The sequence below is a fragment of the Paenibacillus sp. FSL E2-0201 genome, from assembly GCF_037963325.1.
Lineage (GTDB): Bacteria > Bacillota > Bacilli > Paenibacillales > Paenibacillaceae > Paenibacillus_AQ.
Genome location: NZ_CP150154.1, coordinates 3,056,199 through 3,171,541 on the forward strand (window position 1 = coordinate 3,056,199; position 115,343 = coordinate 3,171,541).

At 41.5% G+C, this 115,343-nt stretch carries 115 protein-coding genes and 1 pseudogene (1 of these 116 only partly in view); 98 read left to right on the top strand and 18 right to left on the bottom strand.

Going from position 1 to position 115,343, the window contains the following annotated elements; all coding sequences use genetic code 11:
* From fabF to ftsY, 4 genes are all read left to right on the top strand, one after another.
* Positions 1–31 carry the 3' portion of a beta-ketoacyl-ACP synthase II gene (fabF, locus tag NSU15_RS13555; RefSeq protein WP_339290827.1) on the top strand. Its footprint begins 1,208 nt before the window's first position, so 31 of the gene's 1,239 nt are visible here — the last part of the coding sequence; its start codon lies beyond the left edge, outside the window; the stop codon is at positions 29–31.
* 12 nt (positions 32–43) lie between these two features.
* Positions 44–748, top strand: coding sequence for a ribonuclease III (rnc, locus tag NSU15_RS13560; RefSeq protein WP_042127220.1), 705 nt, complete (start codon positions 44–46; stop codon positions 746–748).
* A 172-nt stretch (positions 749–920) separates the two neighbouring features.
* Positions 921–4,490 carry a chromosome segregation protein SMC gene (smc, locus tag NSU15_RS13565; protein WP_339290829.1) on the top strand — a complete coding sequence of 1,190 codons (3,570 nt, stop codon included), beginning with the start codon at positions 921–923 and terminating at the stop codon, positions 4,488–4,490.
* A 104-nt stretch (positions 4,491–4,594) separates the two neighbouring features.
* On the top strand, positions 4,595–5,602 hold the full coding sequence (gene ftsY, locus NSU15_RS13570; protein ID WP_042127224.1) for a signal recognition particle-docking protein FtsY: 1,008 nt from the start codon (positions 4,595–4,597) through the stop codon (positions 5,600–5,602).
* A 121-nt stretch (positions 5,603–5,723) separates the two neighbouring features.
* Here the strand turns inward: ftsY and NSU15_RS13575 are convergent, their stop codons facing one another.
* On the bottom strand, positions 5,724–6,611 hold the full coding sequence (locus tag NSU15_RS13575) for a DUF1835 domain-containing protein (RefSeq protein ID WP_339290830.1): 888 nt from the start codon (positions 6,609–6,611) through the stop codon (positions 5,724–5,726).
* 353 nt (positions 6,612–6,964) lie between these two features.
* Here NSU15_RS13575 and NSU15_RS13580 point away from each other — a divergent pair, with 353 nt between their 5' ends.
* From NSU15_RS13580 to NSU15_RS13595, 4 genes are all read left to right on the top strand, one after another.
* Positions 6,965–8,428 (top strand): circularly permuted type 2 ATP-grasp protein, encoded by a 1,464-nt coding sequence (locus tag NSU15_RS13580; RefSeq protein WP_339290831.1) that lies wholly within the window; start codon positions 6,965–6,967, stop codon positions 8,426–8,428.
* 72 nt (positions 8,429–8,500) lie between these two features.
* Positions 8,501–9,454, top strand: a complete 954-nt coding sequence (locus tag NSU15_RS13585; RefSeq protein ID WP_042127228.1) for an alpha-E domain-containing protein — start codon at positions 8,501–8,503, stop codon at positions 9,452–9,454.
* Positions 9,451–10,317: a transglutaminase family protein gene (locus NSU15_RS13590; RefSeq protein WP_076118284.1), complete on the top strand. Its 867-nt coding sequence runs from the start codon at positions 9,451–9,453 to the stop codon at positions 10,315–10,317. The genes NSU15_RS13585 and NSU15_RS13590 overlap by 4 nt, the downstream gene beginning before the upstream one ends.
* 138 nt (positions 10,318–10,455) lie before the next feature.
* Positions 10,456–11,265 carry an SDR family NAD(P)-dependent oxidoreductase gene (locus NSU15_RS13595; protein ID WP_339290834.1) on the top strand — a complete coding sequence of 270 codons (810 nt, stop codon included), beginning with the start codon at positions 10,456–10,458 and terminating at the stop codon, positions 11,263–11,265.
* On the opposite strand, the gene NSU15_RS13600 is transcribed toward NSU15_RS13595, so the two are convergent.
* Entirely contained in the window at positions 11,257–11,733 is a 477-nt protein-coding gene (locus tag NSU15_RS13600) for an SRPBCC family protein (protein WP_076118286.1), read from the bottom strand. The genes NSU15_RS13595 and NSU15_RS13600 overlap by 9 nt on opposite strands.
* 424 nt (positions 11,734–12,157) lie before the next feature.
* On the opposite strand from NSU15_RS13600, the gene NSU15_RS13605 reads away from it, so the two are divergent.
* Positions 12,158–12,556 carry a DnaJ family domain-containing protein gene (locus NSU15_RS13605; protein WP_339290835.1) on the top strand — a complete coding sequence of 133 codons (399 nt, stop codon included), beginning with the start codon at positions 12,158–12,160 and terminating at the stop codon, positions 12,554–12,556.
* A 118-nt stretch (positions 12,557–12,674) separates the two neighbouring features.
* Here NSU15_RS13605 and NSU15_RS13610 read toward each other — a convergent pair whose 3' ends face one another.
* On the bottom strand, positions 12,675–13,094 hold the full coding sequence (locus NSU15_RS13610) for a GNAT family N-acetyltransferase (protein ID WP_339290836.1): 420 nt from the start codon (positions 13,092–13,094) through the stop codon (positions 12,675–12,677).
* 180 nt (positions 13,095–13,274) lie between these two features.
* Between NSU15_RS13610 and hrpB the strand changes: the two genes are divergently transcribed.
* The 7 genes from hrpB to NSU15_RS13645 all read left to right on the top strand — a co-directional run bounded on the left by hrpB (position 13,275) and on the right by NSU15_RS13645 (position 22,400).
* Complete coding sequence (hrpB, locus tag NSU15_RS13615) at positions 13,275–15,767, top strand: ATP-dependent helicase HrpB (protein WP_339290837.1); 2,493 nt, start codon at positions 13,275–13,277, stop codon at positions 15,765–15,767.
* Positions 15,768–15,864: 97 nt separating this feature from the next.
* The gene (locus tag NSU15_RS13620; RefSeq protein WP_042127242.1) at positions 15,865–16,449 is read left to right on the top strand and encodes a general stress protein; all 585 of its coding nucleotides are present in this window, start codon (positions 15,865–15,867) and stop codon (positions 16,447–16,449) included.
* Positions 16,450–16,601: 152 nt separating this feature from the next.
* Positions 16,602–17,354 (top strand): metallophosphoesterase family protein, encoded by a 753-nt coding sequence (locus NSU15_RS13625; protein WP_042127244.1) that lies wholly within the window; start codon positions 16,602–16,604, stop codon positions 17,352–17,354.
* Positions 17,355–18,221 (top strand): NAD(P)-dependent oxidoreductase, encoded by an 867-nt coding sequence (locus tag NSU15_RS13630; protein WP_076118293.1) that lies wholly within the window; start codon positions 17,355–17,357, stop codon positions 18,219–18,221.
* Positions 18,222–18,247: 26 nt separating this feature from the next.
* Entirely contained in the window at positions 18,248–18,376 is a 129-nt protein-coding gene (locus tag NSU15_RS13635; protein ID WP_269321987.1) for a hypothetical protein, read from the top strand.
* 368 nt (positions 18,377–18,744) lie between these two features.
* Positions 18,745–21,360, top strand: a complete 2,616-nt coding sequence (locus NSU15_RS13640) for a LuxR C-terminal-related transcriptional regulator (protein ID WP_339290838.1) — start codon at positions 18,745–18,747, stop codon at positions 21,358–21,360.
* 101 nt (positions 21,361–21,461) lie between these two features.
* Complete coding sequence (locus tag NSU15_RS13645) at positions 21,462–22,400, top strand: GNAT family N-acetyltransferase (protein WP_042127252.1); 939 nt, start codon at positions 21,462–21,464, stop codon at positions 22,398–22,400.
* A 123-nt stretch (positions 22,401–22,523) separates the two neighbouring features.
* Here NSU15_RS13645 and NSU15_RS13650 read toward each other — a convergent pair whose 3' ends face one another.
* Positions 22,524–23,414: a GNAT family N-acetyltransferase gene (locus tag NSU15_RS13650; RefSeq protein WP_042127254.1), complete on the bottom strand. Its 891-nt coding sequence runs from the start codon at positions 23,412–23,414 to the stop codon at positions 22,524–22,526.
* A 122-nt stretch (positions 23,415–23,536) separates the two neighbouring features.
* Between NSU15_RS13650 and NSU15_RS13655 the strand changes: the two genes are divergently transcribed.
* The 11 genes from NSU15_RS13655 to NSU15_RS13705 all read left to right on the top strand — a co-directional run bounded on the left by NSU15_RS13655 (position 23,537) and on the right by NSU15_RS13705 (position 32,761).
* Complete coding sequence (locus tag NSU15_RS13655) at positions 23,537–24,106, top strand: GNAT family protein (protein WP_339290840.1); 570 nt, start codon at positions 23,537–23,539, stop codon at positions 24,104–24,106.
* A gap of 491 nt (positions 24,107–24,597) precedes the next feature.
* Positions 24,598–24,957 carry a helix-turn-helix transcriptional regulator gene (locus tag NSU15_RS13660; RefSeq protein WP_042127258.1) on the top strand — a complete coding sequence of 120 codons (360 nt, stop codon included), beginning with the start codon at positions 24,598–24,600 and terminating at the stop codon, positions 24,955–24,957.
* 93 nt (positions 24,958–25,050) lie between these two features.
* Entirely contained in the window at positions 25,051–25,437 is a 387-nt protein-coding gene (locus NSU15_RS13665) for a DivIVA domain-containing protein (protein ID WP_042127259.1), read from the top strand.
* 213 nt (positions 25,438–25,650) lie between these two features.
* Positions 25,651–26,523 (top strand): PRD domain-containing protein, encoded by an 873-nt coding sequence (locus NSU15_RS13670; RefSeq protein WP_042127261.1) that lies wholly within the window; start codon positions 25,651–25,653, stop codon positions 26,521–26,523.
* 22 nt (positions 26,524–26,545) lie between these two features.
* Positions 26,546–27,052: a PTS glucose transporter subunit IIA gene (locus NSU15_RS13675; RefSeq protein WP_339290842.1), complete on the top strand. Its 507-nt coding sequence runs from the start codon at positions 26,546–26,548 to the stop codon at positions 27,050–27,052.
* Between the two features lie 48 nt (positions 27,053–27,100).
* On the top strand, positions 27,101–28,552 hold the full coding sequence (gene nagE, locus NSU15_RS13680) for an N-acetylglucosamine-specific PTS transporter subunit IIBC (RefSeq protein WP_042127265.1): 1,452 nt from the start codon (positions 27,101–27,103) through the stop codon (positions 28,550–28,552).
* A gap of 144 nt (positions 28,553–28,696) precedes the next feature.
* Positions 28,697–29,014: a hypothetical protein gene (locus NSU15_RS13685; RefSeq protein ID WP_042127267.1), complete on the top strand. Its 318-nt coding sequence runs from the start codon at positions 28,697–28,699 to the stop codon at positions 29,012–29,014.
* Between the two features lie 173 nt (positions 29,015–29,187).
* Positions 29,188–29,706: a sigma-70 family RNA polymerase sigma factor gene (locus tag NSU15_RS13690; RefSeq protein ID WP_042127269.1), complete on the top strand. Its 519-nt coding sequence runs from the start codon at positions 29,188–29,190 to the stop codon at positions 29,704–29,706.
* A 54-nt stretch (positions 29,707–29,760) separates the two neighbouring features.
* Complete coding sequence (locus NSU15_RS13695) at positions 29,761–30,882, top strand: hypothetical protein (protein WP_042127271.1); 1,122 nt, start codon at positions 29,761–29,763, stop codon at positions 30,880–30,882.
* Complete coding sequence (locus tag NSU15_RS13700) at positions 30,879–31,880, top strand: ABC transporter ATP-binding protein (RefSeq protein ID WP_042127273.1); 1,002 nt, start codon at positions 30,879–30,881, stop codon at positions 31,878–31,880. Before NSU15_RS13695 ends, NSU15_RS13700 begins: the two co-directional genes overlap by 4 nt.
* On the top strand, positions 31,877–32,761 hold the full coding sequence (locus NSU15_RS13705; protein ID WP_339290843.1) for an ABC transporter permease subunit: 885 nt from the start codon (positions 31,877–31,879) through the stop codon (positions 32,759–32,761). The genes NSU15_RS13700 and NSU15_RS13705 overlap by 4 nt, the downstream gene beginning before the upstream one ends.
* A gap of 90 nt (positions 32,762–32,851) precedes the next feature.
* On the opposite strand, the gene NSU15_RS13710 is transcribed toward NSU15_RS13705, so the two are convergent.
* Complete coding sequence (locus tag NSU15_RS13710; protein ID WP_042127276.1) at positions 32,852–33,178, bottom strand: helix-turn-helix domain-containing protein; 327 nt, start codon at positions 33,176–33,178, stop codon at positions 32,852–32,854.
* A gap of 194 nt (positions 33,179–33,372) precedes the next feature.
* Here NSU15_RS13710 and NSU15_RS13715 point away from each other — a divergent pair, with 194 nt between their 5' ends.
* From NSU15_RS13715 to NSU15_RS13770, 12 genes are all read left to right on the top strand, one after another.
* Positions 33,373–34,155 (top strand): GTP cyclohydrolase II, encoded by a 783-nt coding sequence (locus NSU15_RS13715; RefSeq protein WP_339290845.1) that lies wholly within the window; start codon positions 33,373–33,375, stop codon positions 34,153–34,155.
* Between the two features lie 78 nt (positions 34,156–34,233).
* Positions 34,234–35,289 carry an ABC transporter ATP-binding protein gene (locus tag NSU15_RS13720; RefSeq protein WP_042127279.1) on the top strand — a complete coding sequence of 352 codons (1,056 nt, stop codon included), beginning with the start codon at positions 34,234–34,236 and terminating at the stop codon, positions 35,287–35,289.
* 127 nt (positions 35,290–35,416) lie between these two features.
* Positions 35,417–36,166, top strand: coding sequence for an ABC-2 family transporter protein (locus tag NSU15_RS13725; protein WP_042193809.1), 750 nt, complete (start codon positions 35,417–35,419; stop codon positions 36,164–36,166).
* Positions 36,167–36,214: 48 nt separating this feature from the next.
* Complete coding sequence (locus NSU15_RS13730; RefSeq protein WP_339291346.1) at positions 36,215–36,958, top strand: ABC-2 family transporter protein; 744 nt, start codon at positions 36,215–36,217, stop codon at positions 36,956–36,958.
* 114 nt (positions 36,959–37,072) lie between these two features.
* Positions 37,073–37,702 (top strand): hypothetical protein, encoded by a 630-nt coding sequence (locus NSU15_RS13735; RefSeq protein ID WP_339290846.1) that lies wholly within the window; start codon positions 37,073–37,075, stop codon positions 37,700–37,702.
* A gap of 34 nt (positions 37,703–37,736) precedes the next feature.
* Positions 37,737–38,207, top strand: coding sequence for a GNAT family protein (locus NSU15_RS13740; protein ID WP_042127285.1), 471 nt, complete (start codon positions 37,737–37,739; stop codon positions 38,205–38,207).
* 354 nt (positions 38,208–38,561) lie between these two features.
* On the top strand, positions 38,562–39,515 hold the full coding sequence (mraY, locus tag NSU15_RS13745) for a phospho-N-acetylmuramoyl-pentapeptide-transferase (protein WP_042127287.1): 954 nt from the start codon (positions 38,562–38,564) through the stop codon (positions 39,513–39,515).
* 47 nt (positions 39,516–39,562) lie between these two features.
* Positions 39,563–39,874 carry a winged helix-turn-helix transcriptional regulator gene (locus NSU15_RS13750; protein WP_042132144.1) on the top strand — a complete coding sequence of 104 codons (312 nt, stop codon included), beginning with the start codon at positions 39,563–39,565 and terminating at the stop codon, positions 39,872–39,874.
* Between the two features lie 82 nt (positions 39,875–39,956).
* Positions 39,957–41,135 (top strand): MFS transporter, encoded by a 1,179-nt coding sequence (locus NSU15_RS13755; protein ID WP_339290847.1) that lies wholly within the window; start codon positions 39,957–39,959, stop codon positions 41,133–41,135.
* Positions 41,136–41,306: 171 nt separating this feature from the next.
* A complete protein-coding gene (locus tag NSU15_RS13760; RefSeq protein ID WP_339290848.1) occupies positions 41,307–41,927 on the top strand; it encodes a thermonuclease family protein in 621 nt (206 codons plus the stop codon).
* Between the two features lie 160 nt (positions 41,928–42,087).
* Positions 42,088–42,864 (top strand): (S)-benzoin forming benzil reductase, encoded by a 777-nt coding sequence (locus NSU15_RS13765; protein ID WP_339290849.1) that lies wholly within the window; start codon positions 42,088–42,090, stop codon positions 42,862–42,864.
* Positions 42,865–43,012: 148 nt separating this feature from the next.
* On the top strand, positions 43,013–43,468 hold the full coding sequence (locus tag NSU15_RS13770; RefSeq protein ID WP_339290851.1) for an NUDIX hydrolase: 456 nt from the start codon (positions 43,013–43,015) through the stop codon (positions 43,466–43,468).
* Positions 43,469–43,541: 73 nt separating this feature from the next.
* Here the strand turns inward: NSU15_RS13770 and NSU15_RS13775 are convergent, their stop codons facing one another.
* Entirely contained in the window at positions 43,542–44,078 is a 537-nt protein-coding gene (locus NSU15_RS13775) for a TetR/AcrR family transcriptional regulator (protein WP_339290852.1), read from the bottom strand.
* A 122-nt stretch (positions 44,079–44,200) separates the two neighbouring features.
* Between NSU15_RS13775 and NSU15_RS13780 the strand changes: the two genes are divergently transcribed.
* The 11 genes from NSU15_RS13780 to NSU15_RS13830 all read left to right on the top strand — a co-directional run bounded on the left by NSU15_RS13780 (position 44,201) and on the right by NSU15_RS13830 (position 53,202).
* Entirely contained in the window at positions 44,201–45,301 is a 1,101-nt protein-coding gene (locus NSU15_RS13780; RefSeq protein ID WP_339290854.1) for a hypothetical protein, read from the top strand.
* 172 nt (positions 45,302–45,473) lie between these two features.
* The gene (locus NSU15_RS13785; protein ID WP_339290855.1) at positions 45,474–46,577 is read left to right on the top strand and encodes a PRK06851 family protein; all 1,104 of its coding nucleotides are present in this window, start codon (positions 45,474–45,476) and stop codon (positions 46,575–46,577) included.
* A gap of 149 nt (positions 46,578–46,726) precedes the next feature.
* Positions 46,727–47,470 (top strand): AzlC family ABC transporter permease, encoded by a 744-nt coding sequence (locus tag NSU15_RS13790; RefSeq protein ID WP_339290857.1) that lies wholly within the window; start codon positions 46,727–46,729, stop codon positions 47,468–47,470.
* Positions 47,467–47,778: an AzlD domain-containing protein gene (locus NSU15_RS13795; protein WP_339290859.1), complete on the top strand. Its 312-nt coding sequence runs from the start codon at positions 47,467–47,469 to the stop codon at positions 47,776–47,778. The genes NSU15_RS13790 and NSU15_RS13795 overlap by 4 nt, the downstream gene beginning before the upstream one ends.
* Before the next feature lie 32 nt (positions 47,779–47,810).
* Positions 47,811–49,319 (top strand): PLP-dependent aminotransferase family protein, encoded by a 1,509-nt coding sequence (locus NSU15_RS13800; RefSeq protein WP_339290860.1) that lies wholly within the window; start codon positions 47,811–47,813, stop codon positions 49,317–49,319.
* Between the two features lie 106 nt (positions 49,320–49,425).
* A complete protein-coding gene (locus NSU15_RS13805; RefSeq protein ID WP_339290862.1) occupies positions 49,426–50,418 on the top strand; it encodes an ROK family protein in 993 nt (330 codons plus the stop codon).
* 44 nt (positions 50,419–50,462) lie between these two features.
* Entirely contained in the window at positions 50,463–50,732 is a 270-nt protein-coding gene (locus NSU15_RS13810) for a PQ-loop domain-containing transporter (protein ID WP_042127303.1), read from the top strand.
* 25 nt (positions 50,733–50,757) lie between these two features.
* Positions 50,758–51,240: a GNAT family N-acetyltransferase gene (locus tag NSU15_RS13815; protein ID WP_339290864.1), complete on the top strand. Its 483-nt coding sequence runs from the start codon at positions 50,758–50,760 to the stop codon at positions 51,238–51,240.
* A gap of 22 nt (positions 51,241–51,262) precedes the next feature.
* A complete protein-coding gene (locus NSU15_RS13820; RefSeq protein ID WP_339290865.1) occupies positions 51,263–52,138 on the top strand; it encodes a serine/threonine protein kinase in 876 nt (291 codons plus the stop codon).
* 25 nt (positions 52,139–52,163) lie between these two features.
* Positions 52,164–52,604 (top strand): NUDIX domain-containing protein, encoded by a 441-nt coding sequence (locus NSU15_RS13825; protein ID WP_042127309.1) that lies wholly within the window; start codon positions 52,164–52,166, stop codon positions 52,602–52,604.
* Positions 52,605–52,668: 64 nt separating this feature from the next.
* The gene (locus NSU15_RS13830) at positions 52,669–53,202 is read left to right on the top strand and encodes a hypothetical protein (RefSeq protein ID WP_042127311.1); all 534 of its coding nucleotides are present in this window, start codon (positions 52,669–52,671) and stop codon (positions 53,200–53,202) included.
* A 12-nt stretch (positions 53,203–53,214) separates the two neighbouring features.
* On the opposite strand, the pseudogene NSU15_RS13835 reads toward NSU15_RS13830, so the two are convergent.
* Positions 53,215–53,646: pseudogene (locus tag NSU15_RS13835) on the bottom strand (DUF4395 domain-containing protein).
* A 408-nt stretch (positions 53,647–54,054) separates the two neighbouring features.
* Between NSU15_RS13835 and NSU15_RS13840 the strand changes: the two are divergent.
* On the top strand, positions 54,055–54,624 hold the full coding sequence (locus NSU15_RS13840) for a TetR/AcrR family transcriptional regulator (protein WP_042127315.1): 570 nt from the start codon (positions 54,055–54,057) through the stop codon (positions 54,622–54,624).
* Positions 54,625–54,673: 49 nt separating this feature from the next.
* Positions 54,674–56,128, top strand: coding sequence for a DHA2 family efflux MFS transporter permease subunit (locus tag NSU15_RS13845; RefSeq protein WP_076118628.1), 1,455 nt, complete (start codon positions 54,674–54,676; stop codon positions 56,126–56,128).
* Between the two features lie 159 nt (positions 56,129–56,287).
* On the opposite strand, the gene NSU15_RS13850 is transcribed toward NSU15_RS13845, so the two are convergent.
* Positions 56,288–57,106 carry an SDR family oxidoreductase gene (locus NSU15_RS13850; RefSeq protein ID WP_042127317.1) on the bottom strand — a complete coding sequence of 273 codons (819 nt, stop codon included), beginning with the start codon at positions 57,104–57,106 and terminating at the stop codon, positions 56,288–56,290.
* Between the two features lie 57 nt (positions 57,107–57,163).
* Positions 57,164–57,697 (bottom strand): PadR family transcriptional regulator, encoded by a 534-nt coding sequence (locus NSU15_RS13855; protein WP_339290869.1) that lies wholly within the window; start codon positions 57,695–57,697, stop codon positions 57,164–57,166.
* A gap of 381 nt (positions 57,698–58,078) precedes the next feature.
* Here NSU15_RS13855 and NSU15_RS13860 point away from each other — a divergent pair, with 381 nt between their 5' ends.
* The 6 genes from NSU15_RS13860 (at position 58,079) to NSU15_RS13885 (ending at position 64,143) form a co-directional block, all read left to right on the top strand.
* Positions 58,079–58,411: a PadR family transcriptional regulator gene (locus NSU15_RS13860; RefSeq protein WP_042127319.1), complete on the top strand. Its 333-nt coding sequence runs from the start codon at positions 58,079–58,081 to the stop codon at positions 58,409–58,411.
* Positions 58,408–59,733 (top strand): FtsW/RodA/SpoVE family cell cycle protein, encoded by a 1,326-nt coding sequence (locus NSU15_RS13865; protein ID WP_042127321.1) that lies wholly within the window; start codon positions 58,408–58,410, stop codon positions 59,731–59,733. Before NSU15_RS13860 ends, NSU15_RS13865 begins: the two co-directional genes overlap by 4 nt.
* 67 nt (positions 59,734–59,800) lie before the next feature.
* Entirely contained in the window at positions 59,801–60,706 is a 906-nt protein-coding gene (locus NSU15_RS13870; RefSeq protein ID WP_052414592.1) for a hypothetical protein, read from the top strand.
* A 51-nt stretch (positions 60,707–60,757) separates the two neighbouring features.
* Positions 60,758–61,516 carry a M15 family metallopeptidase gene (locus NSU15_RS13875; protein WP_339290872.1) on the top strand — a complete coding sequence of 253 codons (759 nt, stop codon included), beginning with the start codon at positions 60,758–60,760 and terminating at the stop codon, positions 61,514–61,516.
* Positions 61,517–61,642: 126 nt separating this feature from the next.
* Entirely contained in the window at positions 61,643–62,392 is a 750-nt protein-coding gene (locus tag NSU15_RS13880; RefSeq protein WP_042127323.1) for a DUF3887 domain-containing protein, read from the top strand.
* 251 nt (positions 62,393–62,643) lie between these two features.
* Positions 62,644–64,143, top strand: a complete 1,500-nt coding sequence (locus NSU15_RS13885; protein WP_339290874.1) for a DHA2 family efflux MFS transporter permease subunit — start codon at positions 62,644–62,646, stop codon at positions 64,141–64,143.
* 82 nt (positions 64,144–64,225) lie between these two features.
* Here the strand turns inward: NSU15_RS13885 and NSU15_RS13890 are convergent, their stop codons facing one another.
* Complete coding sequence (locus NSU15_RS13890; protein WP_076118343.1) at positions 64,226–65,119, bottom strand: DMT family transporter; 894 nt, start codon at positions 65,117–65,119, stop codon at positions 64,226–64,228.
* 129 nt (positions 65,120–65,248) lie between these two features.
* On the opposite strand from NSU15_RS13890, the gene NSU15_RS13895 reads away from it, so the two are divergent.
* From NSU15_RS13895 to NSU15_RS13920, 6 genes are all read left to right on the top strand, one after another.
* Positions 65,249–66,133, top strand: a complete 885-nt coding sequence (locus tag NSU15_RS13895; RefSeq protein WP_076118344.1) for a LysR substrate-binding domain-containing protein — start codon at positions 65,249–65,251, stop codon at positions 66,131–66,133.
* Between the two features lie 71 nt (positions 66,134–66,204).
* Entirely contained in the window at positions 66,205–67,305 is a 1,101-nt protein-coding gene (locus NSU15_RS13900; RefSeq protein WP_339290876.1) for a LacI family DNA-binding transcriptional regulator, read from the top strand.
* Between the two features lies 1 nt (position 67,306).
* Entirely contained in the window at positions 67,307–68,467 is a 1,161-nt protein-coding gene (locus NSU15_RS13905) for a Gfo/Idh/MocA family oxidoreductase (protein ID WP_339290878.1), read from the top strand.
* Between the two features lie 64 nt (positions 68,468–68,531).
* The gene (locus tag NSU15_RS13910; RefSeq protein ID WP_042127333.1) at positions 68,532–69,254 is read left to right on the top strand and encodes a ThuA domain-containing protein; all 723 of its coding nucleotides are present in this window, start codon (positions 68,532–68,534) and stop codon (positions 69,252–69,254) included.
* Between the two features lie 20 nt (positions 69,255–69,274).
* Positions 69,275–70,378 (top strand): Gfo/Idh/MocA family oxidoreductase, encoded by a 1,104-nt coding sequence (locus NSU15_RS13915; protein ID WP_042127335.1) that lies wholly within the window; start codon positions 69,275–69,277, stop codon positions 70,376–70,378.
* Between the two features lie 76 nt (positions 70,379–70,454).
* A complete protein-coding gene (locus NSU15_RS13920) occupies positions 70,455–71,282 on the top strand; it encodes a DUF3221 domain-containing protein (protein WP_339290881.1) in 828 nt (275 codons plus the stop codon).
* A 65-nt stretch (positions 71,283–71,347) separates the two neighbouring features.
* Here NSU15_RS13920 and NSU15_RS13925 read toward each other — a convergent pair whose 3' ends face one another.
* Complete coding sequence (locus tag NSU15_RS13925) at positions 71,348–72,232, bottom strand: AraC family transcriptional regulator (protein WP_339290882.1); 885 nt, start codon at positions 72,230–72,232, stop codon at positions 71,348–71,350.
* Between the two features lie 123 nt (positions 72,233–72,355).
* Between NSU15_RS13925 and NSU15_RS13930 the strand changes: the two genes are divergently transcribed.
* Genes NSU15_RS13930 through NSU15_RS13940 form a run of 3 tightly spaced genes read left to right on the top strand, consistent with a single transcriptional unit; the run spans position 72,356 to position 74,830 of the window.
* Positions 72,356–73,243 (top strand): sugar phosphate isomerase/epimerase, encoded by an 888-nt coding sequence (locus NSU15_RS13930; protein ID WP_339290884.1) that lies wholly within the window; start codon positions 72,356–72,358, stop codon positions 73,241–73,243.
* An 18-nt stretch (positions 73,244–73,261) separates the two neighbouring features.
* Positions 73,262–74,311, top strand: a complete 1,050-nt coding sequence (locus tag NSU15_RS13935; RefSeq protein WP_339290885.1) for a Gfo/Idh/MocA family oxidoreductase — start codon at positions 73,262–73,264, stop codon at positions 74,309–74,311.
* A 45-nt stretch (positions 74,312–74,356) separates the two neighbouring features.
* The gene (locus NSU15_RS13940; protein WP_339290887.1) at positions 74,357–74,830 is read left to right on the top strand and encodes a GNAT family N-acetyltransferase; all 474 of its coding nucleotides are present in this window, start codon (positions 74,357–74,359) and stop codon (positions 74,828–74,830) included.
* A 70-nt stretch (positions 74,831–74,900) separates the two neighbouring features.
* On the opposite strand, the gene NSU15_RS13945 is transcribed toward NSU15_RS13940, so the two are convergent.
* Both NSU15_RS13945 and NSU15_RS13950 read right to left on the bottom strand, forming a co-directional pair.
* Positions 74,901–75,659, bottom strand: coding sequence for a hypothetical protein (locus tag NSU15_RS13945; protein ID WP_339290889.1), 759 nt, complete (start codon positions 75,657–75,659; stop codon positions 74,901–74,903).
* A 97-nt stretch (positions 75,660–75,756) separates the two neighbouring features.
* Positions 75,757–76,251, bottom strand: coding sequence for a hypothetical protein (locus NSU15_RS13950; RefSeq protein ID WP_339290890.1), 495 nt, complete (start codon positions 76,249–76,251; stop codon positions 75,757–75,759).
* 177 nt (positions 76,252–76,428) lie between these two features.
* On the opposite strand from NSU15_RS13950, the gene NSU15_RS13955 reads away from it, so the two are divergent.
* From NSU15_RS13955 to NSU15_RS14000, 10 genes are all read left to right on the top strand, one after another.
* A complete protein-coding gene (locus NSU15_RS13955) occupies positions 76,429–77,385 on the top strand; it encodes a phosphotransferase (protein ID WP_339290892.1) in 957 nt (318 codons plus the stop codon).
* On the top strand, positions 77,382–78,032 hold the full coding sequence (locus NSU15_RS13960; RefSeq protein WP_339290894.1) for a pyridoxamine 5'-phosphate oxidase family protein: 651 nt from the start codon (positions 77,382–77,384) through the stop codon (positions 78,030–78,032). The genes NSU15_RS13955 and NSU15_RS13960 overlap by 4 nt, the downstream gene beginning before the upstream one ends.
* A 20-nt stretch (positions 78,033–78,052) precedes the next feature.
* Positions 78,053–78,910 (top strand): S66 peptidase family protein, encoded by an 858-nt coding sequence (locus tag NSU15_RS13965; protein ID WP_339290896.1) that lies wholly within the window; start codon positions 78,053–78,055, stop codon positions 78,908–78,910.
* 586 nt (positions 78,911–79,496) lie between these two features.
* Entirely contained in the window at positions 79,497–80,027 is a 531-nt protein-coding gene (locus tag NSU15_RS13970; protein ID WP_076118369.1) for a ClbS/DfsB family four-helix bundle protein, read from the top strand.
* A 189-nt stretch (positions 80,028–80,216) separates the two neighbouring features.
* Entirely contained in the window at positions 80,217–80,933 is a 717-nt protein-coding gene (locus NSU15_RS13975) for a hypothetical protein (protein ID WP_339290898.1), read from the top strand.
* A 12-nt stretch (positions 80,934–80,945) separates the two neighbouring features.
* On the top strand, positions 80,946–81,377 hold the full coding sequence (locus NSU15_RS13980) for a hypothetical protein (protein WP_339290900.1): 432 nt from the start codon (positions 80,946–80,948) through the stop codon (positions 81,375–81,377).
* Between the two features lie 149 nt (positions 81,378–81,526).
* Positions 81,527–82,570, top strand: coding sequence for a serine hydrolase domain-containing protein (locus tag NSU15_RS13985; RefSeq protein WP_339290901.1), 1,044 nt, complete (start codon positions 81,527–81,529; stop codon positions 82,568–82,570).
* Between the two features lie 19 nt (positions 82,571–82,589).
* Positions 82,590–83,327: a DUF5071 domain-containing protein gene (locus NSU15_RS13990; protein ID WP_076118375.1), complete on the top strand. Its 738-nt coding sequence runs from the start codon at positions 82,590–82,592 to the stop codon at positions 83,325–83,327.
* A gap of 36 nt (positions 83,328–83,363) precedes the next feature.
* Positions 83,364–84,257 (top strand): PhzF family phenazine biosynthesis isomerase, encoded by an 894-nt coding sequence (locus NSU15_RS13995; RefSeq protein ID WP_076118377.1) that lies wholly within the window; start codon positions 83,364–83,366, stop codon positions 84,255–84,257.
* A complete protein-coding gene (locus NSU15_RS14000; protein WP_231574190.1) occupies positions 84,248–84,682 on the top strand; it encodes an NUDIX domain-containing protein in 435 nt (144 codons plus the stop codon). The genes NSU15_RS13995 and NSU15_RS14000 overlap by 10 nt, the downstream gene beginning before the upstream one ends.
* Positions 84,683–84,747: 65 nt before the next feature.
* On the opposite strand, the gene NSU15_RS14005 is transcribed toward NSU15_RS14000, so the two are convergent.
* Positions 84,748–85,983 carry an MFS transporter gene (locus NSU15_RS14005; RefSeq protein WP_076118379.1) on the bottom strand — a complete coding sequence of 412 codons (1,236 nt, stop codon included), beginning with the start codon at positions 85,981–85,983 and terminating at the stop codon, positions 84,748–84,750.
* A gap of 156 nt (positions 85,984–86,139) precedes the next feature.
* Positions 86,140–86,613, bottom strand: a complete 474-nt coding sequence (locus NSU15_RS14010) for a MarR family transcriptional regulator (protein WP_076118381.1) — start codon at positions 86,611–86,613, stop codon at positions 86,140–86,142.
* 367 nt (positions 86,614–86,980) lie between these two features.
* Here NSU15_RS14010 and NSU15_RS14015 point away from each other — a divergent pair, with 367 nt between their 5' ends.
* The 5 genes from NSU15_RS14015 to NSU15_RS14035 all read left to right on the top strand — a co-directional run bounded on the left by NSU15_RS14015 (position 86,981) and on the right by NSU15_RS14035 (position 94,152).
* On the top strand, positions 86,981–87,949 hold the full coding sequence (locus NSU15_RS14015; RefSeq protein ID WP_060623997.1) for an ABC transporter permease subunit: 969 nt from the start codon (positions 86,981–86,983) through the stop codon (positions 87,947–87,949).
* A gap of 29 nt (positions 87,950–87,978) precedes the next feature.
* The gene (locus tag NSU15_RS14020; protein ID WP_042127373.1) at positions 87,979–88,875 is read left to right on the top strand and encodes a carbohydrate ABC transporter permease; all 897 of its coding nucleotides are present in this window, start codon (positions 87,979–87,981) and stop codon (positions 88,873–88,875) included.
* A gap of 72 nt (positions 88,876–88,947) precedes the next feature.
* The gene (locus tag NSU15_RS14025; RefSeq protein WP_339290905.1) at positions 88,948–90,633 is read left to right on the top strand and encodes an extracellular solute-binding protein; all 1,686 of its coding nucleotides are present in this window, start codon (positions 88,948–88,950) and stop codon (positions 90,631–90,633) included.
* 167 nt (positions 90,634–90,800) lie between these two features.
* Complete coding sequence (locus tag NSU15_RS14030; protein ID WP_339290907.1) at positions 90,801–92,387, top strand: response regulator; 1,587 nt, start codon at positions 90,801–90,803, stop codon at positions 92,385–92,387.
* A gap of 16 nt (positions 92,388–92,403) precedes the next feature.
* Positions 92,404–94,152: a sensor histidine kinase gene (locus tag NSU15_RS14035; protein ID WP_339290909.1), complete on the top strand. Its 1,749-nt coding sequence runs from the start codon at positions 92,404–92,406 to the stop codon at positions 94,150–94,152.
* Positions 94,153–94,252: 100 nt separating this feature from the next.
* Here NSU15_RS14035 and NSU15_RS14040 read toward each other — a convergent pair whose 3' ends face one another.
* Complete coding sequence (locus tag NSU15_RS14040) at positions 94,253–94,459, bottom strand: DUF1657 domain-containing protein (protein ID WP_036678243.1); 207 nt, start codon at positions 94,457–94,459, stop codon at positions 94,253–94,255.
* A 206-nt stretch (positions 94,460–94,665) separates the two neighbouring features.
* Here NSU15_RS14040 and NSU15_RS14045 point away from each other — a divergent pair, with 206 nt between their 5' ends.
* From NSU15_RS14045 to NSU15_RS14095, 11 genes are all read left to right on the top strand, one after another.
* Positions 94,666–95,526 (top strand): DUF421 domain-containing protein, encoded by an 861-nt coding sequence (locus NSU15_RS14045; RefSeq protein ID WP_076118388.1) that lies wholly within the window; start codon positions 94,666–94,668, stop codon positions 95,524–95,526.
* A 153-nt stretch (positions 95,527–95,679) separates the two neighbouring features.
* Complete coding sequence (locus tag NSU15_RS14050) at positions 95,680–97,122, top strand: spore germination protein (RefSeq protein ID WP_339290912.1); 1,443 nt, start codon at positions 95,680–95,682, stop codon at positions 97,120–97,122.
* The gene (locus tag NSU15_RS14055) at positions 97,119–98,273 is read left to right on the top strand and encodes a Ger(x)C family spore germination protein (RefSeq protein WP_339290914.1); all 1,155 of its coding nucleotides are present in this window, start codon (positions 97,119–97,121) and stop codon (positions 98,271–98,273) included. The genes NSU15_RS14050 and NSU15_RS14055 overlap by 4 nt, the downstream gene beginning before the upstream one ends.
* A gap of 29 nt (positions 98,274–98,302) precedes the next feature.
* Complete coding sequence (locus NSU15_RS14060) at positions 98,303–99,391, top strand: GerAB/ArcD/ProY family transporter (RefSeq protein WP_339290916.1); 1,089 nt, start codon at positions 98,303–98,305, stop codon at positions 99,389–99,391.
* Positions 99,392–99,528: 137 nt separating this feature from the next.
* Positions 99,529–100,506, top strand: a complete 978-nt coding sequence (locus tag NSU15_RS14065) for a MoxR family ATPase (RefSeq protein WP_042132158.1) — start codon at positions 99,529–99,531, stop codon at positions 100,504–100,506.
* Positions 100,507–100,509: 3 nt separating this feature from the next.
* Complete coding sequence (locus NSU15_RS14070) at positions 100,510–101,598, top strand: DUF58 domain-containing protein (protein WP_339290918.1); 1,089 nt, start codon at positions 100,510–100,512, stop codon at positions 101,596–101,598.
* Positions 101,595–102,929, top strand: coding sequence for a hypothetical protein (locus NSU15_RS14075; RefSeq protein WP_339290920.1), 1,335 nt, complete (start codon positions 101,595–101,597; stop codon positions 102,927–102,929). The genes NSU15_RS14070 and NSU15_RS14075 overlap by 4 nt, the downstream gene beginning before the upstream one ends.
* 136 nt (positions 102,930–103,065) lie before the next feature.
* On the top strand, positions 103,066–105,651 hold the full coding sequence (locus NSU15_RS14080; protein WP_052414594.1) for a hypothetical protein: 2,586 nt from the start codon (positions 103,066–103,068) through the stop codon (positions 105,649–105,651).
* Positions 105,652–105,690: 39 nt separating this feature from the next.
* Positions 105,691–106,410: an ABC transporter ATP-binding protein gene (locus NSU15_RS14085; protein ID WP_042127391.1), complete on the top strand. Its 720-nt coding sequence runs from the start codon at positions 105,691–105,693 to the stop codon at positions 106,408–106,410.
* Positions 106,400–107,779 (top strand): ABC transporter permease, encoded by a 1,380-nt coding sequence (locus NSU15_RS14090; RefSeq protein WP_076118400.1) that lies wholly within the window; start codon positions 106,400–106,402, stop codon positions 107,777–107,779. The genes NSU15_RS14085 and NSU15_RS14090 overlap by 11 nt, the downstream gene beginning before the upstream one ends.
* A gap of 30 nt (positions 107,780–107,809) precedes the next feature.
* Complete coding sequence (locus NSU15_RS14095; protein WP_042127397.1) at positions 107,810–108,898, top strand: efflux RND transporter periplasmic adaptor subunit; 1,089 nt, start codon at positions 107,810–107,812, stop codon at positions 108,896–108,898.
* Between the two features lie 20 nt (positions 108,899–108,918).
* On the opposite strand, the gene nagZ is transcribed toward NSU15_RS14095, so the two are convergent.
* Entirely contained in the window at positions 108,919–109,989 is a 1,071-nt protein-coding gene (gene nagZ / locus NSU15_RS14100; protein WP_339290924.1) for a beta-N-acetylhexosaminidase, read from the bottom strand.
* A 49-nt stretch (positions 109,990–110,038) separates the two neighbouring features.
* On the opposite strand from nagZ, the gene NSU15_RS14105 reads away from it, so the two are divergent.
* A complete protein-coding gene (locus NSU15_RS14105) occupies positions 110,039–110,239 on the top strand; it encodes a hypothetical protein (protein WP_339290926.1) in 201 nt (66 codons plus the stop codon).
* Positions 110,240–110,344: 105 nt separating this feature from the next.
* Complete coding sequence (locus NSU15_RS14110) at positions 110,345–110,848, top strand: ferritin (RefSeq protein WP_042127399.1); 504 nt, start codon at positions 110,345–110,347, stop codon at positions 110,846–110,848.
* A 42-nt stretch (positions 110,849–110,890) separates the two neighbouring features.
* Here NSU15_RS14110 and NSU15_RS14115 read toward each other — a convergent pair whose 3' ends face one another.
* Entirely contained in the window at positions 110,891–112,225 is a 1,335-nt protein-coding gene (locus tag NSU15_RS14115) for a PQQ-binding-like beta-propeller repeat protein (protein WP_339290928.1), read from the bottom strand.
* Positions 112,226–112,540: 315 nt separating this feature from the next.
* Between NSU15_RS14115 and NSU15_RS14120 the strand changes: the two genes are divergently transcribed.
* The 3 genes from NSU15_RS14120 (at position 112,541) to NSU15_RS14130 (ending at position 115,342) form a co-directional block, all read left to right on the top strand.
* Positions 112,541–113,410, top strand: a complete 870-nt coding sequence (locus NSU15_RS14120) for a cation diffusion facilitator family transporter (RefSeq protein WP_042127403.1) — start codon at positions 112,541–112,543, stop codon at positions 113,408–113,410.
* A 141-nt stretch (positions 113,411–113,551) separates the two neighbouring features.
* Positions 113,552–113,962: a bacteriohemerythrin gene (locus NSU15_RS14125; protein ID WP_081389791.1), complete on the top strand. Its 411-nt coding sequence runs from the start codon at positions 113,552–113,554 to the stop codon at positions 113,960–113,962.
* Positions 113,963–114,148: 186 nt separating this feature from the next.
* Positions 114,149–115,342 carry a metallophosphoesterase gene (locus NSU15_RS14130; protein ID WP_339290931.1) on the top strand — a complete coding sequence of 398 codons (1,194 nt, stop codon included), beginning with the start codon at positions 114,149–114,151 and terminating at the stop codon, positions 115,340–115,342.
* Position 115,343 lies beyond the last annotated feature (1 nt).

Below are 115,343 nucleotides of genomic sequence, written 5' to 3' on the forward strand. Positions count from 1 at the left end.
AACAGTTATTCTAAAAAAATATAATCAGTAAGGGGACAGCGCGGTGAAAGGAGAACTGAAGCAGTTACAACAGCAACTTCAAATCCAATTTCACGATTCTGTGCTTCTGAAGCAGGCCTTTACCCATGCATCCTATGTGAATGAACACCGTTTCAATCAGCATCAGGACAATGAGCGTCTCGAATTTCTAGGGGATGCTGTACTGGAGCTGACGGTTTCTGAATATTTGTACAATCTGTTGCCAGATCGACCTGAAGGGGAACTGACTAAGCTGCGTGCCGCTATTGTATGCGAGCCTTCGCTGGTTAAGTTCGCTGAGAGTTTAGGTTTTGGCCGATATGTACTATTGGGAAAAGGGGAAGAACTTACGGGCGGACGTACTCGCCCGGCCCTGCTGGCTGATGTGTTCGAATCCTTCGTGGGAGCGCTTTATCTTGACCAAGGACTGGAAACCGTAAGGTCTTTTCTTGATAATCACGTATTTCCACTTGTGGAGACGGATGGGAAACTGCAAATGCAGATGACCGATTACAAGACGGAACTGCAAGAGCTAATTCAGCAGCACAATATGGGTACGTTGGAATATCGGATCATTGAAGAACGGGGACCTGCGCATGAGCGTGAATTCGTCTCTGAAGTGTTAATGACTAACCGTTCACTTGGTAAAGGGAGCGGCCGCTCCAAGAAGGAAGCAGAACAGCAGGCTGCAGCAGCTGCACTGTTGCATCTGAAAGAAGATGGTGCTTGAATTTTGCATCATGTGGACAAGCGGAGGAGAGCAGCAAAGGTCTGAATACCGGCGTTTAGGCGGAGCTCAGACCGTTGCTGCTCTTTTTCGAAAGAATAGTCCAAGCTTCATTTTGAAGCTATTTTAGGCTAATAAACGCTATGGTATAATGGGTCAGAGGTGATAGGCAAGTATGTTTTTGAAACGGATAGAATTAGCTGGTTTTAAATCATTTGCCGACAAAACAGAAATGGAATTTGTGCGCGGTATAACGGCCGTAGTGGGTCCGAACGGAAGCGGCAAGAGCAACATTTCTGACGGCATACGCTGGGTACTCGGCGAACAGAGTGCTAAATCACTGCGTGGCGGCAAGATGGAAGATATTATTTTTGCCGGTAGTGACGCGCGTAAAGCTGTGAATTATGGTGAAGTATCACTAACGCTCGATAATGAGGATCACACGCTGCCATTGGATTTCAGCGAAGTTACAGTGACTCGGCGTGTTCACCGTAGCGGTGAGAGTGAATATTTAATTAATAAGCAATCCTGTAGACTGAAGGATATCACAGAGCTGTTCATGGATACCGGTATCGGGCGTGAGGCTTATTCGATTATCGGACAGGGTCGGATTGAGGAGATTCTGAGTACTCGTTCCGAGGATCGGCGAGGCATCTTTGAAGAGGCATCAGGTATTGTAAAATATAAATCGCGCAAAAAAGATGCAAGCCGTAAGCTTGACGACACGGAGCAAAACTTGCTCCGGATTCACGATTTGATTAGTGAGCTTGAGGATCAGATTGGTCCCCTTAAGGATCAATCGGAGAAGGCCATTCGCTTTAAAGAGCTTCGGGAACAACTGAAGCATCAGGAAATCTCAGTCTATGTGCACCAAATTGAAGGGATTCATACGGCTTGGCAGGAAGGTAACGCTAAGCTAGAAACGTTAAAGGATGAACAACTGGAGCTATCTACAGTTGTCTCCGCTCATGATGCTAAGCTGGAAAGCGGACGTGCTGAACTACGTGCGTTAGAAGAACAGATCGAGAAGCAGCAAGAGCAATTACTCCGTTATAGTGAAGCTTATGAGAAAAGCGAAGGTTATGGGGAAGTACTGAAAGAGCGCAAACGTAATCTAGAGAGTAACCGTGAACAGTTAATGCTCACATTAGGATCTGTAGGTGAGCGATCTGCGGATCGTCAGCGTGAGCTTGGGGATTTAGAAGCTAAGCTCGAAGCATCCCGGCTTAAGCTTGTTGAGCTTCGGAAACAGATCGAAGATGAAGAGGCAAGACTCGAAGGTGTCGCTGACGGGATTAGTCAGAGCCAGGAGGAGAAGCTGAAAAGTGCTCTCCTAGAGTTAATGAACCTTATGGCGAATGCACGTAACGAAATTCGTTACGCGGATCAACAAAAGGAGAACCTGGAGCGTCGTATGAGCCGCAGTGAAGAAGAAAGCGGCAAATGGACAGCACGGCATGAAGAGTTGTCTGCTAGCCAAAAAGGGCTAAAAGACAAGATAGCCCAGCTTGGCAAAGAATTAAGCAATCTTCGTGGTGCTTATATTACGGAGAGTGAACAACTTAGTAAACGTCAGAAGCTGATTGAAGAGACGCAGTCAGGGCTACGGAAGTGGGAGCAGAAGCGGGAAGCCCAAGTCTCCCGTCATGAGACCATGAAAGAAATGCAAGATGATTTTGACGGGTTTATGCTTGGAGTTAAAGAAGTACTTAAAGGGGCTCGTAAAGGACAGCTCAATGGGGTGCATGGTGCAGTTGCTGAACTCATTTCCGTCCCAGAGAAGCTGGAAATGGCTGTCGAGACTGCATTGGGTGCATCACTTCAACATGTTGTCATGGATAATGAGAGTGTATCGCGTCAAGCGATATCTTTTCTGAAGCAACGTCAACTGGGACGAGCTACTTTCCTTCCTCTGGATGTTATTCGACCACGTCAAATTTCTGGTAGTGACCGTGGAATGGTGGAAGACGCTGAAGGTTTTGTTGGAATTGGTTCCGACCTTGTTGGATACGATGATAAGTATGCTAGTATTGTTGGCAGTTTGCTAGGTAATGTAGTTATTGCTGCGAGCCTGGAGCAGGCAAACCGCATCGCCGCTAGATGCCAATATCGTTATCGCGTGGTTACGCTGGAGGGCGATGTAGTAAATGCCGGAGGCTCCATGACCGGTGGTAGCCAGCATAAGAAGAACAATAGCTTGCTTAGTCGTAAACGCCAGCTGGATCAGCTGAGCAGTGAGATCGAAGAGAGCGAACGTCAGATTGTTAAACTGAAACAAGGCATTGCCAGACTTCGTGAAGAGCAAGAGAACGCTAGTGTGAAGCTAGAGGACCTGCGCCGTGATGGTGATGAGAAAAGACTAGAGGAGCAACGTGTTTCCGGCGATTTGAAGCAGCTTGAACAGGAGCTTCGACATGTGATGGAACAAGTGGAGAGCACAGGTGCGGAACGTAGTGGCTTTGAAAGTGAGGTCCGCACGCTTGAAGAGACTCGGAAGCAAGCCTCTGCTGAGCTTGAACGTCTTGAGAAGGAAGAAAAGGAAGCTCATGAGGGTATCCGTAATGCAGAATCGGCACGTAAAGCGAATGAATCAGCTAAGGAAGAGTTGCAAGGTAAGCTGACCAGTATGAAGGTTTCAGAAGGGAAGCTCGATCAGGAGATCTTCTCCTTGGAGGAACAATTACGCCGTCTCAGACAAGATGTGGGTTCACAGGATAAAGAGCTGCGCCAGAATCGAAATCTGTTACATACGATCGAGCAGGATTTGGCTAGTAATGCTTTAGAAACCGTGAAACAGAAAGAAGATTTGAATAGTTATCGTCTGAAGAAGGAAGAGACAGCCGGTACTTTGGATTTAGCCCGGGCGGAACGCTCAGCGTTGACCCGTAAGCTGGAACTAGAGGAGGGTAAGACGAAGGATCAACGTCAGGCACTTAAAGTCGTGGAGGACAAGCTGCGTTCTACCGAAGTTTCTGTGGGTCGCCTCGATGTTGAACTTGATAATATTCTTCGTAAGCTGAGTGATGACTACGAATTAAGCTATGAACTAGCGAAACAGCGTTATCCTGTGCCCGAAGATGTGCCAGCCGCACAAGCGGATGTACAGCGTCTGAAACGCAGTATTTCTGCACTGGGAGAAGTCAACTTAGGTGCGATCGAAGAATATCAGCGTGTTCATGAGCGTTATACTTTCCTCAGTGGACAAAAAGATGACCTAGTTGAAGCTAAGACTACCCTGTATCAAGTCATCCGTGAGATGGAAGATGAAATGTCGAAACGGTTCAAACAGACCTTTGATGCGATCCGTAAACAATTCGGTACGGTATTCTCGAAGCTGTTCGGGGGTGGACGAGCTGATCTCATGCTGCTAGATCCAGAGCATATGCTTGAAACAGGTATAGATATCGTAGCCCAGCCACCAGGTAAAAAACTTCAAAACCTTCAGCTGCTGTCCGGCGGGGAACGCGCCTTAACTGCGATGGCCCTCTTGTTTGCCATCCTGCAAGTGAAGCCGGTTCCGTTCTGCGTACTGGATGAGGTAGAGGCTGCGCTAGATGAAGCGAATGTCGTACGTTTTGCTCAGTATTTACGTGAGTTCTCGGAACAAACGCAATTTATCGTCGTTACACACCGCAAAGGTACCATGGAAGAGGCGGATGTGCTCTACGGAGTGACGATGGAAGAAGGCGGAGTATCCAAGCTCGTCTCTGTACGTTTAGAGGATGAGGAAGCAGAGATCGCTTAACGGCTTGCTGAATAATGAGTTTTTTAAGTATCAGCTTTCGAAGCGAGTTTTGTACGAAGTTAAATCAATGAAGTGTCGCTCACAAAACTTTTAGGAGGAAACAAATGAGCTTTTTCAGGAAGTTAAAAGAAAGCATTTCCGGCAAAACGGAAAGTGTAACCAAACAATTCCGCGACGGATTAGAGAAAACCCGTAAAGGTTTTGTGGAGAAGGTAGCAGATCTTATTATCCGCCGTAAAAAAATAGACGAAGAGTTCTACGAAGAACTGGAAGAAATCTTGATCGGTGCGGACGTAGGCGTTAATACAGTAATGACACTTGTCGAGGATCTGCGCGCCGAAGTGAAGCAAAAGCGAATTGAAGATGCCGCTGAGCTGCAACCTATTTTGTCCCGTAAGCTCATGGAATTGCTGCGCGGCGATGACGATAACAGCCTGAAGGAAAATCCGGATGGCATTACAGTTATCTTGTTCGTTGGGGTAAATGGAGTAGGCAAGACGACCACGATCGGTAAGCTTGCGCATCGTTACAAACAAGAGGGCAAAAAGGTTCTTTTGGCCGCTGGGGATACGTTCCGTGCCGGAGCAATTGAACAGCTTGAAGTTTGGGGTCAACGTGCTGGCGTAGATGTAATTAAGCAACAAGCAGGCTCTGACCCAGCTGCTGTTATGTTCGATGCTGTTCAAGCGGCTAAGCAGCGGAATGTTGATATATTGATTTGTGATACCGCAGGAAGACTTCAGAATAAGAGCAATCTAATGGAAGAGCTCAACAAGATTTTCCGCGTTATTCAAAGAGAAATTCCGAGTGCACCCCATGAAGTATTGATGGTGCTAGATGCGACCACAGGTCAAAATGCTCTTACGCAAGCCAAGCTATTCGGTGAGAAGAGTGGCGTTACTGGATTAGTATTGACAAAGCTTGACGGAACGGCTAAGGGCGGAATCGTTGTAGCGATCCGTCAGGAAATGAATTTACCGGTGAAGCTCGTAGGGCTCGGAGAAAAAATGGAAGATTTGCAGCCGTTTGATTCTCAGCAGTTCGTACATGCTCTTTTTGCCGGATTAATTACCGAGGAAGAAGAGATTGAAGAATCGGAAAATCAAGAGTAATTAACTCTGATAACATAATCATTAAGAAGTCATATTTACAAGGAATGTCCTCGAAGCTATATTTAGTTCATGAGGGCATTCCTTTTTTATAAAAATGCTTATCGGTCATTATGTTGTAACCCTACGGAACTCTTAGTGCGTACAAATGCATGGCGTAGGGTATCCCTTTAAATAACAGCTTTTCCTCACTAATAAGCCTCCAGAAGCGATATTCTATAAATGAGGTACTGATAAATAAATTCCACTGCCCAAAAATTGCACCTACAATAAGTCCTGCATTTACGAAATGATCTCCCTCTTCATTCTTTTGCAGTTGCAGAATTAAAGATAGAATGTCTTCGTCATAGTATGTTTCGGGAACATTTGTTAGCTGACCATTAGACCATACTCGAAGCATATCCTCAGTGTTGCTGATTTCTTGCCACTCCAGTTCATACTGTTTTCTCTGCGCGGAGGTAAGGGGTTGCGTATTTTCGGTGTTTTTGATAATAGCTTGCACAGCTTCGTTTGGGAGCTGACCCAGGGACTGGGGAGATAAGCCAATGCTAAATGGTTCAACAATCCCGGGAAGTTCCTCATAAGCCTCGATTGGATTTATAACATAAATAGGTTGCTTCCTCTCACTAAGAACAAAAAGTGCAAACCGTAAACCTGTTTGATCATGGGAGTTGTCTCCGCACCAAATCGTGATTTTTTTGTCCTCGGGAATTTCTTTTAAGGTCTGAACCATGGCTCCCAGTTTATGCTGGGGATTGAGATGATAACCTTGATCCGGAAATCGTTCCTGAAACCATAACTCACGGGCATGACACCCTTGATCATTATGTAATTTGCACAGCGGCCCAGCAGAGAACGTCTCATTAAATGAAAGTACTCTTATTAAATGACGATTACCTACACGACTAAGTGCTACCTTCATTGAACCAGCTTCTGAAAGACCAAATAACAGATAAATGTGATTCCGCCTAGCCTCTTCCTGTTCTATTGACATAGTATATTTGTGCTTCATTTTGCTCACACTCCTATCGTTCCAAATTATACCATACACCATGAAATCATATTCCTTCCAACTATATAAAAAAAACAACATATGAAAAATTCATAATAGTAATGCTTGTCACTACTCCTGCATACAATTCAATGAAGAAATACATTTCAGCTCGGGCAACCTATATATGAGAGAAAGGAAGCGATTCCAAAACAAGGAAATATTCAGAGATCACATTTCTCTGTTATATATATTGACATCGGCAATACAATTTACGTATTATGGGAATACAAAACAATATTTTCATGGATATTTTCAGAAATTAAAGTATAGGTTGTTAGTAAAGATAACATTTATCGAAAGGAGTCGGGCTCATGTCCAAATTAGATCCTCTGCCAGGTCTGTCTCCGTATCCGCTGCAACATTTTTTCGATGAAATGTATGCAGATAAGAGAAATGTCCGGCCGCATTACAGACATGTGAATCGCATGTTTTCCGGAATGAGCTCCGAAGAGCTGCAGGGTAAGCAGAATTTGATGCAGCGCAGGATGATGGAGGAAGGAATTACTTTTACGCTATACAATCCGGCTCAGGATCATCCCATGGAGCGTACGATCCCCTTCGATATGATTCCACGCATTATTCCTAAGAATGAATGGGAGAGGCTAGAGGCTGGAATTATTCAGCGTATCACGGCTTTGAATTTGTTCATTCATGATATCTACCATGAGCAGTACATCGTAAAGGATGGAATAGTCCCAAGGCGTATGATCATCTCCAACTGTTATTTCCGGCCAGAAATGGCGGGTCTAAGGGTGCCTGGTGGAGCCTACATCACTACCTCGGGAATCGATCTGATCCGCCATCATGATGGGCAATATTATGTGCTTGAAGATAATCTACGAACGCCTTCAGGTTTTTCATATCTTTTTAAAGGCAGAACCCTGATGAATCAGTTGTTTCCTGAATTGTCCTTTGCCAGCTCCATCCGAGATGTTGATCATAGCTTGAACCGCTTCTTATCCGTTCTACGTAGTTTATCACCCTCACGAAAGTCAGATCCGGTTATAGCCCTACTTACACCTGGGGAATACAATTCTGCTTATTATGAGCATGCTTTTTTAGCACAACAGATGGGCATACATTTGGTTGAAGGACGAGATTTGGTTGCAAAAGATCACAAAATATATCTAAAAGAAATGAACGGACTTCGCCGCGTAGATGTACTATATCGCCGGTTGGATGATGATTTTATTGACCCGTTAGCTTTCCAGCCGGATTCACTTCTCGGTGTGGCGGGTTTGATGAATGCGTATCGGGCTGGAAATGTAGCGATTGCTAATGCACCCGGGACCGGTGTTGCAGATGATAAAGCAATGTATGTCTATGTACCGGATATGATTCGTTATTATCTGAATGAAGAGCCGATTCTTGGGAATGTTCCGACCTATTTGCTAGGAAGAGCTGATGAACGTTTATATGTCCTTGAGAACCTATCAGAAATGGTAGTTAAGGAAACCTCTTTATCCGGGGGATATGGGATGTTGATCGGAAGCGAAGCTACCAAAGAAGAATTGGCTGAATTCCGAATGAAGATTATTGCAGACCCAGAACGTTATATTGCACAGCCGATTATGTCTCTATCCAGAGCACCGGTATTGTCAGGGGGGACTATGGCGCCTAGACATATCGACCTTCGGGCTTTTGTGTTAATGGGCGCTGACCGCAAGCCGCATGTTATCCCTGGAGGATTGACACGGGTGGCTATGAAGGAAGGGTCATTGGTCGTAAACTCCTCGCAAGGTGGCGGCGTAAAGGATACTTGGGTCATGGCATGATACTACTTTATAAGCTTGGTTGTTGAATAATAAAATGCAGCATCAATTTGTAGAATAAGGGAGTGGCTGGATATGCTGAATCGAAATGCTGAAGCTTTGTTCTGGATCGGACGGTATATTGAAAGGGCAGAGAATCATGCGCGGCTAATCAATGTTCATTATCATATCCAGCAGGAAGAGGATTTTCATGAAGAAGGTCATAAATGGTCAAGGTTGATCGATGCGTTAGGTGTTCGGGGTGAATATATGCAGCAGTTCGAAACCTTTTCTGAGCAGGATGTGCTATCTTTCATCACACTTGATTTAGGCAATTCTAATTCATTATTCTCTTGTGTACATCATGCTAGAAATAATTTGCGCACTCTTCGTCAGCAGCTTCCAAGTGAATTATGGGATGTTGTCAACAGCTTCAACCTGTGGCTTGGTGAGCGTTCTGTCGCAGATATTATGAGCGGGCCACATCAGTTCTATCAGCAGGTTAAGGAGCGTACAGCCATGTTTCTCGGAGCAGAGCAGTCGGTAATGCTTAGAGGGAATGAGTGGCATTTCATTGAGAGTGGACGGTTTCTAGAGCGGGCAGAGAATACAACACGTATCTTGCAGGCGGTCATTGCCGCATGCCGATTTAAGGAGCTTAACGCGGTTTATACTCAGTTGCAGGCGGTGCTTAAATCCGTTAGCGGGTACCAAGCGTTTCGCCGTTATTATGCAGATGCTATGTCTCCGGAGAGCATTTTAGATTTCTTGATTGCGAATCCCAAATTTCCGCGTTCCATTCGTTTTTCTTTTCATCAGCTGGAAGAGCATTTAGCTAAGCTTGAACTAGATTCCTCTGAAAAAGGCTCAGGGCATGAAAAAGTCATACGTCAAGCAGGTAAGCTCAAAGCTGAGCTGGATTATATGGAAAAAGAAGAAATGTCCGGTGAGCTGGTGGAAGATGTACTTAAGTCGCTGGTGATATCTTGTCAAAAACTTGGCAAAACAATGGAGGGCGCCTTTTTTCGGCGAGAAGGAGTGTCTGTATGAAGATTCAAATCAATCATACCACCACATACAGCTATCCAGAGCCGGTTACGGACAGTGTCAATGAAATCAGACTCACTCCGCGCACGAATTACCGCCAATCCTGTTATCACCATGAAGTGGATATTTACCCGCCAGCTAATCTATTAACGTATGAGGATTTCTTCGGAAATCGGGTGCATGCCTATTCGGTCAATAAGCCGCATACGGAAATGGTTATCCATACTAAAGCTACAGTAGTCACGCTGGATAAAGCCCAAGGTGCCGATCTTCCACGAACCAGCCTTGAAGAACAAGTTAAACTGTTAAATGATGAGAATTTCCAGAATCGGTATATTGAGTTTATTTTGCCGACTCGTTATACAGAGGTGACGCCTGAATTAGTGGAGTTTGCTTCACAGTATCCTTTTAATGAAACGGAGGATATGTATGAATGGATTCTTAAATTATCGGCGACGATTTATGAACAATTCACCTATGACCCTGAGGCTACAAGCGTAAATACAACGGTAAAAAAGGCACTGAAGCTCAAACGCGGTGTGTGTCAGGATTATGCTCATCTAATGATCGCTGTCTGCCGTAGTGTTGGTCTGCCATCCAGGTATGTAAGTGGATATCATTTTGTCGGTGATCTGCAAGGGAGTAATGCTAATTTTGAGCAAGCCTCACACGCTTGGGTGGAGACTCACATTCCGGGTACTGGTTGGCTTGGATTTGATCCAACCAATAATGTGGAGGTCAATTGGCGTTATATTAAGTTAGGTCACGGACGGGACTACAAAGATATCGTACCTGTAAAAGGTGTGTATCGTGGTGGAGCAGGCACTTTGAGCGTGAAAGTGGATGTGCGGAAGCTGGACAATTAAATGGATCAATTTAGATGAAACTCTCTGTTCAAGCTTTTGAACGGGGAGTTTTTTTGTGAAGATGATTCCAGTGTACATGTATTTGGGTAATCTTGATCCATAGTGCATCACTAAGAGATCTTAAAGGAGAGATTACATATGAGTCCAAACATAGCTAAGAAACAAATATTTATTGGGAAAACTGCAATTATAACTGGAGCGGGCTCAGGAATTGGTCGGGCTACCGCAATTAAGCTGGCTAGGGAAGGGGCTAATGTAGCGCTTTTTGATTTGAATCTGGAACGCACCACATCTTTGGCGGATAAGCTGAACAAGTTTCGCAAAGATTGTGCATTGGCTATAGAGGTAGATACTTCGGATGAAAAAGGGATGGAGGAAGCCGTTCGCAGGACGGTCGAACAATTCGGTGGGTTAGATGTAGTGTTCGCTAACGCGGGAATCAATGGTGCGGTGGGACCTATAGAGGAACTTAGCTTGAGTGATTGGGAACGCACGATGTCGGTGAACTTGACGGGGACGTTTTTGACACTGAAATATACGATCCCTCATCTGAAGGATAAAGGAAAAGGCAGCATTATCATCACTAGCTCCATCAACGGGAATACTAGATTTGCCAGCTTTGGATGGTCTACGTACAGCACTACCAAAGCTGGACAGGTGGCTTTTGCTAAAATGGCTGCACTTGAGCTAGCTAAGTTTAAAATTCGAGTGAATGTGATCTGCCCTGGGGCAATTGCTACCAATATAGATGAAACCACTGAAATGAACGAGGAGGTAGAAGCGATCGTCATTCCAATTGAATTTCCCGATGGGGCGCAGCCGCTGGCGGATGGGCCGGGTAAGCCGGATAATGTCGCCGATCTAGTTTCATTTTTGGCATCCGATGAGTCTATTCATATTACAGGTGCGCAAATTGTGATTGACGGGGCAGAGTCCTTATTATCCTAGTTTAGAGATCGCTTCGCGGTATTGCTCGTACCGAACATTCCATTCGGCTTTTCGCGAATCCAGCGTGGTCCCATCCAATAGGTGCTGGATCACATCTAGACATACATGCCAGCCGGCTAAGTCACGTGGAGTGTGCGGTGTGAGCGTTCGGATCGTTTCATTTAAGACGAGTAAACAGCCTTCTGAATTTGGATATAGCTCAAAGCGAACGGAGTCTTCAGCCCACGTAAATTCAAGGATAGATTCATGTTGCAGGGCGGTAATCGTCATTTCCTCAAAGGTTCCGTCTTGCATATCAAACTTGATTAATCCACCTTCACGCAGGTCTTCAACACGTAATTCAGTGAACCATAAAGCAAGCTTCTCATTCTCTGTCAAAAAGGACCAGATTTCTGATGCGGAATGTTTTAGTTGACGTTCGAAACGAGCGACAAAATGATCATCTGCTTTTTTGAGGTTAGCTATCATAATATATTTCTCCTTTGGACTACTGCTGTAGTCCTTTTTATATTGAGTTTAGATTCATCAGAAAGAGTATAGCAATTGTTTGTCTTAATTTAAACTATTGCTGGGTTTGGCTAGGCGTTAGTAATATGTTGAGGATTGGGGCGGGGGCGATAGTTTAGCAAAATGGACTGAATTGTGGAATAAGCGGAAAATACAGAATAAACAAAATACGAAAGCAGGGTACATTAGAGTGAATAGGTGGATCTGAGTCCGAAAGTATAGCAAAAAAACAGTTCACAGCAACGTAAAGTTGTCAGGATGTAATTCGGCAGCTTGATGTAAATCTACAGTTTTTTGTGCTAGAATAAACGCAATTCAGTAAAACAAACTTTTCCTTAGGCAGGATAGATCATAGAGATTGGCATTGGTGAAGGAGGCTGTGTATATGGGGATGATGTCCTGGCTGGTTGAGCAGCGGATTCAGGAGTCTATGCGTAATGGAGAATTTCGAGATTTATTAGGGCATGGTAAGCCGTTGGAGCTTGAGGATTTATCTGGTGTTCCAGAAGAATTGCGGATGTCCTTCAAAATCATGAAGAATTCCGGGCTGGTGCCCGAGGAAATATCTTTGCGTACGGAATGTGTTACCCTCGAAGGACTGCTTGCTGCCTGCCACAATAGCGGAGGTTCTGAGAGCAGTGAGGGCAAGGCACTTCGGGCAAAATTGTCTATGAAAAGACTACGGCTGCAAGAGCTGCTGCGTGAACGAGGCTTAGATAGTAACCCAGCCTATATGCAATATAGTGTTCAAATCCACGAACAGATGAGTAGGGAAGAAGAATAGTGTTAATATGCTCCTGTCAATTGAAGATTAGGATAAATAGTGTAGGATAAAAAGGCATCTCTTCGTAGATTTAGACGGTAGAGCTGCCTTTTTGCATGCTGCGCTTCACAAGCGTATTTCATCGTACTTGCTTAAAATATATCCATTCTGGATCGCCATCATCTAAATTTTCAATGATTCCACTTCTTATAAATCCTAGAGAATGACAGACCTGTTGCATGATCGTATTGGATTCATTGGTGGAGGTAAACAGCTTAGGAGTTGGACAATGTTCTTCCATGTAACGAATAAGTGCGCCGGCAATACCGAGTCGTCTGAAATTGGGATCCACAATTACGAGCTGTATGAAACAGCATTCGAAAAAAGTGGTATCGTAACAGGCAAAACCGACAGGCTCACTGTTAATCGTTGCCACAACACATTGCTCGTTCAAAATATATTGTTGGATCTTAGGTTTACGAACTTCGCTGCCAATGACCATACTATCGATCTTGCAGAGCATAGATAAATCTGAAATCGTGGCTTTAGTTACGAGCATTTTAGACAGTCTCCTTTTTAAAATATAAGAAAGTATAAGACCAAAAGCGTTTAGACTTGAAATGATAAAATGTATGTACAGTTTGTCTTGATCTTTCAAGTTTTTTCGCACATGATGAAAAGAGTTTAGACCACATCAAAGGAAATCATAACATATTATTACAGCCGATGGAGAGATACAATGAAACAGCTTCCAATTACACAGGTGCTTCCAGACCTGAAAAACATACTTAGATCAACACGGGCAGCTGTTCTCATCGCTGAACCCGGTGCAGGCAAAACAACAGGAACGCCTCCGGCATTTCTGGACGAGCCGTGGATGGCTGGTAAAAGCATCCTTATGCTAGAGCCCAGAAGACTTGCTGCAAGATCTGCCGCAATCTACATGGCGTCTTGTCTTGGTGAAAGTGTTGGACAGACGGTAGGTTATCGCATGCGGAATGACACTAAGGTAGGTAAGAATACACGAATTGTTGTAGTGACTGAAGGTGTCTTAACAAGGATGCTTCAGAGTGATCCATCGCTAGGGGATGTGGGTCTGATTATTTTTGATGAGTTCCATGAGCGTAGTCTTCATGCGGATCTGGGACTTGCTCTCGCACTGGAAGCGCAGGCAGTGCTGCGTGATGATCTTCGGATTCTGATTATGTCAGCTACTTTGGACAGTGAACGTGTCTCTGCTATGTTAGGCGATGCGCTAGTTGTGGATTGTCCGGGACGAACCTATCCGGTGGAAACCATCTATACCCCAACAACAGGGAATCTTTCGATTGAAAAATCGGCTGCGGCCGCAGTGAGACGTGCGCTTGATGAACAGCCGGGAGATGTCCTCGTATTCCTACCGGGTGAACGAGAAATTCGCAGAACTCAAAATGAGTTGGAACATGGAAAACTACCTGACGAAATAGTTCTTCGTCCTTTGTATGGACAATTACCACAGACTGTGCAGGATGCTGCTGTGGCTCCATCCATAAACGGCGAACGCAAAGTCGTGCTGGCGACCTCCATTGCGGAGACAAGCTTGACGATTGAGGGTGTGCGAACGGTAATTGATACAGGACTGCGTCGTACGCAGATCTTCTCACCGCGTACAGGAATGCCGAGTCTTACGACGGTTCCGGTATCGAAAGCCTCTGCCGATCAACGGAGAGGGCGTGCCGGACGGACAGCACCTGGCGTATGCTACAGGCTGTGGAGTCAGGAGGAACATAATCGACTTCCGGATGACAATGTGCCGGAGATTATGGAGACGGATCTTGCGCAGCTTGCTTTGGAGCTGGCGCTGTGGGGCGTGCGCGACCCTGCCGCGCTAGCATGGCTTGACGCGCCGCCCGCTGCGCCTTATGCGCAGGGCATCGCGCTGCTGCGCCAGCTCGGCGCGCTTGACGCCGGCGGCGCCATCACGCCGCACGGCCGCAGCATGGCCGCGCTTGGCGCGCACCCGCGAGCCGCGCATATGCTGCTGCGCGCGGCAGAGCTTGATGCAGCACCGCTCGCCTGCCGGCTGGCGGCGCTGCTGCAAGAGCGGGACCTGTTCAAGGGTCCCGCGGCACTAGATTGCGACCTCACGCTCCGCGTAGAGGCGCTGCTTCGGTTTGAGCGCTCCGCCGACACGGGCGGAGCGGACCCGGCGGCTCTGCGCGCGGTGGTGCGCGAGAGCCGCAATTTCCTGGCGCAGCTGCAAGCAGCGCCGGGCGAGACAGTGAACGACATCAGCCTCTGCGGGCTGCTTCTGTCGTTCGCCTATCCCGACCGTATCGGGCAGAAACGCGGCGATGGCGCGTTTCTGCTCTCCGCCGGTCGCGGCGTGGCTCTGCGGGAAGGGCAGCCGCTGGCCCGTTCCGCTTATATTGTGGCTGCTTCCGTTGACGATCGGGCCACACAAGGTGCAATCATGCTGGCAGCAGAGCTAGAAGAGGGACAACTGCTAAAGTATCATGCGGATCGCATCACTGAAGAGGCGGACGTATATTGGGATAAAGAAAGTGGAAGTGTGAAGAAGCGCCGTCGAACGATGCTCGGCGCTCTCGTCTTAAAAGAAACGTCACATGAAAGACCCTCTGCGGAAGAAACAGCAAAAGTACTGCTTAGTGTTATCGCAGAAGAGGGAATTGAAATCTTACCTTGGGAAAAGGGAACTTTGCAGCTTCGTGAGCGGCTGATATTTATGCACGCCTTGCGGCCGGATTGGCCGGATGTCTCAGATGCGGCATTAATTGAATCACTGGATGAATGGTTATTACCATACATTCAAGGAATGCGTAACTTGCGCGATCTCCAGCGGATTCCTTTATCGCGTGCACTTGAGGGGCTGATAGACTGGAATCAGAGGCAGATTCTTGAGCAGGAAGCGCCGACGCATATAACGGTTCCTAGTGGCTCGCGTGTGCCTGTAGACTATGCTAATCCAGCAGCCCCTGTACTAGCAGTACGATTGCAAGAGATGTTTGGACAGTTAGACACTCCTAGAATTGGAGGGGGGAAGGTGCCTGTATTGCTACATCTTTTGTCACCGGCAAGAAGGCCGATGCAGGTGACTTCTGATCTTGCCAGCTTTTGGCGTGGCACTTATTTTGAGGTTAAAAAAGATCTAAAAGGACGCTACCCTAAGCACTATTGGCCAGAGGATCCCTTGCAAGCTATTCCGACCAATCGAACACGCCCCAAGAAGTGAAAGGGTTCCTCGTTCACTTGAAATGGTTCATTTGATGTTTTGTCTTCAGCATACAGGGTAATTAACTAGCGAAGACAATTACTAAGGAGGGCTTCAAGTGACTAAAAAAATCGTAGGTATCTTTGACACCGAACAAGAAGCAACCAGAGCAATTGAAGGACTTCAAAATCAAGGATTCAGTAATGATGAAATATCAGTGATCACACGTGATCGCGATGAGTTAAGACATATTTCGGATGATACAGGCACAATGGCGCCAGAAGGTGTTGCAACAGGTGCAGCTACTGGTGGCGTATTGGGTGGAGTTACTGGACTGCTAGCAGGTATCGGAGCACTCGCTATTCCGGGGATTGGTCCAATTCTGGCAGCGGGACCTATTGTGGCGACGCTAACAGGTGTAGCCGTTGGTGCTGGTGCAGGTGGATTAGTTGGCGGATTGATCGGTCTAGGGATTCCTGAAGATGAGGCGAAAGAGTATGAAGGCTACGTTGAAAGTGGCAAGATCCTTGTGCTTGTAGAGGATAATGGACGAGGATATCAAGCGCATGATGTGTTCCGGGGCAACCGCTCGTTGAATGCTCAGCGATACGATGGTATCTATAACGAAGACACTAGACTAGGCAATTCGATGGCTAACAGAGCAGATCGGAAGGCTGAAGTCTACAACCGCGATAAAATTTAAATGTTAATTGATCGATTTCTACTATAGACAAACAATTCATTCAAAGACTGCACCTCTTAGCGTTATGCTGTGAGGTGCAGTCTTTATTATGTATGTGGTATGATATGGATAATCATCCAAATTATAATTAGGAATTTGAGAGGTAACTGAAAATGAATAAACTGGACACCATAGCAGTTATTTCTGATATACATAGCAATGTTTATGCTTTAGAGGCTGTATTGCAGGACATCGATTCACGCGGTATAAATAGTATTGTAAATTTAGGGGATTCTCTGTTTGGTGCCATTGAACCTATTCGAACAGCAGAACTGCTGATAAATCGATCTAATGTTACGAACATTATGGGAAATTGTGATCGATATTTACTTCAGAAGGATATGGATTCAATAACTTTTCAATATGTAAAACCGATGCTGACTAACGAAATACATGACTGGATTCGATCCTTTAACCCAACGTGGGTGTTCGAAGATTTATTGTTTTGTCACGGGACGCCATTCTCCGATGATAGCTATATGCTTGAGGATATTTTACCTACGGGAGTTCAAGGAAAATCTGCTGAGGACTTAATGGCTGAGCTTGATTCAGTAGATCAAACAATGATTTTTTGCGGGCATACACATCTTCAAAAATCAGTGCGGCTACCGAATGGCAAGGTTATCGTGAATGCTGGTAGTGTTGGATTACCAGCTTATTACGAAGAATTACCTTATCCTCATTACATGGAATCGATGACTCCTCATGCCAGATATTTAATAATAAGTCGAAGAGATCATTCTTGGATGTTCGATCCAGTTTTACTTCCTTACAATTATGAACTAGCAGCGCAGAGAGCAGATCAGAACTGTCGCGAGGATTATAGCTATGCCATCAGGCATGGTCGAGTTAAAAGGAGGACTTAGATGAAGATATTTGTAGCCGGTGCAGCGGGTGCGATTGGACGACTATTGCTGCCCAAGTTAGTAGAAGCGGGGCATGAGGTTGTTGGACTGACCCATAAGGAAGAAAATAGAGCAATTATAGAGAAGTGTGGAGCACAAGCGGTAATCGCAGATGTCTTCAATCGCGAGGCCATATTTGCTTCCATTCGCACAGTACAGCCAGAAGTGGTTATCCATCAGCTAACTTCACTAAGTCAGCGGAATTTCTCAGATAATTCTAGGATAAGAATAGAAGGAACGCGAAATATTGTGGATGCTTCCCTTGCAATTGGCGTGGAACAAATCATAGCACAAAGTATCTCATGGGCATATGAAGCTGGAGAAGAACCTGCTACGGAGGAAATTCCATTAGATCTGAAGGCTTCAGAGCCTCGAAAAAGAACGATTGAAGGTATTTGCTCACTAGAAAAGACAGTTGCAGAGATACCAAACCATGTCATTCTACGCTATGGAATGTTGTACGGCCAAGGGACTTGGTATGATACGGATGGTTATATGACAGAGCAAATTCGTCAAGGAAGAGTAACTGCAACTGATGCGGTTGTGTCATTTCTTCATGTGGAGGATGCAGCTAACGCGGCGGTACTTGCTCTGAACTGGCCTTCAGGCCCAGTGAACATCGTAGACAACGAGCCTGCTAAAGGATTGGAGTGGTTATCAACCTATTCAGAAGCCATAGGTGCTCCTACTCCAATTGTTCAAGAAGGCAGAGCAGGATGGGAACGCGGAGCCTCTAATACGAAAGCTCGAATGGATTATGGGTGGAGCCCGCTGTATCCGTCATGGAGGTCAGGGTTTGCACGGAGCTTGAATGTTCAGATTGAATGAGTTCAGCTACTGAAAGGAAGTGCAGCATGGGTTTGCTTCTTGTGATTTTGTTCTTTATTGGTTTAATTATGATGATTAGCAATCAATATGCGATGATCAAGAAAATGGATGAAATGATTGAGTCGCTAAATGAAATTAATAATAAACTTGGTTAGATAAAGATGAAAAGGAGTGATGAGGTGGGAATCATTAAGAATTTCTCACTAGTAGTAGTGAGTTTAATTACGGATCTATGGTTTGGAATCGTTCGAAAGCCTGAATTTTATGATAATCACTCGGTTACTGCAACAAAGAGAGGGTATGTAATATTTGTTGCCTTGGCAGCTGTAATAGCTGTGGGAACTGCCATATGGCTATGCTCTAGAATATATTAATGAGAAGGCTGCCAATAGGCGGCTTTTTTTACATCATGGACGCCAGCATATTAGAATGTTATGTTATTACTTACCAATGATTAAAAATTAAAATGTTGAAGCCGCCTCATATTTTGGGAAAATTAAGACATACATAAAGGAAGGATCCCATGAATTCTCCCTCTCAACACCAAATAGCGTTAACTTATTCTCAGCATTCGATCATCACCTCACGTGTGACTATCCCAAAGCAAGCACCTTTTTATGTTCAGCGCACTAGATTAATGTCCAGGTTCTTGGATGAGAATCGTGCTAAGGTGACGCTTATTGCTGCTTCTGCAGGCTTTGGCAAAACAACACTTGCGGCTGAATGGGCGCGTATCCATGCTGATGAAGTGGCTTGGCTATCGCTGGATATTTCAGATAATCATCTCGTCCGTTTCTGGTTAAGTGTACATGCTGCTATTCAAAGAATCGCTTCGTCCTTCTTAAGTCGATTAGATTTGTTCCTCCAGTCTGTTCGTGATGGATCTGTAGAGACTGCGATCTCACTTCTACTAAATGAGCTTTATTCCCTTCCCAGTGCAATTACCCTTATTGTAGATGACTATCATACGATTACTAATCAATCGGTTCACGAGAGCATGGGCTTTTTTATCGGACATCTCCCAGATCATGTGAAGCTTGTGATATTAAGTAGAACACGCCCACCGCTCTCATTATCCCGCTTAAGAGTGCAACAGGAATTACTGGAACTGAGCAATGACGACCTGAGGTTTACGTTTGAAGAAATAAATGAACTTCAGTCTCAATCCTTAAGGGATCAGCTTACACCTGAAGAGCTATTATTACTTGAGCAAAAGACAGAAGGCTGGGTAGCGGGTTTGATTCTAGCTTTTCTCTCCTTCTCAGAGAAACTAGATCGCACAGCGTATATGAATACTTTTTCAGGGAACTCACGCAATATTTTCGATTATTTATTGGATGAAGTCCTCTCTAGGCAGTCGACCGAAGTACAAAATTTCTTACTAGTAACGTCTATATTGAATTCCTTTAGTCCTTCTCTAGCAGCGGCTGTGATGGATCAATCGGGTGCGGAGAAGCAATTACAGGAAGTTGAAGAAGCACGTCTTTTCATCGTACCGCTTGACGACACTAGATCGTGGTTCCGTTATCATCATCTATTCGCGGAAATGTTAAAAACTAGACTATCCAAAAAAATGAGTTCAGCAGAGATTGTAAACTTACATAGAAGAGCAGCAATTTGGTACGACCAGGAAGGATTAGCATTAGAAGCTATACAACATGCGTTTGAAGCAAAGGAATATGTGCTTTCAGCATCCTGTATGGACAGACATTTCAATTCGATTATTAAAAATGGCGATGAATCTATATTGCTAGATTTATTGGATATGTTGCCTATCAAGAATATGATCGTGCATCCTGATCTTTTCTATTTTCAAGCAGGGTCGATGGCAGTCTCCGGACGAACAGATGATGCCAAACGCTTTTTACACAAGGTAGAGCGTTTCATGGAAGAGGAATTCTTTATTCCTGATAAAGAACAAGTTGTAGTTCAAATGCGATTGGATCTTTATCGTGCTTCCATTGCCTTTTATCAGGGGGACGTCGATACGTTTGTTGAACTGTTGGATCAGAACAGAGAAGGCATAGAGCGATTTTCTTCTATAGTAAAAGTAGTAAATATGGGGGAAGCTCTTTTATTTCGTGGCCCGATAGGATTCGGTGGAAGATTGAAGAAAATGGCGTATTTATCAGCTAAAGTCTCAACGTCTGAGGAAAGAAGAGCATTGATTCATTTTGCGTTACAAGGGCATGGATTTATATTTTTGTCGGATCTATTTTATGAATGGAACCGTCTTGATGATGCAAGCGTCCAAGTGGAAAAAGCGCTTGTTATGTGTAATTCCTCGGAACAAGTGAGCGTGTGGGTGCCTGGGGTTATTTTACAATCGAAAATATTAACAGCTTTGGGTCACATTGAAGAAGCAGCAGTGGTTTTACGAATGGCTATAAAAGAACTGAAACAACATCTTTCCCCTCGCTGGGAAAGATTGCTAGAGGCTGCACATATTCGAATTTTACTCTCGCAAGGACTTGTAAATAGTGGAGATGAATGGCTTGCGAAAAGTCATATTAGCACAACAGATAAGCCTAATGTCACTAGGGAATATGAACAAATCACACTCGCACGTATACTGATGGCGCGTCAAGCGTTCAACGAAGCGATCCCTTGGCTTAATAAGCTGTTAAGTGAGGCTAGGCGAACGGATCGAATGGGCAGTCAGATCGAGATTTTGTTGCTGCTTGCTGTGTCTTATGAAATTCTAAGTAAGAATAGTCAGGCATTTGAGGCGTTAGAACAGGCCCTTAAGCTTGCTGAGCCGGAGGGTTATATCCGTATTTTTCTTGACGAAGGTGTGCCACTTACCCGATTGCTGCAACGCTATTTATCGGAGCGGAGCACAACTTCTGATGTTGATTATGTTCATCAATTGCTTCAGTCATATCAGCTCGAGCCGTTATATAATTTTACTTCTAAGGCTATGAGAACGTCGGATTCTTCTATAGCGTTTCATTTTACAAAAAGAGAGTTAGAGCTCATGTTTTTCATAGTCGAAGGTCTTTCTAATGATGAAATTGCAAGCCGGTTATTCCTTTCTCCAGGCACGGTCAAGAGATACATTCACAATATTTATCAGAAATTAGACGTTAAAAATCGTGTACAAGCCGTTTCTAAGATCAGAGAACATCAATTGCTATAGTTTAATAAATAATTACTATAAGTGTTTATTACCAATCATTTACTTTGAGTCGTGATACTATGGAAGATAGAAGGTGAAGAAGCAGCGAGGAGGAATCGTACATGCAATTAAAGGGATGGTCTGAGGACGAAATATCCTATGAGTTAAGTAATGATTATTCTATACGTAAGGCTGAAACTGATGAATGGGGAATTTACTGTTCCATTTATTATAATATCCAATATATTGGTTTTTTTAGAGAGGAAGGGTTTGATTCTACCCAAAGAAATGCTTTCTGGATCTTTAAAGGTGAGTCGAAAATAGGTGGTGTAAGGATGGATCCTAATCGGATTTATCATTTATTTGTTATTCCACCGTTTAACGATACATTTATGGTGCTGAAACTACTAAAAAAGCTTTTGATATATTGGTCAGATCGAACTAAGCCGATAAAAACCTTTGAGGTTCTACCGGATCAAGTGAATTTATTTGCGCGGGCAGGGTTTTGGCCTGATGAGTTCAGATGTCGCTGGATGCAGCGTCCTACAGATCATTTCGAGGTGGAATGGAACGAAGAATTTAGGATTGAAAGTCCACAGATCGAAGATGATGAGATGGGGGCTAAACGATTTGTTCTTGAAGAACAAATTGCCGAATGCAACTATGCTAGCTTTGCCGGAAGTTTAGAAGCAACCAGAAGAAAGAAATTCTCCTATGAAGATTTTGTACCTAGTGAAGAACCTAATTATACAAATGAAGCATTACTTACGGCGTCAACTCTTGTGTATGATCAGAGATCGGGACAGTTAATTGCAAATTGTCTCTTGGGATTACAAGGAGATTACGCTGCAGTTTACAGCATTGGTGTAATACCCGATTTTAGAGGTAAAGGGTTAGCGACACTCATGTTGAAAAGAGGACTTCATCTCCTTAAAGATAAGTATCCACTCCTAAGATTATATGTCATGGAAGGGAATGACGCAGAGTCTGTTTATACCAATCTAGGATTTGTTCCAGGTGTGCAAGAGATACAGAGTATGTATATTCCTGTGAATGATTAAAATATCCCAGTATTAGTGGATTTTTGCTTCGATGCGTACTTATGTACTTTGTGAGTATCCAAAATATATACTTTCTGCTACGTTAAAAAAAGGGCTGCCGAATGGCAGCCTTCTTCATCCTATCTAGGCATGTGAGGTTATGGGAAACATGAAATGTTTAGGTAGTTCTTTTAAAAGTGGACGCATAAATAACGTATCCTCACTCTGGGGAATTAATTCTGTCTCCAAGTGATCTATTGCACAATCTGGTGTGAAATAAAAATGGATAACCTCAGTTTCAGGAGATATAATGCTATGCAATATGGCGTTGATATCTATACTTGTAGTGCTTAAGATATCAAAAATATGAAGCTGCTGATCCTCATGTCTAAAGATCACTACAACGTCAGCCTCTTCGATATAATAAAAGGAATCATGGAAAGGGAGGATAAAATAAAACAGCAGCTGATGTTTATTCTCTATCACACTGAGTATAGAGGAAACAGGTATTCTTTCTTCTGCGAATTGTTTTAACAAGGTAAAATCATCGGAGTTATTCATAGATAAGCGACGCATAGAGTGGGTTTTAGACGTTTGATTTCTAAAATAAGCAGCCTTTATCGAAAAGCTACTTTCTTGCATACGTTCAAATCCGAATTTAGGATAAAAGTCCAAGGCGCTGTCATTTGCAAATAAGTAAATGAAGTCATATTCATGCTCGTATTTAGCAATAATATGATCTATTAATTTTCTGGATAGTCCTTGCATGCGATAGTCAGGGTGTGTCATTACGGTGCCAATTTGAATGGCTTGATATTCTGTTTGATTTAAAACAATTGTCATTATATTTATGGACGCATTTGCTATCACCTGATCCTGATCAATAAAGGAATAACAAATATATTTGTCATTCCAGCCCCTATGTTCAATCCAAGGTGTAAAATCGATTCCAAAGATCATTTTGGCTAGAGTATTGAAGCTTTCTCTATATTTTTGGTTATGTTTATAATCACTGATCAATGGGTAATCGCTCATAAGTTAACCTCTTTTACAATGTATTATTTCATAGTTATGTTTATTGGTTATATTTTACTACACTGTTATAAAGTAATGTTTATTTAAAATAAACATTACCGATATTATTTGGAGGCTAGAGTATGAGAGAAATAGATTACAGTAATTATTATTGGAAAGACGAGAAAATTAGATTGCGATCTATTCAAGAAGGGGATTGGGAAGGTTATTACACGAATCGTTTCGACACTCCAGCGAGGCGACTCTTACAGTGTGCTGTTGAATTACCGCCCACAATTGCCGAAGCCAAAAATTTTGCAGAGACTTATGCTGAATTCTCATCTAATAGACTAATGTTTACGATCGAAGATTTGCATGGCGAGAATGTAGGAGGAGTAAATCTTAATAGCATTGACGAGAAAAATGGTACGTTCAGTATTGGCGTGCAAGTGGATAAAGATCATCGAGGTAAAGGATATGGAACGAGAGCTATAACGATCCTCTTAAAGTATGCTTTTTTCGAACGACGACTAAATAAATTCAATGAATGTGCGCTGGAAGGCAATGAAGGTTCTATAGCGATGTTAAAGAAAGTCGGCTGCGTTCAAGAGGGCGTGCGGCGGAAGGTCATTTACACGAATGGACGATATTATGATTTGATTTTATTTGGATTAACGAAGGATGAGTTTATGGAGAGGAACGGCATGGAATAGAGAGTTTAGACTCTAGTATTGTCTATAGGTAAAGTTAACATATAGACAATGAACTTGGCCAGATGATGTCTGTCTCGATCAAATGCTTAAGCTTTCGGACTCAGACGGCGTTATTTCTGCATTATTAGCTATTTGAACGTTATTTCGGACTCCAGTACAGCTATTCTATAAGAATAGCTGTATTTTTTTTGTTTTTTATGCCAATAGCGTCTGTAGGGTCCGTTGACAATCCAAATGTGGGGAAATGGAGCGCATAGTTAAAAATTCTGTACTTTCATCATATGAAAAATTCACAATAGAAAATCAAAAATATCAGCTCTATCTAGTAACTTCCAAAGCAACCATCATTCATCGCTACTAAAATTCTATACCAATCGGAAAAAGTGAACCCACTACCACATTTCAGGTTGTGAAAGTTGGAAAATAGTGCTTATACTAGAGTTATAGCAGGTAAGATTAGCCAATATCAATACAACATGAGGAGGGTTAATATGGCGTTTATGATTGCTCAACGGGCTTTTATCAAGGTGTATCTTATCACAATGGTAGAACAACACCGCGGTTATGGATATCAAATGCTTGAGGATTTACGTCGAGATTTCAAGGCACATGGATATTCCCCCCCACAAAGCGAAATCTATCGTGCCCTGCATGAGCTGGTACAGCAAGGAATTTTATATCGTACTAAACAGCTAAAAGGGAATGATCCGAAGGTGGATTTTCAAGAAATCGTCTTATATCATTTTACTTCTGATGGAGAAGAGAAAGCTAAGCTATATAAGAAGCAGGTGAAGACAGATCTTGATCGCTGTCTAGGTATTTTGAACAAGGCGGTTGCGGATAACTTCTAGAACTGGAACTATAGTTATATTTTCAGGATGCTCTTACCCTGTTATAATGGTTACTGCCGGATCATTGCAGTAAATACTTGGAGGTAACAAATGATGGATGAACATATGAAACGTCGATTGGACAAACAACGCAAGCTCTTCAGCCAACTTGGCATCACTCTTGATGCTCTAACCATACATGAAAAAGAATTCAGTATGAAGCTTCGTGGTTACGATGCGGAAGAAGTAGATACTTTTCTAGATAGCGTAATCAAAGATTATGAGCGTTTTTATGCGACAATCGCTGATCTGATGGATAAATGGCAAGAGCAACAACTGGAGATGCGCGAATTAAAGTCAGAAACCAAAGCTACTGAAGTCATTCAAGTTCCTGTACTTCGAGGCATCGATCCAAAGGAATTAGAAGAAGTCATTTTAAGATTGGAAACCAATGTCCGTCAGCTTAAAGATAAGCTTCCCCAAATCGAAAGCTATTTATAAGTCATGAATTTTGATCACAGGTGCTCCGCTTGACATTTATAAATTTATCATTGACGAGTTAGCAGTTCATGATTTATGATATGTTCATAAATGATCATTTATATTTCAGTGGCGTGTTACCGTTAAGGGCATGAGCCAAGAATTGTCTTCATCTTCACGAGACATTTCTTGGCTTTTTTTGTTCCTAATTGACGATAATATGGGAAAGGAGTGATGAGCTTGTCGCGGGAGATCGAGCAATTTCAAGTACAGCGTGTGATTGGGAACAACGTTGTAATGGTTCAGGGAAGCAAGAACGGCAAGGAATATGTCATCATTGGCAAAGGCATTGGTTTTGCTGTGAAAGGTTCAGGGGTGATTGAAGGGAACGATCCTCGTATTGAGAAATTGTTTCGTCTAGAAGACCGCGAAGCCTGGAGCCAGTATCAAATATTGCTGGAAGACATAGATCCCAAAGTGATGAGAATAACTGATGAAATAATTGCTGATATCCAAAGTCAATTTCCTGACAAATTAAACGACAAGATTTATCTGGCACTCCCGAGCCATATTCAGTTCACCATTTACCGTCTGCGCAACGGGATGGATATTATTAATCCTTTTTTACAAGAAACTAAGATGTCTTTTCCGAAGGAATTTGATATCGCTTACAAGGCATCAGAGAAAATCAATGCTGAATTTCAGGTGCAAATTCCCGAAGACGAGGTTGGATTCCTTACTTATCATGTGTACTCCGCGGTTAGTAATGTATCGGTGGGTCAGTTAGTAAAAGCATCCAATATTGTGAGTGAACTTTTAGACATGATTCAGCAAGAACGTAATATAACTTTTGAACATGGAAGTATGAACCATATTCGGTTAATGATCCATTTACGGTTTTCGCTGGAACGTATTTTGAAAGGATCACTAATAGATAATCCTTTTGTGAAACATATTAAGAAGGAATATAAAGAGGAATACAAGTTATCTCAAAAGCTCGGGAAAGTGATGCAAAGATCACTTGGAGTAGAAATTCCAGAAGAAGAGCTATGTTTCCTGGCGATGCATCTACATCGATTATTTCAAACCTTAGTGAAACAAAATTAACATCTTTAGAGGAGTGGAGCATATGTTTTCCAAATGGAAATCAAAAAAAGAAGAGAAACCTACTGGACATACAATTGAAATCATGGCACCAATCAGCGGAGAAGCCGTTTCATTATCAGAAGTTCCTGATGAAACCTTTGCTGGTGGTCATATGGGGAGCGGTATTGCAATCAGACCTTCCGAAGGGATCTTAAAAGCTCCTTTTGATGGCACGGTTGCTCATATCGTGAAATCAAGTCATGCAGTTATTTTGGAACATTCCTCCGGTGTGCAATTGTTGTTACATATCGGAATCGATACTGTCAGCCTTAAGGGCAACGGATTTGTCAGTCATATTTCCTCTGGAGATCAAGTGAAGGCAGGTCAAACCCTAATCGAATTTGATCTGGATGTAATTCGCGCAGCAGGTTGTGACACAATTTCGCCTGTAATCGTGACTAGTACGGAAGAAACACCACCTAAAGTGAACGGACATTATGGTCAGGTTACAGCTGGACAGGATCTGGTTCTTACAGTGGCTTCAAAGTAATAAGCGAATAAAGCATTTCTACTATTGAATCGAAAGGATGATTTTGTTATGTTGGCTTTTCTACAAAAACTAGGTAAGTCGCTTATGCTTCCAGTTGCTACTATGCCCGCGGCAGCTATTCTTCAAGGGTTTGGTTTGCTTAACTATGAAAAAGATTTGCATCTAGGAGCCACGGTAGGGGGATTCTTGAACCAATATTTTGCTCCATTCCTAAATGCCGGTGCAAATGCAATCTTCGGAAATCTTGCTTTGATCTTTGCGGTAGGGGTCGCAATTGGATTCGCTAAGGATGCCGTTGCTGCCTTGTCAGCAGTAATTGCATACATGGTGTTAACTAAGATTCTGGCTGTTGTACCTCTTCAGTTCTCCTTCATCAATGATGATGTAGTATTGAATATGGGTGTGCTCGGAGGTATATTTGCCGGTGCATGGGCAGCATTCCTATATAAGAAATATCACAATATCAAGATGCCAGATTGGCTTGGGTTCTTTGCAGGTAAACGATTTGTTCCGATCATTACGGCAGCATCCACGATGGTCCTTGCAGTATTAATTGGGATGATCTGGAGCCCTATACAAGATGTAATTAGTGATTTCGGAAACTGGGTTGTGTCCTTGGGAGCAGTTGGAGCTTTCATCTTCGGTACAGCTAACCGCTTATTGATTCCGATCGGACTTCACCACGTACTGAATACGATTGCTTGGTTCCAAATTGGTGACTTTACAAATGCAGCAGGCGAATTGGTACACGGTGACTTATACCGCTTCTTCGCTGGAGATAAAACGGCTGGGATGTTTATGACTGGATTCTTCCCAATCATGATGTTTGCGCTTCCAGGTGCAGCTCTTGCATTTATTCATACCGCTAAACCAGAAAAACGTAAAATGGTTGCTTCCATCTTTATCGGTTCTGCCATTGCTTCTTTCTTAACAGGGATTACAGAACCACTTGAGTTCTCCTTTATGTTCTTGGCACCACTATTGTACTTGGTGCATGCTTTGTTAACAGGTTTCTCCATGGCTTTAATGTACATTCTAGATGTTAAGCTTGGTTTCGGTTTCTCTGCAGGTTTGATCGATTACCTAGTGAACATGAAGCTATCCACCAATGCATGGGTTCTTATCCCTGTAGGTCTTGCCTTCTTCGTTCTGTACTATGTGTTGTTCCGTTTTATCATCACGAAGTTCAAGCTTAAGACGCCTGGTCGAGAAGATGATGATGATGCGCTTGCACCAACTGGCGGTAACGCAACAGGTTCAGCTGTTTCTTCCAAGGCTGCTCAAATTCTTGAGCACATTGGTGGACCTTCAAATATCGAGAATATCGATGCTTGTATTACACGCCTTCGTCTGATCGTTAAAGACGAGAAAGCAGTTAAAGATTCCGCGCTGAAGCAACTCGGTGCTTCTGGGGTCATGAGACTTGGTCAAGGTGCTGTACAAATTGTATTTGGTCCGAAATCGGAGCAATACAAAGAGGAAATCGAGAAGTTACTATAACTTAACGTACTCCGTTTAAAATTATTAGCAAGGGCTAGTCCGCATACTAGCCCTTGTTTTTTTGTGTATAGAGGGATAAAATGTTGCAATATACACAATACCTAGTATAATACTTGGTATAAACATACAAAGGAGTCGGTACATATGTCAGTCGACGATTATCTGGACCTTTTAAATTATGCCAAAGCAATTAACGATGGACAGTGGCAGGCTGACATCATAGAGAGTTTAAAGAATCTAAACACTGTATCGGAAGAACCCCAGGTTCAAGAAGAAAGTGTGATAGAATTATGGTCGCAGTTTGATTCCGTTAACATATTGATCATGAAGTTGTTTGAGAAGCTGCGCAAGAATGAAGATTCAGATGAAGTGTTACATTGGAATGAGCAGCTACTGGAGCTTAAGCTGGAGCGGAGTATTTTGTCTAAGAAAATCCTTAACCGGTATATTCGAATTCGATAATTGAGATCACAATAAATAGGTAAGACTAATAATGAAGACAGTAACCTTGTTAATTAGGGGCTGTCTTTTTGCTTGTCTTGAGATAGGTTATGATAATTATGAAGAATTCTGATACAAAAATGCACTGACAGTCGTCTTACTTATAGCTGCAGCTGATAAGGAGGATTTACACGATGGAAATTCCGGAATCTGAAATTTTTAAAGCAATATTTTACGAACATTATCCTGTTGTCCGACGTAAGCTTGCCGCTTTGGTACGCGATGAATCGGCAGCGGATGATTTGGCTCAAGAAGTTTTTCTAAGATTGTACCGTAATCCACCAGATGATCCAGCAGCGCTGGGTGCCTGGCTTCATAGAGTCCTTACCCGTATTGGATATGATTATCTGGACAAAAAAGCGAGGGAACGGCGATTGCAGAATAAACAAGAGCAGCTATATGATGCTAGTGAATCTCCGCCTTCAGGTGAAGAAATCATTCTAAGTAAGCTAGATCAGGAGGATGTACATGTCTGGCTGAATGAATTGCCTGAAAGAGACAGACAGGCGCTTCTCCTACGCTACTCAGGGTACAGCTACGTGGAAATCGCGGGAGAGCTTGGAGTAAGGCCTCCAGTAGTAGGAACCTTGCTCCACCGAGCGACAGAGAAATTAAGACAGAATGCAACGAAGGCGATACCCCAGACAAAGTAGACATTACTCAAAGTGCAGCTACGAAGTAATCTTTTTAATTCAGGAGGTACACTAATGAATAACTATTCAGGAAAGCAAGATAAAGATAAGCAAAGTACAGATGAAGCCTGGGCGAAGCTGCAGAGCAAGTTAGAGAAAGAGCCTTATAATCCTCAATGGGCAAAATGGAGTCAAAATACAGAGACTAATACTGAGGATCCTATTTACTTTAGTCAGCCAGCAAATGTAGAGAGTGTTAACTCAGAGCCAGCACCAACAGTAGAGCAGGACTTACTTGTAGCTACCCATGATAAGCAAGTAAAACGCCCGCGTCGACTGCGTATGAACCGTCGTCGGAAGTTGGGAGCAGTTTTAGCAAGTGTGGCTGTTTTTGCTGTAATACTCGCGACTCCGATAGGAAATACAGCAATGGCATCCATTCTGAATCAGTTCCGTATGGAACAGGTTACGGTTGTACACGAGAATGATCTTCGAAATATTTTCACACAAGTAGCTGAAGACGGTGAGCTTAATCGATCAATTAATCAATTCGGTGAGTTTACCAACACTAACGGTGCTTATATTGGTGAGCTGCCTGCGGATCAACTGAAAGCTACCGTAGGCTATCCAGCGAAAATCGCTGCTTTAGGGGAAGGGCGTAATACAGTTACGGTGGGTGCTTCACAGGATATCACGCTTAATCTGAAAGTTGACGAAGTGAACAAAGCCTTGAAAAAAATCGGGGCAGAACATCTGCTGCCTGAATCGATTGACGGTAAACCAATTACACTTCATATTCCGGAAATTGTGAATTACAATCTCTCATCTGATGAAACGCATTGGGCAAGTCTGTCGCAGATGAATGCGCCTGTACTTAACGTTGATCCTTCTATTAAAGTGGAAGAAGCTTTGGAAGCTGTAGTGAATTTCCCACTGTTGCCGGATTACTTGAAGACTAGCTTAATGCAGAGCAGGGTCTTATCCGGGGAAATCCCAATGCCGTTAATCGCTGGAGAAAATACGGAGCAAATAACTGTGGGTGATACTTTAGTTATTGTTGATAATTATGAATACAGCCGCGGTCCTGTATATCAAGCTACATGGATTCAGGATGGGCAGCTATTCAATTTGTCAGGTGAGATCTATTCGAGTAAAGAGAAGCTTATGACCAAGGTTCAGGAGTTGATTGAATCATGAGTACTGCAGCAATTGAAGCTAAGTCCCTAACCAAGGAATTTGATAACGGGCGCGGTTGTCGAGATGTAAGTATTAGTGTAGGGAAAGGGGAAGCCTTTGGCTTCCTCGGCCCTAATGGTGCAGGTAAAAGCACCTTTGTGAAAATGCTAGTAGGACTTATTCATCCATCAAGCGGTAGTGGGAGCCTATTCGGGCATAAGATTGGTTCCTTGGGAGCAAAAGCACTTATCGGCTATTTGCCAGAATTGTATCGTTATCAGGAATGGCTGACGGGTGAGGAGGTTGTGAGGCTGCATGCAAGATTATGCGGAATGCAACGGTCTGTAGCAGATAAGAGGATTCCACAACTACTGGATGAGGTTGGAATTGGTAAGCGTGGACGAGATCGAGTAAAGCATTATTCTAAGGGAATGCAGCAAAGATTGGGGTTGGCTTGTGCACTTATAAATGAACCGGCTATTGTTTTTTTGGATGAGCCCTCATCGGCACTAGATCCAATTGGACGTCAGGAAGTCCGGCGTATATTACAGAACCTAAAAGAAAAAGGAGTTACGATATTTCTAAACTCTCATTTGTTAGAGGATGTTGAAGTACTTTGTGACCGAATGGCGTTACTGAATAATGGGGTTATTCTCCGGCATGGCAAAGTGTCCGAGATGCTGAACAAGCGTATGAGCTGGCATTTTAAAGTAGGCGGCTATGCGCCTATTTTATTGTCATGGCTAAATGAGAACACAGGCTTGCAGATTCGGGTGTCTTCCCATACCGAAGAAAAGTTGATAAACGGGTTAGAAAATCTGCAATCTCTGCAATCGATAGACAGAAGTACGGTTTGGTTGGAGGCAGAGCTGGAAAGTGAAGAGCAGGTGGGGTGGTTAAATACATTAATTGTAGAACAAGGGATGACTTTATATGAAGTTTCACGCAAGAAAGAACGTCTGGAAGAGTGGTTTATGGATGCTGTATCCGGACTAAGCCACAGAGGTGAACAGGAATGAGAATTATAATGGGGATGACCTGGAAGGAATTGCTGCGTAAAAGAGTAATGGTGCTGACATTACTAATGACCGTGGTCTTTCTTATTGGGTTTTGGTTTATTGCGGGTACAATCGGACAAAGTACTATGTCTCAAGGATCGAGTATTCCTACTGGAGAAGAACTCCTTATGCGTTTTACTAATGGTTTATTTATTTTATCGTTTGGATTTTTTTTCGGGGCCTTTGTAATTGCTTTTTTAGCAATATTTAGTTCATTCTCCGCCATTTCAGGTGAGGCAGAGCAGGGTGTGATGCAAGCCTTGCTTCCAAGACCCATTCCACGCTGGAAATGGTATGCCGGTCGCTGGCTTGGTTATGTAACATTGGGGATAGGGTATGCGCTTATTTTATTTATTTCTATATTGCTAATTACTCAAGTCCATGCCGCAATTCCGAGAGATGGATTAGCGCTATTCAAATCTTTCCTGCTCTTTGCCTCTATCGTACCGTTGCTGATAACTATTTCTATGCTGGGTTCAGGATTCTTTTCGGCACTTGGGAATGGGGTATTTATGACTATGCTTTATGGTGCTGGATGGCTAGGAGGAATGATTGACAAGGTAAGCAGTTCTTTACTATCTGAGCCTACAGCGCTTAGCACTTTAAATAATATGACAGGTATAATGTCGTTACTAATGCCTGTAGATGGATTACAGCGTAGAATGACTGCTGAATTATTTAGCATTAACGAAATGAGCGGGATGTTTAATGGTTCCAGTAGTTCATTTGGGTTAGTAAATTTCGCCTCAGTCCCATCCAATACATTTATCGTATATGCGATCTTCTATACGCTACTGGCATTCTTAATCGGATTGTATCGTTTTCAACGGAAGGATTTATAGCAGTTCAATAATACATTGAAGAACTTAAAATGCCCTTTTTGTTGCCGAATTTACGGAACAAAAAGGGCTCTTCAAGTTAGTGGAGACCGATTAATTTGTAACACCAAGCTCAATCCAGTCTGTAGACCAATTTCCAATTTCACCAAGTATAGGAGCCAACGCGGTACCTTTTGGAGTAAGGGAGTACTCAATGCGTACGGGCATTTCTGGATATACGGTTCGCTCAATAATACCTTCGATTTCCATTTCTTTTAATCGGTCAGATAACACTTTACCACTTAGATTAGACAGACAGCTTTCAATTTCGCCAAAACGACGTGGACCTGGCATAAGCACGAAAACGATCAGCGCGACCCAACGTTTACTTAGCAAGTCTACCGCTTTTTCAAAGCGAGGACACATGTTGAAATCATTCATAATATCACCTCAACATTCATTATATCATAAACTTACATAAAGTAATTATAAATATTTAAAGATATATTATAACTTGACGAAGTTATATTACAATGATAAACTTACTTACAAATAGTTACTTATATTTTAACTAATATTCGATCCTTATGTATAGCTACAGCTATACTAGATGAACATTGAGGAAGGTGTTACACATGACAAAACCAGATATTATTTCAATCCTACAAAATAAAATTACTCGTATTCCTTTAGCAAACAGTACAAATATATTGGTTGGACCGATTACTTTACCTGTGAATTTAGACGGAGAGACTGTTACTTTTAAATGGTACAACTGGTTGAACACTACAGATGCAGAGCTTCTTAAAGGAGACAGCAATGAAGCAACCGCCGCTTTGATTTCCAAGTTACCATCCATGAGCCTTGCAGATGGACAACAATCCAGTGTGTTAGTATATGGTGATTTCGAGGGTTCCGATGAAGCTCTAATTCGGATGCACAGCATTTGCCATACCGGAGATATTTTTGGCAGTAAACGTTGTGATTGTGGCTTCCAGTTGCATCAGTCCATGAAAATGATCGTAGAGCATGGCTCAGGTGCGTTATTTTATCTGGCTAACCATGAAGGCAGAGGCATTGGACTGTTCAGTAAATCTTTAGCGTATCTTTTACAAGAAGAAGGATACGATACAGTTGAGGCTAATTTGGAGTTGGGTTTTGTTGATGATTCTAGAAATTATGAAGAAGCGATTAGTGTTCTACAACATCTTCGTCATAAACCAGTCACACTAATTACGAACAATCCGAAGAAACTGGAAGCTCTTAAGGCAGCTGGAATGAACGCTGTGAAAAGAGTAGCGCTATGGGGAGATGTATCTTCGTTTAATGAGAAATACTTGCGTACCAAAGTGGCTCGTTCAGGACATCTAGAGGCAGTAAAAGATACAAATCCAATCGTAGGAAGACTGGCTAAGTAAAAATTGAGGTAGTGCTTTTGGACTTCTTCTATTATAATGGGTTACTGGAACCCAACTTTAAGCTTAGTGAGGTACAATATGACTGCTATTCAAGTACAAGACTTACGTAAAACATTTAAAGTGCAAAAAAACCGCGAAGGTCTCAAAGGGGCCTTCGCTGATTTGTTTAAAAGGGAGTATACGGAAGTAACTGCGGTGAAGGATATATCCTTTTCCATTCCCGAAGGTGAGATTTGTGGTTATATCGGTGAGAACGGTGCTGGAAAATCAACTACGATCAAGATGCTCACGGGTATTCTCGTACCCACTTCAGGAAATCTTTCGGTGGGTGGTTATGTTCCTTATTTGGAGCGCGAGAAATTCGTGAAGAATATCGGTGTGGTGTTTGGGCAACGCAGCCAGCTATGGTGGGACATTGGGGTCATTGAATCCTTCCAGCTGCTGCGCAAGGTATACCGGGTATCTGAACAAGACTTCAAGAAACGGCTTGATGAATTGGTCGAACGCTTGCAGCTGCAAGAACTACTGAATCGTCCCGTTCGTAAGCTTAGTCTCGGTCAGCGGATGCGTTGTGAATTAGTAGCAGCATTGCTTCATAATCCGTCGATTGTATTTCTGGATGAACCGACCATTGGCTTAGATATTGTGGTGAAATCAGAGATCCGTGAATTTCTTAAAGATATGAACCGTGAGCATGGGACAACCATCCTGCTGACTACACATGATTTGCAAGACATTGAAGCCCTGTGTTCGCGGGTGATTATGCTTGATGATGGCCGTATCATTTATGACGGAGGACTGGAAGACCTGAAGCAACGTTGGGGAACCGGACGTGAAGTTCAATTTCAATTCGGGAATGCAACGAAACGGCAGCTGCTTGAGCTTTGGACTGAAGGGATGCCGGTTACTTGGTCTGCAGAGAACGATCTTGGAGCATCGGTTTGGATACCGCTGGATATAAATGTTTCCGATGTTTTGGGACGGGTAGTAGGGAAAGCTGACATTACTGATATCAAAATTATTGAGACGAATACGGACGATATTGTTCGCAGTATTTATCAATCCGGGTCTGCGGATAAACCAGAGAAACAAGCTGCCGCTCTGAAGGATGAAAGAGAGGCTTTACATGTCTGATAAGCTTAATGCTGCAACAGCTATGTCTTCTTCCTCAGGAGGTTCGTCTTCAGGTGGTCCTCCAGAGAATAGTCGGAGATTACTATTTGGGGCGTACATTGATTTTATACGCATCCGGTTCCTTACCATGCTTGCTTATCGGATTAACTACTACTCAGGTATTCTTATCTATTCCTTGAATATCGGGGTTAACTATTTCACATGGATGGCCATCTATGGGAATGGGGATTCACTTGGTGGCTTTACCGCAACGCAAATGACGTCTTATGTTGCTGTTTCTTGGATGGCACGTGCGTTTTATTTTAATAATCTAGATCGTGAGATTTCTACGGATATACGAGACGGAAGCATCGCTATTCAGTTTATAAGGCCTTATAACTATGTCTTAGTCAAAATGATGCAAGGACTCGGAGAGGGCATGTTCCGCTTCCTCTTGTTTATGATTCCCGGTATGGCTATAGCGATGTTGTTGTTCCCGGTTCAATTACCGACAGCACCATCTGCTTGGGCGGGTTTTCTTGTAATGCTCTTTTTCAGCTTTTTGATTAATTCACAGATCAATATTATTACGGGGCTCTCGGCCTTCTTTGTTGAGAATAATGAGGGCATGATGCGAATGAAGCGGGTAATTGTTGATCTGTTCTCCGGTCTGATCGTGCCGATCAGTCTGTTTCCTGACTGGCTATCTTCTATACTTAAGGTGCTGCCGTTTCAGGCGATTACTTACTTGCCGGGCTCAGTGTTTACGGGACGAGTGCAAGGGGTTGGGATTTGGAATGTACTGGGGATCCAGATCGTTTGGTTCCTGGCCTTACTGATTCCAATTGTCTGGTTATATCATGCGGCGCGGCAGCGTCTCTTCGTGCAGGGAGGTTGAGGAAACGTGTATTACCTTGGATTATTAATTGAATACATCAAGAACTATATGAAGTCCCGGCTCACCTATCGTGCAGACTTTTGGGTAGAGGTCATATCAGATTTACTTTTCCAGGCCACCAACTTTATCTTTATTCTGGTGATTTTCATGCATACGGATAGCCTAGGCGGTTGGAATCAGAACGAAGTAGTGTTCGTGTATGGATTCTTTATGGTGCCTTTTGGGGTGTTTAGTTGTTTTGTGAATCTATGGGGATTTAGTGAGCGTTACATCGTTAAAGGTGAGATGGACCGTATTCTGACACGCCCAGCGCATAATTTATTCCAGATCTTTTTGGAAAATGTTGATCCACCAGCACTAATGGGCTCTTTCATAGGTATTATTATTATGGCTATTAGTGGCAGTAATCTGGGTCTTCCCTTTGAATGGTGGACGATACCAGCTCTGATCATTCTTACGTTAAGTGCCGTCGCCATCTATACTGGGATTTATACAACATTGACTTCATTGTCTTTCTATTCGGATGCTCCTACGGGCATTCTTCCGTTAATGTACAACATTCAAACCTATGGCCGTTATCCGGTAACGATCTACAATCGTGCTATTCAGGTATTACTCACGTGGATCATACCGTTTGCATTCGTCGGAGTCTATCCGGCAGCGCTCTTCCTACAGCGAGAAGAGATGACAAACCTTGCTCTTATGACACCAGTTGTAGGTGCGATATTCCTTGGAATTGGTCTCTTAGCTTGGAGTTATGGCGTTAGAAGATATAAGGGAGCCGGATCTTAAGTTAAGCTAGTGTCTTGTTATGTTGGAAAGGCTACCTTCGGGTAGTCTTTTTTTTCACTCCTAATTCATCAATATGCTAAAATCATTAATAACTAGTATGGGGAGGAATCATAGATGAATGTGTTAGATATTTTACCAGCACCCGAAAACTTAAAAAAACTCATGAAAATACTTGCTTCTCTAAATATTGTCCTATGTTCAGAGGAATGGCTTCGCTATCATAGTTTTGATTCTAAATTTGATAAGAATGTTTCTCTAGCATCGATCGATAATGGCTCAGGTGATAATTTGTTTATTATTTTTGTACCTCAAGGAACGATAATTAAAGGTTTTGATCATGAATCCGAAGTAAGTCCATATGCGCACGACGAACATGAAGTTTGGCCAGGAATCTATGAAGAAGTCCCCACCTCACTGTTGTCTATTCTTGAAGATGAGGCGATAGCTAAGGATGATGTTACTTTTTGTTTTTGGCGTGAAAATAATGACTTGACGTGGAAAAAGGGGAAGGTAGAGATTCCAGCGGGGACAGAAGATGGTTCGGACTTTTTGCTAGGGACTATTTTCCGCACAGCTGAGGATTTTGTGGAATTTGCCGAAGGTTATTTTGAACTCACACTCCCCTTAGAGGTTGTTGCACAAGTTTATGAGGGTGCAGCTATTACAAAAGAGATGATCAAAGCGTTAAATCCTGAAGGTGACGTAGAGAAAATCCTTCGGGAGTTAACGGAGTTAGACTCATAGGTGCCTATTGATTTTGAGCATAAGGTGGTGCGAAATGAAACTTTACATGGAAAAGCTGAATGCTGATGCTGCTAGGAATATATTAAGCTGGCGATATGAACAACCTTATGATTTTTACAACAATGAACAAACGCCTGAAGCCATAAGTGAAATGCTTGCTGAATCATATTTTTCCATATTTGATGATAATAAAGAGTTAGTAGGGTTCTTCTGTACAGGAAGCTCAGCGCAGGTTCCAAATAAGTCATATACATATTCTCAGGGGTTTATAGATATTGGATTAGGGATGAGACCAGAATTTACAGGGCAGGGAAATGGGACTCTATTTTTCACAGCTGTTCTAAGTAAAATGGATTCAATGTTCGGGAAAAGCTCAAAACGTCTGACAGTGGCAAAGTTTAATGAAAGAGCGATACGTTTGTATGAGAAATTGGGATTTAGCCGGGAAACTGAATTTTTAAAAGGAAGTACTGTATTTATTGTTATGGTTAAGGTTAAAGCTTGATACCGGACCATTCTATTCTATTTGGGATAACAATTGTCGATTACTGGAATGTGAAGAATGTTCAATAAATGAAGGGCTGCCGATAGGCAGTCCTTCATTTATTGAACGGAAGTATTTTTTAATGTGGAGCGAAAATAGGAAATAAAAACAGAATACTTTCTCTTTTTCAAAATTTTATTTACATATATCATTTTACTAAAGATACAAGTGAGAGGGATAAAACTTTTCTTTACATAATTTAAGCGATCTTAATAACTCTCACAACAATTTTGTGAGTGTGAGTTAGGTACAAGAGTGGGAACACTTGGAGTGGAAATGTTAAAATGATACTTTTCAAAGAGGGGAGTTTGTTATATGTTTGGAATTATGGCTATTTCCGGCCTGTCTTTTTTTCTAGTGGCGATGTTTACGCCGCTGTTGATCAGGACGCTACACAGGCTGGGGCTAACGCAGCCGATTCGCTCCGAGCTACCAGCAGATCATCAGGCCAAACGTGGTACACCGCTTATGGCAGGGCTGGTCCTGCTTATCGGGATAGCGATCTCGTTACAGTTTCATCCCGGACCTCTAATGTTACTCTTATGCGTCACGTTTTTGTTGTTCAGCTCAGTCGGATTTCTGGATGATTTCAAAAAGGCTTTTTGGCAAAATCCGTCCGGCATCACCGGTCGCACAAAGCTAGTGTTGCAATTTATTTTTACTGGATCCATTTTGTACGTGTTGTTCCATTCGTTCGGCCTGACGAGCGATATTGGGTTATTTCAAGGGCACTATTTGCAATTGCCTTTGTATCTTTATGTCGGAATCATTTTGCTGTTTGTGGTGGGCTCCGCAAATGCCATCAATTTTACCGACGGTCTTGATGGGCTACTGATCAATGTGGCCATTCCGACGTATTTTTTCTTTTTTATGATTTCGGACAAACCTGAAGTGCAGACATTTTCCCTTGTCATGATCGGCTGTCTGCTTGGGCTTTTCCTTTATAATATTTATCCGGCAAGAGCTTTTATGGGCGATACAGGATCACTGGCGATCGGTGGCTCCCTTTCCATTTTAGCTGTCATTGAGAAGGTCGAGCTCTTGATTCCGATTTTGTTTTTCGTCTATTTTGCAGAGCAGTTGTCGGTCATATTACAAGTTTGGTACTATAAACGAACTAAGCTGCGGCTGTTCCGAATGGCTCCGATTCATTACCATTTCAGCTTAAAATACGGATGGAGCGAAAACAAAATCGTGATGATTTTCGGTTTTATTTCGTGGGTATCCGTACTGCTTTGCTGGTTAATTTGGAAATTTCTCATGCACTAAATAGCTTTTATATTTACAAATCTATAAAAGTAGATATAATGAAACGCATGGAACCTTTAATGATATTTAAAGCTTTATCTAACGAGACACGTAGTCAAATTATGATGTGGTTAAAAACTCCAGAGGAATTCTTTGATGAAAAGCCTTATTTACAACAAGGCCTGAGTTTTCGAATTGGTATATGCGTGGGAGATATTCAAGCTAAAGCGGGACTTGCACAGTCTGTTATCTCGAGTTACTTGTTGACTATGCAAAAAGCTGGTTTGTTGGAATCTGAGCGAATTGGGAAGTGGACGTATTATCGTCGGAACGAGAAGACAATTCAGGAGTTTTCCGAGTATATTAAACAGAAACTATAAATGAGAGGAGGGAAGACTTTTTTTTGATAATACATATCTACAAATCTGTATATGTGAATATAAATGGAGGATTGTTTTAAAAATGAAAAAGATTAACCCGTTGCTTATCATTATTCTGGCGTTAGGTGTATTTGGTATTATCACTACGGAAATGGGAATTATAGGTGTTCTACCACAGATAACTCAAAAATTTAATATAACGACTTCACAGACTGGATGGCTTGTAAGTATATTTGCTTTAGTCGTTGCCATTTCTGGTCCATTTCTAACATTACTGGCTTCTGGTATTAATCGTAAAGTTATTCTATTAACGGCTGTACTTATTTTTGCGATTTCAAACATTGTGTATGCTTATACGACCATGTTTGAAGTAATGCTTATTTTCCGTATTATTCCAGCTATATTTCATCCCGTCTTTTTTTCAGTTGCTCTTGTGACCGCTGCTCAACTTGTCCCACCAGACAAGAGTACTAAGGCAGTTACAAAAGTTTTCGCCGGAATCACAGTCGGGTTTGCTTTCGGTGTGCCTTTGACTTCTTATCTCGCGGACAAAATATCGTTAGAAGTTGCTTTTCTGTTTGGTGCTGTTGTAAGTATAATTGCCTTTTTAGGGATACTCGCTTGGCTTCCTTCCATGCCTGTTAAAGAAAAAATGTCTTATGGCAAGCAGCTTGGTATATTACGTAAACCCTTATTATGGTTAAATATAGTGACAGTTATTTTTATATTTGCAGCGATGTTTTCTGTATATAGTTACTTTGCTGAGTATCTTGGTCAAGTAACACATATGAATGGGTCATGGATTAGTATCATGTTAATGGCCTTTGGTATAGTCATGATTTTTGGAAATTTTTTATTTGGGGGCCTTTTACATAAAAGCATTCCAAAGACCGTCATCATGTTTCCTCTGCTATATGCGGTAACTTACTTCTTCGTTTATTTTCTAGGATCTTATTTCATTCCAATGGTTATTATCATAATTATTTGGGGGGTAGTGCATTCCGGCGGACTCATTATCAGTCAAGCATGGTTAACGACCGAGACGAAAGAAGCTCCCGAATTCGGTAACAGCTTGTTTATTTCATTCTCCAATCTTGGAATTACAATAGGTACTTCTATCGGTGGTTGGTTTATTTCTCGCTCAGGTAAACATGAACTCATTTGGATTGGGATTATTTTTTCCCTGCTTGCTTTCTTATCGATCATAATCAAAATAAAAATTTCCAACTTAAACGTAGCAGAAGCTAAGCTGGGTGATTAATGGAGATTATAATTTTAAAAAAACAGCGACAGCCATGTATCTTATTTTTCTGGTACATAGTTGTCGTTGTTTTCTATATTAAGTAATACAAACTTGTGTTTTTCACTATTTTGCTTTATTTTAATTAGACCCCATGAAGCTATTACATATGTTCAAGAAAGAGGTTTATTTATGAGTAAAATGTATCTTATGAAAATCTGCATGGCCATCATCCTCCTACTAGGAACCGTTACCGGTTGCACTATTGTAGAGCAGTCTGCTTCAGATCCTGTTCCTGCAATAACTACGAGTCCTGAGCCTAAACCTGATGCTACCGCAAAGAATACAGTAGAGGACAATAGACGTTTACTAGATGCTAAGGTAACACGGGTAGTTGATGGTGACACCATGAAGCTGACGATCGACGGTAAAAAAGAAACTATTCGATTGTTACTAGTTGATACTCCTGAATCCGTTAATCCGAATATTCCTGAGCCACAACCATTTTCGATAGAAGCCTCTGATTATGCCAAAAAGATGCTTACCAATAAAGATGTGCAAATTGAACTGGATGTATCAGAACGAGATAAATATGGTCGTCTACTCTGTTATCTCTATATCGATGGCAAAATGTTTAATGAGCTTCTGCTAGAGCAGGGTTATGCACGTGTGGCATATGTATTTGCACCTAATACGAAATACGTAGATCAATTTAGAGCTATTCAGGATAAAACAAGAGAGCAGGGAATCGGCATCTGGAGTATTGAAAATTACGCGCAAAACAATGGTTTTCATGTTCCAAAAACGAAATAAACATCTAGTAATCAAGATTCATAGAGCTACCATGAGGTAGCTTTTTTTATATTAGGTAGAACATGCACGTAATGGATGTATTTGACAAGGTGATTCTTTAAATGTGATACTCTAGTAGTTGGTATTAGTATCAGGTTACAATTCGAGGAGGATTGCCCTTATGAAATACTTCATTATTACAGGAGCTTCAAGAGGAATTGGAGAGTCAATAGCAGAACAACTAGTCTCTCCTGATCACTATCTGTTTTGTATCTCACGTGAAAGAAATGAGAGTTTAGTAAGCAAAAGTAGTAATATAACCTATTATGAATTTGATTTGAATCACATTCATCTGATTGAATCTCTGATGGGGAGTATTTTCAATTCTATTAACGTGTCAAAAGCGGAGGGAATCTACCTTATTAATAACGCTTCAATGATTGCTCCTGTCTCATTTATTGATACAGCAAGGGTTGATGAAATAACGGGAAATATAAATGTGAATTTATTAGCTCCTATTATACTAACCTCAATGTTTATAAAGCATACGAATGGTCATCTAATCGACAAAAGGATCTTAAATATATCATCCTCTTCTGCTAAGAATCATCATCCTGGCATGAGTCTGTATTCAGCAGCAAAAGCTGGGTTAGATGTTTTTTCACAATGTGTGGGACTAGAACAAAATCACTCCAAAACACCAGTTGGAATTGTATCGATCTGGCCAGGAATGATTGATACCAATCTGCAAAGAGAGGCTAGAAGCCAGGATAAATCAACATTTCCATCAGCAGAGATATTTGAGGTAGTTAAGGAAACTGGGATGCTCACAACAGCACAGGAAACAGCACAACAAATCATTGAGTTTTTGTTTAAACCTAATTTTGAACACGGTGCAATTGTGGATATTTATGATTATTCAAAACTTCAACAGCATTTAAGTATATCAACAGACTAAAATAACTACTTTCCGGAGTGTATTATGCGAGATATAGATTACAGCAATTATTATTGGCAGGATGATGATCGGATCTGGACTTACTGAAGATGAATTTCTGGAAAAGAACAAAAAAATATAAGCCATTAAGGAGAGAGGGTGCTGTTTAATGAGTAATTATATTATGGAGCTAAGAAAACATGTAGGTACCAGGCCGCTTATTATGGCAGGAGCCTGTGTTTTGTTGTGTAGCGAACAGCAATTACTCTTACAACGTAGAACGGACAACGGTTGCTGGGGATTGCCAGGTGGCTCAATGGAGCTTGGGGAGACTTTGGAAGAGGTTGCCAAAAGGGAACTTTTTGAGGAGACAGGTTTACAGGCCAGAGGACTTGAATTGTTTGACATGTTCTCTGGACAAGAACTTTATTACAAATATCCAAACGGTGATGAAGTATATAATGTAGTAGCCGCTTATCTAAGTACGGAATTTGACGGTGTGCTTAAAGAAGATGGAATTGAAGTACAAGAAGTCCGTTTTTTTAATTATGGAAAATTGCCTAGCGAGTTGTCACCTCCTGATGTTCCAGTCATTAAGAGATTTATGGATCATTTTGTGAAGTAACGTAGGACGTTGATCGAAATACTAAAAAGGGCTGCCAAGTGGTAGCCTTTTTTTAACTTAATGATAAACATTTCTATACATCAAAAAAATCTAAAGTCATTTTGGCCATTTTCTCTGGTGTTTCAATACAACCACGAATTATCCACTTTTTCAAAATGCTCCATAGGCCTCCAGCCATCATGGTCCGCATATATTCCTTCTCAATTTCATTCTGGTATTCTCGCCTAGTTCCCACAAGATGGTCCATTACCTCTAAATAATGAACATACTGGTCATTAAGAAGGGCGAACAATTGATTTTGGATCAATATGTTAAGAAAGTCTTTGTGTTTTTTCCAATGGTTGAAATAGACTAACGGCATTTCATGTGGACCAAAGTTCTGAACCTTAATATATTCATAAAACTCTTCGAACATCAAATCAATGATGGCTACGAGCACAGATTCTTTAGATGTAAAGTGACGATAAAAGGTTTTTCTTACAAGTCCCGCTTTATCACATATTTCTGTTATAGTGATGCTGCTATAGGGCTTCTCTTGTAAAAACTCAAGCATTGCATCACATAACCACTTCTTTGACCGCTCCGCAATCGGATTAACGCGAGTGGACATGTCACAAATCACCTCCTATGTGTAACCTGAGTCACTATTATTGACTGTCTAATATAGACCCAAGTATAATCGACCCTATCAAGTTACACAAGTGTGACATTTATATAGATTAGGAGGGTTTTATGATGAGCGATAAGGTAACCTTGGCAAATCGAAAAGAAGATTATCAGAGACTAGGAATCACAAAAGAACCTGCTATCTGGGAAGATGGAATGAGAACAAACGGACAGGCGGGAACTTTTGAGTGGTGGTATTTTGATGCTGAATATACAGATGGTAGCAAGGTTGTTGTTGTATTTTACACGAAGGATGGGTTCGATATTAAAGGTGAGGCTTGTCCATCGATACGATTTGAACTGACATTGCCGGATGGAAGAAGCATTACGAATTTATTGTCTGAAAAGAAAGGGAGCACCCTTCGAGCTTCCAAGGAAAAGTGTGATGTGAAAATTGATCGAAGTAGCGTCCAATATTCGAATGGACAATATTTGATTCATTTTGTAGATGACGAAATTGATTATCGCTGTACTATGAAATCAATCTTACCAATGTGGCGACCTAAAACAGGACATATGTACTTTGGAGAGAAACAAGAAGACTTTTTTGCTTGGTTTGTTGCCCAGCCTTCCGCTAAACTGGAGGCAGTACTGACTCTAAATGGAGAGCGTCTTGAATTAGTAGGTAACGGTTATCACGATCATAACTGGGGCAATGTTGAAATGAATAAAGTAATCAATCATTGGTACTGGTGTCGTGCGAATGTGGGACCCTATACTGTGATTTCATGCGATATCATTGCAGAGAAAAAATACAGCTATAAGCGCAGTCCTATAATCATGATTGCAAAAGATGGTGAGATCCTAGAGGATCAAGAAGAACATACAAAGATCGAGCGTAATGACACGATTAATCATCCCTTTACAAAAAAATTCATGGATAACAAGTTGAAATTTAATCAATCGTCTGGACATAACACATCGTATCAAATTGAATATCACCGAAAAGATGATCTAGTTGCGAGTTCTTTATTAGCTGGAATGAAGCTTTCCCTCCCCCTAAAGATCGCTATAAAGGTATTGAAAATGAATCCAACGTATGTGCGCTGTATCGGGACAGTCACTTTGACAGTCAGTAAGAACGGTAAAGAAGAGGTATATGAGCAAGAAGCTTTGTGGGAACAGATGTTTTTTGCTAAGAATAAACACGCTATTATTCATGAATAAGAGGAAACTAGTAAAGAAGTATTAGACAAAACAGAGAAACGGTTTGCTGCACGCTAATCTCCAGAATTAAAGAAAGTGGAAGTTACTATCTTACGCCAAGTGTCACCTTTCCCAGCGGTCAATAATACGATGAATTATGAACCATGACATTAGCCCGGAAAGGTGTGCGATTATGAACGGAACAATCCTCAATTTCTTCGCTGGCGGCAATACGGCTCACGGCTTTTACAGCCTCTATGAGTCGTCATTGCAAAGTTTAACGCGTTTGTTTGTATTAAAAGGAGGTCCCGGAACGGGGCAGACCAAGCTGATTGCAGAAATCGGAGAGCAGTTTAATCAACAAGGCTATGAGATTTGGTTCATCCACACTGCATCAGATAACGATTCATTCGACGGTGTGATTATTCCTAAATTAAATATAGGAATTGTGGATGGAACAGCTCCGCGTGTAATTAACCCTGATCTTCCTGAAGAGACTATCGTGTTCGTAGATTTAGAGCAAGCGGTTGATCTGTTTCAGTTAAGCCAGCACAAGTTGGAAATCGATAAATTAGTTGCTGCAATCAGCCAAGAGCATGATTTTGCTTACGCTGGATTTGCTGAAGCCCTTCGCATTCATGACGAATGGGAAGCGATATATATCGCGACAATGAATTTTCAAGCAGCTGATGAGCTGACACAAGAGTATATTAAGCTTTTGTATGATGATCAGAAATCTGAACATTCCAGCCGGATAGATCATCGTTTTTTAGGGGCGGCGACGCCTAAGGGGGCAGTGGATTTTGTGCCTAATCTAACCGCAGGATTAAAAAGATATTTGGTTAAAGGACGTGCGGGCTCCGGAAAATCAACACTGCTGAAAAAAATAGCGGCTGAAGGCATCAAGCGCGGCTACGATGTTGAAATTTACCACTGTGGCTTCGATCCAAATAGCCTTGATATGATTATTGTGCGTGAGCTTGGATTTGCTATTTTTGATAGCACGGCACCACATGAGTATTATCCAGATCGTGTCACTGATGAGATTGTCGATATGTATTCGCGTTGTATACAACCTGGTACAGATGAAGAATTCTCCGAAGCTATAGCCGGCATTAAAGAACGGTACTCCAGCACCATGAAACAGTCCACACAGCATCTGACAGACGCAAAGGTATTCCTTGATGCGTTAAAGCAAATTTATGCTTCTACCGTGAACATTAATCGATTAGATCAGATTAGATCGCAGATCGTACAGGAAATTAACGAGATTGTTGAAAGTCCACTGGAGGTATAAAGCTTCATTAAAGATCGTTCTCTTAGAGGGCGGTCTTTTTTTATGAGAAAAGAAATTGGTATGGTACATACGCACCCATGCGGTCATTTCCACTGGATCGGTATCCAAGTATGCTCTCTCTAGGACAACGATAAGGGAGAGAGAAACTTATGAATGATCAGAAAGAACTGTTTAGAACAGGACTTAAAGATTCCGTCGCAATCGTTGCAGGATTTATCCCTGCATGCTTTACGTTTGGATTGGTCGGTAAGGGGTTAGGTCTCGGTAGTCTGGAGGTATTCTTATTGTCAGCGCTAGTATTTGCGGGGGCTAGTCAATTTATAGGTGTAAAAATGCTTGCCGCAGGAGCAGCTGCTCCAGTAATTTTACTGCTTACGCTGATCATTAACCTAAGATATTTGTTTATCAGCTTATCCTTTGGAGGGCAGTTAAATCGTAATATTAGCTATCTTGCGCGAGCCTGGATTGGCTTTAGTTTAACAGAAGAGGTATACGCAGTTAGTATGATCCCTCGAGAGAAAGAAAACCCTAAATCAGTGAATGAAAAAACTAACCAACCCCTAGAACTTCCTTATTTGCTGGGCTTGCAAATCCCTCCCTATGTCGCTAACCTGCTAGCTACGGCTTCAGGGATAACCCTTGCTTCCTATATTCCAGCTTTTTATTTACCGGCGCTAAATACTTCATTATACGCCTTGCTGATTGCACTTGTTGTACCTCAATTGAAAGGCAGCTTACGGAATATGGCTATATGTACGTCAGCTGCAGGATCATCATGGCTGCTGCACCCCTTGCTGGGAAACTCTTCGATCCTTATAGCTATGATAATCGGCATGGCAGTGGGCACCTTGTTTAGAGTGCGAGTTCAAGCGGAGAAAGGGGTATCCCTATGACTATCTTAATCATTGTGGGTATGGCTGTTATTACATTTTTATTTCGTTTTGTGCCTTTGCTACTTACAAATCATTCGAATGGACCCTCCAAAGTTCAAGCGTTGCTAGAGTATTTGCCTATAGCGGTTCTTAGTGCGCTAACGGTACCTGGAATCATTCAGGTAGACCCAGATGTTAATCTTGTGGGTATCGCATCAGGGACTGTCGCTGTTATACTGGTATTAATTAGAAAAATTCCGCTGCTTCTCGTGATTCTAGGCTCTGTTTCCGCAGCACTACTCGTAAAAATGCTTACCCTTTATTTTTGAACAAAAGTCGGAACAGAAGGGGAGGACCTCTTATGAAGCATGATTTGCTGATCACAATCGATAAAGAACGACAGATTCCGTTTAGCCGTCAAATTTACGAGCAAGTTCGAAATGCTATCCATTCAGGAGCTTTAAGCGGGGGTGACCCCCTGCCTCCGTCTAGAACTTTAGCTAATCAGCTTGGCGTATCCAGAAGCGTGGTCCTTCAATCCTATGAGCTGCTACAGGCAGAAGGGTATCTGGAGATGAGAAAAGGAGCGGGAACGTTTATTGCGGAGTTGACGTTGGAAGAGAAAGTGACAAAGGTTTATGAGAGCCCTTACAATTTTGTGACGAAGGGACCTGATTTCCTTGCGCTTAACCCTCCGTCTACTAGAGAAGTGGATCATTTGAATCCGGTGTTTTGCGATTTTCGACATGGTGTTCCTGCTTGGGACGCGTTTCCTATGGATCAATGGCAAAAGGCCCTAATGAATGCTTGCCGCCGCGCTTCACCGGATACGTTAGGTTATGGTCCTGCGGAGGGTTCACTGGGATTGCGTCGAGAGATCGCACGTTTATTACGTTCCACACGGTCTATGCCCGTTGTTCCGGAACAAATCGTGATTACGTCTGGGGCTACCCAAGCGCTCGATATTTTATCGAGGATATTCTTGTTTAAAGGTGATCATGTCATTGTGGAAGATCCATCACATAGCGTTGTACGTGAAATTTTTTCTTTTGCTGGGGTAGAGGTCTTACCTGTTAAGGTAGATCAGGATGGCATCTGTGTAGAACAATTCCAAACAAACAGTGATAACGATCAAGATGGTAATCTTAAAAAATCGCCAAAGCTAGTCTATGTTACTCCTTCTCACCAGTTCCCTTCAGGGACAACGCTGTCTTTGAAGCGAAGAGTTCAGTTGTTGGATTGGGCGAAAGCGAATCATGCTTTTATTATTGAAGACGATTATGACAGTGAATATAGGTACGAGGGTCCGAAATTATCCGCGCTTGCTGGTCTAGATACTGAGGGTCGAGTTATTTATGTAGGCAGTTTTAGTAAAGTATTATTTCCTTCTCTGCGGATAGGTTATGTTGTGTTGCCTCCGGCTTTGCTTCAGCCTTTTTTAGCTGTTAAATGGATTACAGATCGAATGTCTTCTGCTCTGGACCAGGAAGCGTTAGCAGAATTTATTCAGAATGGTCACTATGCAAGGCATGTTACGCAGATGGGAAAGCTGTATGCCTCACGCAGATCCTGTCTCGTAAACAGTTTGAATACGGAATTTGGAAGTCGTGTGCGATATTATGGCGAGGAAGCTGGACTACATTTATTGATTGAGTTGGAGTCGGATGCCGAGGAGAATCGCATTGCTGAAGTGGCGCTACGTTACGGTGTTCGCGTATATCCTGCATCTTCTTATTTTCTGGAGAGTAAACCTAAGGGTCCAGTGTTTCTACTAGGCTATTCCAATCTCACTGAGAATCAGATTAAGATGGGTGTGAACAGACTGATGTTAGCCGAAATAGAAGCGACAGTAAGTAGAAGTCATTTGTAATAGAAATGTTGGAACTTTATCATATAACTTGTATGTTTACTCTATAGTTTCAGCCTTCAGGCATTCATAATGAAAGGGTAAGTTATTTCTAATTCTGGAGGTTCTTATGAAACGATATATTATTGGGGTTGATCTCGGTGGAACGAATATCAAAGCAGGAATATACGATACCGATTTTATAGCTGTAAAAGAAATATCTACACCTACTGAGGCAGCTAAAGGGCCATCACATGTACTGGGGCGGATTAGAGAAGCTGTACGTCTGATTACTGTTGAAGCAAATATTTCATTTGATTTAGTAGTAGGTATGGGAATTGGAGTGCCCGGTTTATTAGATCCAGTTGCTGGAGTTTCTTTTTTCTCGCCGAATTTTCCGGATTGGGAGCATGTACATGTTGTTGACGAGATGAAAGTGTTCTATGACTTTCCTGTTTTTATTGATAATGATGTGAGGGTTAATCTTTATGGAGAATGGCTGCAAGGCGCAGGTAGAGGTTACAACAATCTGGTTCTGATTACCTTAGGAACAGGATTAGGATCGGGTATCGTGAACGACGGAAAAGTAATCTACGGTACGGCCTACAGCGCTGGTGAAATCGGACATATGAATATGTACAGAAACGGACGTCCCTGCAAATGTGGGAGCTCGGGTTGCCTAGGTAGATATGTCTCCGCTATTGGCATGGTGAATACGTTTAAAGAGAAGCTAAAGGAAGGCCGAACCAGTATGATTCAGACGTGGACGAATGATCAGGAAGAGCTAATTACCGCGTTAATGATATCTGAGGCTTACGAACTCGGAGACGCTCTCTCCATTGAGGTTATGCAGGAGACCGGCACTATCCTTGGATTTGGATTAGCAAATGTGGTGAATATTCTCAATCCTGATCTAATTATTGTAGGTGGAGGGATGGCTGCTGCGGGCGATAAATTGCTCCAACCTGTAAGAGAAACAGTAAGTCAGCATGCATTGAAGCTATCCAGCAGTAAGTGTAAAATTGTTCAAGCAGAGCTTGGGAATCGGGCGGGTACTATTGGTGCCGCATCTTATGCCTACAGTAAGATTCAGTTATTTTTACATGAATTGGAACCAGATTGAGCCGCCCGGAATACAACAGTAATACAATCCGTGGAGGTGCTGTTATGTTTGCAGTCATGCAATTAATAGGTGGAGTGATCCTGTCTTTAGGTTGGATTCCTCAGATTGTTCAGATCTTGAAATCCAAATCCGTAGCCGATTTAAACTTAAAGTCGTATTTGCTAATGCTGCTCGGGATTAGTCTAATGGAAGCTTACGCGATCAGTTTGGCGGTTACGGGAGTAGGTTTAGCTTTTTTAATTACGAATACGATGTCCCTATGTGTTGTGCTGCTGGTTATTATTCTAGTGATTAAATATCGAACAAGAACATGATTGAAGTTAAGAAGGAAGGAACGGAATGAATTACAGTTATCGAAAAGCAGTATCTACAGACTATGCCACAATATGTGCTTTTCCTAAAGATTCAACGGAAGTGTTCTTTATGTCGCCCAAGCTGGAATATCCACTTACCTCCGAACAATTAGAACAGGCTGCACAAGGCCGGGATAAGCAAACAGTGATTCTAAATGAACACGACCAAGTCATCGGATACGCCAATTTATATTACCAACAAGAACAAGAGTTGTACTGGCTGGGGAATGTTATTATTTCACCCGATTATAGAGGTAAAGGAGCCGCGGAGTATTTGATTCATACCATGCTGGCTGCTGCTAAAGAGGACCTACAGCTTCATGAGTTACATCTAGTTTGTCATAATGTAAATACCAAAGGGATGTTATTATATTCCAGGTTAGGGTTTAAGCCATATGAGATTGTCAAAAGAACCAGTCCACAGGAAACAACCATCGCCGGAATCTTTATGAAAATAGAACTAACTTAAATTAGTAAATGCGGAGGTACAGTTGAGCGAAAAAAAATATACATATGAAATTGACGCGGTAAGTTTTCAATTGCAAGAGCCTTATGATTTTGCATGGTTAACAAAGCTAGGTGTGGTGTTTAAAGTGTTTGACCAGCAGGACTCTGGAAATCTTTCTTTTGGTGTGGAGAAGGAGGGGCAGAAGTTTTTTGTGAAATTTGCTGGGGCAAAGCCTTTGACCTTCGACGGGAATCCCTTGGATGCTGTTAGCCGTTTAATTGAAGCTATCCCGTTGTATAACGAACTTGAATCTAAATCGCTGATCAATTTGGTGTCACATTTTGAAGTTGGGACGGGGTATGCAGCGGTATTTGAATGGTTTGCAGGTGAATGTTTACATTCACATTGGCTTTTTGCGGGTGAAGCTAAGCTGAGCCATCCGGAGTCGCCTTTTTACCGCTATAAGCATTTATCTGTTGAACAACGTTTAGCGTCCTTAGACGTGATCTTTTCGTTTCATGAGCTTGTTGAGTTGCAGGGTTATGTAGCAGTGGATTTTTATGATGGAAGTATTCTGTATGATTTTGCAAACGATGAAACAAGGATTTGTGATATTGATTTTTATAGACTTAAGCCTACTGTAAATGATCTGGGCGAGAACTTCTGGGGCTCATCAAGATTCAAGTCGCCGGAAGAATTTATTTTAGATGCACCGATTGATGAAGTTACAAATGTATTCAATATGGGTGCCACTGCATTTGTTCTTTTAGGAGGAGCCTCCGATCGATCGTTTGCAAAATGGGAAGCGAGCAAAGCCCAATACGATGTTGCTTTAAGGGCAGTCAGCTTGGAGCGGGAGGAGCGGTTTCAGAGTGTAGCAGCATTTAAATTAGCTTGGGATGAGGCTGGGAGTATCTGAAGCAGTGGGAAAGTGAGGGATAGAATTGCTGATAAGCTTATTTAATCTTGAAAAGGAAAAAGAAGTTGATTTAGAATACGTTGTTATTATGGTTAAGCATGGTGAAGAATGGATCTTAGCAAGACATCAGGATCGTTCGACGTGGGAGTTTGCCGGAGGTCATATAGAAGTAGGCGAGACACCGGAGCAGGCAGCGGCTAGAGAGTTATTTGAGGAAACGGGAGCGGAGCAATTCTCTATTGTCCCGATAACCATTTATAAGGTAACCATGGATGATGCACCTGGGAGTTATGGAAAACTATTTTTTGCAAATGTGGAACAATTCGCAGAGCTCCCACCATATGAGATGGCAGAAATCAAAGGATTTACTGATATCCCAACGAATCTAACTTATCCATTGATTTATCCCACTCTAATTTTAAAAGTTCAGGATTTCATCAACAGTTCGTCTTCAGCTGCAAGATAAGAATGATAGCCCTGCCGTTGTCACATGATATGATTAATGAATAGAACAAGCAGGAGGGGTTTCATTGAAAAGAGACATTCAGCATGTTCCCTACGGCTATGAGCCACCCGTTGAACAACGTAAAGGGACGTTAGTGTTTTACGATTCTTTTGAGCATATCACCGATCAGGAACTTGAAATCGCAGCAAAGACTGCAGCAGATCGGCGTTTCACTAAGCTAGTGCTGTATCCGCTTCATGAAGAAACGGTGAGACGAATGACAAAAGAGCCGGTGAGCGCTTATTATAAGCGTGAAGACCGGCTGCATGAGTGGAAAAGGGAACAAGGACGTAGCTTCATCACGGTAGAGAGCTTGGAAGGGAAGCGAAAGAAGTATACTCCGCTCGATTCGGCGCTTCGGCATCTTGTTGAAATCTATCCTTCGCCGATTTTTTTGTATTTAACGCCTGAGGTGGCAAATCAGTTTGCGTCATATTCCTCATTTGAAGAGTGGATTGTAAAGATTCGGTTATTGCTGACATCAGCACCACCATCACTTCATCCACGATTGTTAAAGTTTCGTCATCGTTGGGATGTTGTTGGAGAAGAACGGGATTAGGGGTTTTGCGATTTAATTTGTGCTTTGTTTACGTCTGTAATTGTACATTCTCCACTGATAATGGATAAAACATCCGATGCAAAAACCAAAAATCGCAACCGTAGCCGCCACTGCAACGAGCGTTGTGAAAATATAAGCAGCAATCGTCCAGCCAGCGAAGAAGCTGATCAGACCACCTGCTAGGCAGAAGACAGCAATGGTTTGGTTAAACTGTTATTGTGACCAGTCTTCGAGTACATAGTGCGAACGTTCTTTGGTCAGAAACTTACCAGCAAGCTTAATAATGGGATTGTAACCGAACGAGAGGCCAAGCAATCCGGCGAACAAGGGCAGCGCAAGGATCCAGTGCTGTCCTGTTAGCCATGTTAATATTACTGAAATGACGATAAACGCCTGATTAGTCTTTACTAATGGCCGTGGAATTCCTTTAGGCACGTCCTGCATAAATTCACACCTTTCTCATTGGAATAATTATAGTATACGCTGAGGATGAGGGATTGGGAAGTAGATAATTTCGGGCGGATAAAGTGGGCGAGAGGCTAATTATTTTCCCGGTGAGGGTGAACTATCGGACTCCAATGCAGCTAGGTGCTCAAAAATAGATGGAAACTACTCCATTTTAGTGAAGTAGTGTCGCTCAGGTCCGATAATGTATCTTAAAGCCAGTTTTAGCGCAAATAGCTGCATCTGAGTCCGATGGGGTAACATGATGTACTGAGCAGATGGTGGTAACCTGACTACCGTACTTCCACCAAATTACTTTGAATTTAAGTAATTTATATGTTGACATATCTCTTAAAAATATGGTTTTATTATGTAGACCAATTGTTATAATGCAAAGGAAGTGTCAGCTTGTCGAACAAGCCGAATACGCGTGAGGCGATTCTGGACACCGCTTCGAAATTATTTTTTTCTCAGGGATATCATGCAACAGGATTAAATCAGATTATTAAAGACAGCGATTCACCGAAGGGATCTCTTTATTACTACTTCCCTCACGGTAAAGAAGAACTGGCTTTAACATGCATTAACCGGAATAGTCTAACAGTCGCTCAGAAGCTGAACTGTCATATGGAGAGCAGCAATAGTGCAGCTGAAGCAATGGAGGACTTTATTCTAGGAATGGCTATGAAAGCAGTAGAATCTTCATTTGAGGGGATCGTTCCGTTCAGTTTTTGGTTAGCGGCGGAGACCTCTTGTATTAGTGAGGAGCTGCGGGCTGCATGTAAATCTGTGTTTATGGACTTGCAGGATGTGATCAAGAAACGCCTTCTGGAAGAAGGTGTGGAGGGCAACACTGCAGCCGATAAGGCTTCAGTAGTAGTCTCATTATTTGAAGGAGCGCTTCTTCAGACGCTGACTTTACGGGATGAACAGCCGCTTCTCGCGGCGGCGAAGATTATCCCAGCAATACTTGGTTAGAGAGAGACAATAGATAAGAACATCAGGGGGATTAAGAGTGGAAGCAACTATGCAAGGAAAGCAACAAAAGGAAGTAAAGAAGTTTAAAACCATTCCGATTCTAGTCTCATTACTACTTGCAGGATTTATCGGAATGTTCAGTGAAACCGCACTAAATGTAGCTTTAAGTGATCTTATGAATGTCCTTCAAATCACTCCAGCAACAGCACAATGGTTAACGACAGCTTATCTGCTTACACTGGGAATTCTAGTACCGATTTCGGGTATGCTGCTTCAGTGGTTCTCGACTAGACAGTTGTTTGTTGCTGCATTATGTTTTTCAATACTAGGAACGTTTCTAGCTGCAGTATCACCTAGCTTTGAATTCCTATTAACAGCGCGTGTGGTACAAGCAATGGGTACAGCGCTTCTATTACCGCTTATGTTCAATACGATCCTTATCATCATTGCTCCTGAAAAACGTGGTGCCGCGATGGGGATGATTGGTTTGGTTATCATGGTAGCGCCAGCGATCGGTCCTACTATTGCTGGACTTCTAATTGAAAGTCTTAGCTGGCACTGGATCTTCTGGCTGTCACTGCCCTTCCTGGTGATCGCATTGATATTCGGAATCCTCTTCATGCAGAACGTAACGAAGGTAACGAAGCCGAAGATCGACATCCTCTCCATAGCATTATCATCGATCGGGTTTGGTGGAATCGTGTTTGGTTTCAGCAGCGCCGGTGAAGAAGCCGGTTGGGGAAGTCCAAAAGTAATCATAGCTATCGTAGTAGGTGTGGTATCACTCTTATTGTTCGGCTTGCGCCAAATGAAGATGAAGCAGCCTATGATTAATCTGCGTGCTTTTAAATATCCAATGTTCTCCATTGGTGTGGCTATGGTATTTATTTGTATGATGGTTATCCTATCATCCATGTTGATTCTTCCAATGTATCTTCAACAGGGTCAGGGATATACAGCGTTCAAGGCAGGCTTGCTGCTACTTCCAGGGGGAATTATTAACGGACTGATGTCCCCAATCATGGGTCGTCTGTTCGACAAATACGGTCCTAAATGGCTTGTTATTCCAGGCCTGATTATTGCTGCTACAGCTTTATGGTTCTTCTCCAGTATTACTGTAGCTTCTACAGTCGTATTCGTAATCGTACTTCACAGTACGCTTATGATTGGTGTGTCGATGGTATTTATGCCTGCACAAACCAACGGAATTAACCAGCTGCCGCTAGAATTATATCCTGATGGTACAGCGATCATGAATACATTGCAGCAGGTTGCTGGTGCGATCGGTACTGCATTAGCTGTCAGCATTATGTCTGCAGGTTCTAAGAGTTATATGAAGACTGTGGCTGATCCAGCCGATCCGGCTAATATGTTGCCTGCGTTCACGCAAGGTGTGCAAAATGCATTTATTTTCGGAATGAGTATGGCAATTGTAGGTCTAATTCTTGCGTTCTTCGTAAAAAGAGTAGTTGTTGATCATAAAATGAATACACCTATGCATTAATCCTTAAGCTTGTAAAATCCCCTTACGGTAGATAGTGGAGAAGGTTCATGTACGTATGAACATACCACTGTTAATCGGAGGGGATTTTTTTACTCATAACAAGAAAGAGGGACCTCTCCCCGGTAGAATACCGAGAAGCGTCCGCCACCTAACTTCTTTTTAAGAAAAATGCTGGGCTATATTAGTCAGATACTCTTGTTCATCTGTATTTTCTTTCATTTGAATGAGCATTTTTGCATCTTCTCCAACAATGTACCGGAATTGACTTGTCCCATCAGTGGCGGCTTGATATATTGTTTCCGCAACAATTTCTGGAGGTGAAGCATAGGAAGGTTGGTTTTCCATCTCACCTAATTTACCCAAGAATGCAGTAGTAAAGGGTTTATAATCCGTTAATGCATCATTAAAAAAGAACTCCATCGATCTTCCACCAAAGTCCGTTTGAATAGCACCTGGTTCAATTAACTTAACTCTAATGTTCTGTGATGCTAATTCATAAGATACGGATTCAGAAAAACCTTCTACGGCGAATTTAGTTGAATGATACAGAGACATCGTAGGAAAGGTTACTTTCCCTCCCATAGAAGAGATATTGATCAGTAAACCCTCTTGATTCGATCTAAAATGTGGCAATATGGCTTTAGTCATACTGATAAGACCAAACACGTTAACTTCAAACTGTCTTCTGATCTGCTCATCTGTAGCTACTTCTATAAGACCCATTGTTCCATAACCAGCATTATTGAGAAGAACGTCAATTTTACCGAACCGCTTAATCGCTTCCGCTAACGCAGGTTGAATTGTGTCTGATTTCTCAACATCAAGCTGTAAAACCAATACATTATCAAGTGTAATAAGTTCACTTTCTTGTTCAGGTGAACGCATCGTGGCTACGACGTTCCATCCTCTTTCAGCAAAATGTTTTGCTGTAGTTCTCCCAATGCCAGACGAAGCACCTGTTATAAAAATTGTTTTCATTAACAATTCCTCCTAAAGTTTTTTGAGCGTTACCTCTTCACTTGGTACGTACAAAACTTACTTTGTAAGCACTAACTGCTCCATGTTTGACAATCCTTCGGCAATGATTTTGAGCTTTGCTTTATATTCTTCTATGCCAATTTGGATACAGATGATCTGTGCTGGATGCATTGTATTTTTATAAAGTGAATACTGCTCAAGTAATTGATCTAACTTCTGTTGTGATTCTTCCTGTGCTTGCTTCAACCAAAGAATCACCTTGTCATACCCAACAAATTCACCAAAGTATAGCCTCATCATAAAATCAGATTTCTTAATACTGTCAGCCTCTAGTGGGGCTAGTAAATAGGCGTTAAAACTATCTCTTCCTTTATCTGTGATGTTTATAAGATTCTTATTAGGCTTACCTTCCTGCTGCACATTTTCCTTAGTTATCAAACCCTCCTTTTCCATGCGGGCAAGTGTGGGATAAATCGTTCCATAACTAGAACTATAGAAATTAGAGAATACATCCTCCAATAACTGTTTTATTTCGTAACCAGTCTTCGATTCTTTCATAAGCATGCCTAAAATAACATCCTGACTGTTCAAAACAGAACCTCCTTGTTGATTAGAAATATTTGTATATCACGCTTATAATATATCGGACCAATATATATTGTGTCAATATATATTGGATAAATATATATTGGATAAATATATATGATTACAAGTAGGAGGATTGATTATTATAAAGAGGTATTTAGAAAAACGACGATCACCCATCTTCAGAACACCGTGGAGCGATCGTCGTTTAATTTTTTCTATTGTTGTTTTTTACGTAATATTATACATGTCAGAGTAACCAATAAGCCTGGATTTTACATACATAGATTTACGATGTATAGTTATTCTAGGTATTGAAGGATAATTAATATAACAGGATATTCAAATATTAATCATTGGACTTTAGTAATCAGGAGGCGCAGACCATTGAAAGTAAGTAAAGAAATGCTGAAGGGCAGTACAGGCACGTTGATTCTGACTCTTTTACTGGAGAAGCCGTTATATGGTTATGAACTGATCAAAGCGTTGGAGCAGAGATCACAGGGCATTTTTTCATTAAAAGAAGGAACCTTATATCCGATCCTGCATGCGATGGAAAGTGAACGCTGGGTTGAAGCCTATTGGATGGAGGTAGACGGAAGGAAGCGGAAGTACTATAGAATTCTGGATGAAGGTAAAGAGAAGCTCAAAGAGAAAAGGGCAGAATGGGTTATGTTCAAAGGTGCAGTTGATTCTGTTCTGGGAGAGGGGAATGTATGATGAAAGAAAGGCAGCAGCAATTTTTGGACGAAGTATGTGCAGAGATTAAAGCGAAAAAAACTCATCCAGAAATACGCCAAGAATTAGCCAGTCATTTAGAAGATTTGATCTGTGAAAAAGAAGCGACCGGCATGCTCCGAGATGAAGCAATAGCTTGGGCAATCGCACAAATGGGTAATCCGCAAACGTTAGGGAAGGAACTTCACCAAATACATAAACCACGAGTTCCTTGGGGATTGTTTGGAGCTATTGCTTTGTTGTCCGCGATTAGTTTGATCGGAATGGGCTCTGTGGATGCTGGCTATAGTGATATTGTTAAAGGTTCTTTTTTAGATAATGCGCTTAGACGGCAGTCCATAAATATACTCATAGGAACTGTACTGATGTTTGGATTGTACTTCATTGATTTCAGAAGATTAAAAGGACTTTCTTGGGTGTTATATGCTACTTCTATAATAGGGATATTAGTGAGTATTGGATGGGGAACGCAAGTGAACGGTGTGAATTATGGTCCTAGGATCTTTTTGATTTTACCTGACATGACATCCTATCGTCCTTTTATGCTGATTGTTGCGCTAACAGGTATTCTAGTAAATCGTAGGGAAGCAGCTATCAAGAAAACTTGGCGAAGCGGGCTGTTCGAAGTAGGAATTTTGTTACTCCCCGCGTTGTTGCTTATCTCTTTAAACGCTCTTCCAGAGTTAGTATTGTATCTTGTCTCCTCACTAGTACTGTATTTATGGATTATTCGCAATTGGTTAAAGAGCTTCGTGTTGTTAGGGTTCTTTTCAATAGCTGGACTACTTTTTATATTAAATAGTGAGTACTTGCTGGCTAGATTCATAAATGCTATAGATCCATCTTTAGATCCGGAAGGTTATGGATATATTTATCAAGTCATGCGTGAAGTAATTCGTTCAGCTGGGTGGTGGGGTCACGGATTCGGATCAGTAGAACAAAAGCTGCCGTATGTCTACTCCGATATGTTGCCAGTCTATCTTATTCATTGCTTTGGTTGGGCGGGTGGATTGCTTCTGGTAGCTGTTATAACCTGGCTTTTCATTAAGCTTCTTTTAACGATACGAGCTATTCGTGAACCTTACGGACAGGCACTTGTTGTTGGCTTAGCATTTTTTCTTGCTATAAGATTTGCCTATGGTCTTGCTGTTTTGAGCGGGGGAATGATGCTGACCTCAATTCCATTTCCGTTTCTCAGCTATGGGAGTCATGTGTGGTTTGAATATGCTGCTATTGGACTTTTGATGGGCATTTATCGTAGGAAGGATATTGAAGGCGTCCATAATAATACTGCGTTGGATTAGGTTCAGGATCTTCCCGTATGTCTAAATATTAAGTACAATTACATATATGGCATAAGGAGGTCATTAATTGAACTGGAAAAAAGCAAGCTTGTTAAGTATTGCTATAACCCTTGGTTCAGTGACTGGATTTAGTACTTTGGTTATAGAGCCAGTACTTGCCGCAACGGCAACGGAAACGCTAAAAGTCTATAATCAATTCCAGCAGTATGTACAGAAGCCGACATCTCTTGCTGCCGCACGTAATTATTTAATTAACCACATCAAAGTAGTGGATAACTGGACAGCGACACGGATGACTCTCCAGCTCGAGAATGCACAGAAGGCTCATTTATCTGTATACTCAGAAAAGGTTTTTCCGGACAAGATGCAGAAAGAGATAAATAATGCTTTTTCCAAAAACAAAAATCTCACCTATACCTCACTCCTTAATACGATCAAAGATGCCAACGTACGCAACGTGTTAATTGAAGGCCGGGATAAGGGATATAAGCTGGAGACCAGTGAGGGCATGTACTATCCGGTGATGCATTATGAGGGATTTAAGATTTTTAAGCCGTATGTTACAAAGGACATTGCAGCATATATTGATATTATGGCCACCGAATCTAATCAACCGAGTGTCTCTGATGCAGCGATTGTGATTAGTTGGACCGAGTTAACGAACAGGGCGCTTGCGCTAGAGGATTTTGTGACGAAATATCCTGCTTCTAACCGTTCAACCGCTCTTCAAAAAGAACTTCTCCTTGCAACGTCTCGCTTATTATATGGAACAAGTAATACACCTGCATATGACTATGATGAGCGAGTAATTAAACCAGAAGTAAAAAAGGCATATGAGGATGCACTAAAAGATAGCAAAGTCGATACTAGAATTCTTTCGATTTTAGAAAAGCTGCTGCAATTACTTAATTCTACGAATAATAAATTCACACCTGTAATCGAAAAATTTCTAGTTGAAACCGTAAACTCATAATTATTAGAATATGTGAAGACAACATCTGAGAAGAGGCTGGCTCAATTGAGAATGGGATTAAGAGGAACAAAAATCGCAGTTTTCACACTTGTGCTGTTATTGTGGACAAACACTATGTTTATGGGCAGTACTTATGCTGCTTATGTCGGCTCTTCAACAGACTCCGTGCTGCAGCAGATGAAAATGGAGAAGAAGAATCATTTACCGCAAGGTTTTGTCTATCTGGATGAAGTGATTCCTACCGCAGAATTTGAGATTCGTTATTACGGGGACAACAATTTTGTTGGGAAGCGGATCGATGGCTATAAGGCGCCCTTAGCGATATTTTCGCGGACAGCGGCAACGGCTTTGAAGGCTGTAAGTGATGATTTAGCAAACAAAGGGTATATCCTTAAAGTTTATGATGCTTATCGTCCTCAGACGGCAGTGAATCATTTTGTAAGATGGTCACAGAATGCCGTAGATATTAAAATGAAACAGCAATATTATCCGCGACTGGATAAACGTAATCTATTCAAACTCGGGTTTATAGCTAAAAAATCAGGCCATTCCAGAGGCAGCACCATCGATTTAACGATCGTAAATAAAGAAACGGGAGCTGAGGTAGATATGGGCAGCCCGTTTGATTTTTTCAGAGATATCTCCTATTACGATACGTCCTTAATTAACAAGACTCAGAAAGCAAATCGGGCAATTCTCAAAGAGGCGATGGTAAAACAAGGATTTAAACCTTACAGTAAGGAATGGTGGCATTTTACGTTGATCAAGGAACCTTATCCTAAACAATATTTTGACTTCAAAGTGGAATAACCTAGAACTTGAAAGTCCATGTAAGAAGCAATTCACTTTTTTTGTTAAGCTTGATTACCATTAGGATTAGCAGATGCTGGAAACGCACATAATACTAATAGTCAAAAAAAGGGAGGTTTCGAACGGATGAACAAAATCGCGGTTGTTGTGGTGTTAAGTGTACTATTATTGGTAAATGGATTTGGAGGAACTACCTATTCTACGGCTTGGGCAGATGCTAGTGAAGTGAAGGTGGTTTTAAATGGTCAGGTTCTGAAATCAGATCTGTATTCAGCCTATACAAACGGTTCTACGGTCCTGCTTCCTCTTAGAGAGACATCAAGCGTCTTAAAATATCAGACCACTTATCAAAAAAGCACAGACACCATTACATTAAGTGGAGTCAAACAAAAGATTGAATATAAAGTTGGAGACGACCACATTACCATTAATGATACAGCAAAAAGAGATTTTAAGGATGCAGTTGTGCTTAAGAAGGAACACTTATATGTTCCGCTCTCTTTTTTCACTAGTGCTGGACTGGTAACCTCTTATAATGCAGAAGCTAATCTAGTGGAAGTTTATGCGCCCGAGGTTACAGCTAGTGTGATAGCGGGACTGCTGAGCACTGGACAATTTCAAGAATTAGAGAATCGATTCTTTAGTGATGAAATGAAGCGTTCGCTTTCCGTTACGGGTTTACAGAAATATTGGGCTGATTTCACTGCACGAGCTGGTACTTACCATGGCATAAAGTCTACTGAAAGTAGTCAAAAAGAAGATCAAATGTCCATACAATGTGTACTTGGCTTTGCTGTAACGGAAGCATCCCTTGAGTTTGTTCTCAATAAGTCGGGTAAGATTGTTGAATTAAAGGGAAACCTTCCTTCCATATAATTTGGAGGAAATTATTGATACAGTTTTAGTACAACAGGCTATGCGTACGTTCCTTAAGAAGAAATTTCTAAGGGACTATGCATAGTCTTTTTTTTGTTTCAATAAACTTTCTGAGATGAAAGTAAAAGCAATGTATTTTTATTGTAAAAAAGGGTTTTATTTGTTGACTTTCACATTCATCGAAGGTAAATTAAAATTTGAAATAATCGTTAAAGCATTTAACTAAATTAGAGAAAAGAGTGGAGTACTGGATGACAAAATCAATTACTCAGAGTAGCCCGACAGAAGAACGGCCATTCTCACTAAGAGCTATCCTCCCCCCGCTTCTTGCTATTATCGTCGGAATGATTATGGTTATTCTGGATGGCACCGTCGTGAATGTGGCTATACCCAAACTGGTCGATTATTTTTCTTCAGATCTAAAAACGATTCAGTGGGCGATTACAGGCTACACGTTAGCTTTAGCTGCTGTAATACCGCTCGCAGGCTGGATGACTGATCGCTTCGGGTCTAAACAGGTGTTTCTGGTGACGCTCACGTTGTTCATTCTTGGCTCCATGTTATGTTCCATAGCTCAAACTTCTTCGCAGCTTGTTATTTTTCGAGTAATCCAAGGTCTTGGTGGGGGTATGGTAGCTCCTATTGGGATGGCTATGGTGTTTAAGTTAGCTCCAGCAGAACGAAGAGGGTCGATTATGGGGATGCTTGGGATTCCCATGCTGCTTGCACCTGCACTTGGCCCAATATTGTCCGGATGGCTTGTTGAATATGTTAGCTGGCATTGGATCTTCTTGATTAACGTGCCGATTGGGATTGTTGGTATTATTCTTGGTGTGAAGTATCTACCCAAGACGGAGAAGATCGGTAAAGGCAATCTCGATATACTAGGTATTATACTGGCTCCAATTGCGTTCTCTATGCTGGCATATGGAGTAAATGAAGGTGGAGCGAATAGCTGGTCATCGACTCCTGCAATCCTCGGGTTATCTGTTGGGGGTGTTGCACTGATTCTATTTATAATCGTTGAACTGCGGCATAAGCAGCCTCTGCTTGATCTTCGTGTGTTTCGTTCCTCAGATTTCACCCGCGGTATTATTTTAACTTGGGTCATGCAAGCCGCATTGTTTGGTTCCATGTTGTTTGTACCACTATACTTACAGCAGATCCGGGCTTATACACCATTAGAGACAGGGTTAATTCTGCTTCCACAAGCTTTAGCATGTGTAATCGGCATGCCGCTTGGTGGTAAATTGTTTGATAAGATAGGGGCACGCCCGCTGGCATTTGTGGGTCTGAGCATCATTACAGTTACCTTATTCCTTCTATCGGGGATTACGATAAATACAAGCTTAAATACCATTATGATGTATCTTGCTTTATTAGGATTTGGGATGGGGATAGCGATGATGCCACTCAATACACATGTTCTGAATGCAGCGCCGCGTGATTTGGTGAGCCGGGTCACATCGCTTACAGCGGCTGCACAGCAGGTAGTGGTGGCCTTTGCGGTTGCAGGTTTAACAGGTTATTTGACAAGTCAAATTACTGTACACATGGGAGCACTGAAAGCAGGAAGCAATCCTTTGACAGCTGCAGTACTGGGCTTCGATGATGTATTCTTCCTTTCTGGCTGTATAGCTGTAGTCGGTGTACTCATGAGTATTATCCTGCGCAAACCGAAGCTTTCCGCTAATGATTCCTCCTCCGAAGAGGGTCAAAAGGCGGATGCTGCCATGATGATGGGACATTAATTTATACGATAATCTAAGTTAATATAAAAAGGCGTCGTTCAGCTTGCATAGCTAACGACGCCTTTTGTATTAGATAATCATTTTATAGATGTTCTGGTTTCTTCTGAGTCCACTGAGGACTGACAGTAACTTTACCGAGTAGCTCTGATGCTACAATCCCCAGTAGAACAAGGGCTGCGCCAGCATACCCTTGCATCGATAGCTTTTCGGCGGCGAACCAATAACCAAACAGCGCAGCGAATACCGGCTCAAGGGAGAAAATCAGTCCGGTGCGGGTTGGTGTCGTATATTTTTGAGCTATTGGTTGTAAGATGAATCCGCAGGCACTACAGAGTATCCCAAGTGCGAGGATCGCTATCCATGCCGGTAAAGTTGAAGGCAGCGAAGGCGTCTCGAACAGTGCTGATAACACTAAAGCAAACCCTCCGGCAAATCCCAACTGCAAGATCCCAATATTCAGTGAATCACATTCTTTGACTGCCTTTCCAGTAAATAAGATCTGGACCGCATAAAACACCGCTGAGAGAATACAAAGGAAGTCACCGGGTTGGATTTTTAAGGTAGCGTTTAATGTAAGGAGTCCGATTCCAGCTATAGCGAGTACGGAGCCAAAAACTTGCGGAGGTGCGACTCTTTTTTTGAAAAGTACTCGATCTAGTATCGGTACAAAAATGACCGTAAGGGCTACTAAAAATCCGGCATTGGAGGTTGTCGTAGTCTTAAGTCCGAACGTTATACATGTGAACACGCCTAGGAGTAAGAATCCGAGTAAAGCACCATATTTCAATGTTTTGATGTCAGCTTTTCTTAAGCGTTTATGAAAGATCACTGCGGCTAATATAAAAGCAAGTCCGAAGCGGAGTGCAATCAAATTGAATTCACCTAACGTACCTAACCCCATTTTCATAAATATGTAGGAAGAACCCCAAAATAATGTTACAACTAACAGCATCAGCTCAGCTTTGAGCGGTTTCATCTCGTCATCCATCCTTCTTCATTTTCAACTAAATTTAGTATAATACGGCTCTATACATAAGGTAACTGAATGTTTATCATAGGATACATGAGTAAAACTTATGTAATTAAAAAAGGTGAGGGATAGAGGTTGAGCATTAATAAATATGAGATTTTTCTAAAGGTTGTAGAGCTAGGGAGCTTAACAAAAGCAGCAGATGTGCTGGGCTTTACGCAATCTGGAATTAGCCACACGATTAGTAGCTTGGAGATGGAGTTTGGTTTCACGTTATTAATTAGAAATAGATCCGGCGTTAAATTGACGGTAAATGGGGAGCAGGTGCTGCAGCCTATCCGTGAAATTCTAAAGTGGAATGAAAAGTTGAAGCAGGAGGTGGCAGATATACATGGGCTAGAGGTAGGGACCATTACCATCGGTACATTCACCAGTGTATCTGTGCATTGGCTGCCAGGAATGATTAAGCAATTTCGCAGTGAGTACCCCTATATAGAAATCAGGTTGATGGAAGGTGGTTACTTAGAGGTTGAGCAATGGATCGAGGCTGGAGTCGTTGATTGTGGTTTTATTTCTCTGCCTACACGCGATAAGTTCGATGTCATTCCCTTAAAAAAGGATAGGATGCTAGGCATCGTGTCCAAAGAAAATCCGCTTAGTGCTGAGCCGTTTCTATCCTTATCCCAAATTGCTAAAGAGGATTTCATCATACCAAAGGCAGGTTCGGATTATGATGTTAGACGTGTACTGGATAAGGCAGGCATCAAACCGAATATTAAGTTCTCAGCAGGTGATGATTATGCCATTATGGCCATGGTGGAGAAGGGGCTTGGAATTAGTATTTTGCCAGAGCTTGTATTAACTCGCCAGAATTATAATGTAACGATGCTTGAATTGGAGGAACGTAGTTTCAGATCACTGGGGATTGCTGTACATTCCATGAAATACGCTTCTCCTGCCACTAAAAAATTCCTAAAGCATGTACAAGCGTGGTTGATGGGCAATGATAAAATCCCCTGATTTATTTCAGGGGATTTATTATTTTTTAATATCCAAAATTAGGGTTGACGAAGGGCATGGTTCATGAGAGAATGTACGCGCGTACATTAATTGAATGCGCTTTCGTAGGAGGGATTTCTATCGCCAGCCGTAAAGAGGTTGCCGAGCTTGCCGGAGTCTCAGAAGCCACAGTCTCTCGTGTGCTAAACAATGTAGGTCCGCTCAAGGAAGAAACGAAGGAACGGGTGTTGGCCGCTGCTCTAAAACTGGGATATACCCCTAGCTCACTCGCTCAGAGCTTTGCTCGAAGAAGGAGTGGGAATCTCGGTGTAGTCATGCCTTATTTGCCAAAAGCTCGCTTGTTCTCCACTTATTATTTTTCGGAAATATTAAGTGGCATTGGGAGTAAGGCGCGAGAAGAGGGCTATGATCTGTTAATGCTGTTTCGAAACGCTGAAGAGCCAATGGACTATAGCACGTTGTTTAAGATGCGGAAGATTGATGCTTGCATTGTACTCGGTGCCAAAGAAGAACCAGGTGAGCTAGCCTCACTTCGCCGATTGAAGGTGGAAGGTCATCCGTTTTGCCTGATTAATCAGCATTTTGAAGGAGAGGCCTTTCATGAGGTGGATGCTGATCATGTCGAAGGAAGCCGGAAAGCGGTCAAACACTTCCTGGATCAGGGCCTGACGAGGATTGCCTTTCTAAACGGCCCGGTATCTTTTTCGAACAGCCGAGATCGTTTAACTGGTTATTCGCGTGCGTTGGAGGAGTCGAACCTTCCTTTGGATGATTCACTTTTATTCGAAGGGAATTTCAGTCGTAAAAGCGGTGTTATGGCTGCCAAAGAGATGTTGCCTCTGCTGAATGAGATTGATGCCATTGTAGCCGCAAATGATCGAATGGCTATTGGTTTGCAACAAGGTTTGCAGGAGCTAGGTATCCCAAAGGATCGTATCCCAGCTATGGTGGGCTATGATGATTCGGATGCCGCTGAGCTTACCACCCCCGCCTTAAGCAGTGTGCATGTTCCCTTTTATGAGCTGGGTGAAATCGCTGTAACTAAGGTACTAGAATTGCTGGGGTGTAGCCTCTCAGAAACGGCAGCGTCCTCCCAAATCATCCAGATTAAACTACCGACAGAATTAGTAATACGAGCTTCATCAATAATTATGAATCCTAAGGAGGAATAAGATGAAACAGCTTCGCATTGGAATGATCGGTTATAAATTTATGGGTAAGGCTCATAGTAATGCTTACCGCAGTCTGCCAATGTTTTTCCCGAAAGCGCTTAAGCCAGAGATGTCTGTGATTTGTGGACGGAATGCTGAAGCGCTTGAAGAGGCTGCCACTCAGTTAGGATGGTCGGATTGTGTAACAGATTGGAAAGATCTAATCACTCGTGAGGATATTGATCTTATTGATATAAATGCCCCTAGTAATGCACATAAGGAGATAGCTTTGGCTGCAGCCAAAGCAGGTAAGCATATTTTTTGTGAAAAGCCACTCGCGCTGACCTTGGCGGATTCCCGTGAAATGCTGCAAGCCGCTGAAGATGCAGGGGTTACACATATGGTTGGTTTTAATTATCGCTTTTCGCCAGCGGTTAGACTTGCTAAGAAGCTAGTTGAGAGCGGACGGCTTGGAGAAATCTATCATTTTCGGGCATGGTTTCTACAAGATTGGATTATTGATCCGGAGTTCCCGTTAGTGTGGAGATTGCAGAAGGAAATTGCGGGTTCAGGCTCACATGGTGATTTGGGTGCGCATCTCATTGATTTGGCACATTTCCTAGTAGGTGATGTGAAGGAAGTAATCGGCATGAGTGAGACCTTCATTAAAGAACGTCCGCTTGCTGCTGAAATGACCGGATTAAGCGCTAAAGGGGACAAGGATGCACCAAAGGGAAAGGTTACTGTTGATGATGCGACATTGTTTTTAGCCCGTTTTGCAAACGGTGCCTTGGGTAGTTTTGAAGCTACGCGGTTCGCAGCAGGCCATCGCTCTACCAATTCATTTGAGATAAACGGCAGTCTAGGTAGTGTGAAATTCGATTTTGAGCGGATGAATGAACTTGAAGTCTATTTAACTTCAGACGCAGAGGATGTACAGGGCTTTCGGCGTGTGCTGGCTACAGATCCTGCGCATGAATATGCGGAGGCTTGGTGGCCGCCGGGTCATACGATTGGCTTTGAACATACGTTTATTCACGAGATGTTGGAGTTATCCAATGCGATAGAAGAAGGACGTCAGCCTGAACCTAATTTCCATGACGGAGTGAAATGCCAAGCTGTGTTAGAAGCTGTAGAACGCTCTATTGAACAGCGCCGGTGGGTCGATATATCTGAGATGTAATCCACAAAAATGCGTGATCAAAAGCGGACTTTTTGAACAACCTCTAATAGAAGGAGTGCTGAGAATGAGAAAAGCATTGATTGTATGGGGCGGCTGGGATGGCCATGAGCCTGAACTGGTAGCTGATATATTCGCTAAGTTGTTACAAGAGGAACAGTTTGAAGTGGAGGTATCGAATACACTTGAGGCTTTTGGTGATGCGGAGAGGCTTCTTGGATTAGATTTGATCGTTCCGGTATGGACAATGGGGACAATCGATCAGAAGCTAGTGGATAATGTCTCGGCAGCTGTACAGAACGGTACGGGTCTTGCAGGATGTCATGGCGGGATGTGTGATTCTTTCCGAAATAATGTGGATTGGCAGTTTATGACGGGGGGACAATGGGTAGCTCATCCCGGCAATGATGGTGTGAACTACACCGTAGAGATTTGCCAAAGCTCAAGTCCTTTGGTAGAGGGATTAGAAGACTTCACCGTTTGTTCAGAGCAATATTATCTGCATGTTGATCCGGCTGTAGAAGTACTTGCAACGACTCGGTTTCCAGTTGTTGAAGGCCCGCATTCTTTCAACAAAGCCGTGGATATGCCAGTAGCTTGGACCAAACGATGGGGTCATGGCAGAGTGTATTATAATTCACTTGGACATCATGCCGATATTGTAGCTATGCCACAGGTAAAGAAAATGATGCGCAGAGGACTGCTATGGGCTGCCGAGGGAAAAACTCACGCACAATCCCATCTTTCAGCGGTTAGTAGTAGCTATAGCGGAATGGCAGACAGTCAATAATCTCTGGGAGCGATCAACAAATGGATAAAGTCAAAGTAGGAATTATCGGATGCGGTAAAATTAGTAGTATCTATATGGAGAACTGCCAGAAGTTCGAGATTCTAGATCTAGTTGCCTGTGCGGACTTGGACTTGGCGAGAGCACAGGAGCAAGCGGATAAATACAATATTCCGAACGTTTATACCACAGAGCAATTACTGAATGATCCGGGGATAGAGATCGTTATCAACCTGACGATTCCAGCGGTTCATGCGGAAGTATGCCTGAAAGCTATTGAAGCGGGTAAACATGTGTACGTTGAGAAACCACTAGCTGTGACAAGAGAAGAAGGACGCCAAGTTCTGTCTGCGGCACGTGAAAAGGGTGTATTAGTGGGCAGCGCCCCGGAAACATTCTTTGGATCGGGCATTCAAACCGTTTTGAAGCTGATCGAGGAGGGTGTAATTGGCGAACCCGTTGCAGCTACCTCATTTATGATGGGGCGTGGACATGAACATTGGCATCCAGATCCAGAATTCTACTATGCCGCTGGTGGAGGTCCAATGTTCGATATGGGACCATACTATTTGACAGCATTGGTGCAGTTATTGGGTCCAATTCGTACGGTTAGCGGGATGACTGGTAAAGCGCTAGAAGAACGCACGATTACAAGTGAGAAGAAATTGGGTAATAAAATTCCTGTTCAAATTCCAACTCACGTTGCCGGAACATTAAGATTTGAGAATGGAGCCATTGCAACGCTGATTACAAGCTTTGATATATTTGGCGGCAGTAACCTGCCGCATATAGAAATTTACGGAACACTTGGAACAATTCAAGTGCCGGATCCTAATAACTTTGGCGGTCCGGTGAAATTCCGGCTCATGGGTGAGAATGAATGGACAGAGCAAACGCTGTTATCTGGATATGATCAAAATACGCGCGGAATTGGTCCAGCGGATATGGCTTATGCCATTCGGACGGGAAGAAAGCACCGCGCCAGTGGAGAATTGGCTTATCATGTACTAGAAGCGATGTGGGCATTCCATGATTCTTCAGACGCTCATTCCTTCTACGAAATGGAGAGTACTTGCACCCGTCCTGAAGCTCTTCCGATTGGACTCGCTCCTTATACATTAGATTAGAGAATTCATTTTTGAATCTGCAACCTATCACTTCCAATCTCCGTTTGAGAAGGTAAAGAGTGAGGGAGTGACAAGTATGCTTAAGAGGACTGGCGGCTGGATAATGATATCTGTTGTTATTCTATTCATAAGTGGTTGTTCAGAAGATCAACAATCGTATAAAGAGCCGGCTCCAGCTGCTGCAATTACTGCAAATCCAGATATCTTGGCTACTGCGAGCGCTGAAATAGAAGATCCTGAAGCTGAAAAAGTGCTTTACTCCAGTGATCCAGAGGCGGTTAAAGCTTTCCTGTCGGCTCAGAAGATTCCTAACGGAGATATCTATCTACAGGATAATAAGGTTCATATCAATATCGTGGGTTTGAGCAAGCAGATTGAGCAGCGGTTTGCTCAGACTTTCGCGGCAGGTACTTATGAGCTCCATGATGTTAAATATTCGATGCAAGAGTTATTAGCTGCACAAGAGCTTTTGCATAAACAAGAACTCTACCAGAAGCTTAATCTATACGGTTCCGGTGTGGACACGATTGGTAATAAAGTAACGATTACAATACCATCTGATTATGCTGAACCTGCCATACTTGAGATAGAAAAGTGGATTGATCCGGATATGTTGACCTACGACATTTCAGAGCTAGGCGAACCACATGTAATAGGTCAAATCGTACAGATCGATACCAAACAGGCGAAGCGGATTCTCATTCTTGAACCTGGTATGGAAGATCCCTCTTACTGGTTCTCATTCAATCAGAAGTCAACAATGTTTAATGAAGCTGGAGAATCGATTAGCTTTAAGGATTTGAAAGTAGGGCAGCAGGTTGAGCTTTGGAGTACCGGTACGGTGAATGAATCTTTTCCCGCGCTTGCAAGTGTGCGGAGGCTAGAGCTTACAGCAATGGAATAATCCTATAACCAGCACCGTTTGCGAGAGGCGAACGGTGCTATTTTTGCGAACAGAGACAGAACCTCCTATTTCCGAACCGCTGAAGGGGTAATGCCTTTATACTGCTTGAATAGCTTGGTAAAGTAATTGGGATTGTCGCAGCCCACTCTCCCGGCAATCTCAGTCACTGTGAAATCTGTCTCGAGCAGCAATCGCTCCGCTTCGTTTACTCGGCAAAGATTAACATAATCGATGAAGGTTCGGCCTGTTAGCTTCTTAAAGGTTTTGCAGAAATGATAAGGATTTAGATTTACAGATCTTGCGGCGCTTTCTACGGTCATTTTGTCATCGAAATGGTTCTCCATGTACTCTAGTAGTGGCTTAAAACGTTCGCGATTAAAGGAATGACGCTCATTTGTTCTACCAGAAACCTGTTCAGGTAGAAAGGTGCGAGAGAGCAGCACAAAGAGTAAATGCAGTTGATTCTTGATGACCAGTTGAAAAGCAGGACCTTTCTGATGTACTTCATCAACGATGGTATCCAGAAGAGAAAAATATGTGGAGCAGGTCGGAACAAGCTCTGCAGGTTTGACCGGCAGCTGATAACGATTCTCTAAATAAGGGACTACAAACTGCTCATGCTGAGGATCCTGCTTCCAATCCTTAAATAAAGAACTATGGAATACGACTGAGATAAAACGAACATGATCATCCCGTAGACTGTACCCAACATGCAATCCTCCAGAGGGAACAAACAGTACCTCTCCGGCATGCAGTTCATAGGGCTTGCTGTCTATGTGAAAAATGGCGCTGCCTTCCTGCATAATGATGATTTCGAAATGCTCATGCCAGTGCAAAAATAGGATATTCTGACCGATCTTTGCGTTCTTGCATTCATTAAAAAATAATCGAAAGGGATACGTTTTTTCTTCTAATTGAGGATATTCTTTAAGATCATTAGAGTAACTCATATTTCACACAACTCCCACAAGATACGACTATATAAACACAAGATAATAAGAGTTTTAAGCTCAGAAGCAGTATATACTCGGGTTATAGCACTTACTATAAACCAATATTGGAGTGGTCACAAGATGAAGGATACAATGCGAATTGGAACATTAGTAGGCGGCGGCGACGCTGTAAGAGTGATTCCGCAAATTGTAGGACATGGATTTGAATCTTTTAGCTTAACCTTCTGGCAAACTACAGGGGAAACAGATCTCGTAGAAACTGGAAAGCGTGTGCAAGAGCTTGCAGCAGAACATGACTTCGTGATCTCATCTGTTGGGATCTTCGGCAATCCTTTGACGAATACTGGTGATAATTCCGATGCAATCGCGAGCTGGGAACGACTGATTGATCATGCTCATTTGTTCGGAACGGATATGATATCAGGTTTTACAGGAAGGCTGCCAGGGGTATCCATTGATGAATCCATTCCGAAGTTTACCGAGGTGTTTGGAGAGTTGTCCAAAAGAGCAGCGGAGCGCGGTTTACGAATTGCCTTCGAGAACTGTTCCATGGGTGGAGACTGGGGATCAGGTGACTGGAATATTACTCACAATCCATTAGCTTGGGAGAAGATGTTCAATGCTGTGCCTGCTGACAATATTGGGCTCGAATGGGAGCCATGTCATCAGATGGTCCAATTGATTGATCCGATTCCGCAGCTTCGTAAATGGACAGACAAGATCTTCCATGTGCATGGTAAAGATGCGACCATCGCTTGGGATATTGTAAAAGAATATGGTATCCACGGGTCAAATCCTTATGTATGGCACCGGACTCCGGGCTTTGGAGATACGAACTGGACCGATGTAATTTCTATTTTGCGTCAGGCAGGTTATAAAGGTACGATTGATATTGAAGGCTGGCATGATCCTGTTTATCGGGATGAGCTGGAAATGATGGGACAAGTACATGCTTTAAATTATTTGAAACAATGCCGGGGCGGTAGCTTTGTACCTAATCCGCTGTAACCGTAGAGGGGGAGAATTATGACAGCTCAGTACCGTGTAGCGGTTGCAGGTTGCGGAGGAATGGCTAACGCCTGGATTGAATACGCTTTATCACGTTCAGATATTCAGATTGTTGCTCTTGTAGATATACGATTGGAGTCAGCACAAGCGATGGCAGCAAAGCATGAGATTTCTTGTCTGACGTTTACTGACATTAAAGAAGCAATTCAGGCGACTGAAGCTAATCTTGTGTTTGACGTTACAGTTCCGGGAAGCCATTACAGCATTTCTAGCACTGCATTAGAACTTGGATGTAACGTGTTTAGTGAGAAACCACTGGCAGAGACTATGGCAGAGTGCACTAAGATTGTTGAGATCTCAGAAAGAACTGGAAATGCCCATGCTGTGATGCAGAATCGCCGTTATGACCCTCGTATACGTTCTTTGCGTAACTTAATTGAGTCTGATACCATTGGGAGAGTAGGGTACATCAGTGCTAGCTTTTTCCTCGGCGCTCATTTTGGGGGGTTCCGTGATGTCATGGAAAGTCCTCTACTGCTGGATATGGCGATTCATACCTTTGATCAGGCCCGATTTATAAGTGGAGCCAATCCGATATCCGTTTACTGCCAGGAGTTTAATCCACCCGGATCATGGTATAAGGGGAATGCGTCGGCAGTGTGTATCTTTGAGATGTCGGATGGGTCTGTATTTACTTATCAGGGGTCTTGGTGTGCAGAAGGTGCCTCTACCTCTTGGGAAGCAGCTTGGCGTCTGAATGGGGAAAAAGGAACTGCGATTTGGGATGGTCATGAAATGCCATATGCAGAAGTAGTCGTAGCAGGCGATCAGAGTGATAAATTTATTCGTGATGTTGAGCGTGTAAATGGAGAGATTGTTGATATGGACAAAACCTTCCATCAAGGATGTTTGGAGGAAATGTTCCTGTCCCTAGCAGAAGAGCGTCCAGTAGAGACGAATTGTAGAGATAATCGGTATAGTATGGCAATGGTATTTGGAGCGCTGGAAAGTGCTAAAACAGGTCAGAAAATTGATCTTATCCAGTTCATGAGTGCTTCAGAGCTGTAAATAGTACTTGTGAAATAGAAGCAATGCCAGCAAGGAGAAAGATGAATGGAAATTAGGGCTTATCAAGAATCGGATATTAGTCAGCTTATCTCATTGTTCTATGAGACGGTTCATGCTGTAAACAAACAAGACTATTCACAAGAACAGCTTGATGCTTGGGCACCTAATGAGGAAAAGGCCCTCAAACTAAATGCTTGGAGAACTTCTTTGCGTCAAAATATCTCTTATGTAGCCGAAATTAATGGTTACATCGTTGGATTTTCAGATATGACGTTGGAAGGACATTTGGATCGTCTATTTGTCCACAAAGATTTCCAAGGCCAAGGCGTAGCCTCTGCTCTCGTGAACAAGCTTGAAAAGAAAGCGAGAGAGCTTGTTCTTCATGAAATGGATACCGAAGCAAGTATTACAGCTAGGCCATTTTTTGAACGACAGGGATACCAGCTTATTTCGGAACAAAGTGTAGAACGAAAAGGGGTTCAGTTAGTTAATTATCGGATGAGTAAAAAGCTAATTTAATCAAAAAAGCAGATTGCTATGGTGAGCAGTCTGCTTTTTTATCTAATGAAGGAGGATCAATCAACAAGCTTTATTTAGATGAAGAATAACGATTTATAAAATTAGCGATTCCATTTGGAACGAATTTGTTAGCTTCATTATTAAACAGGTCTGTATAGTTTGCAGTGATAACTTTACTTGGTACTAACGTTAAATTAGAAAAATATTGCTTATACGCCTTATCATAGGCGGATTTATTCACTTCTTTTTGATTTACATAATAGCTTGGCATATCATCCGTTTTTTCTTGATCTGGTATGTCTGCCAAGAAAATCTCTTTATCATTAAATTTGGTTCCTTGAAAATTAATCTCGAAAACCTGCAGATAAGAATTGTACGATCCACTGCCATCTTCATAAGCAATATAATGTAATGTTCCATCCTTTTTGTTCTTATAGAGATGCAGGCCACGATTTTTATCGCGCGGTAGAAATCCACCCATACCTACATTAAATATGCCCTCTGAAATATCCTTCAGTTTCCCTTGATAATTGAATGGAATGACTTTTCCATTTTGGACGGTTAGAGCAATGTTGATGGGCTGAATGAATCGAAAAGAATACCCTTGTATAAGTTCAGGAGTTCCATCAAAGTTCAAATCTACTAAAGTGAAATAATTGAAGTTATCGTCATAAGACCTGTCTCTAGTAGCATCCATTAACGTTTTTTTGATATACTCAGAGTAAAGTGTTTTCCATGATTTTGCAGTTTCTGCTTTTGCTGACGCAGTAATTGGGATACTCCCTAATAATAAAAGTAATGTTACTATGATCCATGCAGTTCGCTTCATGACTCACTAGCTCCTTATCATATTACAATGTACTGGAAATTAATATTACTATTGAAAGATAATATATTCCAGTAATAATATGGTATATGAAGGGTGTTTAGTCATAAATCAATTTCATAAAAGCCTCCGAGTCAAAACGATCTCCTTGCACTAACCATTGACCATCCACATCAAACATTGTCAGTATTCCCTCCAAAGGGACACGTTTACTTTCTTTGTCATCCTTATCCAACAAAATAAGATCACAAGTGTATTTTAACTCAACAATATTTTTCTTTTGTTCGGAAAGGGTGAACTTTAGGTTATCTGGTTTTAAAGAAAGCTTTTGTTTATTAGCGATTTGATAAGGGATAGTTGTGATTCGGCTCCCTATAGCTTTTTCGGTATAATATTCTGTAAAGTACGGTTTCATTTCTTCATTCCGCGCTAGAATGGATTCCACAGAAAATAAATCATCAGAAACCTTGACGGTATATTCAACATTTTTGTACTTCTCAGCGGCTTTAGTGGCATCATCCACTTCTGAACTACAGCCCATAATTAACGTTAAGGATAATAAAATCATACTCAAGATCAATGGTGATTTACGCATTCGAACACCTCCATGTAATTGATTCTGTATTATTATACTTATATTACCATACGTTGGTTTCACAGCTTCAAGAAGAAAATGATTCAACTCCCTAAATATGGTATGGTGTAAATATTACTATCAATAACTTAAAGGGATGGGATACACTTGAGTTTTTTTCCTATTACATACTCACTCTTGGCAACAGACGCATTATTATTACATATTAAAGATCATTATGAGATTCACGAACCAGATAAACTTCAGTATTTTCTTAGAGGCATGAACGATACATACATCTTAGAGACAGCATTGGAAAAATACATCTTTCGTGTTTATCGTGCGGATAGACGGAGTAAATCGGATATTGATTTTGAATTAGAATTGTTGAACGATTTGCAAGATAAAGGTATAAACGTCTCCATTCCTATTCCTCGAAAAGATGGAATCATGATTAATGAATTTTTGGTGCCTGAGGGTGTGAAGTATGGCGTTATGTTTAGTTTTGCTGAAGGAAATGAAAAGTCTATTCATGCGGTAGAAGACAGCTATTTATTTGGACAAGCAGTTGCACAAATCCACAAAGCTACGGATAACTTTAAGAGTGAACATGTGAGAGGTATGCTTGATTTTGAACATTTAATTGAAAAACCGCTTCATACGATCAAACTGCATATGGACCATCGACAAGAGGATTATCAATTCTTGTATGATCTTGTAATGCAATTAAAAGCGCAGATTGAAGCTCATCTGGAAGCGGGTTTGGACTGGGGCATCTGCCATGGCGATTTGCATGGGAATACGAATGTGACTTTCACGGACGAAGGGAAATTAACTCATTATGATTTCGATATTTGTGGTTACGGATGGAGAGCCTATGATATCGCAGAGTTTAGATTAGCAAGAGAGATTCATAGTGGCCATAATAAAGATGAAGTAGAGCGGTTATGGGCAGCATTTTTAAATGGATACAGAAGCTTAAGAAATCTCAGTGACAATGATATTAGTGCTGTTCCTATGTTCGTTGCGCTTAGACAGCTTTGGTTATTTGCTTTATGTTTCAGTGAGGGTGAACTTATTGGTGCCGCTGACTTTGACAATGGATTTATCGATAGTAAAATGGATTATTTCAGAAATTTAGGGGTGATCAAATGAAAAATGAGCTGGGCAGTGAAGAGATTTTTAAAGAAGTTATAGACTCTGAAGAAGAACTAAGGTCAATGTATGGGTATCCCAGTGAATTGGTAAACAACAAGAGTATAACCCTTATCGATCACCATTGCCGAGATTATATTTCCAAATCACCGTTACTCTTTATAGCAACAAGTGATTCATCAGGTAATTGTGATGTATCTCCGCGTGGGGATGCTCCAGGTTTTGTATATGTGTTAGACGACAAGCATTTAGTAATTCCTGAACGGCCTGGTAATCGACGTTTTGATTCTTTGCGCAACATCCTTTTAAATTCAAAAGTGGGCTTGATATTTATTATTCCTGGATTGGAAGAAACCTTAAGGATCAATGGACAGGCAAGAATTATCAAAGATCAAGAAATAATGGTTCATATGGAGGCTCAAGGTAAACTACCGAAATTGGGCATTGCCGTTGAAGTAGAAGAGTGTTATATGCATTGTGCTAAAGCCTTTAAGAGATCACATCTATGGGATGATACGTACTGGCCCTTGAAAGAAGAGCTGCCTAAACCCTCGGTAATCATAGCCGATCACGCGAAAAAGCTTGGGCTATCTCAAGACGATGTATCTAAGTCTTTAAAGGACAGCTACGAGAATCGCTTATATTAGAGATGAGAGGAATAACAGAGATGAGTAGAACTCTAAAGCTCACTGTTGGGAATAAAGTAGGACTTATCGCTTGTTCTGATGGCGTGAGGGTAGAGAACCTAACTAAAGTTGAAGAACTAATTAGAATTATGAACTCGTTTGGTCTTGAAGTAGTGATTTCCAACACCTTGTTTAGAAGGAATGGTTATTTCAGTGGGAGTCCTAAGGAAAGAGCAGCGGAGCTGAATCTACTATTTAAAAATAATGAAATTCGTGCGATTTTTGATATTTCAGGTGGGGATTCCGCGAACCAGATCTTGGAGTATTTAGACTACGATAATATTCGATTGCATCCAAAGCCTTTTTTCGGAATGAGTGATTTGTCCGTTATTTTGAATGCTTTATACACGCAAAGTAATGCTAAATCCTATCATTATCAATTGATGACTCTTGTTTCTTCTGATGGGGCGGAGCAGCAAGCTGCTTTTTATCGAACATTTTTCCAAGGGCATAACGATCTTTATGATTTCAAATATCATTGGATCCGTGGGAACCAGATGAGCGGGATTGTAATTGGAGGGAATATTCGATGTTTTCTGAAGCTGGCAGGAACCAATTATATTCCAGACCCTTCGAACCAGATTTTATTCTTAGAAAGTTTAAGTGGCAGAGCGAACAAAATCGTCTCCTTATTTGCCCAGCTGCAGCAAGTTAGAAGCTTTGATAAATGCGCTGGAGTAATTCTTGGGTCGTTTACTGAACTTGAGCGCTATAATGAATTTTCAATCGTTGAAGAGTATCTGAAGGAGATCAGCCGGATTCCTATCGTAAAGACGAACGAGATCGGGCATGGTAGTGATAGTAAGTGTCTTATTATTGGAGAGAATATTACTTTATAAGGAAATGATTTTGATAATCCTTTAGATGTAAAAACAGGGAGAGTTGTCGTGGAAACAAACATAATCGAAAAACTAAAAAGATTACAAACCTTTAGGAGTATCAGGACTTGGGGGATGGTTGATCCTCGTACAAATAGGTCTTTATGGGACGATTATCATTCAGATCATGCAGTTTTTCCAGAACTCTTCCATGATGTTTGACACCGAAGTCTGGACTGCACTAACTTCAAGCGAATCAGAGTTTTATCATCCTTTATGGGGAACTACCGTTGTTTTTGAAATCGTATTTACCCTAGCGCTATTACTTTTCAGTGTATATATTCTAGTTCATTTCTATAGACGGAAATCGATATTACCTCGATTATTAATTATTTTTTATGTGGTGGTACCCGTAGTTGGAATCATTGATTATGTCCTTCTTTTACAAATTCCACTTGTCAGAGAAATTGAAATGGGACGGTCACTCCGGAATGTTATTAGACCCGTGATGACGAGTGCAATTTGGATTGCGTACTTCATGAAATCTGAACGTGTACATAATACTTTTATAAAGTGATTTAGCAAAGGTCTATAAAGGAGAGTTATGATGTCTACACTCAACTATCCCACTAAAGAAGTATTGAAAAATGCTATACATACTGCGTATTTGTCTCTTGATAAAGAATTTGATGGCATTGAGAATACTCAAAAAGACATTCGTATGGAAGAGGTTGATCGGACACCAGCAGAAATCATTGCGTATCAATTGGGTTGGTTGAACCTTGTGATGAAATGGGATAGGGATGAAAAAGCAGGAAGAGCCGTCATTACGCCTTCACCGGACTATAAATGGAATCAACTTGGCGGTTTATATCAATCGTTTTATCATTCATACGCTACCTGCACATTAGACGAATTAAGATCTTTATTTAAAGAAACGGAACATCAGTGGCAGAAATGGATTGATTCTTTAAGTGATGAAGAGCTTTTCACGCAAGGAGTCCGGAAATGGACAGGAAAGAATCCAAGATGGCCTATGGTCAAATGGATTCATATCAATTCCGTTGCACCGTTCAAGACTTTTCGTTCGAAAATTCGTAAATGGAAAAAGCACAATGGTATTAGCTCAATTAAATAACAGCAGACCAAGCCCCTGTCTAAGAGAAGAAATCTCTGAAGCAGAGGCTTTTTTATGTGAATAGAGATTAGTTTTATGTGGAGGAGATGGGATTAGTGGAAGAGAATGTATATTAGTATGCAAAAAAAGATATCCCGTACTTCTAGATGAAACAGGAGTATTTTTAATAACCCCAAAGGAGCTACTGGTATGATGAAAAAAAGGAAAAAGAAATTCATCATCGCTGCAATTCTTTCTATCTTTCTAATGTTACTAGTAGGTAGCTACATGTTAAATCCTCAACCTGTTCATGCGATGATTGTCGACTTTTCTAGTATGGAGGAGCGTGTTGAACATGTTTATGTGGAACCTGACATCCCTGTGAATATGGAGGATATGATTTTAAACGATCTCACACAATCTAAAGAGAGAATTTTAGAGGTTTTTGACGGGTTTCAAGCTAATCCAACCATTTTATTCGTTCAATCTTCTAAAGCCCTAGAGAAATATGCTCAAAATAATCGAACAGCACAAACTTATTATACGTATTGGGGACATTACATCGTTGTCGGTCCTGATGGATTTAATGAGGATGTGATAGCTCATGAACTGCTGCATAGTGAGCTAAGAACGAGATTAATGAATAAGGATAAGGTGCCTGTATGGTTTGATGAAGGGCTAGCAACCGTAGTTGATCATAGATATTTAAGAGATGAAAGTCTGAATTTAGATCATATTAATGATTTAAGTAGTAGAGATGCTTTTTATGAACCCTCACAAGTAAAAGCAAATTATGAGATCGCCCATTCAGAAGTTGTCAGATGGTTTGGGATCGTAGGAAAGTCAGGCTTAATGGAACTTATTGAGGGATTAAATCAAGGCGGAACGTTTAATGAACTGTATAAAGCAATCGAATCCCGTAGATAAGGTGGGGAAAAGATGAAGAAGTTCATTATTATATTTCTAGCCATTGTTGCTTTGCTACCAATACGCTCTATTTGCGCGGACTGGACCTATTCTTTTGTTGTTTACTCAGGCGATATTTATGAAATATCATCAGAAGAACTCGTCCCTTCGAATGAAATCGATAAGAAGATAGGTCAAGTAACCCGATATTCAGACCATGAAGGAACATACAGCGGCAACTTTTCAAATACTTACCCTAAAGGAACGCCATATTATTCGATTAAGAATACTGATCCAAAAGAAATCATTGCCATTCAGACCAACGAAGCTGAATTTGTCAAAGCCATAAATAAAGGTCAATATGCCAACGGTCAATTGGAAGGTAAAACGATTTGGTTTTTTATAATTGGGTCTTTAGTTATTGTGTTATTAATAATATGGATAATAAAACGAAAATATCGTTAGGAAAATCTGTTACTTTGATTACGACAGTGTATGATTCGGGGTTAACCAAGTTGTAACTAATAATTATATTCCTTAGTATTTTTGCTGGAGTTATGTGTTTTGTTGTTCTTCTTGTCATTTGGAAGGTAGATTGGAGGATTGGATAACCCATGACAACCAAAAGAATACAAAACATCGAGAAGATTTTTAATAAAACAACAAGTTCTAAACATATTCATGAAGGAGTCATTTTCGTAGAGAACACTAATGGCGACTTCTCTTACAGCAAAGAATATGGAGGCAAGGGTGTTGACTCCCCGTTACTAATGGCCAGTATCACCAAGCTATTTACTACAACCTGTATTTTAGGTTTACTAGAGAAAAATGAACTTTCTTTGGGTGATAGGCTTACAAAGTATTTTGATAATGAGCTGTTAAGTAATATCCATGTGTTTGGTGGCAAGGATTATTCATTTGATCTGACCCTATCAGATTTGTTGTTTCAGACCAGTGGGCTACCGGATGTGTTTGAAGAAGGAGGAAATAGTGCTAAGAGTCGTGCCATAGAGGAGGACTATTACACAACCTTTAGTGAGCAGGTGGCGCTGGTAAAGAACCTGAAGCCACATTTTGCACCTCAAACTAAGCGAAAAGCATACTATGCCGATATAAACTTTGACATGCTTGGTGAAATCATTGAGAAAGTAACAAAAACCACATTAGCTGATGCTTATAAGAAATACATATTTGAACCACTAGCATTAGAGAGTACATATCTACCTGAACATGAAAATGATATTATACCGAATATCTATTATATGGATAAATCTATTTATCGACCCAAAGTGATTAGAAGCAGCCGTGCGAGTGGAGGCTGTATCACCACTGCTCGTGAATTAATGATATTTACGAAGGCTTTCTTTGGAGGCAAGCTGTTTAATAAGGAGTTTTTTGAACAACTATCGGCAGCTAATAAACTTCAATCATCCATGGGACCTATCTACTATGGCAGTGGTTACATGAGAATTCCTTTGAATGGGTTGATTACGCTTTTTATGGGCAAGGGAGAGTTAATGGGGCACTCTGGATCAACAGGATCGTTTGCTTTTTATTATCCGATTAAAGATTTATTTATGGTGGGAGATTTGAACCAGATGGGTAATGCTGCACTGCCTATAAGGCTATCGATGAAGCTTGCTATGACAACGAAATGATGATGAAAAGGCGGATACAATGGAAAGTATATCAAGTTTAATCAAAAAGTTATCATGGGGCACACCCGAAGAGGAAAAAGAAGATGCAATTAAGAAGCTACAATATATAGAGGAAGAGAATCTTCATTTGTTACTGCAGCCTATTTCAAAAGACTATTGGGATGGAGCGGCTGAAACAGTCGTGCGTTTGGGATATCCACGTGTGAAGAGTGTACTGACAGGTTTACTTGAATGGATACAAGATACTAATTGGCCAGGTGCGGGGCAAATATCAGTTTTTTTACGTGAAATAGGGGATCCGATGATTCCATATGTTAAAAAAGTACTAAATCACCACAGCGATGATCAAGAATGGGTGTACAATATTTTTGAAGAATTAATAAATCATTGGAACACGAAACAAGTGCTACAGATTCAAGAAGAATTAATTAAAATTTCACAGGAAAAAGCTAGTGATCTTACGGCATTAAGAATCCTGTTAACTCATAATGTGTACTCAAAAGAAGGAGTCTGTGAAATCATCCAGCGTAAAAAAGATGGACTTGTATTTGAACTCAAGGAACTTCATGATACTCATCCTGAAATTGATTGTGAAGCACTTAATAAAGGATTCAGTGAAACAATCTTCAAACAACCAAATTTATCTAAAGAGTATCATGAAGACAATATAGACCAGTTTATTATATGTAATGCTATTTCAAACCTCGAAAATAATTTAAGTGAAATAGAGATTTTTACAGCAGAGTGTCTCACTTAATCAGTCTATATGTATTTAAAAAAAGGAGGCTTACCAGTGAACAATGTCAAAGTCCTTCATTATGATGCTTTTTCACCCTATCCGAACAAAGGAAATCCTGCGGGAGTAGTGTTAGATGCGGCTCATTTAAGTGAAAGTGACATGCAATCTATTGCTCACAAGGTCGGCTTTAACGAAACAGTTTTTGTAATCTCATCAGATGTAGCTGATTTAAGACTTAAGTATTTTACGCCAGGCCATGAGATCGATCTTTGTGGACATGCTACAATGGCATCTTTATTTGCTTTGAAAACAAAGGGGATTCTTGGAGAGGTTAGCTCGGTAAATATTGAAACAAATGTAGGAGTGCTACCCATTCGATTTAGCTTCGATAATAACAACCAATTAATGATAAAAATGAAGCAAGATCATCCGAAGTTTATTGAATTTAACGGTGATAGAGCCGAGCTTGCGCACGCCATAGGTTTAACCCTTGATGAGGTAGAAGAGGATCTGCCTATTGTGTATGGTTGTACAGGTGCTTGGACGCTATTAGTCCCTGTTAAGAATAAAGAAAGTTTTAATAAAATGAAACCGATAAACCGGTTGTTTCCAGATATTTTAACGCAGCTTCCAAAAGCATCGGTGCACCCATTCGCAATTCTAAATGATAATCCGCACGCACTCATGCACGCTAGACATTTCTCATCGCCTTATTCGGGAACCGTTGAAGATCCAGTAACAGGTACAGCGTCAGGTGTGATGGGGGCCTATTATTTGAATTATATTGATACGCATCTGGATTCGATTCAATTTAATGTAGAACAAGGGCATGAGATTGGTAGAGATGGAAAAGTGAGTGTTGTCGTATATCGAAATGAATCCGGTGAAATGGATGTATTTATTTCTGGAACCGCAGTGTTTGTTAAGGAGTTTGACATATGGAGCTGATAAAACATACTCATCTTGGAGTATATGGTGTCTTAGTTATTAACGATAGAGTATTACTAATTAAGAAAGCAAGAGGCCCTCATACGGGGAAGTGGGACTTTCCGGGTGGATCTATTGAGTTTGGAGAGGAACCGTATGAGACTCTTAAGAGGGAGTTTTGGGAAGAGACAGGAATTACAAGTTTAAAAGGGGAACTTCAAGATTCAATTTCCTATACTTTAATTTATCCATACAGTGATACTCAGCTAGAAGAATTACACCATATAGGGATCATATATGAAGTGGAATTACTAGATTTGAATTATGAACTAAAGACTGATGGGGATGAACAAGACTCTCTAGGCGCCCAGTGGATAGACATTGAACAATTAAACACCCTAGAATTAACACCTTTCGTTAAAAAAATACTGTTGGGTTCTTATTAATAATAGGGTTTCAGAACTTGTCACTAAGTTCTGAAACCCTATTATTTGTTCTTAAGACCACCTGCTTACAGATTTACAAGCGTCCTCTTATTCAATACTGATATAGCTGCTGCAATAAGGATCATACCCATAAAAGCGGGTGCGGCGTGACCAAGTGACACATAAATTTGTCCTCCAATGATAGGCCCAATCATTCTAGCTAAAGCCTGGATAGATTGGCTACCTCCCTGAATCCTTCCTTGTTCACTAGAATCGACAGACTTGGAGAGCATCCCATTGAAGGAAGGCCCAAAAATCGAATCACCAAAACCGAATATAAACATTCCAGCGATAAAAAGAGGATAGAATGAGAACAAAGCGGATGCTGCAATAAGACTGTAGCCTATAATCTCCGAAAACATTCCAAGAGTTGCTATCTGTTTATCACTAAGTTTCCTCAAAAGCTTTGGCATTATGAAACCTTGTGAAATGATGTCTTGAAGGCCCATTATTGAAAACATAAGTCCGATTAGTGCAGGCTTCCAACTGAAAGTATCCATAGTGAATTGTGAAAAAACTGCCTGCAAAGATCCGTTAGGTATCCAAAGTAAGAACGCAGAGACAAGTAGCCTATTTAAGTTTTTCATAGAAAGTAAGTTCGCAAGCTGTGAAAATGGATTCAGTCTTACAAAGGTAATCTCTTTCAGTCTATTCTTCTTATCAAGGCTCTCAGGCATAAAAAAGAATCCATAAACAACGTTCAATAAAGTTATTATTGCTCCAAAATACAAGGGTACAGAATAACCAAACTTAGCAAGTAATCCGCCTATAGTTGGGCCGATGACGGTGCCTACACCTACAACCGCACTCACCCATCCGAAGTATTTGGTTCTCTGTTCTGAAGGAATAATGTCTGCAAAATATGCGAAGATCGTGCTTATACTCCCGCCTGTTATACCTTCGATTATGCGTCCAGCAAAAAGTACCCATAGAGCACCTCCAATACCAAAAACGAAATACCCGATTGCGGAACCCAAGAGGCAAACTAAGAGCAATGGACGACGCCCATATTTGTCGCTCAAAGCTCCAAGTATGGGGGCTGCAAAAAACACGCAGACTGCATAAACAGAGGTCAGCAGCGTAACAATTATAGCTTGTTCTCCCGGATTGCTCGTATAAGGCTGCACTAAGAATGGGACGACAGGCATTATGATACTGAAGCCGATTCCGCAAAGAAACACAGAGATAAGACCGAATATTAAAGCGTGTTTATCTATGGATTGTTCTGTGTTCTGTTCATTGTGTGATTTAAATAAGGACATATAAATTCGCTCCTCAAACGTTTTAATTTTGATTCCTAGGAAACATATTCATCTTAATGAAATTATGTTTCCTTGTCAACAAAATAATAACAATAAAAATGCAGCTCGTTCTCAATAGAGCCCGGCTGCCTGTAATTTCATATTCATTATTTATATTTATTCCGACTTAATATCTATCCCTATTTTCTTTATTTCTTTATCCAAATGCCTATTATACTTCTCGACGAAACTAAGCATACTTTCAAATTGTTCCTCGGTTATTTGCTCAAATACAGCTTTATCCCGCTCTTGAAACTCTTTGTGCAGATCCTCATGGATTTTATAAATTACTTTTCCTTGCTCAGTAAGCCTAAAATAGATTTCTTTCTTGTTATCCGACTTCTGGTAGCTTTCGATAAGGCCTTTTTCTATGAGCTTCTTAGTTAATTTACTGATGGCACCGCGAGTCATATAAAAGGACTCCGCAAGTTTTGTCACGTTGGAATCTACATTTTTTTCAATGTATTCAATACAATGTACTTCGGAAGATGTATACCCCTTAAGACTTTCTTCCATCTTATCTTTATTAAGCCAAACGATCTTATTATATAGGTCCCTGACACCCATTAGGATCTGTTCTTCCTTGTTCATGACCTATCCTCCTACCCGTAAGTGCATTAGCAATATTATATTAAATTTTTGTTTCTGTTTCAACAATATTAAAGATGAGTAAACATTCTACTGATTGCAGAATTCAAGGTATAATTCGATTGCTAAACGATGAAAAGCGCTGGTGATTTCCAATAAAAGTAATATCGGACGAGCAATTACAAGACAGTGTCAAAGTATCAATAATAGTTGTTTTGTCATATACCTTTGAAAGCGCTTAGATATTAAGATTGGTTCATAAGGTCGCAGATCAACGGAAGGAGAGTAGAGGAGAACCAAGGCTGCAAAAAGAGAGAAGGCCATGCAAGCTGATTTAATTATAAGAATCTAGGTTTAGGAGGACTTACATATGGCGAACGCAAGCGTCGCACCAGACAAGACATCAAGACCGAATCTGGGCAAGCATCGGACCAGCGGGATAAGACGCTTTTTTAAGCAAATAGATCTACAGCTTATGGTATTGCCGGCACTCGTTCTAGTTTTTATTTTTGCTTATATCCCCATGTACGGTATTCTAATCGCTTTTCAAGATTACAAGTTAGGTAATAGTTTTATTAGCAGTGATTGGGTTGGATTAAAGCATTTTATTTACTTCTTTAATGCTCCTGAATTTGAAGTGGTTATGAAAAATACAATCATAATCAGCTTACTGAAGTTCTGTTTTGGATTTCCTGCACCGATTATTTTGGCGTTAATGCTGAACGAAGTTCGTAAAATGTTCTTTAAACGGGTTATTCAGACCGTTACATACTTGCCTCACTTTTTATCTTGGGTGGTTATCGGCTCAATGGTTACATCGATGCTATCCGTAGATAACGGCAGTATAAATATGCTGCTTGAGAAATTGAGATTTATTGATGAACCGATTAACTTCCTTTCCATGACTGAATATTTCTGGGGTATTTTAGTTACAACCAATGTATGGAAGGAAATTGGGTTTGCATCGATCGTCTACTTAGCTGCCATTGCTGGTATTGACCCGCACTTATACGAAGCTGCTTCAATGGATGGTGCGAGTCGCTTTAAACAGATATATTTGATTACGTTGCCTTCCATTATGCCAGTTGTAATTATCTTTATGATTCTGGCAATTGGTAATCTGGTGAATGCAGGATTTGAAGATATTTTGATCCTTGCTTCCAATCCGGCTCTACGAGAAGTATCAGATTCAGTTGATGTATATGTTGTACGTGTCGGTATAGATAACTTCAGGTACTCCTATGCGACTGCTATCGGATTGTTCAAGGCCGTTATCAGTGTGACATTACTTACCTTTGCAAATTTCATTGCCAGAAAAGCAGGAAACAGCTTGTGGTAATGAATTACACAATATAGGGGGACTGAATTATGAAACGTACTAACATAGGAGACCGATTATTTATTGGATTCATATATGTATTCTTAACCTTACTGGCATTCTCCGCGTTTTATCCATTTTGGAATTCACTTGTAATTTCTTTTAATGAGGGGATGGATACTTCCAAAGGCGGAATTACTTTCTGGGTCCGTGAGTTCACGCTTGAGAATTATAAGATTGTATTTGAAGATTCTCGTTTAATGGGTGGATTCGTCATTGCTACATTACGAACGGTAATTGGCACAGTAACAGCGATATTGGCCACTTCGATATTTGCTTATGGAATGTCGAAGCGTGAACTGATGGGTCGCAAATACTACATGATTATGTGTATCATTACAATGTATTTCGGTGGGGGACTCATTCCGTCATACATGCTTATCAGAAGTTTAGGCCTCTTCAACTCATTTTGGGTGTTTATTATTCCTGCACTTGTCAGCGTATGGAATATGATCATATTCCGGACCTTCTTCCAAGGTCTTCCGCAAGGTTTAGAGGAGTCAGCAAAGATTGATGGCTGTGGATACTGGGGAACTTTTCTCCGCATCGTACTTCCGCTGTCGGGACCTGTTATCGCAACATTATCTTTGTTCACAGCAGTCAATCACTGGAATGAGTGGTTCGTAGCGAGTATTTATATTACGAAAGAAGAGTTAATGCCGATTCAGACCATCTTGAGACAGATATTGTTCTCTAATATTGCTTCAGAACAGCTGTCTAATGTAGATGCAAGTTCCATTGCTCATATTAACTCAGCCAAGAAAATAACGTCGAAGTCATTAACGATGGCTACGATCATGGTTGCAACTATTCCGATTGTATGTGTGTACCCATTCCTACAAAGGTTCTTCGTTAAAGGTGTCTTAGTGGGATCATTGAAAGAGTAGGATGATAGAATGAGATGGGGTTTAGAGCGTATTGCTTTGAACATAGATTACAAATTGAAAGGGGAAAATACATTGAAGACTAAGAGAAAGATGCTTCTCGGAACGTTGTCTACCTTGCTATTATCGACTGTGGTGGCGGGTTGTAGTGGCAACAATTCAAGCGCTCCAGCTGCAACTGCTGAACCAGCGAAAGAAGGAGGAACAGCGGTTAACACAGCAACTGAAGCTCCAGCGGCTGATTTGTATGAGTTAGGGAAAGAACCGCTTGAAGTATCCTTCTACGGAAACTACGGCTGGTATCAAATGCCGAAATGGGGCAAGGATGCCGCTTCTAAATGGATTTTAGATAATTTGAAAATCAATGTCACTGGTATTAGCTCCGGTGGTAATAATGCTCAAAAACTGCAAACAATGATCGTGGGTAACGAGCTGCCGGATATTGTGTGGACTGAGAAAGGTGCTGACGTAGAACGTCTTCGTCAAGCAGATATGCTAGTTCCTTTGGATGAATACATTGATAAATATCCAAACTTTAAAAAATACTTAACAGCTGGACATTTGGAATTGCTTCGTTCTCCTGATGGAAAAATCTATCAGCTGCCGAATTATTATACAACACAGCCTAACGGAAATGCCGGTTATGCGATCAATAAGAAAATTTACAAAGAACTCGGTTCTCCTAAGCTAGAGACTACGGATGATTTGTATGCTTACTTAAATGCTGTTAAAGCGAAGTTCCCAGATGTTATTCCGTTTGAGACTGGCTTAGCGAAAGATGGTAACGGTATTGACCAGTTGTTCTCCTCGTTTAAAGAGAATAACCTTTCGTATACTAGAATATACGCTGTACCTGATGGCGACAAAATGGCTTCAATTTACAAAGATGAAGGGTTCCGTGAGTCCGTTGTCTTTGGTGCTAAATTAATGCGTGAGAAGCTTATGACACAGGATGCGAATACCCAAACAGAAGACCAAATTAGAGAGAAAGCGATGAATGGCAAGTTCGCTGTGATTGCGACATTCGATCCGATGAAGTTGCTCGCTACTGCTGATGAAGAGATGAAGAAGAAAAATCCGGAAGATGGTTACATGTTTATTAAACCAATCTACAAACCGGGCTTGGATCAAAGTAAGATTACTCCGGGAACGTACAATCAGTTAGGCTGGAACGTGGCTACAATCACTAAAAATGCTAAAAATCCAGAAGCTGTATTCGCAATGCTTGATTGGATGACAGGTGCAGAAGGTTCTATGGTTCTGAACTGGGGCCCTCCAGGACCAGACGCTTACTGGGATGGCTTTGAAGCAGATGGACTTACTCCTAAATTTAATAAAGATAAATATCTAAATGAGCCAGAAGCATTATCTGAAATTAGCGGTAAGGCTGGTGACTTGGTTTGGGTAGGAAACACAGTTTTCTTGGATAATACGAAGAAAATGATGTTGCAAACCCTTCCAGCTGATAAAATCGACTTTAGTAACCGTTGGCAGATGGAAGTAACGTGGGCTTCACAAGGCGACTTTACGGAGTTCCTAAATTGGGATCCGGCTCCCGACAGTGAAGAAGGTATTATCAGACAAAGTGTCAGAGATATCTGGTTAACTGCTAGAGCGAAATCAATGTATGCGAAAACTGATGCAGAAGCATTAGCAATTCTCGATAAAGCGCACGATGATTCCATGAAGGTTGGTTATGAGAAATTCCTTGATTATGTTACAAAAGTATGGACAGAAAACAAAAAGGCTTTAGGAAAATAATAATTTGTAATTCGAAGGTTTGCTACTTACTAGCAAGCCTTCGTTTTACGTTCTATTTTTAGGACTCATTTTTTAAAAGCTGTTTGACAAATGAATGGTATACTGGGAAATAGTAATGGTAGAATTTACAGGGATAGATTTAATGCGTTTCAAAGGGGGACTTGTTGATGTACAACGTATTATTAGTAGACGATGAGATGCTTGATCTAGAAGGTATGAGACAATTTATTCCTTGGAATGAGCTTGGTATGGAAGTTGTGGAGACAGCAAATAACGCGTTTACCGCGTGCGATATTTTAGATCAGCATGTTATTGATATTATTGTTAGTGATGTAAATATGCCGAATATGTCGGGTCTAGAGCTGGCTCGAATTGCCATAGAGAAAAAAAAGGATATACGCGTGATATTTGTAAGCGGTTACCAGGATTTCAGTTATGTGAAGCAAGCGCTGTCGTTGAAGGCGTATAGCTACGTCCTAAAACCAATGGATGACAATGAACTCATTGCTGCACTTCAGAAAGTAAGGCAGGATTTAGACGATGAACGTAAACGCCGTGACGTTGAAGAAGCCTATCAGCATATGATTCCAATGGCCAAAAATGATTTGTTGATACGTTTGTTTGAAGGAGAATGGGAGGGGGAGGGGGGGAGTCAGCCCGGAATGTTGTCGCTTGTGAAGTCATACGGTCTGGATAAGCTGAATTGGCCTGTTCGTGTAGCTGTTTTGGAGCTTGATTATTTTAACTGGCTTCAAGGACAGGATAATCTATCGAAACATCAAATGGCCAAGGACTTCCTTTATGAAGTGAATAGAATAGGTCAGATGCATGGCATGCCCCATTGCTACAAGGTATCGTCCTATCGGATTGCGTTATTGATTAACGAACAGGAAATGGAAAATTTCACTGAGGATATTTACGCTTCGATTCGCGCGAAGTTTCCGGTCACAATGACCGTGGGTATAGGGAAACCAACATTTTCGATGGAACAGGTACACATATCCTATCGACAAGCTATGGAAGCCGTGGACGGAAAAATGTTCATAGGCAAAGGTAATCTTATTATATATGAAACTGTTAGCAGCGAACCTGGGATGATCGACGCTCGTATGTTAGATACCCGCATGGATACGCTGTTTAAAGCGATGAAAGAGTATGAGTTAGTTCTTATTTATGATGAGATCGACAAGCTGTTCCGTTCTGTAAGTAGTTTAAGATCCAAATTCACGATTCATAATCTGGCGATGTATATCATTTGGAAGCTAGATCAGCAGTTGAAGGATGTTAGTGAGGATTTATTTGAAATTTTAGGTATGGAGATACATAGTTTAGATGTTCTACATCAATTCGATACAATTAGTGATATTCGCTCTTGGCTTGTACTCAAAACATTTGAGATCTCAGAGTATCTGCGTAGTAAATCAGATTCTGTGAACCATAAACTCATTAGAGAAATTATCCAAATGATGCAGGACAGAATGAGTGATAACTTTACGCTTAAAGATATTGCGCAGCAGTTCTCTTTCTCTCCTAACTATTTGGGATATTTATTCAAAGAGGAAACTGGAAAAACATTCAGTGAAGTACTCACTCAGCTTCGAATGGATCAAGCAGGCAAGCTTTTGAAAGATCCGACATGCAAAATCTATGAAATCGCGAGCAAGGTAGGCTATCGTTATCTCCCTTATTTCAGCAGACAGTTCAAAGAGGCTTATGGTATGACACCTATGGAGTATCGTAAGCGCGACAAGTGATGGGGGATGATGTTCTATGAAAAAGCAAAGAAGACATAAGTATGTGCCAATTGGGTATAAGTTAATGCTGACCTATATGTTTTTTATTATTATCCCTGTATCACTGATCGGGTTCGTCTCTCATTCCATGTATAATGATTCATTACGCGAACATATCAATACGAATATTAAAGGAACGTTATTGCAGATTCGTGACAATATTGATTATAAAATGGATGAAGTTACTCGAATATCGACGCAATTATACAGTGATTTTGATTTCTATCGGAATCTTCGGAGTTATGAGGAAGGCTGGGAAAATTACGATCGGATGTCTAAGAAGGTACTGCCGAAGCTTGATGTAGCTATTCAATCTACAGGTGTGAAGATTGGTATGTCGCTATTCTTGAAGAATGAGTCGATCCCTGAGATCTATTCGAATTCACTTGAGGGCTATCTGGATAATAGTAGCTTTTATCATCTATACCACATGAAACGGATTGAAGGGAAGTCGTGGTATTATGATTTTCCAACTGAAAAATACGCTGAAACTATGAAATGGTGGCAGATTGAGAGCGATGTAGAGAATAATCGCATCTCGTTACTCCGTAGATTAATTGATACATACGAACCTCTTAAGCCAAAGGAGATAGGCTTCCTGCGGATTAATGTAAGGATTCCAGATCTATTTGACAGTGTGAATTATACGAAGATAGGAAAAGGTAGTAATCTAATTATAAAGAATGAGTTTGGAAAAACGATGTATCAATCGGGTGAACTACCGGAGAACTATACCAATGAAGCCGAGCTAAATAAAGATTACCTGACGATTAAAGAAACGATTATGGTTGCTAACCAAGAGTGGCAATTAATTGCGCTGGTTCCGATTGCGATCCTTGAAAAGGATGCAGTGAAGGTACGTCTCTTTATTATTTTAATGTGTCTCATATGTTGTGTGGTCTTTAGTTTCGTGGGCATATTTATATCCCGGTTTTTTTCGATCCGGATTAATAAGTTCGTATATGTTCTTAATGCCTATCGGGAAGGTGATCTTCATAAGCGTATTAAATATCGAGGCAAGGATGAATTCTCTCAGATAGCAACAGCGCTGAATGATATGGGTGAGAATATCGATATGTTGATTAAAGAAGTATATTTGACACAGCTCCAGAAGAAGGAAGCAGAGCTTGAAATCCTGCAATCGCAAATCAATCCACACTTCTTGTATAATACTTTGTCATCTATTATTCAATTAGCCAAGTTTGGTCAAAATGAGAAGCTGCAGCAGATGGTACTGGAGTTAGCGAAGTTTTATCGCCTAACACTGAATGAAGGTCGTACGATGATTCCGGTTCCAACTGAAATTGAGCAGGCAAATGCATATTTAGAAATTCAGAAAATTAAATACGGTGACCGCTTGGAGGTTATGTTTGATTTTGATACAGAGATTTGGCCTTATGAGACCATTAAACTGATTCTACAACCCTTTATCGAGAACGTGCTGAAGCACGCTTGGTGTGGCGATCACATTCATTTACGCATTGTTGGCCGTAAGGAAGGCGATAATATTTTGTTCCGTATCATTGATGATGGTATAGGAATCAGACAAGAACGTATTGATCAAATCTTCGATTCGAAAGGTCATACGAACACAGGTTATGGCGTCCGTAATGTGGATCAACGTATTAAATTACAATATGGCCCTGAGTATGGCGTAACTATTTTTAGTCGTGTTGGAATTGGCACTTCGGTTCAGATCCTGATTCCTGCCAAAAAAAGAAAGTAAGCGGTATTGGAGTTATGTTGTAGAAATGAATGATGTAGAAAAGGGGTCTTAAGGCTAGTTATTACTAGTCTTAAGACCCCTTTGATTGTTCAAGTGAAAGCTAGAAGCCTTTGTATTGAGGTTCCTCAGACTCTAATTCGGTTACCCGATTTTCAACCTGTGTTACGATTTGTTGTGTTTGCTCAGCTGCATTAGTGAATAAAGTTTTTGCACTTTCATTTTGTGTTTCAAGTGCAAATTGTTCCAAGCTCGCTTGAGCGCCTTTTAAAGAAGATAAACATGTTTTTACTTGTGAGGCTACTGTCATTAGGTTTCTCTCCTCTATTTTGAATTTTTAGCATGACGTTTCCTATTGTTCTCAACCTTCACTTTAGTTATGCAGGAAAAAAATAGAAGCGTTTCACGGCAACCGATTTTCCATAAATAAGTAGTGTGATTTCGGATTGAATGAACCTTTTTTAACAAATAATGAGTGTTAATAAACAAAGGCTCATCAAAAGGAGGAAATTTAAGATGCCGGAATGGCTGGAGGTTATAGTACGAACCCTCTTTGCTGTGGTTGTGCTTTTCTTATTAACTAAGTTATTGGGGAAGAGACAAGTATCGCAGCTTTCGTTCTTCGAGTATATTACGGGGATAACCGTCGGTAGCTTAGCTGCCTATATTTCTTTGGATACGGACAAGCATTGGCATCTAGGACTCATTGCACTGATTGTATGGGTCGCTTGTTCTTTAGGGGTTGAATATCTTCAGATGAAGAGTAAAAAAGCAAGAGACTTCATTGATTTTAAGTCCACCGTACTTATTAAGGACGGAAAAATACTCGAAGATCATATGAAAAAGGAACGCTTAACAACAGATGAATTATTGGAAGAGCTACGTAAAAAGGATGTATTCAATATATCTGAAGTGGAATTTGCGATTATGGAATCTGATGGAGCCATTAATGTTCTGCTTAAGAGAGAGAATCAGCCGCTTACACCCAAACATCTCGGTATTAAAGTTGCTCCAGAAAAAGAGCCACAAGCCGTCATTATGGATGGGAAAGTACTTGATAAACCTTTGGATACTTTAAATCTGACTCGCAGCTGGCTTGATGGAGCTCTAGAGAAAATGGGTCTAACTGTTGAGAATGTATTTCTAGGTCAGGTTGATTCTTATGGTGAGTTGACGGTCGATTTGTACGCCGACAACTTTAAAGTCCCACAGCCACAAGATAAACCACAATTATATGCTTTGCTCAAAAAATGTGAAGCAGATCTGGAAATGTTCAGTTTGTCGACAGAAAATGAAAAAGCTAAAAAAATGTATGAACAATGTGCAGAGCAATTGCAAGCATCTTTGAAAGTTTTAAAGCCTTTAATCCAAAGTTGATGGGATACAACCTCATACAAAAAACAAGAAAGAATCGGTTTTTGCACCGGTTCTTTTTTTCGTATACAGCTTAATGGAGTAGGTAGTATAAACCTCGTATACAATTGGCAAACTAAGCCAGATTCGAAAGTCACAATTCAGGAGGTATAGCCCATGTCAGGAATTTTAGAAACCATTAAGGAACAACTGGAAGGATGTAGTGATGCGGTATATCAGTCGATTTCCGTTCATGGGCATTCCTGTCTTCTGATCTATATCCCCTCCATCATCGATTCTAAGACACTTCATGAAAGTATTGCTTTGCCACTAAAAAAAGAAGCAGAAGCAAAGCTGGAATGGCCGAAATTTTTAGAACGGTTAGATCAAGGAATTGTTTTTCCTATCCAATATCTCAAGGCATTTGATGTACAAAAGATTGTAGATCTGATCGTTGCCGGAAAAGTAGTGCTTTGTATAGAGGATCTTCCTTATGTTTATTATTTTGAAATTACTCAATATCAAAAAAGATCAGTGACCGAATCACAAAACGAACTTGTAGTGATTGGTCCCCAAGAGGCTTTCATTGAAGATATTGAAACGAATCTCTCTTTGATTCGACATAAAATTAAACATCCGGATCTAAAGACCATTCATTATTCAATTGGCAAATATACAAAAACTGATGTGTATGTGGTCTATATTGAAGGCCTTTACAAAAAAGAAGTTCTAGCTGAGATTAAACAGAAACTAGATGAAATAGATATTGATGGGATACTAGGCATTAGTTATATATCGGAACAATTGAGGAAGGGGAACTTCACACCATTTCCAGTATTTCAATATACAGAACGCCCTGACTCGGTGGCGGCTTCTTTAATGGAAGGCCGGATCGGAATATTACAAGATGGCACACCTACTGCAATGCTTGCTCCGACATCCTTTTTTACAATGCTCCAGTCCTCTGAGGATTATTACCAAAGCTTTTATGCAGCAAGTTGGATTCGAATAGTCCGATTTGTATTTTCAATTATATCCATGATTCTTCCATCGCTTTATGTTGCAATCACAACTTTTCATCCTCAGATTATTCCATCTAATCTGCTGATAACAATAGCCTCTGCGAGAGAGAATATCCCTTTCTCAGCGCTGACAGAAGCTCTGATTATGGAACTTACCTTTGAAGCCCTTAGAGAAGCTGGTACGCGAATACCAAAGCCTGTGGGACAGACAGTATCTATTATTGGGGGTATAGTAATCGGTCAAGCCGCTGTACAAGCAGGAATTGTATCTGCTCCAATGGTCATTGTCGTTTCCATTACTGGAATTTCCACCTACATCATTCCCCATTATGAGCTAGGCTTGACTTTTCGATTACTTCGCTTCCTCTTACTGATTATGGGTGGAATAATGGGGTTGCTCGGGGTTTATATTACAGCTTTCTTGATTTACGGACATCTAGCTAATCTGAGACCTTTAGGTGCTCCATATTTGCAACCCGTTGCTCCACTGGTGTTACGAGACTGGAAGGATGCATTAGCTCGCTTTCCCTCAAATTTTATGACGAAACGCAGCAACCTCTATACAGATAGGAATAAAAGGAGACAGAAAGAGAAATGAGAATCCTGAAGATAGGAGTTATTGCAATCTTGCTCCTAAATATAACAGGTTGTTGGTCATCGAAGGTAGAACTGGATGAACTGACATTTGTATATGGAATGTTTATCGATGAAGGCAAAGAACCAAATACTGTTGAAATTACGATTAACTCACCCTTGCCCAATCGTCTTAACGCGGGAGGACAACCATCAAATGGCGGTGGAGGAGATGGTAATACTTATTCGACCGTTTCTAACACAGCAGGATCGATTGCAGATGCCATGCTGTTAATTCAAAAAGACTTAACACGTCAACTAAGTCTTTCTCAACTGAAAGTTATTGTCTTAGGGAAAACCTATGCTGAACAAGGAATCAGCGAATTATTCCTATGGATTGAAAGAGAACCAAGTCTGCCTTTAGGTGCGTATGTTATGGCTAGCCCCACAAGTGCAAAAGAGATGAATACTTTAACACCTATTTACGAGCAATTGCCTTCGGATGTACTAAGAAACTTTGGATCAGAGAGGTATTTGTTTTCAACTACGATTAAAGATTGCCTGTTTGCAGAGGCATCAGGTGTAGGATTTGCAATAAACAATCTTTCATTTGGTAAAAAAGAAGAAACGTCGAAAGAGGGAAAGCCGGAGTACTGGGCAGGAATTCAAGGGGCAATGCTGTTTCATAGAGATAAAATGAAAGGAACACTTAAGCTTAAAGAGGGAAGGGCATTAGCTTGGGCGGTAGGTAGTCTTAAGCTGGCAGTTTACACCGTCGAATGGGATGAGGGGAAAAGTGCCGCAAGTGTTGTATTTGTAAGCACAAAAGCATCAAAGAAGCTAAAACATACAGATAATGGACCGGTGTTCACTGTGAATTTAAAAGGGAAAGCTAGTGTGATTTATTTAAGGGATCCAAAAAATAGGGATGCAGAGGAACTCGGTCAAATTATCATTGCGAAGCTTAAAGAAAAAGTCTCTGATAATCTTGCCGAAGCCATTCGTAATACTCAAAAATCAGGTGCTGATGTTTTGCAACTCGGCTTGTTATTGGAATGGAATGATCCAAAGCAATGGAAGCAGCTTAGTAAGAGGTGGGAGAATTATTATGCCCATGAGGCTGATATTAAGGTGAAGACAGATTTTAGTATTGTAGATTTTGGAACGGCAAAATAGCAAAATAAAGAAATTTAGAGGGAGAAGTTATGCAAACATCAAAATGGCAGCTGTTCCGTTTTTTTATTATATTCTTCAGCTCCCAAACCACTATATTTTTGATTCCGACTCTAATTGCTACTTCATCCTATCAAGGGTGGATTGCATTATTAGTGGGGTCTTTATTAGGGTTGATATTATTGTGGTTTACTTTCCACGTCGGTATGCTGCGGCCTAATCAAGCATGGGTAAGCTTTGGAAAAGATATCTTAGGTAAATGGCCGCACAAGTTCATGCTTCTTTTGCTCTTAAGCTGGTGTGTTTATTATGCATCCTATGATATTGAGAACTTTGTACTGTTCTTTGGTTCAAATTATTTGAGAGGAACTCCGCCTCTGTTTATTCAGTGTATCATTGGGTTAGTGATTATGTATACGGCCAGTTTAGGCTTTAAAACGATAGCTTATATGGCAGATGGACTTTTTCTTATTTTTTTCATAACAATGATCATTTTATTTAATTTATTTCTCCCGAATGCGGACTTCAATATGCTGCCAGCCTTTATTCATTATCACGATCCCGGGATTGCTTTAAAGGACTCTATTGTAGTCATGTCATGGTTTGGAGAATGGATCGTCCTCTTGTTTGTTGTACCCGATCTGAAGCTTGAAGCGAAGATGCTGAAAAGATTAGTACTTACAGGGATTTTTGTATTAGTAACTGTCTTAATTGGTTGGGCGTTGACGATGATGAGTTTTGGTCCACATTTGGGGAAGGAACTGCAATATCCTTTCCTTGAATTGGTGCGTAGCGCCAAACAAGATAATCTGCTAGGTAATTCAGATCCGCTCTTAATTGGAATATGGTCGTCTTCTATGTTCATTCACAGCTCATTTCTTATCTACGTAGCCTCCAGATGTGTATCCAGCTTGCTGAATACCAAAACTAAAAAGATATATATTCCTTTATTAACAACAGCTTCAATTACGATAGCTTTTTTGTACTCACGACATATAGGCAGTTATTATAAACACTATAATAGCTATGCTATTGTTATCATTTGGCTAATCGTTGAAAGCATCCCGGTCTATTACACCATAACAGCTTTCTTTCGATTTCGGAATAAAACTGCGAAGTGAATGAAATTAGGAAGGGAAATCTAGGTTCTGTCTTTTAATGGACAGGGCCTTTTCTTGTGAATTATATATTGGATACACTTTCTGTTATGATGAAAGGACTTATTACATTAATTTCCCAGATTGGACGGTGTATTTACATGAACCTTCAAGAAGTCACTGAACTCATCAAATCTATTAGAACCAATCTAGCTAAAGTCATTGTAGGAAAAGAGGATGGAGTAGACCTGTTACTGACTGCATTGCTTGCGAATGGCCATGTTCTTCTCGAGGATGTTCCGGGTACAGGTAAAACTTTATTAGCAAAAGTCCTTGCTAAATCTCTGGATTGTTCATTTAAGCGTATTCAGTTTACGCCAGACTTACTGCCTTCTGATTTAAGCGGGATTAATTTCTACAATCAAAAGACAGGTGAATTTCAGTTTAGACCTGGTCCGGTTTTTGCGAATATTTTGTTGGCTGATGAAATAAATCGTGCAACCCCGAGAACACAATCCAGTCTGCTGGAATGTATGGAGGAGCGGCAAATTACGATCGATGGTGTGACTCATAGTCTAGAAGCCCCGTTTCTGGTAATTGCTACTCAGAATCCGATTGACAACCAAGGGACCTTTCCGTTACCTGAAGCTCAATTAGATAGATTTTTGATGCGGATTACTACGGGCTATCCGTCCTTTGACGAAGGAATTCATATTTTACAGCGCTTCCGTGAGAATAACCCGCTGGAAGAGACTTTTTCAGTGGCTACCGCTCAAGATATTCAAGCAGCACAGCGTTTAACCGCTTCCGTTAGTATAAGCGATGATTTGCTGGCTTATATTGTTCGAATTACAGAAGCTACACGGAAATCAACGGCAGTTAAACTAGGTGCGAGTCCCCGTGCTAGTGGGGCTTTGCTTAAATCTGCTCAAGGATATGCACTTATTCAAGGGAGATCTTACGTAACACCGGATGATATTAAGGCCGTAGCCGTTCCGGTGCTTGCCCATCGTCTACTTCTTCATCGAGGATTGGGTTCAAAAGAAGGACAGGCAGCGGATATTGTGCTACAAGTGCTTCGTGAGGTAGAGGTGCCGACTGAACTCGTTACGTCCATTAGAGGCGGAAAGGTGGAATGAGCTATGGCTTTGCCTTGGTTCATTTTCATTACTGTAGTTCTATTGTTCCTTCTTGCCGTTATCTATGAACGAAATGGTCTGAAAGCGCTTAGCTATACTCGTTATTTTTCAACAAAAGTTGCTTATGAAGGGGATCATCTTGAGATGATCGAGGAGATCGTTAATGCTAAGCTTTTGCCATTACCATGGCTTCGGCTGGAATCTAGTATTTCTAGAGGTTTGGAATTTAGTAGTCAGGATAATCTCGGAATTAGCACGGGGGAAATCTATCAGAATCATATCAGCTTGTTCTACCTGAAATCATACCGTCATATTAAACGGCGTCATCAAGTAACTTGCGAGCGACGGGGGATATACCGTTTAGAGACGGTCACAATGACCACTGGAGATCCCTTTGGTTTAATTCGGAAAAACAAAACGTATCCACTTGAATTAGAGTTATTGGTCTATCCTAATCTGCTGAGCTTAGATGATCTACCACTGCCGATACATAGCTGGCTGGGTGAACTTCCGGTGAAAAGGTGGATCGTAGAAGATCCTTTCCTGACTGCAGGTATTCGCGAGTATAACTCAGGAGATTCTATGGGACTTATAAACTGGAAGGCTACAGCACGCACAGGTACTATGCAGGTGCATAAGAAAGACTACACCGCAGATTCCAGACTCGTCATTTGCTTGAATATAGAGGACAGTCATTCCATGTGGAGAGCGGTAACGGATGTTGAACGTATCGAGCAAGGGATAAGGTATGCGGCCACTATCGCCGAATACGCCATGCGCCATGGAATTGAGACGGGGTTTATCTGTAACGGTAGACTGGACAACAGGGGCGAAAGAGATCCTGTAGAAGCAGAACCAATGGCTCAATTGGAAGACTTACTTGAGCTGTTAGCTAAGCTGGAGCTTGACAGAACGCTTCCTATGAGCCGATTGCTGGACCTGCAAGCCGAGAGTGGAATAAGTGATACTGACTTTCTGATCATTAGCTGTCATAGAGGAACAGAATTACAAGCGTCCGCAGACCTTCTATACCAGTTAGGAAACGGTGTGGAGTGGCTGGATATTCCGGAACAGGGGGGAGAGAGTGCATGAAGCTTACGTCATCTGGTTACGTATGGAGTACAATCAAACTCTGGATATTCTCTATTCTAGAACTATTATTAGTTCTACCTGTATGGATTCTGTTTCAGGTTTATGTACTGCCCAAGCAAATTGACCCTTTGTGGTTATCTGTCATGCCGCTAGTATCATTACTGGGCATTCTGCTGCGGCGACAGTGTAGTGTCAGATGGAAACAGTTGCTGGCTGCATTAATCCTTGGGGCAACGACTGGTATTTTGTCATCAGGAAGTCTGTCTATCGAAAGTCTGCCTTTAGGTATCGCAGGTTTTATATGCGCATATCTAGGGATGACTGCTGACTCTCGTGATCAGACCAGTAGGAAGTATTGGCTGGGGATTGTGATTTATTTTGTTGCGACCATTGTCTTTCATAGAATTCCTGATTTGGAGGCAACCGTTACCCTTCTGACCTGGTGTGGCAGCTTATGTTTATTGCTCACTCTACTTATATCTAATAGCAGTTATTTACAATATAGTACGCTCTCAAATGAGGGCAAAGCTTTGCCAAAAGGATTACAAAGAAATAACCGTATTTATGTTATTGGTATAGGAATTGTTGCGGCCGTGTTAGCGGCAGGGGTCGGAAAAGCCATAGGAACACTGCTATGGAATATGGTGCGTTCGTTCTTCGGATGGATTAGTAAACTATTCTCTGGATCGAGTGAGCCGCTGCCACCGTCAGTAGAACAGCCGCAAGCGAGTCCGGAGCTGCCTTTTGTAGGAGAGCAAAAACCAGGCCTGCTAGCTGCTATCTTAGATGTCGCTTTTTATGTAGCTGGAACTGTGCTAGTAGGAGTGGCAATCTACTTTGCAGTTCGGTGGTTGTATAGAAATGTCGGAGGGAAATTGAAGAGATTCATGGATGCCTTGCTATCCATGCTGCGCAGGGAGCATACGCCTAAAGACAATACCTCTTATCTTGATGAGGAGAAAAGTGTATTTACATGGGAACAAACGCTTCAAGGACTGAGGAACTTCTGGAGTACCCGTCTTACGCCAAGACATCGAAAAGATCGCTGGGAGCAGATGCAGAGTGAACGGGAACGTGTTCGCTGGTTGTATCGGCGTTGGCTTCATATGAAAGAGGATCAAGGTTATGTAGTTAAAAAATATCTTACACCGAAAGAAACGGAAGACGATATTTTAAAATGGACAGCTCTTAACCACTCTAAACGTAAGGGCGATGAAAGTTCTGTTAACACGTCGAATTCATTGATTAAAATATATGAAAAAGTTAGATACGGAGAGGAAAATCCTTCTGCTAATGATGTGGCTGCATTGAAAGATGAATTGAAATTATAGAATAGAGTATTCATCAAAAATCATGCAAATAGAACAAATAGGTTACAATCAGCCCAAAAGTGTTACAACATGGATACAATTGGTTTTGCGCTTGCCACTATAATAATTCTAGCAAAATACTCGTGGAGGGAAGTAAATGAGAAAGCATAGCAGTACATATGTTGTTTTACTATTAAGTACCTTTGTCATCAGTCAACTGACTGGACATACCGCTTCAGCGGCATCCGCTAATGCTGTTAATACAAATCCAGCTGTGGCTGCGGCGGCCGTTACAGCAACTAGTAATCTAGGTTCCATTTCTTTAGGAGCAAATATTAAAGCCACACTTGAAGATGTCAATATTTGGTCACAAACAGGTGGGAATATTTTAACCTATACGCTGAATTATTCGAATGGCAGCAGTAAAAATGCAAACCTAATGTACTATTTTTCGAGAGTTACGACGCCAGGGGGAGCTGTCATTCCGGGTAACCCTCTGAGTGCTGACGCGCTTAAGAAGAAGATTGGTGCAAAAGAAAGCTTGCGCGTTACATATTACGTCAACATAGGCAAGGCTAATTCGTTAAAAGGGATCAAGATTCCTATGTATGTGTGGGATTCCAAAACCAAAGGTTATTTAAAGCACGCAGGAAGTTTTACAGTGCCAGCTAATTATTCTCCAACCGCTGTAAATGGAAAAAATGTTAGCACTACAATGAATGATATTCCTGTCATCGCCAAAAGTGAGTCCTTGGAGCTCTATAAATATAATGGAAAGGTCTATGCCAAGGTTGGAATAAGCCTGACCAATAAAGGTAGCAAGGTACTCAGTGATCCAGGTTATGCGGCTTATTTGCTCTCTGCAGGTGGTAGTTCTTATGAATTAGCACTTGATCGATCTCAGATTAGTTACAAGATCCAACCGCAAGAGAAGAAGACAATCTATTATCTTGCCGAGATTCCTCCATATATGAAAACGGATAATATGAAGCTGCAATTTACACAAAAGGATGAAGCGCTGAAGCTTGAAATCGCTAAATCCTCGTACAAGCTACCGGCAGCTACAACACCTAATTTGGTGGTAGGTAAAGGTGTGACTAAGAAAATCACCATTAATAATAATCCGATAGAAACTCAGTTAAACAACGCAAACGTATACGCTGAGAATAATAAGGGAATCTGGACCTTCCAGCTACGAGTGAAAAATGTAGGAAAGACAGCCGTGACATTGCCTACTTATGAGCTTGCTGTCAAATCTTCAACAGGGACAACCTTTCCGATCAATGCGAAAGGATTGAGCGGATTAACCATAAAGCCTTTGGAAGAAAAAATCATTCCTCTTACCGCACAGGTTCCGCTTGAGGTTGAACAGAATTCACTGCAATTGCAAATGATAGAGGCTGTTTCAGCTCCAGCCAGTACAGATACTGGAAGTGTGGGGGAGGGAACAGGATCTGAAGGGAATAATGTAAGTACGGGCAATACTGCCAAGCTGACAGTACCGGTTGCCTACTACGCAATTTCTTATACATTACGACCTGAGATTCAAAAAGGCGTGGAGTATAGCGCATCGAATGAATATGGCTCTTTCACTTATAACTTGTTGTCATTACAGCGTTTTCCTTGGAAAGCTGATGATATCGTTGTTGCTAGAATAAATATCAAGAATCCCCAGTCGGTGGCATTGATGCTTCCAGAATTAAAAGGGTCTGTCCAAGTAGACAATGATGATGTGTCTGCTTCTACAGAACTCTTCATGGACAAGGAAACCTCGACAATTGCGCCAGGAAAAAATGCTGAGATCTATGTATTTGCTAAAATTCCATACACGCAAGAGTTCGATAAATTAAAAGTGAACCTCTTTTCCACGGTCAAAGAAGAAAAGAGCTCGTTCTTGTCGTTAAGCACAAACAGCACGATGAATGCAGTATCCACTATCGAACGTGGGGGAAGTTATACAATCACCGGTAAAGGCAAGAATGCCCAGGTACAAGAGAACAAAACGATCATTTATGAAGGTCTCAACTCTAATATCGTATATACAGAGCTACTGCTGAGCAGCGAAGAAAAAAGACAAAGCAAAATGGCTCGCCTTCAAGCGTACTTTAAAACGGCTGATGGTCAGCTATTTGAAGCCACAGCGAATCAACCGGATTCTTCAGCCACTCCTGGTGGTAAGCAATTAATTACGTACTGGGCAAAATTACCGAAGTCAGTTATACCTTCTGATGTGAGTATGTATCTAGGTCCGGGAATAACCGGGAATAAGTTGACTGAACCTGGTCAAGAAGCCACAGGATTTATAAATATTGCTTCCTTGACTCTGAATCCAGTTTCCACACCACCGGAGAATAACTTGACGAAGGTTGCGCTATATCCATACACGATGTCTGTCCTAAGTTCGGAAGGGCGAACACTGAAAGGAAGTAACACTTTAGACATCGTTATGAATTACAACCTGCTTCGTGACAGTACCTACGATATGGGAACCTTCACCCATAAACTAGTACTCAAAATGACAGATCCATATGGCTTATCACAGGAACGAAGCTTGAACATCGGTACCGAACTACTTGAAGGGAATAACAACTCGTATACTGCAACCTTTACGAATAATATGTACAAGAATTTGGAGGGTGGTTCGTACCGGATCACGCTGTATGATGAGTTTCAGGGAGAACGGATCGAGCTGGCTAATCAGGCATATAGCATAAAGATTGATAGACTAGTAACAGAAAAGTAAGCATTCATATCTATTAATGTACGCGAAGGAGCAGCTCCAATGTTGCGAGTGGAAAATGTAACGCATTCTTTTAAGAATGGTAATGAAACGACGGCAGTCCTTCATCAAATAGACTTTTCTGTGAAAAAGGGGGAAATGGTTGCTCTGCTGGGGAGCTCGGGTTCCGGTAAGTCAACCATGCTAAACCTGATGGCAGGTCTGATGAAGCCTACGGAAGGTCACATATACATTGCTGACCAAGATATCGTGAAAATGAGCGAGAATAAGCTATCCGAATTTCGAAGAAAGCATATCGGGTTTATCTTTCAAGCTTATGAACTGATTACTAGCTTGACTGTCCGTGAAAATGTGGAATTGCCGTTAGTCTTTCAATCCGTCTCTCCATCAATACGTAAGCAAAAAGCTCTAGCTTTGCTGGAAGGGGTCGGTATTCCGGATAAAGCCGACCTGTTCCCTTCTCAGTTGTCTGGTGGACAGCAGCAGCGGGTCAGTATTGCGCGTTCCTTGATTACGGAGCCTTCTGTTATTTTCGCAGATGAACCGACTGGAAACCTGGACTCGAAGACAGAAGAGGAAATTATTAATATCCTGCTTAACCTGAATAAGAAGATGAAGACGACCTTCATAGTCGTAACACACGAGCTCAAAGTTGCGGAACAAATGCAACGGATTTTCACGCTTCAGGATGGATATATGATTACTGAGAAACAAACTTCTTCGGAGACAGAACTCGAAGGGGGTAAATTAATTGAGGATTAGTGATATTTCACGTTTGGCTTGGGAGCAGGTCAAACGACGGAAAGTTGTCACAGGTCTTTGTATGGCTGGTATATCGATTGGCTGTGCTGCTATTATTGTTGCTTTAAGTATAGGAGATTCCGCACAAAGCTATACGGAGCGGGAAATTAATCGGAATTTCAAAATGGATGAAATTACAGTGACTCCGAACAGCGGTATCCCTTCACAAGGGGGCGGCGAAGGAAATGGAGCTTCTGCTTCTGATGCTAAGCTCGATCCCGGCAGGTTAACAGCTCAGAAGCTTGAAATTGTTCAAAGCCTGAAGCATGTTACAGCAGCTGCACCTTTTCAAGAGCTTGGCTACATACAAATGACTACTATCGATAATAAAATTACGGATGTACAGCTTATCGGAACGGATCTTCGGTTGCTAACGAAATACGACAAGACGTTTAAGCAAGGCGGTCCTTCTGATTTGATCGGAATGGCAGTGCTTAACTATGGAGCAACTGTAGGATTGATAGATGTCGAGACACGGCAGCGTCTTTTTGAACAGCTAAATTCAGATCCGTACAATAATAAAATAATGGAACAGTACAATAGTTTAAGCATGCTTCCATCGGAAATGTACAAACAACAGGTTCAATTACAATCGTATGACCCTGCTTCGCAGACTGGACAGTCCCTAGTCAGTTCACCCATTCAAATTGTTGGGATATTGGATAGTGGGGGGAACCCTGATATGGCGATGTACGACAAGAAGATTTACGTATCGCTAGAAACGGGTGAGCGTCTGGTTGAACAACTGAAACTAATGAACGGAACCGCTGGGCAGAAGGGTGTCTACAACTCAGCCATTGTAAAAGTTGACAGCACCGACAACATCGTGCAAGTGGAGAAGCTTATACAGAAGCTCACACTAAACACTAGCACGAATCTGTATCAAAAAGAGGCGATGGCTTCCACCTTCAGTATGCTCAAGAAAGCAGCGCTTGGTATCGGTGTGTTTATCCTTATTATTGCCTCGATCTCGATTATCGTTGCAATGACCATGTCTACCCATCAGCGACGACGCCAGATTGGTATTATGAAAGTGCTAGGCGCTAATATGGGGCAGATCCGAAATATGTTCATTACAGAGGCGGCATTGCTTGGTATGCTCGGCGGTATGCTCGGCATTGTCTTTTCATACTTAATTGTATTCGGCATAAATAAGCTCATTGGTACTGCTGGAGGAATGGGGATGGGTGAACCCTTGGTTATCACTATACCTCTAATGACACTTCCAGTAGGAATTGCATTTGCAGTGATGACAGGAGTACTGTCAGGGATTTATCCCGCGATCAGCGCGTCCAGAACGAATGCGCTCACGGCGATAAAACGGGATTAGCTATTTTCAAGTTGAAAGGAAGCAGAAGTGATGAAGAGGAGAATCAAGTGGATTGTATTGGTATTGATCATTATTGCAGCAGGTTATTTTGTATACAACAAGATGTATAAACCTGAGGCACAGCTAGAGCCTGTTGAACCGCCGCAAGCGATAACGTTTGAAGTGACAAAGGAAACAATGACGAATTCCGTTCAGGTTAAAGGGAACTCACACTATGAGCAGGAAACGCTTGTATATGCACCTTATGCTTCAAAGGTAACAAAGTGGAAGGTTGAGAACGGTGGGCAAGTAAAAAAAGGGGATTTACTGTTTACCCTTGATCAGGAACCCTTAAAGAATGAGATTGCTACACAGGAGGCGACCATCCGAAAGGCCCAGCTGGAAGCGGAATTAAATGAATTTGTTAGTCAGCAGGACCAGGAGAATGCAGCTCTTGGTGCAACAGAAGCCGAACGTATAAAAGCTCTTGCAGCCCAAGAAACGGCACGGCTAGGGGATGAGCTTAACCAAGTAAATGCTGAAATACAAGCTCGTGAATTAAAAGAAAAGAAGGCAAAGCTCTCAACAGCCCTCTACCATGCTCCGGCATCTGGTGTTTTTCTATTCGATAGCGCCAGCGAAATTCCACAGACGGTGACAGACAATCAATACATCGGCAAAATTGTTGATATGAACAAGCTTGAATTCATAGCTCTTGTTGGGGAACAGGATGTATTCCGTATTAAGACGGGAATGAAAGTGGATGTTAAAATGACAGCTTTAAAAGATTTGAAGCTATCTGGAGAAGTTACTAAGGTATCTAAATTTGCTAAGACTGCATCGGGTCAAAACACTTCTGCTACATCAGTTCCACAATTTGAAGTGGTAATCTCATTACAGCCTGACGAGCACTTGATTGGTGGACTAAGCTTAAGTGGAGAAATTGAGACAGTCCGCAAAGAAAATGCCATCGTAGTATCCAGCATCGCTGTAATGCACGAAGGAGATCTTTCGTACGTGATGCTGGATAAAGGCAATGGGGAGTATGAACGAAGAGATATCGAAGTGGGCATGGAGACGGCGGACAAAACTGAGGCCATCTCCGGGTTGAACGTAGGCGATGTTGTAGTCCTTCAGTAAGGATTGTATTCGACCTAAGCCTATTTCTCAATCGTTAGCTTCCAAGATTTAATATCTTTGTTTAGCTCGGTAAGGTCAGGAACCGGAACTGGCTCATCGGATAGATTATATTTAGCTTTCAATGCTAAAATCCGATAGACGCTCTCATTAATCCGTGTTTCCTGTATCTTACCTTTTTTTACATTGTCCAGAAGGGTTTCCAGTACTCGTTTCTCATTATCATAGCCGTGAGCGATAAGTAGAATGTCACTGCCTGCATTAATGGTATCTACCGCCGCTGCGGCAAGGTCATAATTCTTCATGATAGCACCCATAGTAAGATCATCTGTGATCACTAACCCTTGATAGTTCATTTCTCCACGTAGTAGCTCACCAATGATTTTACTTGATAAAGATGCAGGCTTATCAGGATCAAGATTCGGAAATAATATATGAGCGACCATTACGGCGTCCGTTCCCTCTTTAATCGCTGCTTGAAATGGGAGCCATTCTAATTTAGCCAGCTCTTCGACAGTCTTATTCACAATCGGCAGATCAAGGTGAGAGTCGACAGAAGTGTCGCCATGGCCCGGAAAATGTTTAACAACCGGCACAACACCTTCACTCGCAATACCCTTCATTTCGGCGATCCCTAGTGTACTGACTAGTTCGGTGGAGTTGCCGAAGGAGCGATCTCCAATCACAGGATTATCTGGATTGCTATTGATATCAAGTACGGGAGCGAAGTTCATATTAAATCCGGCTGAATTCACTTCTCTTGCGAGAAGCTTGCCCATCATTTCGGCAGCGTTAGCATCATTAGAAGAACCAACCTTCCCATTAGAAGGGATGGAAGCATACTCTTTCGGCATTCTGTTGACTTTTCCACCCTCCTGATCGACACTCATGAATAATGGAGTAGGGTTACTGCTGTTACTCTCTTTCATGGAATTTACAAGGCTAACCATACTTTTTAAGTCTTGAATATTGTTCTTATAAAGAATGATTCCACCGACTTTGTCTTCGGAAATCATCTTTTTTGCTTGATCATCTAGAACGGTTCCTTCAATACCAACAAGGAGCATTTGTCCGATTTTCTCTTCAAGGCTCATATTGGAAACCTGAAGAGTAATCGGATCACTTTCTGAGGAGGGAACAGGTGTGGCACTGATAACAGGTGATGGTGTGGAATCAGCAGTCGTCGAATTTGTAGCGATAGGTTGGGAACTGTTACTGCTATTGGAACAACTTGTTATTAGAAGCATAGATAACATAGCTGAAGCCATTAGAAGGTTACCGGAGATTTTAGGTCTTAAGAGGTTACGAGTGAAACTGGTCATCAGAAAAGTCGTCCCTTCGTAGCTTATTTAGATGTCAGAAGGATGAATCCTTGCTGACTTAGATACACGGTGATAAGATGAACTTAAATCTTTACATATTAAATTTGAATTATGAGGTGACGGTCAGATGAAAGATGGATTAGTAAACGCACTTAATGAACAGATGAATTTCGAGTTTTATTCCGCTCATGTTTATCTAGCTATGGCTGCTTATTGTTCCGGTGAAAGTCTGGATGGTTTTGCAAACTTTTTCTTGATTCAAGCAGAAGAAGAACGATTTCATGCCATGAAAATCTATAAGTTCCTTAATGATCGCGATAATCGGGCGACACTTGAAGCACTCCCAGAGCCGAAGAACGAGTACTCCTCGATGCTTGATGCTTTTGAACATGCTTTTGCACATGAACAACAAAACACGAAACGTTTCTATCATTTGGCTGACTTGGCACTGGATGAGCGTGAACATGCAACGATCTATTTCTTGAAATGGTTTATTGATGAGCAAGTAGAAGAGGAAGCACTCTTTAGCAACATCATTAGCAAACTGAAACGAATAGATAAAGATAGCAACGCCTTCTACATGCTGGATGCAGAATTTGCAGCACGTACTTTTACAGCTCCTGCTGAATAAGTTGAGTTGTGAAGCCCAGAAGCCTGAGAAATCAGGCTTTTTTTATTTTATGGATGAAGGCAGTTTAATGGCAAGCAGTTTATTATCCGTTCGGATCATCAGCATGCTTCCGGTTTTAAGCGAAGGAGCAAAGTTTCGAGAGCCGGTATTCACAGTGAAAATAGGCTTCAAAGTCAACATGTCATAGGCGTGAAATAGGCCATCGGATTGTCCGCTATAAACCACATTTCCGAAAAGATCCGTCTGAACTACAGGATTCTCACCAATATTAAGGTCGACGAGTTGTCCTGTTCCTAGTTTAAGTGCGGATATCGTACCTTTATCATAATTTTGAAATAACATTCTTTGCTGATAGACTTGGTTCAACGGTATGTCCTTTTCTCTGATCATCGAAGCCCAGGTTTGAATCGGTTTGCCGTCTGCTGAATAATTCCAAAAATCATATTTCACAAACTTACTGCCCTGAAAGATATAGAAGTCGTTTCCATCCAAGAATGCAGTCCCATTTACGCCACCATAACTAAATACCCCATCTTTATTCTCGGTATCTGTCCATTTATATAAACGTTCTCCCTTTAATTCACCAGTCTTTACGTTGAACACGGATACTTTGACATTACGATTTACAGCATCATCATCCATCATTAACGTATTGGTAATAGAGTAGAGAAGCCCATCCTTTACTGCCAGTGGCCACCATTGACGGCTATGGTCCCATAGTTTTTTGCCTGTGAGACTGTCATAAGCGGCAAGTCCGGCAGTTGTTAAGGCACCCTGAGAGAGATAACTTCGAATAATAACCCCGTCGGTTTCCATAAGATTCGATAAGCCTGTAAAGTTATTACTCTCCACCGCAGCCTTCCATTTGATCTTTCCGTTGACGGCATCAACGGCTGCAAGTTGAGTCTCCTGTGTAACATAAATAGTGGTGCCTAAACGTTGTATACTAGTTGCTTTAGGTAATGCTACAGCTGCTGACCATGCTTTTTTGCCTGCCTCATTAACGGCATATAAGGAGCCACTTTGGGTCAGTCCATAGATAAATCCATTACTGTACGTGAACAACGGGGCTAATGCATTTCCGAATTCCCACATTTTTTTACCTGTTGCAGCATTCAATGCGACTAATTTTTCATTCCGCTGCAAAGCAAAGACCTTCCCATTCTCCGCTAGTGCTGTAACATTCTGCTCAGTGACTCTACCTTCTTTTAGGAAGGCTAACGGTGCTGACCATACCGGTGCAAGAATAGGCGCTTTGATCTCATTGTAAAAGGGATTGCTTGTACTAATGACTGCTTGTTCCGCAGAAATGACGGATAATGTTCCATTGTAAGCTAATGGGGATGCAATACTAGCAACAGCTAAAACTTTAATCATGGTCTTGTGCAAAGACTGAGTCATCGTTCCACGCCCCTCAAAATTAGTGTTTACTATAATTAGACATTTCAAATGGCAAAAAGTTACTATACCAATAGAACAAGCTTAATCGACTTCGGCAACTTATACTTTCTTATAATTTGGAAGTAAAGTTGAACAAAGGCAAACTATGTTACACTCCGCAAAACAGTTATGACCTAGCAACTCTATTTGACGGAGGGAACTATTACGCCTCTTAGCAACACTGTTTCTCTAGACCCACCCGAATCTTGGAGTGTAGTATAGAACAATACTATTCTTTGGGGGTTCTTTTTTTTGGAAAATTACAACGACATCAAACAAGGTGAAAAAGGAGCTTGGCTAAGCATAGTTGCTTATATCTTCTTATCCGCCATCAAATTGTTCATTGGTACGGTCTCGGGATCTCAAGCGCTGCTTGCGGACGGTCTGAACAACAGCACGGATATTATCGCTTCTATCGCCGTACTAATCGGCCTCAAGATCTCCAGAAGACCGCCGGATTCCAATCACAGCTACGGGCATTTCAGAGCGGAGACCGTGGCATCCTTAATTGCTTCGTTCATTATGATTGTGGTAGGACTTCAAGTGTTGTACCAGGGTGTGAATAAATTTATCCAACCGGAACTGGAAAGTCCAGATCTTATGGCAGCGTGGACGGCAGTCTTTTGTGCTGTAATCATGATGGGCGTGTATATGTATAACATTAGACTGGCCCGCTCCATTAATAGTAACGCTATGCGAGCCGTTGCACTAGATAATCGATCGGATGCTTTAGTTAGTATTGGCGCATTTGTCGGAATTGTGGCTTCTGGATTTGGGATACCATGGCTTGATCCACTTACAGCGATTATTGTCGGCCTGATCATCTGCAAGACGGCATGGGATATCTTTAGTAAAGCAACACATGACTTAACGGACGGTTTTGATGCGGAAGAGCTTGAACTGATGAAAGAAACCGTTGCTGAAGTGGACGGCGTTCAATCTATTAAAGATATCAAAGCCCGCATCCATGGGAATAACGTGCTAGTGGATACAACTGTATTAGTAGACTCTGAGCTTAGTGTGGTGCAGAGCCATGATATTACGGAAGAAATTGAAGAACAATTGAAGGACCGACACCAAGTTTCGAATGTGCTTGTCCACATAGAACCGGTAATGAAGTAGAAGTAGACTCAGAAGTGTGACTTTCCTTGGATGAATATGGGATTTCCTCTGTGATGTTGTTAATAGATCTTTTGTGCAGAAAGGTGGAAAATTAGTTGTATTTATCGATATGTAAATTTCAGGAAATGGAATGGTGATTTCGTGATTGAGTGGAAGGATTCATATGATATCGGTGTAGAGAAAATAGACTGTCAGCACAGACAGTTGCTAGCGAAATTGAACGAATTTTTTGATGCTTGCAGTAAGCAGCAGGGGAAAGAAAAGATCGAAGAAACGCTGAAATTCTTGAAGGAATATACCATTGAGCATTTTAGCAATGAAGAACAATTGATGGAAGAGATCGATTTTCCTGAATTGGCGGAACATCGTCAGACGCATGCTGATTTTGTAAAAGCCGTTCTTGAATTGGAAGAAACCATTAAAACTAAGGGAGTTTCCGTTCTCTCGACGATTAAGCTTAACCGTACGTTGACCGATTGGCTTCTGAATCACATTAATAAATGCGATAAGCTAATTGGTGAGTGTATGGCCACACGGGATAGAGCGGTATAACTTAATCCCCCAAAGAAAATGCCGACGGGCATTTTCTTTTTTTTTGACAGGGAATGTGGTGAGGAATTGTGGTATGTTATTTGCTCCGTTTTCCGAAGACAGCACCGGAATTTATACTGGGTTAACGGTTTGTGTTATGATTTGAGATAAGACGTATAGAGTTAGTATAGTAAAGGGAGTGGAACGATGAAAACATTACGAATGTTAGCTTCAGGGTTTGCTATGCTGCTTATTCTGGGCCTTGTTAATTTTTACATTGGGTATCATGGATGGTTGCTGGTTCATGAATGGTTTTCAGGTGCTTCCTCAGCTTTGTTCTGGACAGTATTCCTGCTTGTGGCCTTTGCGTATGTCGTTGGAATGATACCATGGCCTACAATTGTGAAGCCGTTAGCTAGATTCTTTAAAGTGATTGGATCGTATTATCTAGCCTGTATGGAATTTGCTATTATCATGTTGCCCTTAGCTGATCTGTTGTATGTATTACTGGGCTGGATGGGTGTTGATCGAACGCACTACATCTTAGAAGCGGGAGTTACGCTACTGATATTACTCATAGTTTTTCTAGTCTGGGGTTCGATTAATGCTTGGAGTACAGTAATCCGTACGCATCCCATTCCCATCGATAAATCCATAGGAACCAGTACACCATTAACCATCGCGGTTGCATCTGATCTGCATTTAGGAAACATCGTCGGTAATCGGCATCTCAAAAAAATGGTTGCACAAATGAACGCTATGAAGCCTGATGTGATTTTGCTGGCTGGGGATGTGCTTGATGATAGTATAGAGCCTTTTATTCGCAACGGTATGAGTGAACAGCTCAAGCAATTAAAAGCGCGTCATGGTGTCTACGCAGTGCTGGGTAATCACGAATATTACGGTGGTTCGATTAAAGAATATACCGATTTGATGAGTAGCATAGGCATTAAAGTCTTACAGGATGAGGTTGAAGAAGTAGCTGGAACGTATATTGTGGGTCGAAAAGATAAAACTGCCGAAACAATGGAAGCCGGTGGCAGAATGAGCGTAAGCTCTTTATTGAATGGTCTCGATCTTACACGTCCTGTAATCATGATGGATCATCAGCCTACCGGTTTTGATGTCGCTGCCCAAGAAGGGGTAGATATTTTGCTCTCCGGTCATACGCATCGTGGACAGATTGCGCCTAATCACTGGATCACTAAACGGTTATTCGAACTGGACTGGGGTTATCTTCGTAAAGATAACTTGCATGTGGTTGTTTCCTCTGGTTATGGGACATGGGGACCTCCAATCCGATTAGCCAGCCGTTCGGAGATCATTAAACTTGAAGTAGTCTTAGAAGGGACTAAACAATATAGTGAAGAAGCCGTGTCTACAAAGACGGTATTAATCTAAC

Excerpts from the sequence above, each read along its gene's own strand:
- NSU15_RS13935 (WP_339290885.1), top strand. The coding sequence starts at position 73,262 with ATGACAGCTCAGTACCGTGTAGCGGTTGCAGGTTGCGGAGGAATGGCT.
- NSU15_RS14005 (WP_076118379.1), bottom strand. The coding sequence starts at position 85,983 with ATGTCCTTATTTAAATCACACAATGAACAGAACACAGAACAATCCATA.
- NSU15_RS13775 (WP_339290852.1), bottom strand. The coding sequence starts at position 44,078 with ATGTCCACTCGCGTTAATCCGATTGCGGAGCGGTCAAAGAAGTGGTTA.
- NSU15_RS13910 (WP_042127333.1), top strand. The coding sequence starts at position 68,532 with ATGAGAAAAGCATTGATTGTATGGGGCGGCTGGGATGGCCATGAGCCT.
- NSU15_RS13970 (WP_076118369.1), top strand. The coding sequence starts at position 79,497 with ATGTCTACACTCAACTATCCCACTAAAGAAGTATTGAAAAATGCTATA.
- NSU15_RS13780 (WP_339290854.1), top strand. The coding sequence starts at position 44,201 with ATGATGAGCGATAAGGTAACCTTGGCAAATCGAAAAGAAGATTATCAG.
- NSU15_RS13920 (WP_339290881.1), top strand. The coding sequence starts at position 70,455 with ATGCTTAAGAGGACTGGCGGCTGGATAATGATATCTGTTGTTATTCTA.
- NSU15_RS13720 (WP_042127279.1), top strand. The coding sequence starts at position 34,234 with ATGACTGCTATTCAAGTACAAGACTTACGTAAAACATTTAAAGTGCAA.
- NSU15_RS14085 (WP_042127391.1), top strand. The coding sequence starts at position 105,691 with ATGTTGCGAGTGGAAAATGTAACGCATTCTTTTAAGAATGGTAATGAA.
- smc (WP_339290829.1), top strand. The coding sequence starts at position 921 with ATGTTTTTGAAACGGATAGAATTAGCTGGTTTTAAATCATTTGCCGAC.
- NSU15_RS14045 (WP_076118388.1), top strand. The coding sequence starts at position 94,666 with ATGCCGGAATGGCTGGAGGTTATAGTACGAACCCTCTTTGCTGTGGTT.
- NSU15_RS14050 (WP_339290912.1), top strand. The coding sequence starts at position 95,680 with ATGTCAGGAATTTTAGAAACCATTAAGGAACAACTGGAAGGATGTAGT.
- NSU15_RS13635 (WP_269321987.1), top strand. The coding sequence starts at position 18,248 with ATGGGTTTGCTTCTTGTGATTTTGTTCTTTATTGGTTTAATTATGATG.
- NSU15_RS13655 (WP_339290840.1), top strand. The coding sequence starts at position 23,537 with ATGAGAGAAATAGATTACAGTAATTATTATTGGAAAGACGAGAAAATT.
- NSU15_RS13805 (WP_339290862.1), top strand. The coding sequence starts at position 49,426 with ATGAAACGATATATTATTGGGGTTGATCTCGGTGGAACGAATATCAAA.
- NSU15_RS13725 (WP_042193809.1), top strand. The coding sequence starts at position 35,417 with ATGCTTGCTTATCGGATTAACTACTACTCAGGTATTCTTATCTATTCC.
- NSU15_RS13900 (WP_339290876.1), top strand. The coding sequence starts at position 66,205 with ATGTACGCGCGTACATTAATTGAATGCGCTTTCGTAGGAGGGATTTCT.
- NSU15_RS13795 (WP_339290859.1), top strand. The coding sequence starts at position 47,467 with ATGACTATCTTAATCATTGTGGGTATGGCTGTTATTACATTTTTATTT.
- NSU15_RS14065 (WP_042132158.1), top strand. The coding sequence starts at position 99,529 with ATGAACCTTCAAGAAGTCACTGAACTCATCAAATCTATTAGAACCAAT.
- NSU15_RS13890 (WP_076118343.1), bottom strand. The coding sequence starts at position 65,119 with ATGAAACCGCTCAAAGCTGAGCTGATGCTGTTAGTTGTAACATTATTT.
- NSU15_RS13940 (WP_339290887.1), top strand. The coding sequence starts at position 74,357 with ATGGAAATTAGGGCTTATCAAGAATCGGATATTAGTCAGCTTATCTCA.
- NSU15_RS13595 (WP_339290834.1), top strand. The coding sequence starts at position 10,456 with ATGAGTCCAAACATAGCTAAGAAACAAATATTTATTGGGAAAACTGCA.
- NSU15_RS13585 (WP_042127228.1), top strand. The coding sequence starts at position 8,501 with ATGCTGAATCGAAATGCTGAAGCTTTGTTCTGGATCGGACGGTATATT.
- NSU15_RS13790 (WP_339290857.1), top strand. The coding sequence starts at position 46,727 with ATGAATGATCAGAAAGAACTGTTTAGAACAGGACTTAAAGATTCCGTC.
- NSU15_RS14110 (WP_042127399.1), top strand. The coding sequence starts at position 110,345 with ATGAAAGATGGATTAGTAAACGCACTTAATGAACAGATGAATTTCGAG.
- NSU15_RS13645 (WP_042127252.1), top strand. The coding sequence starts at position 21,462 with ATGCAATTAAAGGGATGGTCTGAGGACGAAATATCCTATGAGTTAAGT.
- NSU15_RS13740 (WP_042127285.1), top strand. The coding sequence starts at position 37,737 with ATGAAACTTTACATGGAAAAGCTGAATGCTGATGCTGCTAGGAATATA.
- NSU15_RS13730 (WP_339291346.1), top strand. The coding sequence starts at position 36,215 with ATGAAGTCCCGGCTCACCTATCGTGCAGACTTTTGGGTAGAGGTCATA.
- nagZ (WP_339290924.1), bottom strand. The coding sequence starts at position 109,989 with ATGAGCCTTGAAGAGAAAATCGGACAAATGCTCCTTGTTGGTATTGAA.
- NSU15_RS13845 (WP_076118628.1), top strand. The coding sequence starts at position 54,674 with ATGCAAGGAAAGCAACAAAAGGAAGTAAAGAAGTTTAAAACCATTCCG.
- NSU15_RS13770 (WP_339290851.1), top strand. The coding sequence starts at position 43,013 with ATGAGTAATTATATTATGGAGCTAAGAAAACATGTAGGTACCAGGCCG.
- NSU15_RS13675 (WP_339290842.1), top strand. The coding sequence starts at position 26,546 with ATGTTTTCCAAATGGAAATCAAAAAAAGAAGAGAAACCTACTGGACAT.
- NSU15_RS13850 (WP_042127317.1), bottom strand. The coding sequence starts at position 57,106 with ATGAAAACAATTTTTATAACAGGTGCTTCGTCTGGCATTGGGAGAACT.
- NSU15_RS13815 (WP_339290864.1), top strand. The coding sequence starts at position 50,758 with ATGAATTACAGTTATCGAAAAGCAGTATCTACAGACTATGCCACAATA.
- NSU15_RS13875 (WP_339290872.1), top strand. The coding sequence starts at position 60,758 with ATGGGATTAAGAGGAACAAAAATCGCAGTTTTCACACTTGTGCTGTTA.
- NSU15_RS13705 (WP_339290843.1), top strand. The coding sequence starts at position 31,877 with ATGAGAATTATAATGGGGATGACCTGGAAGGAATTGCTGCGTAAAAGA.
- NSU15_RS13660 (WP_042127258.1), top strand. The coding sequence starts at position 24,598 with ATGGCGTTTATGATTGCTCAACGGGCTTTTATCAAGGTGTATCTTATC.
- NSU15_RS13945 (WP_339290889.1), bottom strand. The coding sequence starts at position 75,659 with ATGAAGCGAACTGCATGGATCATAGTAACATTACTTTTATTATTAGGG.
- NSU15_RS14040 (WP_036678243.1), bottom strand. The coding sequence starts at position 94,459 with ATGACAGTAGCCTCACAAGTAAAAACATGTTTATCTTCTTTAAAAGGC.
- NSU15_RS14030 (WP_339290907.1), top strand. The coding sequence starts at position 90,801 with ATGTACAACGTATTATTAGTAGACGATGAGATGCTTGATCTAGAAGGT.
- NSU15_RS13700 (WP_042127273.1), top strand. The coding sequence starts at position 30,879 with ATGAGTACTGCAGCAATTGAAGCTAAGTCCCTAACCAAGGAATTTGAT.
- NSU15_RS14080 (WP_052414594.1), top strand. The coding sequence starts at position 103,066 with ATGAGAAAGCATAGCAGTACATATGTTGTTTTACTATTAAGTACCTTT.
- NSU15_RS13765 (WP_339290849.1), top strand. The coding sequence starts at position 42,088 with ATGAAATACTTCATTATTACAGGAGCTTCAAGAGGAATTGGAGAGTCA.
- NSU15_RS13950 (WP_339290890.1), bottom strand. The coding sequence starts at position 76,251 with ATGCGTAAATCACCATTGATCTTGAGTATGATTTTATTATCCTTAACG.
- NSU15_RS13735 (WP_339290846.1), top strand. The coding sequence starts at position 37,073 with ATGAATGTGTTAGATATTTTACCAGCACCCGAAAACTTAAAAAAACTC.
- NSU15_RS14000 (WP_231574190.1), top strand. The coding sequence starts at position 84,248 with ATGGAGCTGATAAAACATACTCATCTTGGAGTATATGGTGTCTTAGTT.
- ftsY (WP_042127224.1), top strand. The coding sequence starts at position 4,595 with ATGAGCTTTTTCAGGAAGTTAAAAGAAAGCATTTCCGGCAAAACGGAA.
- NSU15_RS13630 (WP_076118293.1), top strand. The coding sequence starts at position 17,355 with ATGAAGATATTTGTAGCCGGTGCAGCGGGTGCGATTGGACGACTATTG.
- NSU15_RS13575 (WP_339290830.1), bottom strand. The coding sequence starts at position 6,611 with ATGAAGCACAAATATACTATGTCAATAGAACAGGAAGAGGCTAGGCGG.
- NSU15_RS13905 (WP_339290878.1), top strand. The coding sequence starts at position 67,307 with ATGAAACAGCTTCGCATTGGAATGATCGGTTATAAATTTATGGGTAAG.
- NSU15_RS14055 (WP_339290914.1), top strand. The coding sequence starts at position 97,119 with ATGAGAATCCTGAAGATAGGAGTTATTGCAATCTTGCTCCTAAATATA.
- NSU15_RS13965 (WP_339290896.1), top strand. The coding sequence starts at position 78,053 with ATGAGTAGAACTCTAAAGCTCACTGTTGGGAATAAAGTAGGACTTATC.
- NSU15_RS13690 (WP_042127269.1), top strand. The coding sequence starts at position 29,188 with ATGGAAATTCCGGAATCTGAAATTTTTAAAGCAATATTTTACGAACAT.
- NSU15_RS14060 (WP_339290916.1), top strand. The coding sequence starts at position 98,303 with ATGCAAACATCAAAATGGCAGCTGTTCCGTTTTTTTATTATATTCTTC.
- NSU15_RS14075 (WP_339290920.1), top strand. The coding sequence starts at position 101,595 with ATGAAGCTTACGTCATCTGGTTACGTATGGAGTACAATCAAACTCTGG.
- NSU15_RS13980 (WP_339290900.1), top strand. The coding sequence starts at position 80,946 with ATGAAGAAGTTCATTATTATATTTCTAGCCATTGTTGCTTTGCTACCA.
- NSU15_RS14130 (WP_339290931.1), top strand. The coding sequence starts at position 114,149 with ATGAAAACATTACGAATGTTAGCTTCAGGGTTTGCTATGCTGCTTATT.
- NSU15_RS14010 (WP_076118381.1), bottom strand. The coding sequence starts at position 86,613 with ATGAACAAGGAAGAACAGATCCTAATGGGTGTCAGGGACCTATATAAT.
- NSU15_RS13975 (WP_339290898.1), top strand. The coding sequence starts at position 80,217 with ATGATGAAAAAAAGGAAAAAGAAATTCATCATCGCTGCAATTCTTTCT.
- NSU15_RS13715 (WP_339290845.1), top strand. The coding sequence starts at position 33,373 with ATGACAAAACCAGATATTATTTCAATCCTACAAAATAAAATTACTCGT.
- nagE (WP_042127265.1), top strand. The coding sequence starts at position 27,101 with ATGTTGGCTTTTCTACAAAAACTAGGTAAGTCGCTTATGCTTCCAGTT.
- NSU15_RS13710 (WP_042127276.1), bottom strand. The coding sequence starts at position 33,178 with ATGAATGATTTCAACATGTGTCCTCGCTTTGAAAAAGCGGTAGACTTG.
- NSU15_RS14095 (WP_042127397.1), top strand. The coding sequence starts at position 107,810 with ATGAAGAGGAGAATCAAGTGGATTGTATTGGTATTGATCATTATTGCA.
- NSU15_RS14070 (WP_339290918.1), top strand. The coding sequence starts at position 100,510 with ATGGCTTTGCCTTGGTTCATTTTCATTACTGTAGTTCTATTGTTCCTT.
- NSU15_RS13600 (WP_076118286.1), bottom strand. The coding sequence starts at position 11,733 with ATGATAGCTAACCTCAAAAAAGCAGATGATCATTTTGTCGCTCGTTTC.
- NSU15_RS13605 (WP_339290835.1), top strand. The coding sequence starts at position 12,158 with ATGGGGATGATGTCCTGGCTGGTTGAGCAGCGGATTCAGGAGTCTATG.
- NSU15_RS14020 (WP_042127373.1), top strand. The coding sequence starts at position 87,979 with ATGAAACGTACTAACATAGGAGACCGATTATTTATTGGATTCATATAT.
- NSU15_RS13665 (WP_042127259.1), top strand. The coding sequence starts at position 25,051 with ATGGATGAACATATGAAACGTCGATTGGACAAACAACGCAAGCTCTTC.
- NSU15_RS13985 (WP_339290901.1), top strand. The coding sequence starts at position 81,527 with ATGACAACCAAAAGAATACAAAACATCGAGAAGATTTTTAATAAAACA.
- NSU15_RS13625 (WP_042127244.1), top strand. The coding sequence starts at position 16,602 with ATGAATAAACTGGACACCATAGCAGTTATTTCTGATATACATAGCAAT.
- NSU15_RS13760 (WP_339290848.1), top strand. The coding sequence starts at position 41,307 with ATGAGTAAAATGTATCTTATGAAAATCTGCATGGCCATCATCCTCCTA.
- NSU15_RS13810 (WP_042127303.1), top strand. The coding sequence starts at position 50,463 with ATGTTTGCAGTCATGCAATTAATAGGTGGAGTGATCCTGTCTTTAGGT.
- NSU15_RS13880 (WP_042127323.1), top strand. The coding sequence starts at position 61,643 with ATGAACAAAATCGCGGTTGTTGTGGTGTTAAGTGTACTATTATTGGTA.
- mraY (WP_042127287.1), top strand. The coding sequence starts at position 38,562 with ATGTTTGGAATTATGGCTATTTCCGGCCTGTCTTTTTTTCTAGTGGCG.
- NSU15_RS13610 (WP_339290836.1), bottom strand. The coding sequence starts at position 13,094 with ATGCTCGTAACTAAAGCCACGATTTCAGATTTATCTATGCTCTGCAAG.
- NSU15_RS13580 (WP_339290831.1), top strand. The coding sequence starts at position 6,965 with ATGTCCAAATTAGATCCTCTGCCAGGTCTGTCTCCGTATCCGCTGCAA.
- NSU15_RS13670 (WP_042127261.1), top strand. The coding sequence starts at position 25,651 with ATGAGCTTGTCGCGGGAGATCGAGCAATTTCAAGTACAGCGTGTGATT.
- NSU15_RS13685 (WP_042127267.1), top strand. The coding sequence starts at position 28,697 with ATGTCAGTCGACGATTATCTGGACCTTTTAAATTATGCCAAAGCAATT.
- NSU15_RS13695 (WP_042127271.1), top strand. The coding sequence starts at position 29,761 with ATGAATAACTATTCAGGAAAGCAAGATAAAGATAAGCAAAGTACAGAT.
- NSU15_RS13640 (WP_339290838.1), top strand. The coding sequence starts at position 18,745 with ATGAATTCTCCCTCTCAACACCAAATAGCGTTAACTTATTCTCAGCAT.
- NSU15_RS13960 (WP_339290894.1), top strand. The coding sequence starts at position 77,382 with ATGAAAAATGAGCTGGGCAGTGAAGAGATTTTTAAAGAAGTTATAGAC.
- NSU15_RS13750 (WP_042132144.1), top strand. The coding sequence starts at position 39,563 with ATGGAACCTTTAATGATATTTAAAGCTTTATCTAACGAGACACGTAGT.
- NSU15_RS13865 (WP_042127321.1), top strand. The coding sequence starts at position 58,408 with ATGATGAAAGAAAGGCAGCAGCAATTTTTGGACGAAGTATGTGCAGAG.
- hrpB (WP_339290837.1), top strand. The coding sequence starts at position 13,275 with ATGAAACAGCTTCCAATTACACAGGTGCTTCCAGACCTGAAAAACATA.
- NSU15_RS14015 (WP_060623997.1), top strand. The coding sequence starts at position 86,981 with ATGGCGAACGCAAGCGTCGCACCAGACAAGACATCAAGACCGAATCTG.
- NSU15_RS13755 (WP_339290847.1), top strand. The coding sequence starts at position 39,957 with ATGAAAAAGATTAACCCGTTGCTTATCATTATTCTGGCGTTAGGTGTA.
- NSU15_RS13800 (WP_339290860.1), top strand. The coding sequence starts at position 47,811 with ATGAAGCATGATTTGCTGATCACAATCGATAAAGAACGACAGATTCCG.
- NSU15_RS13925 (WP_339290882.1), bottom strand. The coding sequence starts at position 72,232 with ATGAGTTACTCTAATGATCTTAAAGAATATCCTCAATTAGAAGAAAAA.
- NSU15_RS14115 (WP_339290928.1), bottom strand. The coding sequence starts at position 112,225 with ATGATTAAAGTTTTAGCTGTTGCTAGTATTGCATCCCCATTAGCTTAC.
- NSU15_RS14035 (WP_339290909.1), top strand. The coding sequence starts at position 92,404 with ATGAAAAAGCAAAGAAGACATAAGTATGTGCCAATTGGGTATAAGTTA.
- NSU15_RS13930 (WP_339290884.1), top strand. The coding sequence starts at position 72,356 with ATGAAGGATACAATGCGAATTGGAACATTAGTAGGCGGCGGCGACGCT.
- NSU15_RS13885 (WP_339290874.1), top strand. The coding sequence starts at position 62,644 with ATGACAAAATCAATTACTCAGAGTAGCCCGACAGAAGAACGGCCATTC.
- NSU15_RS13785 (WP_339290855.1), top strand. The coding sequence starts at position 45,474 with ATGAACGGAACAATCCTCAATTTCTTCGCTGGCGGCAATACGGCTCAC.
- NSU15_RS13650 (WP_042127254.1), bottom strand. The coding sequence starts at position 23,414 with ATGAGCGATTACCCATTGATCAGTGATTATAAACATAACCAAAAATAT.
- NSU15_RS13915 (WP_042127335.1), top strand. The coding sequence starts at position 69,275 with ATGGATAAAGTCAAAGTAGGAATTATCGGATGCGGTAAAATTAGTAGT.
- NSU15_RS13990 (WP_076118375.1), top strand. The coding sequence starts at position 82,590 with ATGGAAAGTATATCAAGTTTAATCAAAAAGTTATCATGGGGCACACCC.
- NSU15_RS13590 (WP_076118284.1), top strand. The coding sequence starts at position 9,451 with ATGAAGATTCAAATCAATCATACCACCACATACAGCTATCCAGAGCCG.